The 115,343-nt window shown below is 39.8% G+C and carries 84 protein-coding genes and 2 tRNA genes (2 of these 86 cut by a window edge); 22 read left to right on the top strand and 64 right to left on the bottom strand.

Going from position 1 to position 115,343, the window contains the following annotated elements; all coding sequences use genetic code 11:
• Window positions 1-87, top strand: the 3' portion of a protein-coding gene (gene leuS / locus B9A58_RS17230) for a leucine--tRNA ligase (protein WP_084374137.1). 2,697 nt of this gene lie to the left of the window's left edge; 87 of the gene's 2,784 nt are visible here — the last part of the coding sequence; the start codon falls outside the window, past its left edge; its stop codon occupies window positions 85-87.
• Between the two features lie 106 nt (window positions 88-193).
• A complete protein-coding gene (locus B9A58_RS17235; protein ID WP_084374138.1) occupies window positions 194-634 on the top strand; it encodes an SRPBCC family protein in 441 nt (146 codons plus the stop codon).
• Here the strand turns inward: B9A58_RS17235 and B9A58_RS17240 are convergent.
• From B9A58_RS17240 to era, 3 genes are all read right to left on the bottom strand, one after another.
• Window positions 631-1,641: a threonine aldolase family protein gene (locus B9A58_RS17240; RefSeq protein ID WP_084374139.1), complete on the bottom strand. Its 1,011-nt coding sequence runs from the start codon at window positions 1,639-1,641 to the stop codon at window positions 631-633. The two genes, B9A58_RS17235 and B9A58_RS17240, sit on opposite strands and share 4 nt — an antisense overlap.
• Before the next feature lie 83 nt (window positions 1,642-1,724).
• Window positions 1,725-2,456 (bottom strand): lysophospholipid acyltransferase family protein, encoded by a 732-nt coding sequence (locus B9A58_RS17245; RefSeq protein ID WP_084374140.1) that lies wholly within the window; start codon window positions 2,454-2,456, stop codon window positions 1,725-1,727.
• A gap of 54 nt (window positions 2,457-2,510) precedes the next feature.
• Window positions 2,511-3,398 (bottom strand): GTPase Era, encoded by an 888-nt coding sequence (gene era / locus B9A58_RS17250; RefSeq protein WP_084374412.1) that lies wholly within the window; start codon window positions 3,396-3,398, stop codon window positions 2,511-2,513.
• Between the two features lie 122 nt (window positions 3,399-3,520).
• Here era and B9A58_RS17255 point away from each other — a divergent pair.
• Window positions 3,521-3,593 (top strand) — tRNA-Met (locus tag B9A58_RS17255).
• An 817-nt stretch (window positions 3,594-4,410) separates the two neighbouring features.
• Here the strand turns inward: B9A58_RS17255 and B9A58_RS17260 are convergent.
• Together B9A58_RS17260 and B9A58_RS17265 are read right to left on the bottom strand one after the other, a co-directional pair.
• Window positions 4,411-5,028, bottom strand: coding sequence for a low molecular weight phosphatase family protein (locus B9A58_RS17260; RefSeq protein WP_084374141.1), 618 nt, complete (start codon window positions 5,026-5,028; stop codon window positions 4,411-4,413).
• Window positions 5,029-5,198: 170 nt separating this feature from the next.
• Window positions 5,199-5,528 (bottom strand): ArsR/SmtB family transcription factor, encoded by a 330-nt coding sequence (locus tag B9A58_RS17265; protein WP_084374142.1) that lies wholly within the window; start codon window positions 5,526-5,528, stop codon window positions 5,199-5,201.
• 686 nt (window positions 5,529-6,214) lie between these two features.
• On the opposite strand from B9A58_RS17265, the gene B9A58_RS17270 reads away from it, so the two are divergent.
• The 3 genes from B9A58_RS17270 (at window position 6,215) to B9A58_RS17280 (ending at window position 10,181) form a co-directional block, all read left to right on the top strand.
• Complete coding sequence (locus tag B9A58_RS17270) at window positions 6,215-8,506, top strand: efflux RND transporter permease subunit (protein WP_084374143.1); 2,292 nt, start codon at window positions 6,215-6,217, stop codon at window positions 8,504-8,506.
• Complete coding sequence (locus B9A58_RS17275) at window positions 8,503-9,504, top strand: glycoside hydrolase family 113 (RefSeq protein ID WP_139793961.1); 1,002 nt, start codon at window positions 8,503-8,505, stop codon at window positions 9,502-9,504. The genes B9A58_RS17270 and B9A58_RS17275 overlap by 4 nt, the downstream gene beginning before the upstream one ends.
• Window positions 9,505-9,668: 164 nt before the next feature.
• Window positions 9,669-10,181 (top strand): porin family protein, encoded by a 513-nt coding sequence (locus B9A58_RS17280; protein ID WP_084374145.1) that lies wholly within the window; start codon window positions 9,669-9,671, stop codon window positions 10,179-10,181.
• A gap of 48 nt (window positions 10,182-10,229) precedes the next feature.
• Here the strand turns inward: B9A58_RS17280 and B9A58_RS17285 are convergent, their stop codons facing one another.
• The 3 genes from B9A58_RS17285 to B9A58_RS17295 all read right to left on the bottom strand — a co-directional run bounded on the left by B9A58_RS17285 (window position 10,230) and on the right by B9A58_RS17295 (window position 15,594).
• The gene (locus tag B9A58_RS17285; RefSeq protein ID WP_084374146.1) at window positions 10,230-11,915 is read right to left on the bottom strand and encodes a sodium:solute symporter family protein; all 1,686 of its coding nucleotides are present in this window, start codon (window positions 11,913-11,915) and stop codon (window positions 10,230-10,232) included.
• Between the two features lie 139 nt (window positions 11,916-12,054).
• Entirely contained in the window at window positions 12,055-14,535 is a 2,481-nt protein-coding gene (locus B9A58_RS17290; RefSeq protein ID WP_084374413.1) for a PIG-L family deacetylase, read from the bottom strand.
• A gap of 162 nt (window positions 14,536-14,697) precedes the next feature.
• Entirely contained in the window at window positions 14,698-15,594 is an 897-nt protein-coding gene (locus B9A58_RS17295; RefSeq protein WP_084374147.1) for a hypothetical protein, read from the bottom strand.
• A 146-nt stretch (window positions 15,595-15,740) separates the two neighbouring features.
• On the opposite strand from B9A58_RS17295, the gene B9A58_RS17300 reads away from it, so the two are divergent.
• From B9A58_RS17300 to B9A58_RS17315, 4 genes are all read left to right on the top strand, one after another.
• On the top strand, window positions 15,741-18,287 hold the full coding sequence (locus B9A58_RS17300; RefSeq protein WP_084374148.1) for a M14 metallopeptidase family protein: 2,547 nt from the start codon (window positions 15,741-15,743) through the stop codon (window positions 18,285-18,287).
• A gap of 223 nt (window positions 18,288-18,510) precedes the next feature.
• On the top strand, window positions 18,511-19,575 hold the full coding sequence (fbaA, locus tag B9A58_RS17305) for a class II fructose-bisphosphate aldolase (RefSeq protein ID WP_084374149.1): 1,065 nt from the start codon (window positions 18,511-18,513) through the stop codon (window positions 19,573-19,575).
• 248 nt (window positions 19,576-19,823) lie between these two features.
• On the top strand, window positions 19,824-20,714 hold the full coding sequence (locus B9A58_RS17310; RefSeq protein ID WP_084374150.1) for a 3-hydroxybutyryl-CoA dehydrogenase: 891 nt from the start codon (window positions 19,824-19,826) through the stop codon (window positions 20,712-20,714).
• Window positions 20,715-20,718: 4 nt separating this feature from the next.
• Window positions 20,719-21,795 (top strand): DNA/RNA non-specific endonuclease, encoded by a 1,077-nt coding sequence (locus B9A58_RS17315; RefSeq protein WP_084374151.1) that lies wholly within the window; start codon window positions 20,719-20,721, stop codon window positions 21,793-21,795.
• 9 nt (window positions 21,796-21,804) lie between these two features.
• Here B9A58_RS17315 and B9A58_RS17320 read toward each other — a convergent pair whose 3' ends face one another.
• The 9 genes from B9A58_RS17320 to B9A58_RS17360 all read right to left on the bottom strand — a co-directional run bounded on the left by B9A58_RS17320 (window position 21,805) and on the right by B9A58_RS17360 (window position 30,879).
• A complete protein-coding gene (locus tag B9A58_RS17320; protein ID WP_084374152.1) occupies window positions 21,805-23,898 on the bottom strand; it encodes a hypothetical protein in 2,094 nt (697 codons plus the stop codon).
• A gap of 30 nt (window positions 23,899-23,928) precedes the next feature.
• Window positions 23,929-24,333 (bottom strand): hypothetical protein, encoded by a 405-nt coding sequence (locus B9A58_RS17325; RefSeq protein WP_139793962.1) that lies wholly within the window; start codon window positions 24,331-24,333, stop codon window positions 23,929-23,931.
• A gap of 5 nt (window positions 24,334-24,338) precedes the next feature.
• Window positions 24,339-25,160, bottom strand: a complete 822-nt coding sequence (locus tag B9A58_RS17330; protein WP_084374154.1) for a toxin-antitoxin system YwqK family antitoxin — start codon at window positions 25,158-25,160, stop codon at window positions 24,339-24,341.
• Window positions 25,145-25,978 carry a hypothetical protein gene (locus B9A58_RS17335; RefSeq protein ID WP_084374155.1) on the bottom strand — a complete coding sequence of 278 codons (834 nt, stop codon included), beginning with the start codon at window positions 25,976-25,978 and terminating at the stop codon, window positions 25,145-25,147. Before B9A58_RS17335 ends, B9A58_RS17330 begins: the two co-directional genes overlap by 16 nt.
• Before the next feature lie 64 nt (window positions 25,979-26,042).
• On the bottom strand, window positions 26,043-26,582 hold the full coding sequence (locus tag B9A58_RS17340) for a hypothetical protein (protein ID WP_084374156.1): 540 nt from the start codon (window positions 26,580-26,582) through the stop codon (window positions 26,043-26,045).
• A 70-nt stretch (window positions 26,583-26,652) separates the two neighbouring features.
• Complete coding sequence (locus B9A58_RS17345; RefSeq protein WP_084374157.1) at window positions 26,653-27,633, bottom strand: hypothetical protein; 981 nt, start codon at window positions 27,631-27,633, stop codon at window positions 26,653-26,655.
• A 19-nt stretch (window positions 27,634-27,652) separates the two neighbouring features.
• Window positions 27,653-28,828, bottom strand: coding sequence for a hypothetical protein (locus B9A58_RS17350; RefSeq protein ID WP_084374158.1), 1,176 nt, complete (start codon window positions 28,826-28,828; stop codon window positions 27,653-27,655).
• 309 nt (window positions 28,829-29,137) lie between these two features.
• Window positions 29,138-29,728, bottom strand: coding sequence for a tetratricopeptide repeat protein (locus B9A58_RS17355; protein WP_084374159.1), 591 nt, complete (start codon window positions 29,726-29,728; stop codon window positions 29,138-29,140).
• A 56-nt stretch (window positions 29,729-29,784) separates the two neighbouring features.
• The gene (locus tag B9A58_RS17360; RefSeq protein ID WP_084374160.1) at window positions 29,785-30,879 is read right to left on the bottom strand and encodes a DUF1573 domain-containing protein; all 1,095 of its coding nucleotides are present in this window, start codon (window positions 30,877-30,879) and stop codon (window positions 29,785-29,787) included.
• A gap of 90 nt (window positions 30,880-30,969) precedes the next feature.
• Here B9A58_RS17360 and trpS point away from each other — a divergent pair, with 90 nt between their 5' ends.
• From trpS to B9A58_RS17390, 5 genes are all read left to right on the top strand, one after another.
• The gene (trpS, locus tag B9A58_RS17365) at window positions 30,970-31,938 is read left to right on the top strand and encodes a tryptophan--tRNA ligase (RefSeq protein WP_084374161.1); all 969 of its coding nucleotides are present in this window, start codon (window positions 30,970-30,972) and stop codon (window positions 31,936-31,938) included.
• Window positions 31,939-31,942: 4 nt separating this feature from the next.
• Window positions 31,943-33,673, top strand: a complete 1,731-nt coding sequence (locus B9A58_RS17370; protein ID WP_084374414.1) for a phospho-sugar mutase — start codon at window positions 31,943-31,945, stop codon at window positions 33,671-33,673.
• 241 nt (window positions 33,674-33,914) lie between these two features.
• Window positions 33,915-34,889: a calcium/sodium antiporter gene (locus B9A58_RS17380; protein WP_084374163.1), complete on the top strand. Its 975-nt coding sequence runs from the start codon at window positions 33,915-33,917 to the stop codon at window positions 34,887-34,889.
• A 139-nt stretch (window positions 34,890-35,028) separates the two neighbouring features.
• Window positions 35,029-35,601 (top strand): RNA polymerase sigma factor, encoded by a 573-nt coding sequence (locus tag B9A58_RS17385; protein WP_245827105.1) that lies wholly within the window; start codon window positions 35,029-35,031, stop codon window positions 35,599-35,601.
• A complete protein-coding gene (locus B9A58_RS17390; protein ID WP_084374164.1) occupies window positions 35,598-36,503 on the top strand; it encodes a hypothetical protein in 906 nt (301 codons plus the stop codon). Before B9A58_RS17385 ends, B9A58_RS17390 begins: the two co-directional genes overlap by 4 nt.
• Here B9A58_RS17390 and trmB read toward each other — a convergent pair whose 3' ends face one another.
• The 6 genes from trmB to B9A58_RS17420 all read right to left on the bottom strand — a co-directional run bounded on the left by trmB (window position 36,504) and on the right by B9A58_RS17420 (window position 41,702).
• On the bottom strand, window positions 36,504-37,166 hold the full coding sequence (trmB, locus tag B9A58_RS17395) for a tRNA (guanosine(46)-N7)-methyltransferase TrmB (RefSeq protein WP_084374165.1): 663 nt from the start codon (window positions 37,164-37,166) through the stop codon (window positions 36,504-36,506).
• Complete coding sequence (locus B9A58_RS17400) at window positions 37,167-38,399, bottom strand: bifunctional folylpolyglutamate synthase/dihydrofolate synthase (RefSeq protein ID WP_317042078.1); 1,233 nt, start codon at window positions 38,397-38,399, stop codon at window positions 37,167-37,169.
• Between the two features lies 1 nt (window position 38,400).
• On the bottom strand, window positions 38,401-39,234 hold the full coding sequence (locus B9A58_RS17405; RefSeq protein ID WP_139793963.1) for a hypothetical protein: 834 nt from the start codon (window positions 39,232-39,234) through the stop codon (window positions 38,401-38,403).
• Between the two features lie 2 nt (window positions 39,235-39,236).
• Window positions 39,237-39,626 (bottom strand): ExbD/TolR family protein, encoded by a 390-nt coding sequence (locus B9A58_RS17410; RefSeq protein ID WP_084374167.1) that lies wholly within the window; start codon window positions 39,624-39,626, stop codon window positions 39,237-39,239.
• A complete protein-coding gene (locus B9A58_RS17415) occupies window positions 39,626-40,312 on the bottom strand; it encodes a MotA/TolQ/ExbB proton channel family protein (RefSeq protein ID WP_084374168.1) in 687 nt (228 codons plus the stop codon). The genes B9A58_RS17410 and B9A58_RS17415 overlap by 1 nt, the downstream gene beginning before the upstream one ends.
• Window positions 40,313-40,394: 82 nt before the next feature.
• A complete protein-coding gene (locus B9A58_RS17420; RefSeq protein WP_084374169.1) occupies window positions 40,395-41,702 on the bottom strand; it encodes an SPOR domain-containing protein in 1,308 nt (435 codons plus the stop codon).
• A gap of 259 nt (window positions 41,703-41,961) precedes the next feature.
• Between B9A58_RS17420 and B9A58_RS20555 the strand changes: the two genes are divergently transcribed.
• Window positions 41,962-42,300 carry a hypothetical protein gene (locus B9A58_RS20555; RefSeq protein ID WP_084374170.1) on the top strand — a complete coding sequence of 113 codons (339 nt, stop codon included), beginning with the start codon at window positions 41,962-41,964 and terminating at the stop codon, window positions 42,298-42,300.
• Window position 42,301: 1 nt separating this feature from the next.
• Here B9A58_RS20555 and B9A58_RS17430 read toward each other — a convergent pair whose 3' ends face one another.
• From B9A58_RS17430 to rpsA, 33 genes are all read right to left on the bottom strand, one after another.
• Window positions 42,302-43,147: a DUF4249 domain-containing protein gene (locus tag B9A58_RS17430; protein ID WP_084374171.1), complete on the bottom strand. Its 846-nt coding sequence runs from the start codon at window positions 43,145-43,147 to the stop codon at window positions 42,302-42,304.
• Window positions 43,144-45,795, bottom strand: a complete 2,652-nt coding sequence (locus B9A58_RS17435; RefSeq protein WP_084374172.1) for a TonB-dependent receptor — start codon at window positions 45,793-45,795, stop codon at window positions 43,144-43,146. Before B9A58_RS17435 ends, B9A58_RS17430 begins: the two co-directional genes overlap by 4 nt.
• 133 nt (window positions 45,796-45,928) lie before the next feature.
• Window positions 45,929-46,882 (bottom strand): FecR family protein, encoded by a 954-nt coding sequence (locus B9A58_RS17440; protein ID WP_084374173.1) that lies wholly within the window; start codon window positions 46,880-46,882, stop codon window positions 45,929-45,931.
• Between the two features lie 55 nt (window positions 46,883-46,937).
• Entirely contained in the window at window positions 46,938-47,519 is a 582-nt protein-coding gene (locus B9A58_RS17445; protein ID WP_084374174.1) for an RNA polymerase sigma-70 factor, read from the bottom strand.
• Between the two features lie 65 nt (window positions 47,520-47,584).
• Window positions 47,585-48,676 carry a serine hydrolase domain-containing protein gene (locus tag B9A58_RS17450; protein WP_084374175.1) on the bottom strand — a complete coding sequence of 364 codons (1,092 nt, stop codon included), beginning with the start codon at window positions 48,674-48,676 and terminating at the stop codon, window positions 47,585-47,587.
• Window positions 48,673-49,233, bottom strand: coding sequence for a hypothetical protein (locus tag B9A58_RS17455; protein ID WP_176214829.1), 561 nt, complete (start codon window positions 49,231-49,233; stop codon window positions 48,673-48,675). The genes B9A58_RS17450 and B9A58_RS17455 overlap by 4 nt, the downstream gene beginning before the upstream one ends.
• Window positions 49,234-49,400: 167 nt before the next feature.
• A complete protein-coding gene (locus B9A58_RS17460; protein ID WP_084374417.1) occupies window positions 49,401-51,833 on the bottom strand; it encodes a TonB-dependent receptor in 2,433 nt (810 codons plus the stop codon).
• Window positions 51,834-52,126: 293 nt separating this feature from the next.
• On the bottom strand, window positions 52,127-53,557 hold the full coding sequence (locus B9A58_RS17465) for a tetratricopeptide repeat protein (RefSeq protein WP_084374177.1): 1,431 nt from the start codon (window positions 53,555-53,557) through the stop codon (window positions 52,127-52,129).
• Between the two features lie 9 nt (window positions 53,558-53,566).
• Complete coding sequence (locus B9A58_RS17470; protein ID WP_245827106.1) at window positions 53,567-54,514, bottom strand: alpha/beta fold hydrolase; 948 nt, start codon at window positions 54,512-54,514, stop codon at window positions 53,567-53,569.
• Window positions 54,515-54,517: 3 nt separating this feature from the next.
• Window positions 54,518-55,990: a class I adenylate-forming enzyme family protein gene (locus B9A58_RS17475; RefSeq protein WP_084374179.1), complete on the bottom strand. Its 1,473-nt coding sequence runs from the start codon at window positions 55,988-55,990 to the stop codon at window positions 54,518-54,520.
• On the bottom strand, window positions 55,983-57,500 hold the full coding sequence (locus B9A58_RS17480; protein ID WP_084374180.1) for a sodium/pantothenate symporter: 1,518 nt from the start codon (window positions 57,498-57,500) through the stop codon (window positions 55,983-55,985). The genes B9A58_RS17475 and B9A58_RS17480 overlap by 8 nt, the downstream gene beginning before the upstream one ends.
• Window positions 57,501-57,522: 22 nt before the next feature.
• A complete protein-coding gene (locus B9A58_RS17485; protein ID WP_084374181.1) occupies window positions 57,523-58,509 on the bottom strand; it encodes a 3-oxoacyl-ACP synthase III family protein in 987 nt (328 codons plus the stop codon).
• A 10-nt stretch (window positions 58,510-58,519) separates the two neighbouring features.
• Window positions 58,520-59,263 carry a 3-oxoacyl-ACP reductase FabG gene (gene fabG / locus B9A58_RS17490; RefSeq protein WP_084374182.1) on the bottom strand — a complete coding sequence of 248 codons (744 nt, stop codon included), beginning with the start codon at window positions 59,261-59,263 and terminating at the stop codon, window positions 58,520-58,522.
• Between the two features lie 238 nt (window positions 59,264-59,501).
• On the bottom strand, window positions 59,502-61,514 hold the full coding sequence (locus tag B9A58_RS17495) for an OmpA family protein (protein WP_084374183.1): 2,013 nt from the start codon (window positions 61,512-61,514) through the stop codon (window positions 59,502-59,504).
• A 3-nt stretch (window positions 61,515-61,517) separates the two neighbouring features.
• On the bottom strand, window positions 61,518-64,109 hold the full coding sequence (locus B9A58_RS17500; RefSeq protein WP_176214830.1) for a ligand-binding sensor domain-containing protein: 2,592 nt from the start codon (window positions 64,107-64,109) through the stop codon (window positions 61,518-61,520).
• Window positions 64,110-64,120: 11 nt separating this feature from the next.
• The gene (locus tag B9A58_RS17505; protein WP_084374185.1) at window positions 64,121-65,107 is read right to left on the bottom strand and encodes a hypothetical protein; all 987 of its coding nucleotides are present in this window, start codon (window positions 65,105-65,107) and stop codon (window positions 64,121-64,123) included.
• On the bottom strand, window positions 65,094-65,669 hold the full coding sequence (locus B9A58_RS17510; protein WP_176214831.1) for a PKD domain-containing protein: 576 nt from the start codon (window positions 65,667-65,669) through the stop codon (window positions 65,094-65,096). Before B9A58_RS17510 ends, B9A58_RS17505 begins: the two co-directional genes overlap by 14 nt.
• Window positions 65,670-65,880: 211 nt before the next feature.
• Entirely contained in the window at window positions 65,881-67,245 is a 1,365-nt protein-coding gene (locus tag B9A58_RS17515) for an alpha-amylase family glycosyl hydrolase (protein ID WP_084374187.1), read from the bottom strand.
• Window positions 67,246-67,369: 124 nt separating this feature from the next.
• Window positions 67,370-68,779, bottom strand: coding sequence for a SusE domain-containing protein (locus tag B9A58_RS17520; protein ID WP_084374188.1), 1,410 nt, complete (start codon window positions 68,777-68,779; stop codon window positions 67,370-67,372).
• 18 nt (window positions 68,780-68,797) lie between these two features.
• Window positions 68,798-70,399 (bottom strand): RagB/SusD family nutrient uptake outer membrane protein, encoded by a 1,602-nt coding sequence (locus B9A58_RS17525; protein ID WP_084374418.1) that lies wholly within the window; start codon window positions 70,397-70,399, stop codon window positions 68,798-68,800.
• 20 nt (window positions 70,400-70,419) lie between these two features.
• Window positions 70,420-73,398: a SusC/RagA family TonB-linked outer membrane protein gene (locus tag B9A58_RS17530; protein WP_084374189.1), complete on the bottom strand. Its 2,979-nt coding sequence runs from the start codon at window positions 73,396-73,398 to the stop codon at window positions 70,420-70,422.
• Between the two features lie 147 nt (window positions 73,399-73,545).
• Window positions 73,546-75,543, bottom strand: coding sequence for a glycoside hydrolase family 97 protein (locus B9A58_RS17535; RefSeq protein ID WP_084374190.1), 1,998 nt, complete (start codon window positions 75,541-75,543; stop codon window positions 73,546-73,548).
• A 372-nt stretch (window positions 75,544-75,915) separates the two neighbouring features.
• Complete coding sequence (locus B9A58_RS17540) at window positions 75,916-79,935, bottom strand: carbohydrate-binding protein (RefSeq protein ID WP_084374191.1); 4,020 nt, start codon at window positions 79,933-79,935, stop codon at window positions 75,916-75,918.
• A gap of 317 nt (window positions 79,936-80,252) precedes the next feature.
• Window positions 80,253-81,884 carry a DUF6377 domain-containing protein gene (locus B9A58_RS17545; protein ID WP_084374192.1) on the bottom strand — a complete coding sequence of 544 codons (1,632 nt, stop codon included), beginning with the start codon at window positions 81,882-81,884 and terminating at the stop codon, window positions 80,253-80,255.
• 95 nt (window positions 81,885-81,979) lie between these two features.
• Window positions 81,980-83,809, bottom strand: coding sequence for a DUF885 domain-containing protein (locus B9A58_RS17550; protein WP_084374419.1), 1,830 nt, complete (start codon window positions 83,807-83,809; stop codon window positions 81,980-81,982).
• A gap of 122 nt (window positions 83,810-83,931) precedes the next feature.
• A complete protein-coding gene (locus tag B9A58_RS17555) occupies window positions 83,932-85,248 on the bottom strand; it encodes a hypothetical protein (protein ID WP_084374193.1) in 1,317 nt (438 codons plus the stop codon).
• 394 nt (window positions 85,249-85,642) lie between these two features.
• Complete coding sequence (locus B9A58_RS17560) at window positions 85,643-86,056, bottom strand: RDD family protein (protein ID WP_176214832.1); 414 nt, start codon at window positions 86,054-86,056, stop codon at window positions 85,643-85,645.
• 2 nt (window positions 86,057-86,058) lie between these two features.
• Window positions 86,059-93,036, bottom strand: a complete 6,978-nt coding sequence (locus tag B9A58_RS20560; protein WP_084374195.1) for an Ig-like domain-containing protein — start codon at window positions 93,034-93,036, stop codon at window positions 86,059-86,061.
• A 7-nt stretch (window positions 93,037-93,043) separates the two neighbouring features.
• Entirely contained in the window at window positions 93,044-93,340 is a 297-nt protein-coding gene (locus B9A58_RS17570; protein ID WP_084374196.1) for a hypothetical protein, read from the bottom strand.
• Between the two features lie 29 nt (window positions 93,341-93,369).
• Window positions 93,370-97,485: a DUF6443 domain-containing protein gene (locus B9A58_RS17575; protein WP_084374197.1), complete on the bottom strand. Its 4,116-nt coding sequence runs from the start codon at window positions 97,483-97,485 to the stop codon at window positions 93,370-93,372.
• Between the two features lie 89 nt (window positions 97,486-97,574).
• Complete coding sequence (locus B9A58_RS17580) at window positions 97,575-97,841, bottom strand: hypothetical protein (protein WP_139793966.1); 267 nt, start codon at window positions 97,839-97,841, stop codon at window positions 97,575-97,577.
• A gap of 404 nt (window positions 97,842-98,245) precedes the next feature.
• Window positions 98,246-98,316, bottom strand: a tRNA-Cys gene (locus B9A58_RS17590).
• A 146-nt stretch (window positions 98,317-98,462) separates the two neighbouring features.
• Window positions 98,463-100,502: a 30S ribosomal protein S1 gene (gene rpsA, locus B9A58_RS17595; RefSeq protein WP_084374200.1), complete on the bottom strand. Its 2,040-nt coding sequence runs from the start codon at window positions 100,500-100,502 to the stop codon at window positions 98,463-98,465.
• Between the two features lie 739 nt (window positions 100,503-101,241).
• On the opposite strand from rpsA, the gene B9A58_RS17605 reads away from it, so the two are divergent.
• Window positions 101,242-102,093: a hydroxymethylglutaryl-CoA lyase gene (locus tag B9A58_RS17605; protein WP_084374202.1), complete on the top strand. Its 852-nt coding sequence runs from the start codon at window positions 101,242-101,244 to the stop codon at window positions 102,091-102,093.
• Window positions 102,094-102,157: 64 nt separating this feature from the next.
• Here B9A58_RS17605 and dprA read toward each other — a convergent pair whose 3' ends face one another.
• From dprA to B9A58_RS17625, 4 genes are all read right to left on the bottom strand, one after another.
• On the bottom strand, window positions 102,158-103,264 hold the full coding sequence (gene dprA / locus B9A58_RS17610) for a DNA-processing protein DprA (protein ID WP_084374203.1): 1,107 nt from the start codon (window positions 103,262-103,264) through the stop codon (window positions 102,158-102,160).
• Between the two features lie 39 nt (window positions 103,265-103,303).
• Complete coding sequence (locus tag B9A58_RS17615; protein ID WP_084374204.1) at window positions 103,304-103,648, bottom strand: MerR family transcriptional regulator; 345 nt, start codon at window positions 103,646-103,648, stop codon at window positions 103,304-103,306.
• 4 nt (window positions 103,649-103,652) lie between these two features.
• Window positions 103,653-104,840, bottom strand: coding sequence for a CapA family protein (locus tag B9A58_RS17620; protein WP_084374205.1), 1,188 nt, complete (start codon window positions 104,838-104,840; stop codon window positions 103,653-103,655).
• Between the two features lie 136 nt (window positions 104,841-104,976).
• Complete coding sequence (locus B9A58_RS17625; RefSeq protein WP_084374206.1) at window positions 104,977-105,960, bottom strand: M23 family metallopeptidase; 984 nt, start codon at window positions 105,958-105,960, stop codon at window positions 104,977-104,979.
• Between the two features lie 160 nt (window positions 105,961-106,120).
• Between B9A58_RS17625 and alaS the strand changes: the two genes are divergently transcribed.
• The 3 genes from alaS to B9A58_RS17640 are packed head-to-tail and all read left to right on the top strand — an operon-like array spanning window position 106,121 to window position 111,372.
• Window positions 106,121-108,757, top strand: coding sequence for an alanine--tRNA ligase (gene alaS / locus B9A58_RS17630; protein WP_084374207.1), 2,637 nt, complete (start codon window positions 106,121-106,123; stop codon window positions 108,755-108,757).
• A gap of 7 nt (window positions 108,758-108,764) precedes the next feature.
• A complete protein-coding gene (gene gatB, locus B9A58_RS17635) occupies window positions 108,765-110,216 on the top strand; it encodes an Asp-tRNA(Asn)/Glu-tRNA(Gln) amidotransferase subunit GatB (RefSeq protein WP_084374208.1) in 1,452 nt (483 codons plus the stop codon).
• 55 nt (window positions 110,217-110,271) lie between these two features.
• Complete coding sequence (locus B9A58_RS17640) at window positions 110,272-111,372, top strand: redoxin domain-containing protein (protein ID WP_084374209.1); 1,101 nt, start codon at window positions 110,272-110,274, stop codon at window positions 111,370-111,372.
• Window positions 111,373-111,375: 3 nt separating this feature from the next.
• On the opposite strand, the gene B9A58_RS17645 is transcribed toward B9A58_RS17640, so the two are convergent.
• The 3 genes from B9A58_RS17645 to B9A58_RS17655 are packed head-to-tail and all read right to left on the bottom strand — an operon-like array spanning window position 111,376 to window position 113,040.
• A complete protein-coding gene (locus B9A58_RS17645; protein WP_084374210.1) occupies window positions 111,376-111,894 on the bottom strand; it encodes a hypothetical protein in 519 nt (172 codons plus the stop codon).
• Window positions 111,887-112,411, bottom strand: coding sequence for an acyl-CoA thioesterase (locus tag B9A58_RS17650; protein WP_084374420.1), 525 nt, complete (start codon window positions 112,409-112,411; stop codon window positions 111,887-111,889). Before B9A58_RS17650 ends, B9A58_RS17645 begins: the two co-directional genes overlap by 8 nt.
• 5 nt (window positions 112,412-112,416) lie before the next feature.
• Complete coding sequence (locus B9A58_RS17655; RefSeq protein WP_317042079.1) at window positions 112,417-113,040, bottom strand: protein-L-isoaspartate(D-aspartate) O-methyltransferase; 624 nt, start codon at window positions 113,038-113,040, stop codon at window positions 112,417-112,419.
• A 132-nt stretch (window positions 113,041-113,172) separates the two neighbouring features.
• On the opposite strand from B9A58_RS17655, the gene B9A58_RS17660 reads away from it, so the two are divergent.
• Both B9A58_RS17660 and B9A58_RS17665 read left to right on the top strand, forming a co-directional pair.
• A complete protein-coding gene (locus tag B9A58_RS17660) occupies window positions 113,173-113,760 on the top strand; it encodes a riboflavin synthase (RefSeq protein WP_084374212.1) in 588 nt (195 codons plus the stop codon).
• A gap of 35 nt (window positions 113,761-113,795) precedes the next feature.
• Window positions 113,796-114,497 (top strand): LytR/AlgR family response regulator transcription factor, encoded by a 702-nt coding sequence (locus B9A58_RS17665; RefSeq protein WP_084374213.1) that lies wholly within the window; start codon window positions 113,796-113,798, stop codon window positions 114,495-114,497.
• Window positions 114,498-114,577: 80 nt separating this feature from the next.
• Here the strand turns inward: B9A58_RS17665 and B9A58_RS20265 are convergent, their stop codons facing one another.
• Window positions 114,578-115,343, bottom strand: partial view of a LamG-like jellyroll fold domain-containing protein gene (locus tag B9A58_RS20265; protein ID WP_176214833.1) — the end only. 27,413 nt of this gene lie beyond the right edge of the window; only the last 766 of its 28,179 coding nucleotides appear in the window; its start codon lies off the right edge, out of view — the gene reads right to left on this strand; its stop codon occupies window positions 114,578-114,580.

A 115,343-nucleotide genomic window follows, 5' to 3' on the forward strand; every position in this document is an offset into this window, starting at 1 on the left:
AATGAGGTAGTTAAAAAATGGACTGAAGGCAAAACCCCCAAGAAGATGATTATCGTTCCTAAGCGAATCATCAATGTGGTAGTATAAAAAATATACCATTCCAGAGCAGGCTTCCAATTGATTAATCATCAGTTAGGAGCTTTTTTTTTTTGGCTCAATGAATGATTATATTAGGTGCATAAACGCGCTAAATATGAAGTACACTGTTGATATCACCATTGATCTGCCCAGATCTAAAGTCATTGAACTTTTTGACAACCCAGACAACATGCACAAATGGCAGCCTGATTTAGTCAGTTTTGAGCCAATGAGTGGAGCCCCAGGCCAGCCTGGTGCCAAGTCGAAATTACAATACAAAATGGGCAAACGTGAAATAGAAATGATTGAAACAGTGACCAAAAATGAGCTGCCTAGCGAAATGTCTGGCACCTACGAAACCAAAGGCGTTTTCAACAACATTTCCAATCGATTTGAAGAGATCAATGAAAAACAAACCAGATGGGTCTCAGAAAACGAATTTCAGTTTTCGGGATTTATGAAGTTGATGGGCATTTTCATGAAAGGTGCCTTTCCGAAACAGACCCTTAAATTCATGAATCAATTCAAAGCATTTGCAGAAGGCCAAGCGAATTAAGCCAGTACCTCTGTTACTTTCTGAAGCATGTCATCGGTAAAGTTCAGATGAGTTACTAGCCTGATATCATTTGGACCAAAAGGTACAGCCAATAAACCTTTTTTCTTCCAGGCATTGAGCAGGTCACTGACGGACTTGTCTTTGGCTATCGACACGATCACGATATTGGTACCAGCTGAGATTATGTTTTCCACATACATTTTATCCTCAAACATATTGGCCAACTGATTGGCTCTGCGGTGGTCGTCTTTCAATCTTTGCACGTTATTTTCTAGCGCATAAATACAAGCTGCTGCTAGATACCCAGCTTGTCTCATTCCTCCACCTAATACCTTCCTTACACGTTTCGCTCTAGCTATAGCTTCTTTGGATCCTAATAAAGCTGATCCAACAGGTGCTCCTAGCCCTTTAGAAAAACAAACTGACATTGTATGAAAGCATTTACCATGATCTACTGGCTTTTCACCAGTTTTCACCAAGGCGTTAAAAACCCTTGCGCCATCCAGATGCATTTTCAATTTCTTTTCGACAGCCACTTTGGCAATATCCTTAATCACGTCTAATGGAAAAACGCTACCTCCCCCTTTGTTTACTGTATTTTCTAAAGCAATCATGGAAGTTCGTGCATAATGAATATCGTCAGGATTGATATTTTCTTTGACATCATTGGCCGTAAAGCGACCTAAATCTCCACACAACAACTTCATTGAGACCATTGAATTGTATGCAGCTCCGCCTCCTTCATAATTATAAATATGAGAGGTTTGATCACAAATGATCTCATCCTGCGGTTGCGTATTGATTCTAATGGCAATCTGATTAGTCATGGTACCAGAAGGACAAAACAAAGCTGCTTCCTTGCCAAAGTACTTAGCAATTTTATTTTCAAGCATTAAGATTGTTGGATCTTCACCAAAGACGTCATCCCCTACCTCAGCAGCCATCATCGCCTGCAACATCTCATCTGATGGTTTGGTTACTGTATCACTTCTTAAATCTATAGTCATTCTTCGAGTTTTATAGCTTGGTTTAAATCATTCATTTAATCAGAAATTAAATATAACAATCTCATCACTTTTTCCTAGATCAATTAAGCATTCAATCTATCAAGTTCTTGTTGTATCTGATTGCGTACATGACTTTGAAAATCTTTTATGCCAGAAAGGGAATAATTTGATGGGTCTATGGGTTCGTGTATAATCAATCTATTTTTCCTTTTCCAGAACATTAAAAACTTACCGTCATCTGGCAAGATATACCAATTATCAGCCAAGGTAATGGGCACTAAACAAGCGCCAGTTTCTATGGCCATTCGAAAAGGCCCCTCTTTAAATCGACCCATTATTGTAGAATGAGAAGCATGAATACCACCTTCAGGAAAAATGGTTAAAGAATACCCTTTCCTTAAAGCCTCTACGCTTTTTTGATAGGTTGCATAGCGATCTTTTAATTTCTCCCTATCTACAGTAATATGAAATTTCTTATAAAAGTAGCCGAAGACTGGAATGTTGGTAATTGATACCTTTCCTACAAATTTGAAAGGCACGGGCAAAATGGGCATCAGTGTAATATCCAGAAAAGAGAAGTGGTTGGGACAAAATATATAAGTTCCTTTTTTATCGAGGTAGTGTTTGTTTTCCACGACTGTAGTTATACCGATCAAGGTATAGAATAATTTTCCCCAATATCTATTGAGAGAAACTGCAAACGTGGGTAGATTAAACAATATTGCCAGCGAGAAAAACGGAATCAACAGAATAAATAAACCAAAAAAGACAACAGAAGAGTAGAATAGATAACTCCTTCTTAATGCATTAATCATATTTAAAAATTGAAGTTTTTTATCAATGTACAGACTTAAAAAAGAATAATATACCTACCCTTTATAGCCGAATTTTTTGAGCAAACTATCTTTCTTGCGCCAATCACTTGCCACCTTTACAAAGGTTTCTAGAAATACCTTTTTGTCGAAAAATTTTTCTAATTGAAGTCTTGCTTCCGTGCCTACTTTCTTGATAGCCTCACCACCCTTGCCTATGATTATTCCTTTTTGAGACTTGCGTTCTACATAAATTTCAGCACGAAGTCTAATGATGTCTTCGTCTTCCTTAAAAGATTCTATTTCCACTTCTGTACTATAAGGCACCTCTTGTTTATAATTCTTGAAAATTTGCTCACGTATGATCTCGGAAGCAAAGAATTTTTCTGGCTTATCAGTAAGCGTGTCTCCTGGAAAATAGGCAGGGTGCTCTGGCATAAGCTCTAATATCCGGGTAAACAGCAAATCTACATTTTCATTGTTGAGTGCTGAAACAGTTAGAATCTCTACTTCAGGGTAAAGTAAATTCCAATAATCAATTTTATCAGTCAGTCTTGAACCCTTATTTAGGTCACATTTGTTTATCACAAAAATGACAGGGGTACCACTCGCAATTATCCTCTCCAGTGTTTCCTCGTCTTCGTGCTTCTCCATGAGTTCGACCACATAAAGCACCAAATCAGCATCTTCCAATGAAGCACTCACAAATTTCATCATAGATTCCTGGAGCGTGTACTGAGGCTTGAGCAGGCCTGGCGTATCTGAGTATATGATCTGAAAACTGTCACCTGTGAGCACTCCCATAATTCGATGACGGGTGGTTTGAGCCTTGGATGTAATGATGGATAAATTATCGCCTACTAAGGCATTCATCAAAGTAGATTTCCCAACATTGGGTTTGCCTACAATGCTCACAAAGCCCGATTTAAAATTAGTTTCGCTCATAGAAGAAATAAAGTCCAAAGGTACTTGTTTTTTAATCAATGTACTTCTACTTTTGCATCGCAATTGAGAGAAAAACGAATGAATTTATGACTTGTTCGTCTCAAAAGCAAACCAAAATATATCGCGGGATGGAGCAGTTGGTAGCTCGTCGGGCTCATAACCCGAAGGTCGCAAGTTCGAGTCTTGCTCCCGCTACTAGACAAAGGCTAACATGAAAATGTTGGCCTTTTTTTGTTTCTGACCGAGAATGATTTTGGAGAGTGAAAGTCGCAAGTTCGATCATTCCATGACTGGTTTGCTCCCGCTACTAGATAAAGGCTAACATGAAAATGTTGGCCTTTTTTTGTTTCCGACCGAGAATAATTTTGGAGAGTGAAGGTGCAAGTTCGATCATTCCATGACTGGTTTGCTCCCGCTACTAGACAAAGGCTAACATGAAAATGTTGGCCTTTTTTTTCCGACCGAGAATAATTTTGGAGAGTGAAAGTCGCAAGTTCGATCATTCCATGACGGGTTTGCTCCCGCTACTAGATAAAGACTAACATGAAAATGTTGGCCTTTTTTTATTTCCGACCGAGAATGATTTTGGAGAGTGAAGGTCGCAAGTTCGATCATTCCATGACGGGTTTGCTCCCGCTACTAGATAAAGACTAACATGAAAATGTTGGCCTTTTTTTATTTCTGACCGAGAATGATTTTGGAGAGTGAAAGTCGCAGGTTCGATTATTCCATGACGATCATTTAGGGATCAGTCAGTAAAGTTGGAGGAGAATATTTTGGATATCTGAGCAAGCTCAAGGTTTATCTCGTAGCTCTGCAGAGATATCTTCTCAAGGTCGAGCAGAAGATTTGCACAGGCATTTACATGCTGTTGCCAGCTAACAAGATTTCTCTGGTCGTACCTCCCGACGAATGACTTTTACGTTCACAAAGGTTATTGATCTAGGATTAGGCAACTGTTTAAAAAATATACGTTAGGATGGTCTAACTCCTCAGAAATACAGAGTTACCCTCATTTAGCACCAACTATTTTAGAGAACACATAAAACAATTCATTAGCTATTTGCATTGACCTCTCGTCATATTTATCAGCTTCCTGCAATGTGTCATCAAACTCTTTTGGATCATCATATCGCACGGGAATTCTTTTCTCAGTACCTGGAATAAAAGGACAATTTTCATCAGCATGAGAACACGTCATGACTGCAGCAAATTCCTTCGCATTGTTTATGGGGTCATCAAAGAGTTTTGAGAGGCAATTCATGGGGGAAGCATCCTCAGCATATAAGACGTAGTATACTGGATTTTCTTGCCCCTTGGCGCTAACCTGAAAACCCGCTCTTTTGATAGAATCCACTGCTCGCTCATTGAAAGCTGTTACTTCTACGCCACCGGAAAAACAATTTGCTTCAATCCCATAATAGTCTGCGGCTGTTTGTGCCCAAATTTGGGAAAACTGGCTCCTACGCGAATTGTGCGTGCAAATGAAGTTTAAGTTTACCTCTTGGTGGGCATCCACTTTGCTTTGAATATATGCCACCAAGACCTCGAGTACGCCCTTACGTTCATTAGCAATTTTATCAAAATCAAAATGCTCTACTGTTTTTACCAACTGATCGAATAGTTTCATCTATATTTTAAGTTTATTTTAAAAGTTCTAACACTGATTTGAATCTGCACAAATCAATTAAATAATACTTACAGACCTAACACAAAATGCTCATACAACCGCCATTGACAAGGCGTAAAATACTTGATCAAACCACCCATCTGTACGCTAATTTCAGATCAGTGAATTTTTCAGCAGCAATCTTTATTAAATAGTAAGGTTTGCGATATTTCACCAATTGCTTCTTTGACAAGACTCCAAATTTCGTCATTGATACAGTAACAGACATTTTTCCCTTCAGTCGTGCCTTGAATCAACCCAACCTTCTTCAATTCTGATAAATGTCTGGAAATGGTAGGTTGAGCAAGTGGTAATTCTTCCACCAGGTTATTACAAATACAGGACGGGCTTTTCGCCAAATGTTCCATGATAGACAAGCGTGCTGGGTGCCCTAGTGCCTTTAATATTTCAGCCATCCGTGTAACACGAGTCTCAAAGCCTTCTGTTTTTGTTATTCCCATATTGCAATATTAGAATATATTATCTATGATCACAAGAGACACGCTAAGCAAGAAGAAAATTTGACAATAATTTTATTTTGCACCTAAGAACACTAAATCAACCATCAATATTGAGAATCTAAAACAGGATCAGTCTGTAAAGTTTTTTTTTTGGGGGGGGGAATATTTCGAATATCTAAGTAAACTTACGAGCTCAGGATCATCCACTAGCTCTGCGCACGGATTTTCTAAAGATCTAGCAGAAAATTTGCGCCAAGCATTTACATGCAGCCAGCTAACGAGATTTCACTGGTTGTACCTCCCAACTAAATTTTTAGTTCGCAAAGGTTATTGGCCTAGGATTAGGCAACTGTTTAAAACTCTAGGATAGGATTATCTAATCCCCAAGGAAGACTGATTGATCTGTCAAACGTTTGCTTTTAATCTCAATTCTGATGTCTGAGACAAGGAAATAAAAAAAGCCAGATCAACGTTATGAACTGGCCAAAGAATAATGAAGCAAAATTGTTAGTTAGGTTAATCTCATTAATTGAAAGAATACTTTAAAATTAAGTTAGGTTGATTTCCCCTCACCAATAAAATAGTTATTTATCGATAGCTCAAAAGTAGTTTGTGCTTGGCTGGTATGAAATAGGTACTGGTACCGTTTTTCCTACTAGGTACTAGTACCTAGTAGGTGAATTAGAATGGAATTCACTAAATTTCTACTGGCTTTCAATAAGCATCAAATGATCAACAAACGAACCTCCATTTTCTCAGTCCTTATTGCATTTTTTTTCCTTGGGCTGCTAGCTTTTCAGTTGCCCAACTTAGCTTTTGATTATGAATTAGAGAACTTCTTCCCCAAGAATGATCCGGACCTGGCTTACTATCAGGAATTCTCCGAAACTTTCGGACATGACAATGACTACCTTTTAATTGCCTTTGAAACAACAGGCAGGTTGTTCGATCAAAGCTTTTTGAACCCAATAGACAGTGGGCTAATGAAAGTTGAAAAACTACCAAATACCTTACAGGTCTACTCACCTACTTCATTACGATTTTTAGCCAAGACACCCATGGGATTGTTACCTATCCCATTGCTGCATCTTTCAGATACTTTAAAACTCAAAAAAGACAGCCTGAGGTTTTATGGACATCCTCTCTATCGTGAAATGTTCATTTCCAAATCTGGCAATAGCTTAAAAAGCATCATTGTACATAAACGATTTGAGAGCAAAGAAACAGCTGATGACTATGTTGAGGAAGTCAAAAATATATTTCAGGATCGCACCCCACAAATAAGAATAGCTGGGAAGGCAGTGGCTCAGACTGCATTTGTAAACGCTGTGAAAGATGACTTTGCCAAGTTCATATTGATTGCAATGGTTTTAATTTTTGGTTGGCTGGTTATTTTTATGCGTCGCATTTCCTTGATCATTACAGCCCTAAGCATAGCTGGATTTTCAGTAGTAGCAACCATTGGACTCATGGCCACCACAGGAAAAGAAATAGATGTCTTGTCCTCGCTCATACCCACCATACTATTGGTAGTGGCTATGTCTGATATTATACATTTGTTTACTCATATTCAAGACGAACTCCCCAAGACCAATGACCTTAAAACTGCCATTAACAATGCCGTAAAGCAGGTGGGGCTAGCCACTCTTCTTACTTCTTTTACTACTGCTGTGGGTTTTTTAACGCTGATCACACTCAATGTAAAACCCATTATTGATCTTGGTATTTACGCAGCGTTAGGAATTATTATGGCATTTATCATTACCTACCTACTCTATCCTGCCATCATCACCTTATTCAAGCCAGCCATTCCATCACCCCAAGATGATTCGTTTTTAACGAATCTGCCCAATCGGATTTTTGTCACAGTTACTAATAGGAGTAAAACCATAATGATAACAGCCGTCGTTCTATTTGCAATTTGTACTATAGGTATATCTCGTTTGGAAATTGATGCCTATTTAGTAAATGACTTACCCAAAAATGACCCCGTAAAATCTGACTTCATCTTTTTTGATCGGGAATTTACTGGTTCAAAACCATTCACGTTGAGTCTTTGGTCAAAAGATCCTTCCAACCCTATCTATAGCCAAGCAGTTATAACTGAGCTAGACAAAATTGAAAAGGAAATAAAGATCCACACAAAAGCTGGCGACCTGACTTCGCCTGTCTCCATAGTGAAATTGGCCAATCAGAGCCTGCATAGTACATCTCCTGCTCAGTATAAACTACCAGAGACTGACGCTGACTGGAAAAGAGTCTTTCACTACATTAGAAAATATCATGCAGATCGCCAATCTATAAAAGTGAACACAAAATCACTGGCCCAAATCACAGGGTATTTTCAAGATCTAGGCTCAAAAGACGCCACACTCAAGCATGAAAAGCTTTTAAATGCCCTGGATGATAAGGTAAACCATCAGCTCATAGGTTATCGCCTGACAGGGACTACTTTACTCATTGACAAGAGTCATGAAATGCTTTCAAAAAATCTCATCAAAGGGCTTACACTGGCTATGGTAATTGTAGGTCTCATCACTGGTTTGCTGTTCAAATCCTGGAAAATGATCCTAATCACCTTAATACCTAATCTATTCCCTATTCTAGTCGTAGCAGCCATTATGGGGTATTTTCAAATACCCCTAAACCTGAGTACTTCCGTCATATTTGCGATTTCTTTTGGGATAGTGGTGGATGACACTATTCATTTTCTAAGTCAATTCAAACATGAATATCACACCACTGGCACAAAACAGGAAGCCATCAGAAAGGCACTAACAAAAACAGGTCGCCCCATCATAATTACTACCATTATTCTCACCACTGGTTTTATTGTATTTTGCTTTTCCAGCTTTAGTGCTACCTTTTATATGGGATTATTCGTCAGTGTTTCTTTTGTTACTGCATTAGCAGCTGATTTGTATCTACTTCCAGTTTTATTGCTTTGGTGGCTTCCAAACAAAACCCAGTCAATGTGAAAATAAAAATTATTCTACTTATCTGTCTACTGTCTTGTGGTGCCATTCAGGAATCTGAAGTAGAAAAAATCAATGGCTTATGCCTGGTTGCTCCACCCTACGAAGTCCTACTAGAGCACCATACGCCTATACTAGATGTGGGTGCCAATTGGGTAGCTATTATTCCATACGCATTCTGCAGTCCTTCTCAGCCTAAGGTCTCCTTTGATCACCCAAGGCAATGGCAGGGAGAAACCACTAAAGGCATCACAAAAGCCATCCAACTGGCGCATCAATCCAATCTAAAAGTCATGATCAAACCACATCTATGGGTTTCTGGTCAGGGGTGGGCTGGAGATCTAAATTATGACAATAGTAATGATATAAAACTATGGAAATCTAGCTACACTGAGTACATCTTACATTTTGCCAAAGTTGCACAGGAGCATAAGGTTGAAATGATGTCCATTGGTACAGAAGTACGCCACATCACTACAAATCATCCCTATTACTGGATGGACTTAATTAATCAAATTAGAGCAGTCTACAAAGGGTCTCTTACCTATTCAGCCAACTGGGACAACTATGAAAATATTTCATTTTGGGACAAACTGGATTACATAGGGATAGACGCTTATTTTCCCATTAGCGAATCCATGACACCCACTGTAGAAGAATTGCTTCAGAAGGCTCAAAAGACCAAGCTAAACATAGGAAACTTCTCTAATACCCATCTTAAAAAAGTGCTATTCACTGAATTTGGATTTAAAAGCACAAATTATTGTACTGCTGGCCATTGGAAATCTGCGTTGGGAAACCAAAAGCCAGACTTTGAAGGGCAAGCCAACGCCTACGAAGCCTTCTTTGGTACCTACTGGAATGAGGATTGGTTTGCAGGTGGATTTGCATGGAAATGGCACTACAAACACGAAGAGGCTGGAGGAATCACAAACTACGAATTTACACCTCAAAACAAACTAGCAGAAAAAATACTTAAAAAGCAGTATGCCAAGTTTTAAATCAGATGCTTATATTCCCACCTAAATCCATTTTCCCATTCTTGTAATTTTCTAAATAAGCCCTTGTATTTTATAAAAAAAATGCAATATTACGCTAGTTATTTATCGATCTGAGGATACTCAATGACCTCAGATTAATCTTTAAACCTAAAATTTAAACAATTATGAAAACTAAATTACTCGCATTAGCCTTAGTAGGTTTATTCGCAATCAATGGTGCCATGGCACAAGAACAGGGAGACATGAGAGCTGGTCTTGGTGTAGTACTTGGAACAAAAGCTGGATTTGATGAAGACGGTGAAAAACTTGGATTCGGTCTAGCGCCATCATTTGAATATATGATCACTGATGCAATCAGTGGTGCTGTTTCTTATGACTGGTATTTCAAGTCTTCTGTTGGGGGGGTGGATATCAACATCAGTTACCTTAACATTGATGGTAGATATTACTTCATGACTGGAGATACTCAAGTATATGGTCTTGCTGGACTTGGATTTGGTATGTCAAAAGTGTCAGCTGGAGGAGGATCTGTTTCAGATTCTGAGGCTGGTCTTAACATTGGTGCAGGTGCTGTTTTTCCTATGAGTGATGCTCTTGGTATTAACGCTCAGGCTAAATATCAAACTGCAGGCGATGGTCAATTGGCTATCACAGCTGGCGTTGTTTATACTTTCTAAGTATTACTTCAAAGAATTTAAAAGTCCCGATAATCGTCGGGACTTTTTTTATGCCCTAGGTCTAATGGTTTGCAGTAATACCCCTATCAAAATCACTCCCACACAGCCAATCACATTAAACCACAAGTAGCCAATGTCAGTGGAAAGGAATAAACCAATCACGGCTCCCTGAGATAGCACAGCGCCCCAAAAGACAGCAGTGCCTTGTACCTGCTTAAAGAAAAAGGCCACTAAAAAGATGCCCAGGATATTTCCGTAGAAAAGCGATCCTAAAATATTGACCATCTCAATCAAGTTCTCAGACTGATGCGCCATAAAGGCAAAACAAATCGCCAATACCCCCCATCCAGCCGTCATGAGTTTTGAGACCAGCATATACTGACTTTCTGAGCCATTTTTATTGATCAGGTTTTTGTAAAAGTCGATCACAGTAGTAGAAGCCAGGGCATTGAGCTCACCAGAAGTAGAGGACATGGCGGCAGAAAATATCACAGCAATCAATAGCCCAATAATCCCTTGAGGTAAATAATTGAGTATAAAAGTCAAGAATACATAATCAGAATCTTTGAGTTTGATAGACGCATCTGCTGAGGCAATCAGATTTTTCATCTCATTGCGAGAATCATTCACTCGCTCAGCTGTGAATTGCAATAACTGTTTGGCCTCCTCTTGATCTGCCATGGATCCAGCACTGAGTGCGTCTTTGTACACCATAGCAGAGGCCTTCCTTTTCCCCACCCAATAGTCGTGATCTTCTGTGACCAATGCCACCTCTTCTTTACCCAACTTACTCTCAACAGCCATCACGCTCTGTTGATTGAAATGAACAGGTGGCTGATAGAATATAAAAAAAACATACAACAGTGCGCCTGTCAGCAAAATGAAGAACTGCATAGGGATTTTCATCACAGCATTAAACATCAGACCCATTCGGCTTTCAGTCGTATTTTTTCCTCCCAAATAACGTTGAACTTGTGACTGATCTGTCCCAAAATAAGATAAAGCCAAAAACAGCCCGCCAAGAATTCCTGACCAGACTGTGTATCTTTTTTCAAAATCCAATGAAAAATCTACAGCATTTAGTTTATCCAAACTCCCAGCAATATGAAGTGCTTCTGGCAAAGTCACATAGTCAGACAAATAATAAATGATATAACCAAAGGCAATGACCATTCCTATCAAGATCACAGTCATCTGATGTTTTTGCGTTAGGCTTACTGCCTTAGTCCCTCCACTCACTGTATAAATAATGACCAACAACCCTACCAGCAGAATAGTCCATGAAAGACTCCAACCTAAAATGGTAGACAGGATGATTGCTGGTGCGTAGATGGTGATTCCAGCTGCCAATCCCCTTTGTATCAAAAATAAAAAGGCACCCAGTAGACGTGTCTTTTTATCGAATCTTTTTTCCAGGTATTCGTAAGCTGTGTATACTTTTAGTTTGTAATAAATCGGGATGAAGACAAAAGCGACAATAATAAGCGCAATGGGCAAACCAAAGTAATTTTGGACGAAGGCCATGCCACTTTCATACCCCTGTCCAGGGGTAGAAATGAAGGTAATGGCACTGGCTTGCGTGGCCATGACAGAGAGGCCTATAGTTCCCCATTTCATGCTATTGCCACCTCGTAAATAACCGTCTATATCCTTAGTACCTAAGGTTTTATAAACACCATAGCCTACAATGAGCCCCAATGTACCAAATAGTACAAATAAATCTAACGTGCTCATTTGAAAGAAACGCTAAACCAGTACAACAATAAGATCACTACTGCCAGATTACCCAAAATAAATAGGTACATGGCTTTCCAGGTTTTGAAAAAAGGGGGCTTATCCAAAGGATCCAAATTGACTTGAGTTAAATGAAAGATTATTCTTTTCCTATTGAAATCATGTTGGTGAAAATACGATAGGCTCCAGGTACACCTGCTGGCAATTCCCTAAACCAGGAATAACCTGAATAGATGTAGTAGCCTTCCCCATATTTTGTCACCAACAGGCCACCATCTCTTGGGTCTTCTTCAGGATCATTAGAAGAGAGTATGGCTTCGTATTGTTCGTCCCACTCATTAGGGAAATAAAGTCCGCGCTCCTGCACCCAACCCTCAAAATCAGCACTTGTGATTTTGTTGGGGAAATTCAATACCTGATGATCTGGCTTTAATATTCTCACCTCGGCCTCCTCTACGGTCACACGATCTCTCGAAAGTTTGAGTGGATAAGGCCCTAAATCCTGTGTAACCAGTGCATGTGCCGTATTGTACTGCACGATCATAGTTCCACCATTCTTCACGTAGTCCATCAGTTCTTCTTGGTAGAATTTCAGTCTGTCATTGGTATTGTACGCACGGATACCCAGGATCACGGCATCATACTTTTTCATTTTATCTGCTGTAATGTCTCCATTGGTCAGTGCTGTGACTTTGTAACCTACCTGCTCCAGACTCGCGGGGATTTCATCTCCAGATCCTACGATATAGCCAACATTAGTTCCACGTTTTTCCAGCTCCACTTTCACCACTTTGGCTTTCGAAACTGGAAACAATGCCTGAATAGGAATGTGATCATATTCAATACGTACCAGACTATTGTTGTATGTTTTTCCATCAATCTTAGCCATAGCGCCAATCTCACCACTGTGCGCAGTAGCAGGAGGAAACAACTCGAAGGTATAAGTGCTTTCTGCTCCCTTATCGCTCAGATCAAATGCATGACTAGCAGGTTCCACTTTCCATCCTGACGGAATCTGCAAGGATAAATCACCTTTCAAATCCGATTTTCCAGCCAGCACCTGTACATCAATTTTCTTTGATCCTCCATTTCCAAACACATAGACTTTTTCAGAAATATTAAGAAATACTGGAGGTGTGATCTCTATTGGGCGATAAGTTTCTCCGTCTACAGGTGTATTCTCTTTGTAGATGACAGGCAGCTCATATTCCAAAAAAGTGCCATTGATTTCTACAGCAGCTACCCAAGATAATGCTGGTGCATTTTCTGGTGTGCTGATGAGGTTTTGATCAGCTACTTTGTACATACCCAAAGTCCCTTCTTCTTTCAGCCAATAGGGGTCAGAATAGCTCATATTCGCATTCAATTTATCATTCATATCCATATTGAATGGTCTGTTGTTGTAGAGTTGCTGACGAATTGTGAAGCTTTGGTAATCCCCCAATTTGATAGTTGCCAATCTCATTTCTACATTCGAACGATTGATGGCCTCTACACTCAATACCACAGAATCACCTGGGGTGTAGGCAAACTGATCAGCTTTTACTTCCATATACAACCCTGTACAAGCTTTAATCAAGTCTTTAATCTCCTGTTGTTTGAGGTTTTTCCAATATTGATCCCTTACTTTTTCTAGTGCATTATAAGCTGCTATGAGATCAGGCACTATGATGGATGGCTGGGTTGGGTCGAAATGCAAAATCGCATTATCCACATGATACCCAACTTTATCTCCTCCCTTTACTCGGTTCCAGCTGGTATCAATTCCACTAAACATGTCAGCAGCCTTTTCACCAGCCGTATGATCAAAATATTCTATTTGAGTACCTCGCGAACCTGTAGAGCCAAAACCCTGACTCTTGTGCATACTTCTACTTAAGGACGCTATTTCAGGATAGGACTTTCCAAGCAATTGATTATAAGCACCTAGATCAAGTGTCATCAAAGCCGCAGTATCCATGTCTATACCTGCTCTTTGATAGAAGAAAGGGTGTGTATTAAAAAGTATTCTTTTGGGTTGCCAAACGCCATATTGACTAGCCGATTCTGGATATTTTTTCTTGTCAGCAGCTATTTCAAAAGCCTCCTTGGCCAAAATAGCAGAAGCAGTATGATGTCCGTGACCACCCAATCCTGTACCAGGAAATCTGGTAATAATTAGGTCTGGTTTGTGCTTTCTATATACACGTACAAAGTCCGCTAACACTTGTTCCTTCTTCCAAATTTCGAAAGTCTCTTCTGCACTTTTAGAGTAGCCAAAGTCATTGGCTCTACTGAAATATTGACGTCCACCATCTGTTCTTCGGGCAGCTAATAATTCCTGCGTTCTAATCAACCCCAGCAGTTCTCTGATTTCTGATCCAACCAAATTCTGCCCTCCATCTCCGCGAGTGGCAGATAAGTAGGCCGTATTAAATTTCTTCTCATTCGCCATATAGGCAATCACTCTGGTATTTTCATCGTCTGGATGAGCGGCTACATATAGCACAGAGCCTAGCACATTGAGCTTTTGAAGCATCAACTGGATCTCTGCAGCATTCGGTTTTTTGGGTTGTTGGGCTTGGGCTGAATATAGGATGGTGAGAGATAAAAGGAATAAAAACAGTCGATTTGGTCGCATATTAGAATTATTAATTTCCAACAATAATAGTTGGCTGAACATTAAGAAAAAAACAATAAGTGCTAAACGGTAATTTTGATGTGGAGTTATAGCCCACTGGAAACACAAGAAGCCCACCCAATGGGCAGGCCTCTATCCTACTTTAACCTAAACTTACTTTTCTTAACTCTTTCTTCTTCTGAACCTTTTTTTACGTCTTTGTTTTGGATCTATCTCTACTTCCTCAGAAACCCCATCTTGAGTAATGGTCACCAAATTGTCGCAAGCGCCATCACCATAGTCGATAACCTTTTCACTCTCACCTTCTATGTTGATTGTCAAAATACCTGATACGGGAGCGTATGTACCCTCTTCTCTACATGCGCTCAATGTCAATATTGGGGTAGTTTCATCAACATCATTGGCGTAAGTCAACCCCTCACGGTTTATTCCAGTTGCTGTCCCAAATCGTTCCACCTGAGTTTTTTCACCCTCTTCGTCGAAACTCGCAATCCTTGTCCTTGTAGATTCTCTGGTGGCAATGGTGCCGTCAGGAAATGTCAGTTTACCTCCAGTCAATGTAGCATTGTACTCTTTTTCTGTGTCAGTCCCAGACACATAAGTCAGTACTCTGGTTCCCTCCACTGCAATCGTATCTACAGAAAAATCTTCTAATGTTATAGTTCGTTTGAATCCAGGTACATCTCTTTCTCCCTCGTGGGTAATGATGATTTTTCCCTTTCTAATTCTACCATCACGACCTTCACATCCTTCTTCGCCAAAGTCAATCGTCATCGTCCCAGCGGCCTCATCTTCAGTGATTGTCACACAATCGCCAAAGCGTTTACCCCCAAACCCGAGCATGTTCAGTATCTTTCCTCCAGTTGATTCAAAGAAGTTGGTTGCATAATCAGCAGCTTCATCAATCTCTTCCATCAGTTCGCTAGAAGTGGTTTCTAAGCTAGCATCCTCAATAGCGATCTCAGTAGCACTACTCTCATCTACACTCTCTATATCATCAGAGCACGAGTAAAAAGTGAAAGCAGCAGTTGAGATAAAAATTCCAAGTAACTTTTTCATGGTTTTAATATTTAATGATTGTCTTTTTCAAATTTGTTTGGCTCTTTGACCCTACGACTGCCCAAAGGTTTAATTGAGTTGTAGATTTTTTTCAAAAACATGTCAGAATACTCTAAAAAGCTTATGTTTGATAGAAATAAGCAGATATGAAAAAAAGGATATTAGTTCTCATCACATCCCTTCTCATTACATATACGAGCCAATCTCAGGTTTCACTTGACTATTACCTACCTCCCAATACCAGTCTCAATCCTGCCATCCCCACCCCCCAATCTATCATAGGTCATGAAGTGGGCGACTGGCACATCAGTCATGACAAACTTGTACAGTATATGTATGCATTGGCTGAAGCTTCTGACCGAGTTGAAATAGAAGAGTATGCCAGAAGCCACGAAAATCGTCCACTACTTATTTTGAAAATCTCCGCGCCAGCAAACATTCAGAATCTCGAAAGCATTAGAACGGAACACCTTAAAATTTCTGATTACAACCAATCCAGCAGACTGGAACTTTCGAAGCTACCATTGGTCGCGTACTTAGGTTATAGCATTCATGGCAATGAGCCCAGTGGAAGTAATGCTGCACTGCTGGTTGCTTATTATCTAGCTGCTGCTAAAGGAACAGAAATAGAGAACTGGTTAAAAAATACAGTAATTCTACTTGATCCAAGCTACAATCCTGATGGACTGAATCGTTTTGCTTCGTGGGTGAACGGTAAAAAAGGTATGAATCTGGTTACTGACCCCAATCATATAGAACAAAACGAACCCTGGCCCAGAGGCAGAACGAATCATTACTGGTTTGACCTCAATCGTGACTGGCTCCCTGTTCAGCATCCCGAATCCCAAGGAAGAATCAAACAATATCACAAATGGAAACCCAACGTGCTAACTGACCATCATGAAATGGGTACGAATGGCACTTTCTTTTTCCAACCTGGGATTCCCAGTAGGAATAATCCTTTGACACCTGACAGAACATACGAACTCACTCAAAAAATAGCCAATTATCACGCTAGGGCATTGGATGGCATTGGCTCACTCTATTATGCCAAGGAGTCCTACGATGACTTTTACATTGGAAAGGGGTCTAGCTACCCAGATGTAAATGGTGCTGTAGGCATCCTCTTTGAGCAAGCGAGCGCACGTGGTCATGCCCAACAAAGCGACCATGGTATCCTAACCTTTCCATTTGCGATAAGGAACCATTTCACCACATCACTCTCTACTTTAAGAGCTGCTAATGAACTTAGGAGTGAATTGCTTGATCATCAGCAAAAGTTTTATGCAGACATTCCTGCTATGACTGATAAGGAAGAAGTAAAAGCTTATGTATTCAGTGCATCAAATGACAACAGTAAGCTGAAGGCCTTTCTATCCATTTTAGAAACGCATCAAGTTGAGGTCTACCAATTGAATAAAAGCTTTGATGGATTTAATCCAAACCATTCCTTCATTATTCCTTTGAAGCAAAATCAAAACAGAATGATCAAAGGCATATTCGAAACCCGTACGCAATTTGAGGACAGTCTTTTTTACGATGTTTCTGCCTGGACCCTACCTCTTGCTTTTGATTTGGCTTACAAAGCCGTAAAAGGGAAAAGCTATACTGCTGCTTTGATTGGAGAGCAGATTTATTCCACAGAACTGCAGAAAACTTTCCAAACATTTGAATCTAGCAGCTACTCCTATGCCTTTCACTGGCAGGACGCTCAGTCTCCTGCCTTATTATATGACATTCAAAAACTAGGATTAAGAACCAAAGTCGCAACATCACCTTGGGCAGATCAGAATGGTCAATCATTTGAAAGAGGATCCATTCTCATTCCAGTTCAGAATCAGCCTATTACCTCCTCTGAAATTTATGATGCTCTTGTTACATTAAGTGAAAAACATGACATCCCCATCACAAGTCTTTCCTCTGGTAATACAGACAGTTATCAGCTTGGTAGTCCAAAATTCAAAACCCTTGCAGTACCAAAACCTCTGCTGATCATTGGAGAAGAAGTAAATGCTTATGAAGCCGGAGAAGTATGGCATCTATTGGATCAACGCATGGGAATGGCTCTGCCTATGATCACCATTGATAAGTGCAACAGTATTTCCCTGAAATCATACAATACTATCATCATGGTCGGTGGGAGCTATGGAACCTTGGCTCAAGCCAAAATCAAAAGCTGGCTGCAAAACGGTGGAAATATTATTACTACTAAATCTGCTGGAAAATGGATATCAGAAGCAGGACTGTCCAAAATAAAATACAAAAAAATAGCCAGGGATTCTACTCAAAAGTACCAGCCATACCATGAAAGAGGCAGAACTAATGGTGCGCAAAGAATAGGTGGAACCATATTTGAAACACACATTGATTTAACTCACCCATTAGGTTTTGGATTCGCAGATGAAAAGCTGCCAGTTTTTAAAAGAGGCACACAATTGATGGAATTGGCTAAAAACCCATACGCACAGCCAGCACATTACACTGCAAATCCATTACTTGCGGGTTATGTATCAGAAGAAAATCTAAAGCATATTCCTAACACGCCAGCCGTAGGCCTTTCAGCATTCGGAAAAGGTATGATTATCTCCATCCAGGACAATCCAAACTTCAGGGCATACTGGTATGGTACAAACAGACTCTTCTTAAATGCACTTTTTTTTAGTGGAATGATTGAAGCAGGATCAGCTAGATAGCAATAGATTCTATTCTGAATTGAAATTTTATCAACATTATCCTTATTAATTGTAAATATTTTAATATTTCAAGTAATGTGTTGCGAATCAGTATTGTCTTTTGCCAATTCAATGATATTTTGACACAAATACATATCTTTGCCAGCCTTAATAATCACAATTATTTACAATCAGGAGTTTCGCGAATTACCACGGCTTCGGATCACTAAAAACACACTAAGAAATGAAATTCAAATCAGGGGTTCTCACTGGGGACGAAGTAACCGAATTGTTGAACTATGCGAATGAGAATCAGTTTGCTCTTCCAGCAGCTAATGTCATTGGAAGTAGTTCTATCAATGCAGTTTTAGAAACAGCAAAGGAATTGAACTCACCAGTAATGGTACAGTTTTCTAATGGGGGTGCGGCCTTCAATGCAGGCAAAGGAATGTCCAACGATGGTCAAAAAGCCGCCATTGCAGGAGCAGTAGCTGGAGCACATCATGTCCACATGATGGCTGAAGCTTATGGTGTTTCCGTAATTTTAAACACGGATCACTGTGCTAAAAAATTATTGCCTTGGATTGACGGTATGTTGGATGCTGGTGAAGAATTTTTCGCCAGAACTGGAAAGTCACTTTTCTCTTCTCACATGATCGACTTGTCTGAAGAACCAATCGAAGAGAACATCGAGACTTGTAAAAAATACTTGGAGCGTATGTCGAAAATGGGCATGACACTTGAAATAGAATTAGGAATCACGGGTGGTGAAGAAGATGGTGTTGACAACTCTGATGTGGACGAGTCAAGATTGTACACTCAGCCCGAAGAAGTAGCCTACGCATACGAAGAGCTAGGTAAAATCAGTGATAAATTCACTATTGCTGCCGCCTTTGGCAACGTACACGGCGTATATAAGCCCGGCAACGTAAAGTTGACTCCGAAGATTTTGAAAAACTCTCAAGATCACATCCAAGAAAAATACGGAACAGGTCACAACCCTGTAAACTTCGTATTCCATGGTGGATCAGGATCTACAAGAGAAGAAATCAGAGAGGCTATCTCTTATGGTGCTATCAAAATGAATATCGATACCGATTTGCAATGGGCATATTGGGATGGTGTGAAAAATTACTACCAAAAGAACGAAGGCTATCTACAAGGTCAAATCGGAAACCCTGATGGGGATGATAGCCCAAACAAGAAGTTCTACGATCCTAGAGTTTGGACAAGAGAAGCTGAAAAGTCATTTGTGGCTCGATTGAAAGATGCTTTCGAAGATTTAAACAATATCAATAGAAACGCATAATTTCGTTTTTTAGGCTAGGCATTTAATTTGAGCCGCCTTAATAAGCTACGTCATCATGAGGTACGAAACGATCTCAAACTTCCAGCAGGAAACTAACAGATTACTTCACTTCGTTCGTAATGACGGCATCTTTTTGAGGCGGCTTTTTCTATTTCAAATTTCTTGATTCGAATCATTTTGAACCCTCCTCAATAAGTGACATTTTTGTGACGCTTTAAAACGACATTACAAACCCAAACACATTCAAAGTGAAGAACATATCAGTTATAGGATCAGGTACCATGGGCAACGGAATCGCACATGTTTTTGCTCAAACGGGATACTCCGTCAATCTAATCGACATTTCACGAGAGGCTCTCGATCGCGCCATGACTACCATAGGCAAAAATCTTGATCGCCTGATCAAAAAAGAAAAAATCACGGAAGCCGATAAAACATCAACACTGGGTAACATTACCACATTTACCAAATTGGCTGATGGCGTAAAGGATGCTGACTTGGTAGTAGAAGCTGCTACGGAAAACATGTCTCTAAAACTTGACATATTCAAGCAAATGGACGAGCATACAAAGCCTTCTTGTATTTTGGCGTCAAACACCTCTTCCATCTCAATTACTAAAATCGGATCAGCGACTAATAGAAAGGATAAGGTAATAGGCATGCACTTTATGAACCCAGTACCTGTAATGAAACTGGTAGAAGTCATCCGTGGATACAGCACAAGTGATGAGACAACAAACATCATTATGGAGCTATCCAAGAAATTATCGAAAGTCCCTGTTGAAGTCAATGATTACCCTGGCTTTGTTGCCAACAGAATCCTAATGCCTATGATCAATGAAGCCATTTATACCTTGTATGAAGGTGTAGCTGGTGTAGAAGAAATTGACACAGTGATGAAATTAGGCATGGCGCATCCTATGGGCCCATTGCAATTAGCTGATTTTATTGGATTAGACGTTTGCCTGTCTATAATGAGAGTACTTCATGATGGATTTGGCAATCCTAAATATGCACCATGTCCCCTATTGGTAAATATGGTAGAAGCAGGGGTGTTAGGCGCTAAATCTGGTGAAGGGTTTTACAAATACGAGGCTGGATCTAAGGATCTGACGGTTTCAAAACAATTTCAGAAATAATCAAATGGCGAAAGCACGGAAAGGAAAGTCTAAAAGTAGCAATGGCAAAGGATCAGGAGTCAATGGCTCTTCGATCTTTGCTATTGTTGCTATACTCGTTTTAGTAACTCTATACTGGGTAAAACAAGACCCAGATTGGAGCGAGAATTTGGATAAAATCACTTCCACAGTGGTATCTACTAAGAATGAGACTAAAGATGCCATTTCACCAATCGAGAAAAAGACTGAAGCCACTCCCACCACTTCCAGTACCAAAAAAAAGCAATCTGAGCCAGTAGAACCCAAACGAGAGAAATTTGAAGAGAATAAAATCAATGCTCAGAATGGAGTAGTAGAAACTGTAAAAACCAACGAGAATCTCCCCGTTTACAATGAGGACGACAACTATTATTACTCGTCCAGTTTCGACTTTACATGGCCGGCCTACACGCAGAACGACCCTATAGTAGAACATGAATTCTATACGCTCAAATACAATGAAAAAACCGAGCAGGCAGATTGGGTAGCTTATACTTTGAAAAAGGTAAACCTTGACAACGCTAAGTTTAAACGAACTGACAATTTCAGAGAAGATCCTGATGTAAAGACTAAATCAGCCGCGCTGGCTGACTATAAGGGCTCAGGATATGAACCAGGTTTTTTTGCGCCATTTGAGGACTTTGCCTGGAGCAAGAATGGTGTCAGTGAATGTTTTTTCATGAGCAATATTGCCCCTCATGAATTAGGGTTCAATCAAGGTATATGGAAAGACCTTGAAAAGAAAGTCCGGCAATGGGCTGTAAACAACAAGGAAATTTTTGTGGTCACTGGCCCAATACATAATGGTAAAAGTGAGAAAATTGGAAAAAATAAAGTAGTGGTACCTAGCCACTACTTCAAAGTGATTTTGGAAATGACAGGAAAAGAAATCAAAGGAATAGGTTTTGTTTTTGACAATAAGAAAACGTCTAAAAGCCTTGAGAGTTATGCCATGAGCATAGACCAGGTGGAAGAAAAAACAGGATTGGATTTTTTCCCTGGCATTCCTGATCAACTAGAAAAAAGAATCGAGCAGACGTACAGTTATGCACTATGGAAATAGCCATCAGCTCTAGGTGGTATATCGATATTTTTCAGAAACACGATAAGCTTTTTCTACTGCCATAGCCCATTTTTTGGATCCAACACGTTTATACCTTTCTATTTGTTCTTCAGTCCATAGTTTCAGTTTCTCAGGAGAGTCTTTTCTGTCTTTTATGTCCATACATATTTCTTTGAGCACCCAATAATTATGCCCTGATCTGGCAATTCTTAGATCATTAATTATGGTGTCTCCTCCCCCTCTCATTTTTGTAAAGAATGGAATATATTTTTCAACGAGTTGCTGCTGATCCTCTAGCGCTTTTGCCAATTCTCTATAATCTGTCTCCTCATCTATTGAAAGATGTTCTTTAATTCCCTCCCAGTTGGAAGGGTACTTTTTCTCAAACGCTTGATAAAAGGGAGTCTTGCTCTCATAAGGCTGATTATTAATGATAGCAAGTGCGGCCACTCTATACATATCCATTTTAAGCAAGGCTGACCTACTTCCATAAATCTTACTTGCATAAGCATCTTTGAATGGAGCGGATGAATCTATACTAACAGCCTTTGAATCCCTAAGCAAATAGCCAGTCAGCGCAATCAATATGGGTGTACCAACACCCAAAATATGCACAGGTGTATCGTTCTGGAGTCCATTTACAACACCCAGTGTCATGGATTGAGCAATCAGATAAGGTTCTGGCAATTTTTCTTCAAAATTATCCCACTGCTCACCAAACTGAAGTCTTGTAATCCACCTTCTGCTTTGCATAGGAGCTCCATAACTGATGGCAACACCATCTTTAGCAACTTCCTTAAGGCCCTTAGCTCCTTGCAAGGCACTTTCATAATCGTAGGTATGAAGCACCAAGAACTTGGCCACAAATTCCATTTCCTTACCAAATCCAAATTCACCAATGGCCTGTCTAGAAAAATACGCTCTGGTTTTCTTTTGGAACGTCAAAATTTCTGATGCTTTTGGGTTAAAGGTTTCATCTAACATGCCGCACATCATAAGCACTGGAATAGTAAAATCCTCCATTCCAATCATATAATGAGGCTTGATAAGGAGCTGTTTTCTTATGATCTCTTTAACATCCAAATTTTCAACCTCCTGAGCACATACCTGAGCTACCTTCTCAATGAAAAGGTTTCTTTGGTCAAGTACATTTTCAGATAGCGACCCATTATTAGACATTTCGTCCTTGGCTAGGTTCAATAAAATCTCTCCTTCTTCACGAAGTTTTTTTGCTATTCCAGACATTCTTGTCCAGTTGCCATTGTCACTAATTAAGAGATTCTTCCTACTTCTTACCCACAAGGCACGTTCCACGCTGTCAGTATTTGTATAGTGCTCTGAGAGCAAATAACCATCTCTTTTAAGCGTAGAAGGATTTAGTGGGTCAGCTGTTACTTCCCCTAAATTCGATATAAAAACAAATACATCTCGTTTATATCTTGGTATAGACACTGAGGACGTAGTATTGGCCTCGCTCAATGCTCTTGGCACTCTCTCTAACTTGAATAAATCGGAGAGATACATGATCATTTCAAAAGCACGTGCAGCTGTAATGGTATAGTCTAGTTTTTCTGTCAAAGAGGATATCAATTGAACAAAACGCTTATCTCCAGCTATCTCATCAAAAAGTAACAAGTACTCTTCATAAGCTGAGATTGTATTGGTATCCTTTGTACTGCCGGAAATAAATCTGTTGACCCTGCTGTCCCAAATCGGATAAACTTCAGGCTGAATAAAGTGTAGCAGTTTGGACGTACCAGTCACTGAGTTGTTTACCAGCAATTTCAATTGACTGAATTCATCACTATTCAGCTTACGTTTCTCTTTTTTGAGTTGATTGAGAGGTGCTAAAACAGCCTCCAAATCATTGGTTCTTAGGTTCATGGTAGTGGGCATCCAGCCATATACCACGGCATTCCCAATGATCAACTCAGTGGGGTTGATACTTTCTAGTTTGTTGAAAAAATCAATGATATAAGGATAGGCAGTGAGGTAAGTCCAAAGTCTTCTGTCGGCTACTTTGGTAGATTTTTCTATAGTTTCGAAATTCAAATCTAGCTGATACTCCTGACCTGCTAAGTCTTCTATGGTTAGGTTTTTCATGGTAAAGGTTAGTTTATGAATTGGTTTTAATTAGATATGTGAGGGTGTCCTTTTTTTGTATTTGATGACTCCTATGGCTAAATAAATTATACTGATTAGGACAGAACCTAAAAGCACAGAAAATTCCCACCAATAGAATAACATTACAAAAGCAAATAATAGATAAGTCGAAAAGAATATTCCTACATAGCCAAAAAACTTTATTACGCCTGACTTGAGCGATATCGCTACAAACCCAACTAATATTGGAAGTACAATTACAACATTTAATACTATAGGATGTATAGAGGTGAAATTGGACATTTTTTCTAGTGATTTTGAAAAATCATACGTCATTGGCCCTAGCATTATTGGAAATATAGATTGAACCCAGATCACCACAATTGATAGTATTTCATATTTCAAATACTTTAATAAGTCGTATGTGATTTTCATACTAATCATTTCTTGAATGACTCAATACTCGGAAATTTTATGAGTGAATAGATCAAACTATCTTCGGCAACTAAATTAGCATGGTCATCATAATACTGCCATTTACCTATAGGTTTCATTTGCTTAATCTGGCCCTTGACTATCCCTTTTTCTCCTTGCACAGGATAATAAAAAGTTCCTTCACCATTTTCAACCTGATAATTGCCCAAGCTATCCCAAATACTTAGAAATAACTGCTGTCCTTTTTCCACCTTTAGCACCATAGCCATATTGCCGTTTGAATACCAACTTGTCCAAAGGCTATCCATTTTTCCTTCCTTGTAAATCCCATATGCTGAAATTGATCCAGTTTCATAAAAACTTTTCATCTCACCGTGAAATAATCCTTTTCTAAAATTGACTTTAGCTAGTAGTTTACCCCCTTTGCTCCATTGGCACCATTGACTATCTTTTTGTCCATCTGTAAAAAACCCTGTTTCCTTAATCTGACCATTTGAATGATACTCTTCATAAGCCCCGTCATGCAGCCCTTCCTCATAGCTTGCTTTTTTCCTCAGTCCACCACCTTCAAACCAATATTTCCACAAACCTTCTTTCTTCCCTTGTTTATAGTCTCCTTTTTCCTCCTTTTGTCCGTTTTCATACCAATACGTCCAAGTTCCTTCTTCCAAATTGTCTTTGATAAATCCTAGGTAAAAAAGATTTCCATTAGGATAGTATTCTTTCACTTCATGCTGATCATTTGTACAACCCATTCCAAACATGATAATAACTAGAAAATACCTATCTAATAGTTGCTTATATTTTTTTTTTAATCTGGGGCCCATGAACTCAATATTTCATAATTCAACATAAGCACATCAGCACCTGTTTCAATACCAAAAATCCATAAAACGGAATCAGCAAAATGAGACTTATCAACTGTAACTGATTGACCTGGTAGTAAGTAATGCGAACTTGGATCTTGAAAGGACGGATTGTCCCAAGTGATAGTAAACGCAACTGGCAAAATATTAACATTTGTAAATTTTAGCTGAATCAACTGCCCAGCAACTATTTCTACAGGCCCAAGCGACTCGGTTAAATCGCCCTTCGCGAACATTCCTTGAGAGAGAGGAAACAAATTAGTTTCATCGCCTTCACCTTCATTGTCTGTATCATCATCAATTTCATACTCCTCCAGAAAATCCTCAAAGCTCTGTTCTTCATAATCCGACATCAATCCGTCCAAGGCTGCACTATAAGCCTCTGCATAGGCCTGATCATAGAGTTCGTCGTATCCCGTATATGAACCCTCCACTTCTACTCCACCTTGATAATCATCTCCTAGCACCTCATCCATGATATCTTCCAGAATAGCATATTCAATATCACTACAATACAAGCTTATCCCGTGCTCTTTAAGCTTTTGATTGGCTTCATCCGTGTAGTTTTTGTAAAATATGGTCCACTGCTCTTCAAATATCTTCTGATGTTCTTCTAGATCAGCATTATCTGCAGCCCTTAATGCTTCTACTGCTTCTCTGGCCGCCTCATGCGCCAGGTCTACAGCCTCATCCCTAGCGGCCTGTTCTGCTGCTTCTCGTGCTTCTGCTACGGCTTGCTCATAAGCCGCATAGGCTTCATCATATTCTTCTTCGTTCATTGGATAATTGGTTAGGTTAAATTGGTATAAGTATTAATTGTTTGTTTTTTCTGTATGCTAAAAATTACTCTGGTTGAAAAATCAGTTGCCCCTGTTCTAAAAAAATTTGATGCAAATTCTCCTTATAAATCCCCCTGATATATAGTTTATCCTCACTCATAATCTCTTGTAATTCGAAATTTTTATTGAAGACTACATTAGACTCATTAGCAGCAAATGAAATGATGGTTAAGAATGGAGGAATACTGGCGTAGGGATAACCAAACAGCACGAGTACGTAATGATTTGATCCCATGTCTAGCACAATAAACCTATCATTTTCCACTAGAGAGTGGTTGTTGATCAATTCCTTGATTCTACTTCGTGTATTTCCTGTCTCCCAACCATTGAGGTTAGAAAACTCACCTATGGAAGCATCATCTGAGGACAAAGAAACCTTATAAAAGTCGCCAGGTTCATCCCAGTTTTGAATTCCAAAAGTTGTAACTTCAATTTCAGCGAAATTCTCTAAGCGAAAGGTTTTAATATTTGCATTTTCGTAGGCTAGCCCACCACGAGAAGGCATTTCATCAATAAGATTTGGGTTGACATTTATTATATTCATACTCGTTTTTTTTTGCTTTTGTCCAAAACAGGAAACCAATCCCAATGAACATGTACATATTATGATAAGACTAATCCTCACAACTTGTGTCTCCCACATACTTATAAAACTCAACATCATCTTTTTTATCTGAACCCCAGCTGAAACTAATTTTCTTACTTTTCCACTTTTTTGAGGGGCCTGTATCAAACCCTAAAGGAACATCTTCACCCCAAGATCCACTATAGGCCTCTTCTCCTGGTACAATAACAATAACATGACCTGACTCACTTCCTTCTTCCTGGGCTCCTGCTACTACAAAAACGCCATCATTAGCCAAACCTTGAGCATCTTCCATTTCAATCAGTTCCCAATCATCGCTATCCTGCCAATGCTCAACTAATTCATTGGCCAGCATTCCGTCTAAATCAGTATTGCAAGTGAGTTCATTGTAAAACAATCGCAATCCAATGTTGCATGCCTTTTCGTCATGAGCATAATCGTCATTCACTGTATTCAGCGCATTTTCACTTGCAGTACTTAGTTGATCTTGGGTGAAATTTGATTCCTCTTCTTCATTTTCGTCATCATCTACAAAATCTTCAAGAAAATCCTCAAAATCCAAATCAATCTCAATATTGGATATCAATTCATCCAATGCAGCTGAGTACGCATCCGCATAAGCTTCAGCGTAGAGATCGTCATATCCAATATAAGTGCCCACTACCTCCACACCTCCTCCATACTCATCTCCCAGCACATCATTCATTATATCATCAAGGATCCCGTATTCTATATCACTGCAGTAAACACTGATGCCACGGTCACTCAAGGCCTGATTAGCTTCATCTGTCCAGGTTTTATAAAAAAAAGTCCACTGCTCTTCAAATGCCTGTTGCTGTTCAGCCAGAGCACCTGAGTCCTCAGCTCTTGCTTCTTCTACTGCCAGCCTAGCCGCTTCATGTGCCAGCTCAATCGCTGCATTTCTTGCGGCCTCTTCAGCTTCTTCTCGCGCCTGAGCCAACGCTTCCTCGTATGCGGCTCGTGCAGCCTCATATTCTTCTTCGTTCATGGTTACTTAGGTTGGTAAATTATTGGTTGATTGCTATACTCCAGGCCATATTCAGATTCTTTGGCCAGCAGAAATAGTTTGGAGCAGCTAAATTGAGAAATGATACACGCCACGCTTTTTCTAAACTCGTATTTAGCCTTAGCTTATCTATATGCACAACAGTCTTTCCTTTTGAAAAACTGCTGTTGTGTCTTACTTCGCCATTAAGGTTACAATAGCAACCTTTCTGTAATCCATAAATTTGTATGTTCACAAACGGCATGACGACTTCTACTTGATTTTTGTCTTTCAGGTCTTTAACAATTACCTGACTGTAGCTTCCCTGTTCAGTATCAACCATCTTAACCTGCTCTACCACCCCTTGAAGTTCTACAAATTTTCCTTCAGGCATTTTCTCCACCTGGCTTATGCTCACGTTTTTTCCGTCTGGAAAATCAATATCATAGGGCATGAAATTGATTTTCTTGAAAACAGAGGCATCCTTTTTCAAATTGACTCCCACCAGCTGAAACATGAGCATGTGAGAAGCTACGTAGCTGGCAAGACACTCCCTGGTTAGTTGATTTATTTGGGTGAGCACAAAACCAAGTTTGCGCAAATTTCCAGATATCCCCTTAGCTTTAAAGTATTCAAAAACCTTTACAAATTTCACTTGTGCTTGTGCCAGCTCAGGCACAAAAGATTCTATAAAGTCCGAAAACTCAAGACATTTCTGCGATATTTCTTGCTGCGTTTTCTTTTGTAAGATTAATGTATACAGTTGTATTTGATACTCATCCAAAAGGCTGTTGATCTTGTTCATTGCAGCTGAAGCAATTTGAACCATCTCCCCTGAGTTCTTTGTTACTTCAGTATTTTTTATCGCAATTTTTTGCAACTCTATTTCAGCCTGAAGTCTAAAGGCAATAGCATTTGTCAGCAATAGCTCGTTGCTTTTAATTGCCTTTTGGGCCCTGTGTCCGGATTTTATTTTTTCTATGGTTCGATCCGCCTGGCGTAATCTTTCACAAGATTGATAAAGTTTTCTAAGTGATAAATTACCTGTTCTTAGATAAGAATTGGACAGCTCTTTAATTTTCTCCCAGTCAAGGCTGGCTACCGCTTTTTTCAATTTCAAACTCCCATCAAGTGCGTCCAGCTGAATTTTGGACAAATCAATAGGAAGATCAATTGTTTTGATTGTGTTGGTTGGCATGGTTAAGAAGGTCTAGATAAAAAGTAGTTATTAGGTTTAGTTAAATTGGTTACACTATGCACAAAGAACAAGGGCTGTTCATTGATGCACAATCAATTCATCTCAAATACTACTTTTTTGACGTGTGCTGAAAACGTCTTAACAATGCTAAAAAAATTATTTTAAAAATCATAATTCCAACATTATTTCTATGCTAGATTATAAAAACCGAACAATACTAGTCACTGTCCCAAAAGGCAAAAGCCCTCACGGCATGATGAAATAATAAATTGGTATGAGACCAATTTATTACTTGACACTCGTAACTGATTATTTACAATACTTCTTTTGAGCAGCGTCTGCTTCTTTCACTCCTAAGTCCTTGGCTGACTTAAAATCTGAGCAAGCACCTTTCTTTCGATTGCCTTGCATTTTGATTGCACCACGATAGAGATAAGCTTCTCCTAGTTCACGATCTAAATTAATGGCATTGTTATAGGCAGTCAAAGCTTCCGAAAAGGAACCTAGTTGATGTTGTGCTCTACCTAACCAAAAATGCGCTTGGGGCAAATTCACATTTTCTTTTACGCCCATTTCTGCATAGTATTTGGCTTTTTCAAAATTGTGATCTCGGTAATAAAACTTGCTAAGGCTCAACATGGCTGAAGTATTCTTCTTATCTATGTCCAAAACCTTCTCGAAATCACCATAAGCTTTTTGGAATTTACCCAATTCCTCAAAAGATCTTCCACGGTTATAAATTGACTTAACATGGGAAGGGTGTAATTTCAAATATTCATCATACGCTTTGATGGCCTCCGCATATTTTCCATCACTATACAAAGTATCTCCTTTGGTTCTTTCGTCGTTCTCACACGCAAACAGTGCTATGACAAGCACCCAGATCATCAAATGTCTCATTACTCAAATTTTCAGCAAACTTAAGACGAATACTTAAATAATGGGAGAATATTAGATCAATTTGAGGGGACAATAGAAGCTTTAATGGATACTACTTGTACCGGATCCACTGGATCATTTGAATATATGGTAATGGATTTGTTTTGATTTCCCTTCCTGTTTGTAGCATCAAATGTACCTTTCAGGGTCACTGACTTACCAGGTTTGATAGTATTTTTTGATAGTTCAGCAAGAAAACATCCACAGTTTGATTTTACTTTTCTAATGTCTAATGTAGACAAACCATGGTTAGTGATTTGAAACTCAGCAACTGTTTTAGAGTCCACATTGACCTTACCTAAATCTTGTAATCTATCTGTTATGGCCAACTTTGGCGCTTTGGCCAACTCTTCTTTAGACATTGGCGGAAAATATTCAGAGATAGTGGCCAACACATTTAATTTCTTTGATTCAGCGTTTTCTTCATTGGTATAAATCGTAATCCCATGATTGTTGTAGCCCAAATTGTCGTCATGATCAGGGTCGTAATTGATTGTAATCTTTACCACCTGCTTTGGCAACATTGTAGAAGACTCAAATGACAACTTTATAAACTCAGGCGCATCATATTTTTCTAATAACTGTAGGGTGTCTGCACCATCATTATAGATATCAAAGGATTTTTCTACTTTCTGCTCAGTGGTGATTTTGCCCATGTTTATAGATCTACTCTTAAACCTTGTATTTCCAACCTTTACTGTCATCTGCTCTTCCAGAGATTTGACTTTAGGAATGACCTTTCCTTTGATATATGCTCGAATCAAAGCTGGCTCGCCATTGGTTGTGATAGTAAGCGTTTTCCTAAAACTACCCGGGCGGTTTCTTGGATTGTATTGCGCTTTCACAAATCCTCTTTGACCTGGGAGTACGGGCTCTTTAGACCAGCCTGGCGTGGTACATCCGCATGAGGCTCTGACATGACTGATAATTAAAGGAGCTGTACCCTTGTTTTCAAATTCAAATTCATGAATAGCTGGCCCATCTTCTTCTTTTATTTCACCAAAATCGAAATCATCATTGATGAACTCAAGAATACCCTTTTCCTGAGCCAGAAGCAGGCTTGAACTAAAAACAAACAAAAGAAGAATAGCTGATTTACTAAATTTTGACATGGTTCTTTAAGAATAATTCATTGCAAATAAACAATAATGTGTTAACCTAGCAAAGGGAAATAATTTTATTAATTTGCGCAAAAATTAACTATGGCGAGAGTATTAACAGGAATTCAGAGTTCGGGAAGGCCACACCTTGGCAACTTGCTTGGTGCCATTATGCCTGCGATCCAGCTTACAGAAAATGAAGGACAGGAATCACTACTTTTCATTGCAGATCTACACTCTTTCACCACAATCAAAGACCCTGCAATAAGAAAAGAAAATACCAAATCCATAGCTGCTGCCTGGCTCGCTTGTGGGTTGGATACCTCTAAATCCATTTTCTACAGACAGTCCAAAATTCCTGAAGTTTGCGAGCTGACATGGTTTCTCAATTGTGTGACACCCTATCCCATGCTCGCCAATGCCCATTCTTTCAAAGATAAAGCAGGCAGACTCTCAGATGTAAATGCGGGTCTTTTTGATTATCCAGTACTTATGGCCGCTGATATTATCATGTATGATGCAGAGATGGTGCCTGTAGGCAAAGATCAGAGGCAGCATGTCGAAATGACGCGGGATATTGCTAAAGCTTTCAACCATCAATTTGGGGAAATCTTTGTAATTCCTGAAGCTAAAATTGACAATCAAGTCATGACTATCCCAGGCATAGATGGTCAAAAAATGAGTAAATCATACGGAAATATTATTGATGTTTTCTTGCCTGAAAAGAAGCTCAAAAAAAATGTGATGTCTATCGTGACAGATAGTACACCTATGGAGGAGCCAAAAAATCCTGATACCTGCAACGTATTCAATATCTTCAAGACCCTAGCCAATAAAGACCAAATTTCTGAAATGCGCAGCAATTATGAAGGAGGCAATTACGGTTATGGACATGCCAAGACAGCACTTTTCGAACTCATGTTGGATCATTTTTCGGAAGAACGAAAAAGGTTTGACCATTTCATGAAAAATGAGAGTGTAATAGAACAACACCTACAAGAAGGTGAAGAAAAAGCAAGAACCATTGCGCGAGACGTAATGAAAAGAGTAAAAACCACCATTGGATTCTAAAAACATGGAAGAAAATATCAAAACCACTATTGACACTTGGCTGAATAGCAACATAGATGAAGCTGACAAAGCGGCATTAAAAGAGTTGATCGCCAGTGGAAATGAAACTGAACTAGTAGATTCCTTTTATAAGGAATTGGAATTCGGCACTGGGGGGCTACGTGGCATTATGGGGCTTGGCTCCAACCGTATGAATAAATATACTGTGGGCAGTGCCACACAGGGTCTTGCGAACTACATCAATCTTCAATTCCCAAATGAGGAGGCTTCCGTTGCTATCGCTCATGACAGCAGAAATAACAGTGACTTTTTTGCTCAAATCGTGGCGGATATCCTATCAGCCAACGGGATCAAAGTCTTCCTCTTTGAAAAGCTTCGCCCTACGCCAGAATTATCATTTGCCATTAGGGCATTGGGATGTAAAAGCGGAATAGTAGTCACTGCTTCTCATAATCCAAAAGAATACAATGGGTACAAGGTTTACTGGGAAGACGGAGCACAAATCATTGCTCCTCATGATACCAAAATCATTGAAGAGGTAAGAAAGATTACAAATTTTGATCAAATCAAGTTTTCTGCAAACACGAATTTGATTCAATCCATTGGTAAAGACATTGATGATCAATACTTGGCTGAGATGTCCAAATTGAGCCTCTCACCCGAGGCCATCAAAAATCAGTCGGATTTATCCATCGTCTTCTCTCCCATCCATGGCACTGGCATCACACTTGTACCACAAGCATTGGAGCAATTTGGATTCTCCAATGTGACAATCATAGAGGAACAAGCTATACCAGATGGCAATTTCCCAACAGTAGTTTATCCAAATCCCGAAGAAAAAGAAGCTTTAACACTGGCACTTGACAAGGCTAAACAAATCAGTGCAGATTTAGTATTGGCCACTGATCCTGATGCTGACCGCGTGGGCATAGCAATCAAAACTGAGACTGGTGATTTCGAATTGCTCAATGGAAACCAGACAGGCTCCCTATTGATTTACTATCTCTGCCTGAAATGGAAAGAAAACAACAAGCTGGATGGAAATCAATATGTGGTTAAAACTGTAGTTACTACAGAATTGATCGCGGATATAGCCAGACATTTTGGTGTAGCGTGTTTTGATACACTTACAGGATTTAAACACATTGCAGGCCTGATCAAACAACTGGAAGATCAAAAGACATTCATTGGTGGTGGTGAGGAAAGCTATGGCTATCTGATTGGTGATTTTGTCCGTGACAAAGATGCAGTGGCGTCATGTGTCATGATTGCAGAGATGGCTGCCTGGGCAAAAGACAATGGCAAATCGCTCGGAGATTTATTAGAAGAGGTATACTCTCAATTTGGCATGTATCAGGAAGATCTCGTTTCATTGACCAAAAAAGGTAAATCTGGAGCTGAAGAGATTCAAGAGATGATGCGTCAATTTAGAACGAATACGCCTGCCTCATTGGCGAATTCTGAAATTGAATGGCTGATTGATTATCAGAACTCAACATCAAAAAATTTACTCACTGGGCAAACTAAAAAAATCGACTTTCCTGAGTCAAATGTATTGCAGTTTATTACTAAAGATGGTTCAAAAATTTCTATGCGTCCTTCGGGCACAGAACCAAAGATAAAATTCTATATGAGTGTGAGGTCTGATTCTGATTCGGACAGGAGTTTTGAAGACGAGAAAAAAGGGCTTCTAATTAAAATAGAAAAAATTAAAGAAGAACTTAATTTAGCATAACCAACAGACTCATTTTCTGATATTTATGCCAAATTTCAATTTTACTACCTGCGATTATTCATGAAAAAAAATGTTTTGAATATATTGCACAGTAATAGTGAATATTAGCCTTGAAAACGAGAAATAAATAAGAATGTCATTTCGCTGATCTTTATTCATCGAAAAAACGATTAAAATATTCTTAATATATTTATATTTCAATTCTAATATTTTTACCACCTGAACATAAATTAATTCAAATATGGTAGTGCCCTTTTTGCTCATCATTGTCGGTTTCATTATGCTAATCAAGGGAGCCGATTTTTTAGTGAATGGAGCTTCTTCTCTTGCCAAGAGATATAATGTCTCTGACATTGCTATTGGTCTTACTGTAGTCGCCATGGGTACATCAGCACCAGAATTGGTGGTGAACATCATATCAGGTGCATCAGGAGAGAATGACGACATTGTATTTGGAAATATTATTGGATCGAACATCTTCAACATGTTCTTGATTCTTGGTATTGCAGCTGTAATTTATCCGCTTACTGTTCAGAAAAATGCGCTTTGGAAAGAAGTTCCCTATTCATTGCTCGCTACTGTAGTGCTTTTCGTATTGGTCAATGACCAGCTCATTTTTGGTGCTGAAGATAATTCAATGAGCTTCGTTGATGGAGTAATTCTCTTAGGCATGTTTATAGCGTTCCTTGCCTACGTTTTCCAGAACATGAGACGAACTGGCGACCTTGGTGGAGATATGGATGAGATCGAAATGTATGGCAGTTTGAAGACCACATTGATGATTGTCTTTGGTATTGCCGGATTGGCCATAGGTGGACAAGTTATTGTTGACAATGCCATCATAATTGCAGAGCATTTTAATATTAGCCAAAAAGTAATTGGCTTAACAATTTTGGCGGCAGGTACTTCATTACCAGAATTGGCAACTACTGCTGTAGCTGCATTTCATAAAAAATCTGACTTGGCTGTGGGCAACATTGTTGGTTCTAACATTTTCAATCTATTGCTGGTACTTGGTGCCACAGCTACGCTGAATGCTCCAATCGCTTTTGACGTTGACCTAAATCTCGATTTGTATATTGTGATGATAGGAACATTCATGTTGTTCATTTTCATGTTCACACTACAGAAATATAAACTTGACAGAGCTGAAGGAGCGCTCTACTTGGTTGGATTTGCTGCTTATTGTGTTTTCTTATATATGAATCGTCTTTAAAAGACCACCCAACATTTTCTTTTCCCAAGTGTTAACAGATCTTAACACCTTTTAACTATCCATTAACGGCTCGATGTTTGTTTAAGGCATATTTTGCGTTTGCATTTCTGCAAAAGCAACCTTTTTTAATTAACAAGCATTGAATAACCAAGGATACATCTCTAATCAAGATCAAATTTTGGACGACAGTCAACTGACAGACTTGTGTAAGGCCAAGGATGAATTGGCTCAAAAAGCGTTGTACAATAAGTACGCGAACAAGATGATGCGAACCTGTGTTCGATATTTGAATGACGAGATGGAAGCTGAGGATGCTATGATTGATGGATTTATGAAAGTCTTTTCAAAGATTGACACCTTTGAATATCGTGGCAAAGGCAGTTTGGAAGGCTGGATTAAAAGAATCATGGTGAATGAATCATTGATGTTGTTGAGAAAGAGGAAAATGGATCAGGTTGAAATCGAGAAAGTCCATCATTTGGCGTCTGACCATGAAACTGCCGAATCTCAACTGATGGAAGAGACTATTGTCAATATCATTCAAGAACTTCCTAACGGCTACAGAACAGTGTTCAATATGTATGTAATAGAGGGGTATTCACATAGAGAGATTGGGGAAAAGCTCAATATCAGTGAAAACACTTCTAAGTCACAATTGAGCAAAGCAAGAGCTTCTTTATCCAAATCATTAACACAAATAGGTGCGCTATGAAAATCAATGGAAATCACAAAAACGGTACGAACAAAGATTCCAATGAATCTGCAACAGATCAGCTAACTAAAAAAGCGGTTTCAGCTTTGGAAGAAAAGCCTCTATTAGGTTTTGACGCTGCAAGTACCTGGAAAAAACTAGCTGCCCGCCTGGGGAATGTGGATAAAAGATTTGTGACTTGGGGGTTTGCCATGGCGGCATCCTTTTCACTACTTGTTGCCGCTAAAATTGAACTTTTTGATTGGACAAATCAAGATAACCAACCACAGAAGCCGCTAACTGAAATCCAAGTCGTTGACAAGGAAACCGTACAACTTTCTGCTGTTCCTATCAAATCCAGTGTGGTTATTGAGAAAATTGAGCCTCAGTCTCAGGCATTAGAAACAACCCTCAAGCCATCTGTCGAGAAGAATCAAACAAAAATTCGTCCTAAAACTGTTCTTTTAGCAGAAAAAAAAGACAAACGAAAACTTGAACTTTATCCCCTCTCCAACCCTTTTGTATCAGTCTTCGCCAAAGCAAATTTTAGTTCAGAAGGTGTTACACCAGAAATTGGTATTGATTTTAAAATTGCAGAAAATTACACAGCCAAAAGAAGGGATATATACAAGCTTGGGCTATCCTCTCAAGTCAATTTCAGAACGACTGAAGAGGGAGATAAGAAGATACACCCCCACACTTTTGTGAATTTGGAATTCACTTCACTCAACAAGAAGACAAACAAAGGATGGACAACACGTGCAGGTTACTTATTAAATCCTGATGGTTACTTGTATCAGGATACAACTGTAAAGGTCTCTCTTTTCAGAAATATCAACAAGCATATTAAAATAGGACCAGAAGTGATTTTCACGGATAATCTAAAATCAGCCTACCCTAGCATCTCTCTGATACTGGGATAATCAGGCAAATTGAAATTTCATGTACTTGATATCTTCCCCTTTATCGAAGAATAATTTTTCGTATTTAGTCTTCACCCCAAAATGCTCGTCCATGAATTCAGAATTGTATAAATCGTGGGTGTGTACCAAATTTTTTACTTTCACCTGACCTTCCTCAAACAATTCTAAGGTATAATCGAACAAAAAGGTGTTGTCCGTTTTAAACTTGACCCAACCATCCTTTTTAAGCAATCGTTTGTAAACCTCCATGTGCCTGGGAGCAGTCAATCTCTTTTTTTCGTCCTTGTCTTTAGGTCTGGGGTCTGGAAAGGTGACCCATATTTCATCTATTTCATTTTCTCCAAAATGCTGATCTAAAAGCTCTATTTGAGTTCTTAAAAAGGCCACATTATCTAGGTTATTTTTAACGGCATACGAACTGCCTACCCAGATTCTGGAACCCTTAATATCTACACCCACAAAATTGGTATCAGGTTTTTTCTCACCCAAGCCAACTGTATATTCCCCTCGACCGCATCCCAGCTCAACCACTAGGTTTTGTTCATTTTTGAAATGCTCTTCTCGCCACTTACCAATCAATTTTCCAAAGTTTGGTTTTCCATCCTGTACCACATTGTATCGCTCAGCATTATCCTGAAAGCGTTCAAGTTTTTTTCTTCCCACTTATAAGTCTTTTAATTCCGCTACTACAAATGTGCTCCCTCCTATAAATATTAAATCACCATCACTTGCCTCTTTCAAAGCAGTTTGATAGGCGTTATCAACTGAATGATATGCTTTTCCAGAAAGTCCAAATTCCTTTGCAGTACTAGTCAATTTTTCTACTTTCATTGCCCGAGGAACATTTGCGGCACAAAAATAATACTCACAATCCTTAATTAGTAGTGGAAATATCTTTTCGACTGATTTATCCGATACGGCACCCCATACCATGTGAAGTTTGTTGTACTGAATCTGTCTAATCTGGTGCATCAGCCAAGACACAGCTTCCTCATTATGTCCTACATCACAAATAGTCAAAGGTGAGTCCCTCAATGTCTGCCAGCGACCTTTCAACCCTGTTTTTGAAACCACATGCTTAATGCCATCCCTAAAGTTTGACTCTGAAATAGCTATTCCATTTTCGTTTAATAAACCAACTGCCCTTACTACTGTATCCAGATTGAGCCTCAATACTTCTGGTGACAGATCTGAAATTAATTGAAGGCTATGTTCTTTTTTAAGGCCAGGCTCACTCAGAAAGGCTCGTTTCTCCTTGGCCACTATTCTAATTTCCTTCAGCGCCTCAAAAGGCAGCTTACCCACTACAATTGGGACATGCTGTTTGATAATTCCGGCCTTCTCTCTGGCTATATCAGACAAAGTATTCCCAAGCATATCTTGATGATCCAAGCTTATAGAGGTAATCACAGACAGCTCTGGCCTAATGATATTGGTCGAATCCAATCGTCCTCCCAGCCCGGTCTCTATAACTGCTATATCAACTCGTTCCTTTGCAAAATATTCAAAAGCCATGACCACAGTAATTTCAAAAAAAGAAGGTGCTATTTCTTCAATTGACTCTTTGTGGTTATTTACAAAATCAGATACAAATGACTCTTTCACCTCTTGCCCATTCACACGAATTCGCTCTTTGAAAGACCTTAAATGAGGAGAAGTATACAATCCCACCTTGTAGCCAGCAGATTGTAGGACAGAGGCCAACATATGCGAAGTTGAGCCCTTGCCATTGGTACCAGCAATATGGATGCTTTTGAATTTTTTGTGGGGATTATCCAGTCTGTCTGATAATCGCAAGGTATTGGTCAAATCCTTTTTGAAAGCCACCTTGCCTACTCGCTGATACATGGGCAGCTGAGTGTACAAGAAGTCCAGGACTTCCTGATAATTCATCATCTTATTTGGATTGGATAATAAAGGTTATTTTACCTGTAGAGGTAGCAGCAGCAGATCTGTTGCCAGCCGTTTTGCTAAATGTCAATTCCATGACGGCATCCCTATACACTTTTTCAACTACTGGAGATACCGTTTTCTCAAGCGTTTTGATTCCAATGATCTCACCCTCCTCATCAATAATGATTTGAAATACAATAATCCCGTTTTCAGCAGATTTATCATTTGGCCGGGGTTTAAAATCCCAATCCCAGCCTGCTAAGTCCAAACTTGACCCTTTGTTGCCAGTACCAGAACCATTATCTGTTTTCTTGAAAATCGCGCGATCATCTATTTTAGGTTCTTCAACTTTTTTCTTTTCCACCTCTTCTTCCTCTGTTTTTTCCTTCGCATCCACAGTCTGAGCATCACTGCCCATATCCGTTTCTTTCACTTCTTGGGTTTTGGCTTCTTCTGCTTCAGTGGTCTTTTCCACCACATCTGGACTATTGATATCTTCAGAGACAGATTTTCCAGCTTCACTTTCGACCGTCTCATCATTGTTGCCTTCTACTTCTTCTGCAGCCGTTTGTTCAGATGGTTGAGTTTCTTCAGATTCTTCAATACTTTCTTCAGTAACTTCTTCTACCTCATCTATTACCTCTTCACGTACAGACTCCTCACTTTGATTTTCGCTTACAATACTGTTCCCCAAATTAAATTCAATACCATATTCTGGAATTGGTGGATCTGGCTCTGTCCAAGCTAACATGACAAAAAAGAACACAAAAAGTATCGCATGTATCCCAATGGAGACATAGGCACTTATTGCTCTATTTTTTTTTTCCTGCTTATCCAAAATCAATCAGGTTTTGTCGCCAATGATATTTTTGCTTCTAGCTTGGTAGCAATACTCGCTACGTTCACAAGGTGTTCAACAGGTACAGACTTGTCACAATGCAATACAACTACACCTTCCTTATCCTTTAGCTCAGATTGCAATGCATTTTCCAATCTGCTCAAAGAGACCTCTTTATCATTAACGAAATATTTTAAATCAGGCGTAATAGTGACACTGATTTTTTGCATCACAATGTTAGAACTCTTACTTGTAGGCAAGTTTACTGGCAGACCAGATGGAGTAATAAAGGAAGAGGTTAACATGAAGAATATCAACAACAGGAAAATCACATCTGTCATTGACGACATCGAAAATGAAACTTGTATTTTTTGTTTCGAACCTAAATTCATTATTTCTGGGGCTCTTGTAAAAGATCAATAAAATCAATTGAAGTGTACTCCATGCCATGAATGAGTTTACCTACCCTAGTCACCAAATAATTGTAAGCCAGATAAGTTAAAATACCCACAAACAAACCTGCAGCTGTCGTAATCATAGCCTCATAAATACCGCTTGAAAGCAATTTAGGACTTACAGCCCCTTCTTCTTGAGCAATGGAAATAAACGCCTGAATCATACCTGTAACAGTCCCCAGGAAGCCAATCATAGGAGCAGCACCAGATATAGTGGCCAATAGACTTAGATTTTTCTCCAGTTTATATATTTCTATTTTTCCTACATTCTCAATTGAGGCTTCAATGCTTTTAAGGGGGCTTCCTATTCTAGCAATTCCTTTCTCAACCATTCGGGCAATAGGTGTTGCAGTTGACTGGCAGAGCTTTACTGCTTCTGATATATTGCCCTGTAGCACCATTTGCTTGATGCTTGACATAAAAGCCTCAGGTGTTTTTGCAGCATCTTTTATAGTAAGCAATCTTTCGACAAAAACATAAATACCTACGAGCGACAATAATAAAATAGGCACCATCATATAGCCACCTTTAAACAGCAAATCTAACACAGACACTTGCTCAATCACTTCTTCTACAGGTACCTCTTGTGCTAAAGAAGCCAAAATTATATTTAGTATTTGCATAATTTCCTTATAAACAAAAAAAAGGCCAAAATGACCTTTTTATATTTTTAACACAATTTTATAACAACTTAGTTTTCCTAAATCAATATTGTAGTGCCCAGACCTCATCTCCATACTGACCTTTGAAGCTATTGAGCTGGCTGGCAGCATCTCCATAACTTGAATAGTCAGCAATCGACACTCTGAAGCGCTTAGATTTGCCGTAAGGATGGATGATTTTCACTCCACTACCTTGCCCGCTCAGCTTGGTAGCATAATCCATGGCTAAATCTTCATCTATAAAACTACCAATGATCACATAGGATCTTGAGCTTCTTTCAGTCACTCTAACAATCTCTCCTGGCTGTGCCATAGCAGCTTTTGGTTTTGTTTGAGTTATGGCAGGCTTCTTCTCAATTGGAGCAGGCTTCTGCTCGACGTTATCTGCACTTGCCTCTTGCTTAGCTTCTGGTTTCTTAGCTGCAGGTTTCTTCACTCGTTTCCTTGGCACCTCTTTCTTTGCCACTTCCTTAGGTCCATCACTCAAAGAAAAGTAGTAAAAGGCGCCACCAATAACGGAAATAATTAAAACACCAATAATGATGACCTTAGCAAAGCCCCCAGAGGATTCTTCATAAGAATACGGCTTGTAATTAGGCGGTAGAGATGGAGTGTCAGATTCTTCAAAGTCAGGCTTTTCATCCTCGAAAGACATGCTATCTGTAGCAAATATAGATCCATCATCATCTGCAGAATCTGCTGCAAAAAGAGAAGAACCTCCACTATCAGCGCCAAAATCATCGTCTGATCCACTTTCCGTACCGGCATCAGAAGATTCATCTTCTTCATCCAGAATACCCAAAGCGGCTAACTGATCAGGGCTATCAATATTTGCGAGCAAGTCGTCGTTATCGTCACTGTGATCAGAGGACAGATCAAGCCCCAAGTCTTCAATAGATGAAGACTCATCTTCAGCAAGGCTATCGCTGCTTTCTCCCATCAGGTCGTCATAATTTATATCTGCACTGAAGTCTGGTGACAATGGGTCTTCCTCATCATCATCTCCCAGTCTGTCGGAAATCAATTGGGCACTATCAAGTACATCCTCAACTTCATCAATCCCTTCGTCTAGAACGGAACCTTCTGGCGGATCCAAATCTCCAGGCTGTAAACCATCAGACTCTTCTGAAGATTCAGGAACGTCGATTTCATCCAAGACGCTCATATCAATGCCTTCCGGCTCGGGAAGTGTTGTTTCTTCGTTTTGGGTTTCCTCTTCGTCAGAGTCATCCAAATTAAAATCTAATTCCTGCAATTCATCAAACTCCAAATCTGGTAAACCAAAATCCTCGTCTGACTGATTTGACTTGTTTTCTTCTTCCGAACCTTCGTTGAGTTTATCGTCGGCCATATCTAAGCAATTACCTTATTATTAATATAAACTTATTAAATCACACCTTAAATGTATAGAATTATTTTGAAATAACAACTTTATGGTGTCCTTTGTATTTTCCTATAAAATTATCAATAATTCATTCAAAATATTACTTTAATCCAATATATCTGAAATGCCGACTCTTCATAAATCATTTTCACCAGCCTCATCAATCGGGCTTTTTGACCAACGTCTCCAACCGCATCCATTTTCAAATTTTGTTAAGCGTTTCTCTGTGCTTGTCATTAGCTTAGTTGTAATTAGTTGCCAGTCAAAAACAGTCAGCTTTGATTCATTTACTACAGAGGCCTGGATATCAGATTCAACTACCTGTAGAGACTATAGAAATAGCGTTATCCAAGCTATGGAAGGTGAATTTGATAAATTTATCGGAATGAATGAAACCGAGCTCATGATCTATTTGGGACATCCTGAAAAGACCCTTCTGTACACGAGAGGTCAGAAATTTTTCAGCTATAAGCTATCTTGTGAAGACAGTCTTACTAGAAGCAGAAGCCTACGAGTAAGATTCAGTGCCTTAGACTATGTCAATGAGGTTTTAATTTTGGATTGACTCAATCTTCAACATTCACCAATTCTACTTCAGAAGCCCCAAAATAGCCCAGCACCAGTTCCTCTGGATCATTTAGATTAGACATATTGCCGATGATTACTCCGGGTTGTGTTCTTGGACTCAGTGTTGAATTGCTTGTTTGTGCCTTTAGATCATTGTAATAATCAAAGGCAGACTTAGACATTGACATGTGTTGAAAATAAGCCACATCAAATTCGGTAAACAAAACATTTGCAGCATCAAACCTAAACTTGTTGCCATTGGTAAATCGATCATCAAAAAGAACTAACTCTTCTGGCTGGTTTCGTAGCTCGTCATTCACATAAACCTTCCAGCGATAGTAGTTTTCCATACTAGGATCATCATTGATAAAAGCAGTAATAAAAAAATTCTCGTCATTACTATCTATCTCGAACTCTGAAGGGTCAGCAATAAAGTTTACAAAAGCATCTTCTGCAATTCCCAAATGGGGCATTTCTTCCATAGCAGAAATATAGGTCTGTTCACCATCTATAATTGTCAGTTGATAAAAGTATCCTGGCACCCCCACAAATGAGGATGGATCAGAGAGATAACTGCCTGTACTTCCTACCTCTTCAAAATCATATCTATTATTCAGGTAATCTGAAACATAGACCTGTGCTCCAGAAATAGCTGGAAAACCAGATTGGTCAGAATATCCATTGCTTCTAGAAAGCTTAATCTCATAGGATTTGCTCTCATTTGTAATCCAGCCAAAAACCACCAGATTCGTTTTTCCAGTATCCAGATCTAGATTTATGGGATCTATACACGACAAGAGCACTCCTGTTATAATCAAAGTGATATGGCGACTGAACTTCTTCAAAACTTAAAATTATAAGTGACAGACGGGATCATAGTTCCGAGAACTGAAAGCTTCTCTACCACAGAAACCCCTGGCTGGCTTTCGCTCTCACGGAAATAATAAGCTTGGGCATTTCTCCTGGCGTATACATTGTAAACAGAAAAGACCCAACTACTTTCTGCACGTCTCTCCTTTCCATTCTTCCTTACTTTCTTCAAATTAAGTGTGGCAGCAATATCTAAACGATGATAATCGGATAGTCGGTCTTGATTCCTATTTGGATAATGAGGCACCTGCAATCCATCTATCTCGTATTTTGAAGATGGAAATGAAAATGGCTTACCTGTATAGTATACAAAGCTAGAGGACAATGAAAAATAAGGTGTCAGCTGATAGATACCAGTAATGGCTATATCATGTGTACGATCATAATTAGTTGGGAAATATGACCCTCCGTTTATTTTTTCTTCTTCTAAATCCCCATTCACCTGTCTTTCTGACCTAGACAAGGTATAACCCAACCAACCAGTGAGCTTACCAAACTTTTTCTTCAAATAAACTTCCATTCCAAATGCTCTTTCATTTCCATTTAAAATTTCTGTTTCCACTGATTCATTAAATAAAAGGTCTGCGCCACTTTTGTAATCCACTACCTGCTGTATTTTTCTGTAGTAAAACTCCAAAGACATGTCCATATCAAACCTTTTCACATATTGATACAAGCCAATGGTAGTTTGATGAAGTGTAGTAGGCAGTAAATACTGCCCACTAATTTGCCACAGGTCTGAAGAAGAAGGAGACAATGTATTGGACAACAAATGCATATACTGAACTGATGCGAAGTGACCCATTTTTACAGACATGTTAGGATTAATCTGATATTTTGCAGAGAGCCTAGGTAAGAAGTTGTAATAAAAGGTCTTTGCGTCTTTGTCTCCAGCCTGTATGGTATCCACTCTTGTACCATGTGATTTCACTTTTCCCTTTTCATAAACATAGACATCTGATCTTCCAGTGTTTATGAATCCAGATAATCGAGCACCTAGTGAAACAGACAAATCTCCAAAATGTCTTTCATTTGACAAATACACGGATGGCTCAATACCCAATTCGTCCTTGATTTTGATTGCGTTTTCTGAAGAACCAGGGCCTGGCACGCGCTCTCCTGGATTCATAAAATGGCCAATAAGTTCACCGCCATACTCAAAAATGTTTTTGGGACTATAATAGGAAGCCATATCAAATTTTGTCACCAAATCAGTAACTCTGGATGTTCCAACAAAATCAGCAGATTCACTCTCTTCTATTACTCGGTATTCGTATTGACTAAAGTAAGTCGTGAGATTCATAAAGTGTTTCGATCTGTGAATCTTATTCCAGCGAACGGTGAGCACTCTATTTCCCCACTTCTGTAGCGCATCAATTCCAAACTGATTAGCATCTGAACCAAAATACCCCGAAAAGTATATTTTATTCTTATTGTTCAAATTGAATTTGATCTTAGTATTAATGTCTTGAAAGCTCACTCGGCTATTTGCCAATGTTGGGCTTCTGCTATTTCGTAGAATCAAATCCCAAAAGGTACTTCTCGCGGATAGCAAATAATTGGCATTGCCTTTCATGATGGGACCCTCGAACATAATTCTGCTGGTGATAAGTCCTAGCCCCCCAGATAGATGAAATTCATTTTCATTTCCTTCTTTTTGTCTGATGTGCATGACTGACGAAGTTCTCCCACCATATTTGGCTGGCAGGTCTCCTTTTAATATCTCCACATCTTTCACTGCATCAGGGTTAAATACAGATACTAACCCAAAAAAATGATTAGAATTATAGATAACTGCTTCGTCTAGCATGATCAGGTTGGCATCAGAATTACTCCCTCTTACATTCACACCAGACACACCCTCACCAACATTTGAAATACCAGGCAGCAATAATGAACTCTGAAACACATCCACTTCCGCAATGTGTGGGATCTGGCTTGCCATTTCCATATCCAATTTATTCGAGCTTAGTAAGACATTTTGAGCTTTGATATCAAAAAGTTCTTGCTCCTCTATCACGACATTGTCCAACTTGACAGAATTTTCAATCAATTGAAAATTGAACTGAAAGTCTTTATTTAACTCTATAGAATAGGTCAGGGTATGGTACCCTATGAAGGAAACCAGTAAATTGTATTTTCCTTTGGGTAAAGTAAAAGCGTAGAAACCATACCCGTTAGTAGCCAATCCAGTTTCAATATTTTGGATGTAAACCGTCGCTCCAATGAGCGCTTCGCCAGAAGAAGCGTCTTCTACCAGACCACTTATTGAATATCTGTACTCACTTTCAGGACGGTCATAATACCTGATCATCAATTGCCCATTTAAGTAAGCATAGTCCAGGTTTTCATTTTTGCAAATGCGAGACAGAATGTCTTTGACGTCTGTTTCCTTCAGGTTACCAAACGTAATCTCTTTTTTAAGTGGGATGATATTATCGTGATAGGCCACGCTCACACCTTGCTGAGGAAGGAGAGACTCTAGCAAATCCTGCGTTTTATACTTCTTTTTATATAGGATTACCTTCCTATCCAGTACAGTGTCCTGAGCGGTCAGTTCTGATAAGAATATCAGTAATGCCAACAAGGAAAATAAATATTTTCTTACAATGACGTAATCCAAGCTTTCCTATTAGATATGTGCAATTCTACGTCAAATTTAGACATTGCGTTTTAAGGGAAGTATAGATTGAATAAAAAAACCCTTCTCGATAGGTATCGGGAAGGGTTGGTCCTTTGTAATTCGAGTATCTTTATTAACAGCCTGGGCCTGTTAATTTGATCGTTTTGCCTTTTTTCTCATTTTTAATATTGGCAATAGCCTCTAAGGTATCCAGAATTTCATCTAGTTCCTTATTCTCAAAAGAAGACGTAATCAAACAGTTTTTTATAGCGTCGTCCACCTTGATTTTAACATCAAAGTGTTGGCTCAATTTTTCAACTACTACAGACAATGGAGAACTTTTGAAAACAAAATCCTTCGTCATCCACGAAGAGGCATTTTCATCAAATCCTTCATTTTTAATCAATTGATTAGACTTGTAAGTAGCCTGTGTACCTTTTTCCAGTACAACTTTTATCTCGTCATTGTCAATAAGTTCAAAGGCAACAATTCCGCTAGTCACATTGATATTAGAATAATTGGTTCTTGATATAAAATCAAATGACGTTCCTAAAACCTCCACAGCAGTCTGTTCTCCCAAAATTCTGAAGGGTCGTTGTGGGTCTTTGGCAACCTCAAAATATGCTTGCCCTACAAGTTCAACTACTCTTTCATCCCCACTTAATTTCTGAGGGTAAGAAAAAACAGAGTTTTCATTCAACCAAACAACAGTGCCGTCGGCCAACTCAATTTTTTTAATCTCATTATCTGAGGTGCGTGCTACGTGTAAATCGTCTTGATTCTGGTATTGAAAAGCAATCAAGCCCAATCCAACAACTAAGGTGATCATAACTGCTATTCGATAAAGCATTGATTTTCCAGAAGTATTTGATTGATCAATTGCCGAAATAACTGTATTCCAAGCGCTATCTACGTCAGGAGTAAAGTTTGATGTGTTGAGTTCTGACGAGAGGTAAATCTTCTCGATCTCATTGAATACCTGTTGGTTTGCATCAGATTGAGCCACCCATTGCTCCACCTGAAGTTGCTCGTTTTCACTGAGCTCACCTTTTATATAGGCCAATATTTTAAATTCCAATTCTTGCATTTTAGTCGTCGTTCAATGATATGTCAAACAAATCATTTCTTCCCCCCATAAAAAATCAAAAAATATTCATCAAAAGAAGCAACATTATTTTATCCCAAATTGGGTTGAGATTTTCCCTTAGTTTTTTCAAGGCCAGGCCTATTTGATTTTCCACAGTTTTCACGGATATATCTAGTTCCTCGGCAATTTCTCTATACGTCATTCCTGCATTTCTACTAAGATTAAATATAATCCTGCACTTGTTCGGAAGTGACTCTATCGCACTATGGACATACTCCCTGAGTTCGTCCATAATCATCTCCTGTTCGCGACTGTCCTCTTCTATAAAACCCAGCCCATCCAAATCCACTTTCTTTTGTTCCTTTGGCAATTGAAGTTTCAGGTAATTGAAAGATCTGTTTCGAATAGCAGTAAACAAATAGGACTTGATAGATGACGTAATGGTAAGATTGGCTCGACGTTCCCAAATATTGATAAAGACTTCTTGCACTACCTCTTCAGCCACCTGCTCGTCTCGTACGTATTTCGCACAAAACTTGCATAGATCGGAATAGTAGGTCCTGAAAATTTGCTCAAAAGCACCCCTGTCATGGTTGGACAGGCGCTGGATTAATTCGTCTTCGTCAGATATATGCACTTCACTTGTTTAGGTATTTTGGGCAAATGTAGTAGAAATACTAAACCCTACAATAACTGATGAGGCTATCGTAAAGAGCCAAGGATATAATCTCTGAAGACCAAGGGTGCAGAAAGTGAAAAATTGCCTTCTATCTGGACACCAGTGACTGCAACTACAAGCTCAAGATGAGGGACAATATACAGCCTTTCATTGCCTATCCCTCCCGCGAAAAAGGTATCGTTCTCAGATAAAAAAGATAGAAAAAAATTATCTTCAGCATAACGCCACCACATCCATCCAAAATCGTTATTGAAATCTACATGTGTCTGAATCGCGGACGAGGACTCTACGTAATTTTGATCAAGAACTTGCCTTCCAAACCAATCACCCTTTTCTAAATAGAGGTACCCAATTTTTGTCAAATCCAAAGTAGTCATAGAGATACCCCATGCGACATTTTCATTATCACCTATTCTCTCTATCTCTACGTCTTTGACATCTATGGTATTTAATGCCTCCTTTACCATGAAGTTTTTAAAACTGTCTCCATATACATTTTCTATAGCCGCAGCTATCAGCATAGCCATTGCGCTATTGAAAGAATACCTTGTACCTGGCAGAGCCTCTAGTGGTTTAGACAGTAGATATTCCACCCAATCCTCACTTTGAATTATATAATCAGTATCACTCAACAGGTCATCAAAGCCTCCAGAGAACTCTCTCCAACTTAGTCCACTTTTCATGGCCATCAGATGCTCGAACGTAATGTTCTTTTTGATTGGGGAATCTTCAAATTCCTGCGCATACTCAGGGATATACTTGAATAAAGAATCATCTACTGAAGCAATCAACCCCAGATCAATAGCCCTACCCAATGCCGCATTGACCAAGGAACTACTTATACCACTCAATCCAAATAATGATCGTCTATCAGTGCCATTATAATACTTTTCGAATACTAAATGCCCTTCTTTCACAATGACAATTGAAGATATGCCACTATTGGGGCTTATAGAAATTACTGAATCCATAGTGAGAAGCAGTTCCTCATTCATTCCAAAATCTGAGGGCATGGCAACTGGCCAAACATTCTGATCAGATGGCACGGGTTCGTTGTAGAAACAACCCATTGTTCCAAGTCCAATTAAGATCACTATGATAATACTTTGCTTCATTTGAACTTTCCAACTTTTAGAGCCATTCCAAAATACCACCCCTTAAAATCGTCATTATTCAATCCAGTGATATCCAATCCATTCATCCAACGATGCCCAATAAAAGCATTAATCACGAGGAAGTTAGTTATTAGGTAATCTATACTTGCCTGTAAGTGGATCATTTGAAACTTATTGGCAAGGAATGGGCTACCTCTTTCGAGTTGAATCCATTTCACTTCCCCTAGCCCCAATTTTGATTCTACATTAAACGCTACTTTGGTATCCAAATGGATTCGATAACCCAACAGCACACCTGCGTGCTTATAGTTCATCTGAAATGTATTCGGAAATATCAGCTGCTCACGATAACTGTTGTTTGTATAGCTCATTCCATAAAAACCCAATTGCAAGTGTTTCTTAAGTATTACAGCTGTCTGCAGCCCAAAGCTATTAGTTTGGCCTGGTGACACGGGCGCTCGCTCAAATACTCCTGCTATGTACCCTCCTATTTTGAGTGGCTTACGTAGCTTTTCTTTATGCAATGAATCTATTTGAGCAAGTGCACTCCTGTCCATCACAAAAATTAGAACTAATAAAAAAATAAGCTGATAAACCTTCATGGGTATCATTTATGGATTTAAACAACTAAGCTTGATTAATTGCCTATTGAAATATAAAGTAATTTGAACAAAAAAAGGCTCACCATAAGGTGAGCCTCTCAGTTCTCAAATAAAGTTATTACCTAAAACTTAAATTTTAATTCTGCGCTATACAGTCTTCCAATAAATGGGGAGGCCGTGAATTCTCTGATTTCTGAATCAAAAAGGTTGGTCACCTGGCCTGATAGTGTCATATAATCTGTGATGTTATATCCCAGACCAATATCAACATTGACAAAACCGCCCAATGGTCCATAATTCCACGTATCAGTACTTCTGGCATTTTCTACAATAGGTGTTCCTCTGTAAGTCCACCCTGGCTTAGTTTCAGAAGCTATTTGATAACTTGAATAATAATTATACGCTTGTACCCATCTCATAAATACTGTCCCAAACCACTTATCTGAGCTATAGTTCAGACCAAGGCTCATTTTATTCTTTGGTGAGTTCACCAAAATATCCAGATCATTAACCTCTCCATCTCCATTAAAATCATTCTCCACATCGTTCTCATCCACAGAATAGTTGAAATAGGAATAGTTCAAATCTGCACTCAAGTTGTCAGTGAGGTAATAGCTGATGCCAAAATCAGCTCCATAGGTATTGACTTTGCCAAAATTGATATAAGTAGCAACCAAGCCACCATAGATTCCATACCCCGATTGAACTTGATCAATTGGAGTGTTGCCTCTTTCGGTAGTCACTCCCACTACGGTAACAGGGCTCAAAAAATCCTTAGAGATGTTATAATATGCATTTGCATCTAAGAATAATTTATTTGGCAATAGTTGGCCTTTATATCCAACTTCAAAAGTTTGGATTTTCTCAACTTTTTGTTTCTCCACTTTAGTTCCATCTGCTAAAGTGAAACCTTGCGCATTTCCTAAAATCAAGCCGCTAAACAAATCTCCATACATGTTGAGAATGGTTGGCGCTGCAATTCCTTGCCCATAAGTGAACCTAAAAGCTCCTTGACCAACTGTTTTTACCACTCCAAACTTTGGAACAAAATTGAAATCGTATATTTCATGGTTATCAGCTCTGAATGCAGCTACAGCTTTCCAGGAATCAGCAAACTTATATTGTACCTGACCATACCACCCCATCTGATAGACATTCAAATCATCCGAATCATCCAATAAATAAGTGTTTTTACTATCAGCCATATCCTGTTGGTACTGGATACCAGTGGCTATTTCCACATCACCAAAAGTGTTGTTGTACTGTATTTCGCCATTGATACGTTTGGAATCATCCTGAAAAATAGCTCCACTACCATAAGAAAAATCTCCTTTGGCTTCATCATGTGTCATTCCCGAATCAACTCCTCTGTAATATTGCTTCGTTCTCTCGTCAATAGCATAAGTACTATCTGTTTTACTAGAAGTATAGTAGACTTGAGCAAACCAATTTTCAGATGTATATCTCAAATGAGTGAAGAAGATATTCCAATCCTTGATTTGATTTCTACCCACATTAGTTGGAGCTAGATACGTACTATTAGAATATCCTGAGGAAAGAATAATATCAGATCCTGCATTAGGACTAAAGTATAACGCACCCTCTACTCTATTGAAACTAAAATCATTATCTAACTCAAATTCTTCATAGCCTTCGTTCCCTGGCACTCCGTCACGATCAATATAAACGGAGTCCGCAAACGAGAATTCTTCTCCTTGCGTGTGCTCAGCAGTAAGTTTAAAGCTAAACTTATCATTTACTACTTGTGCGTGTCTGGCTCTCACGGAAAACAAATTTTGATTTCCAGCACCTACAGCAATCGTAGTTCCTTCTGACGTTCTTGGATCTTTGGAAATGATATGCACTAAACCATTGTGTGCATTTGGCCCATAAAGTGCCGAATTAGGCCCTAAGATCACTTCTACCCGTTCTATATCTTCTTTGATTTGTGTATTTAATGGCCCCAATGGCAATCCTGTAGCGATCAAATTGGCCATTCGTCCATCGGCTACCTGGAGGTTTTTAGAGTTAAAATTGCTATTGAATCCACGAATATTGACTCCAGTACCTACCACACCAGATCGCACAAAATCCACTCCCTTGACTCTAGCCAGTAATTCTCCGGGATTGAATGATGGTAATTCCTCAATTTGCTTTGAAGTGATCACACCAATGGTAGCTGGTGATTCAGTTAGCTTTTCGGCCATCCGTGTCCCTGAGATCACGACCTGATCACTCAGAAATAAAGACTCCTTCAGGCTAACGGCTCCTATACTCTGATTACCCCCATTGACGGTAACATTGATATTTTGATCCTTGTATCCTACATAAGAGATCAGCAACTTATAATCTCCATCTGCTATATTGTCTAAAGTAAATGTACCATCTGCCGCAGTGATGGTTCCCTCATTGGTTTCCATGAGTCTTACATTTGCTCCAATCAGCGGTTCATCAGAACCACCATCCATAATTTGGCCAGTGATTGAGTGTTGTCCTACCGATTGAAAGCAAACAAAAAGAAGGCCCACGATCATTGTCGTAAAAGTTCTATTCATTGTTTTGTTTTTTAGTTGTATCAGCATTAGCCTACTTTTTCAGCTAATTCTTTAAACTTAGAGAATGCCTCTCTCGGTTTAGGGAGGTTGACTAAATCCGAAATCCTTGACTTTAGGACATAATCATGCAATATATTAATATATACCACTGATTATCAATCAGTTAAATTGATTATTTGTAGGTGCGACTTTGTTTCATGACAATTCAGCAGATTTTTGGATTGACTACAATGGTAGTAAAGCTGACTAAATAAAGTCTGCTCGACTATGAAAACAAATAAGAAATTGAGTACTTATTTCGTCTGACCGTGGAGCTCAGACTTAGCCAGTGTAACGGTACGAGGAATGTAATTTTCTAACTCAGTGAGTACCTGATTGAGAATAAAAGATTTGTGTGGATCTGTGAAATGCTCTCTGGACAAACTCACAATTGAGTCCAACATAGTCTCTGCATTGATTTTCCCAGTTTTCAATTGTGCTATTTCATAATACCATTTGATGGTGGGCAGGTAGATATCTTTCTTTTGATCCTGCTGATCTTTTTTCAGCAACTCATACCTCTTGAAAATTTGGAGCACTTTTTCGTATTTCTTCTGCCTGATCAGTCCCTGAACATAACCAGTAAAAAAAGAATACCAACGCTGAGTCAATATGTCGTTCTTATGAATACGTAAAAAGGAATCAGCCATCAGTTCTCCTCGCTCCGGCTGGTTATTCAGGTTGAGGCACTTGATGTAGAAAGATACGAATCCAATTTTATGATAGAAATTATCAATATTTCTGATTTCAGAAAAAGACTCTTTTAAGAGGTTTAATGCTTCTTCTATTTTTCCCTGCCTGATCAGAATAGAACTGAAATTACTCAGGTACTGGACGTGATCAGAATTTTTCTGTCGAATGGATAAATAACCGTACTCCTCTGCCTGTTGTAATACATCAAACTTGGAGTGTAGCATCAGACGATTGGCGTAGTAGTTGTACAATATCCTTCGGGTATAAAACTTACCCTCTACCAAAAGCTTGTCTAGTTTATCATACACTTCTTTGAGCTTATCAAACTCTCTGCTGTTGAAATACAAAAAAGTTAAACGAATGACTGCCATATATCTATTGAATCCATCCAATTGATCATTGTCAAACAAATCCAACATCCAATCTTCCCATTCACTAGTATCCTCTATTTTATGATTGAACTGGTCAATAATATGAACAGTAGCCTCATGAAGTTTTTTATTGACAGCCTTAGATTCATCATAAGTCGATTGATACTTGGCAATGAACTTATTTACCATCTCATAGGCTTCATATCTCAATCTGATCAATAAAAAATGGCGGTAATTGAGCACCATTTCGAAGAATTTCATAAAGTTGTGAATGGGGTGCTGATAGTTTTTGATACGCCTCAGTAATAGTTTCTCTTCCTGGGGTGTAATTGCATCAGTAATCACCTTGCGATCCATCTCATTGATCCACTCAAAAAACTTGTCTACATCTATGGCATCCAGCTTTTCTTGCACCCATCGCATCATGCCTGAGTACTTGCGCTTATCTATAAAAGTATTGAAGGGCTCTTTGCTACCTCGGTTGTGCGCATTTACCTGAATTTTTTTCAATATACTCAGCTTTTGATCATCGTCAAACTGCTGAATATTGACTAGATAGTCTGCCTCATGGGGCAAAACATCAGATGCAAAGGCGGTGAATTTTTTAAGCTTTACCTTCAAGGCAATGATTTAATTGGACAGAAATTCAATGAGAATTTCGTTAATTTCTTCTGGTTTATCAAATGAGATGAAGTGACCGCACTCAGGGATAAATTTCAGCGTAGCCTTTGGTATTTGACCTGCCCCATTTTCTCCTACCATTTGAATAGTTAGCCCAGGGTTTAGGTATTGATTGGGGATCAATCCATCATTGGCTCCATAGACTACCAAAGTCGTTTGTTTGATGTTTTTCAATTGATCAAAAATAGGTTCGTCCAACATCCCATTCATCCCTCCCACTACAGACTTACAATAGTCATTAAAATCTTCTGCCTCCATCATTTTCAAGCGATCCTGAATCATAAACTCTACATCAGCCGGCAGGTTATAAAAATTCAATGCCCAATTGGCCCTGATCTGTTCTTCTGTCGCCTCCTCTACAGACTCAACTGTAAAAACAGTTTTTAACCAAGCCGCCTGCTCAGACTTGAATGTTTCAAATCCAGCTGGAGCCAGTAGGATTAATTTTTCAAATTGATCTGGGCTTTTCAATACAGTAGTACCGGCGACTTGTCCACCCATACTGTGACCTACAAGGACTACATTGTTCAATTCCAATTGGTCTATGACTTTCAATACCACGTCAGCATAATCACTCATCTTGTTCGAAGTATTTCCTTTGGTAGACCTGCCATATCCTGGTAAGTCAATAGCTACGCATCTATACTCGGACTTTAGTGCGTCAATATTCTTGTACCATGACGGTAGATAAGTGGCCAACCCATGAATGAACAGTAGCGTTTGTACCCCTTCACCTTCATCCACATAAGCAATCTGAGTATTACCATCCACCTCCACATATTTTACTGGATATTTATATTCGGCAATTGCATCACTAACTTTTGTAGGTGACTGAGCAAATGTGGCGTTTCCTGTCATGACTATTATCAATATAAGTAAAGTTGCTGGTAGTCTCATAATTTATGCTTTTAGCTTTTTCCTGTCAATTTTGCCACTGTCATTTTTTGGCATCTCCTTGAGCCAAACGATGTATTTTGGGACTTTGAATTTCGCCAAATATTTAGCACAATGTGAAGCAATCAAATCTGTAGATGGCAATCTTTCATTGGTGGCTGTGAGATAGGCTTTCCCCACCTCTCCCCACTGGGTATCCTCTACGCCCACTACAGCTGCTTCGTCTATTTCTGGCATTTGTCTGAGCACTCTTTCCACCTCAGCTGGATATACATTTTCACCTCCTGAGATAAACATGCATTTGATTCGATCTACAATATATAGAAACCCTTCCTCGTCCATTTTAGCCAAATCTCCAGTATGAAACCAACCGTCTTGTATGGCTTCTTTTGTAGCTTTCTCATTATTCCAGTAGCCTGGTGTAACTAGTGGCCCGGCCAAACAAAGCTCGCCTATTTCATTGGCCTTAACTTCCTCACCATTTGGTGTCATTAACTTGATCTCAGTATAAAAATTTGGCAAACCAATAGATCCTATTTTACGCTCCGCATGATCCTGGTGCAAGGAGGTTAGATTAGGGCCCACTTCCGTCAGCCCGTATCCTTGTCTGATTTTCACTCCTTTGTTATGCCAAGTGTTGATAACACTCAATGGTAAAGCCTCACCTCCTACGATAAAATATCGCATCTGGCTCAAATCAGCTGCTTTGAATTGTTCGGATTCTGCCATCATTTTGAGCATGGTCGGCACGCCCATGAAAAGCTGACTTTTTTCCTTTTCAAGCCATTGTAAAAGCTGATCAGCCTCAAATTTTTTCATGATCCCCACAGAAGCACCTCTGTGCAAAAGGGGTGTCAATAGCACATTCCAGCCTCCTGTGTGGAATGCTGGCATGCAAGAAATGGTGTGATCTGAAGGTACGATCTCCAGACTCTGAGAGGTATTGACGCTATTCCAAAAGAGCATTTTGTGCGAGTAAATTGCCCCTTTCGGAAAACCTGTAGTCCCTGAAGTATAAAGGATAAACAAGGGATGATTTTCGTCAAAATCCAAAGCTGAAAATTGAGTTTCATTAGCTATGGCAAGCTCCTGGGTAAGGTCTTCCATCCAAATCACTTCTACCTTTGCCTGCTCAGCAATCAAGTGTTCAAACTTTCTTTCCGCAATGATACAAGTAGGTTTTGAATTTGAAATTAGGTATTCAATTTCAGAAGAAGAAAGGCGGTAATTGACAGGCACCAAAGTAATCCCAGTCTTCTGAGCCATAGCAAATAGCGCCACATACTCAATGCAATGCTCTGCAATGACCATAAGTCTATCGCCAGTTTTAAAGCCATCTGAAACGAGCTTGTTTGACAAGTAATTGGCCCGAAGATTCAGTTGCTGGTAAGTAATCGTTCGATTGGTTTCATACTCTGAAATAGCGACCTTATCAGGAGAATATATGGCCCATTTCGATATCCAATCTTTCTTATACATTTTGGCTCTTTTGTTTTGTGTAATAATGTAATACGAAACCTACAACCAGAGAAGACAAAATAGCAATCGTGCTGGCTATTCCTGGATTGTTTACGGTCTCTTTCATATACGGTAAGAATCGGCCATAATACACACCAAAATGAACAACCAATGCGGTTATAGAAGCTGAAAATACAGCTTTTAACTGAACTTCTTTGACGAACATTCCAAAAAGTACGGGGACAAAAGCCGCAGAAAAATAAGCGTAAACACCGTTTTGAGCAAAAATCCCCACACTCAGATTGGGGGAAAGCAATTGCTGGTAGGACAAAACAAAACTGACAATTGCCAGAAAGACAATCATCAGTTTATTCACCAAGATTTCCTGTTTATCTCTCTTATCTTCCTTATAGAAGTACTTTCCAAATAGCGGATTAAAAAGATCTCCTGTGAGTGACGAGCTGAGCGATTGAATCAATCCTTCTAAAGTGGAAAGGCCTGCTGATATCAATCCTAAAATGACTAAAATTCCAATATAAACAGGAAAGCGACTCACTACATAAGTAGAGACTATACTGTCCATTGGGATGGTAGAACCATTGACCGTCAGGTCAGGGAAATATAATCGAGCAAACAGGCCTACAAATACGACCTGAAAGAAAACCACCAATACCAATATCCCAACTATCAAATAGCGATTCACGTCCTTTTCATTTTTTAGTAAGAGCGACTTAGTGATGACATGAGGTTGGCATACGATCGCAATGCCAATGACTGTTTGGCAAAAGATGATTTCAAAAAAATCTCTAAAGAATAGACTATCTGGATCTGTCCAATTCGAAAAATTTGGCCCAATGGATTTTAATTGACCCATAAAGCCTGAAACCCCATCTTCAAAATATGAGGTGCCCGAAGACAAGAGAATAATCGCCACCACGAACATCAACACGGCCTGGATGGAATTGGTATAAACCATAGAATTGGCTCCTCCAAACATCATATAGCCAAACACAAATATGATCACACTCGCCAATACCAAAACCGGATCGGCATTTAATGAATTAGACAGAACTTGAGTAAGCCCCACGCAAATCAATACAATGAAGGTGATCAGTAACAGGGATACAAATGCAAAAAACAGTGCATACGCCTTGCTATTGTACATCTTACCCATCCATTGCGCCATGGTCAAGGCGTTGACATTGGCTCCGTATTTCCTGAAGCCTTTGGTCATAAGAATCAAAGAGCCAAAAATGGCCAAGGGCATCACAATCCCGAAAGATAAAACACCACTCAAACCATACAGAGCAATAAAGCCTGGATTGATAATAAAAGTGGCAGCACTAGTCATGGAAGCTGCCAATGCCAAACCCACTGCAGTAGGCGAAAAAGTGATATTGCCTACTGCATAGTCAGACATGCTTTTAATCTTAAGCGCGCCGCGAATTACGAAAAAAAGAATAGCGATCATATAAAGTATGATCACTATCCAAGTGGCTGTTATCTGCTCAGGGGTAGCGAGGTTATTCATTGCTTGATCTTTAAACCTAAAATTAGTACTGTACAGCAGCCGCAGCAAATGCCAGTCCACCACCTGAGCCAATAAACATAAGTAAATCACCCTTTTTCAATTTCTTGTTTTTATAAGCGTCTTCCAGTGCCATAGGAATACAGGCGGATCCAGTGTAGCCATATTGGTCCATTACCATGTGCGCTTTTTCTCTGCAAACACCCAGATTATCCATGGTTTCGTTTATGGAATTGAAATTCAACTGTGTGATGAAGAAATGGTCAAAATCATCTGGCTTTTTATTCAACCTTTTACAAATATCCAAGGCCATTTCCGTCCACATTTTCGGATTCAATTCTTTGGGGAATTTATGAACAAATTTCAATTGATGGTCGTGATTGGCCAGCACTTCTGCCGTCACTGGCTGATGCGTGGCTCCACCATAAATTCCCATCCAGCCATTGTATTCCCCTCTAGTCTGAAGATCACTTGTCAACCAGCCAGATGCTCCTTCTTGAGCAGACATGACTACTGCTCCTGCTCCATCAGCAAATAATGTGACCGTTTTCTTGTCCTTTTGATTTAGGTATTTGCTCATGGCATATCCGCCTATGACCAAAATATGCTTGTAGCGATCATCTGCACTGATGTACTTTGCTGCCACATCCATAGCTGTCACAAAACCAGCGCATGCCGTATTCAAGTCAAACGTCCCAGCATTTTTCAATCTCAATCGATCCTGAATCACTGAGGCCGTGGAAGGTGAAATGTATTCTGGTGTATCAGTTGATATTACCAATAAATCAATATCCTCTGGGCCAATTCCCGCATCAGTCATGGCTTTCTTAGCGGCTATCTCGCAAAGATCTGCTACTGACTCGTTCTCATTGCACCAGTACCTTTTGGTGATATTAACATTTTCTCTTAGCCAAGCATCTACATCTTCTCCAAGGGTTTCATTAAAATAGCTATTTGGAATTTCTCGTGCAGGCACATGCGCCCCTATTCCAGTAATTTGTGCTCTGTTCATGCTTGTTAGGTTATAAGGTTACGGCACCATCCACGCTCAATACCGAGCCACTGATGAATGAGGCCTCATCAGAAGCCAGGAAGGCATAGGCGTCTGCAATATCGTCTGGTTCGCCTAGTCGGCCTAGTGGGGTCTTAGACACCATCATTTCTATCACTTTCTCAGGCATGGCCTTCACCATATCCGTCGCAATAAAACCTGGAGCTACTGCATTGACAGTAATGGAATGCTTACCCAGTTCTTTGGCCAAAGTCTTGGTCATCCCTATCACACCCGACTTGGTAGCAGCATAGTTGGTCTGACCAAAATTGCCATACAATCCAACCACGGAAGAGGTATTGATAATTCTACCGAAATTATTCTCAATCATATTTGGTATGGCCGCCTTGATGCAATTGAAAACACCTGTAAGATTGACTGAAATGACTTGCTCCCATTGCTCGAAGTTCATCTTCTTGATCGTGGCATCTCTTGTGATTCCTGCATTATTAATAAGGATATCTATTCTACCTAGTTGTTTGATGACTTCTTCAGCAGCTTGCTGAGTGACTTTGGGATCAGCTGTATTGACTTTTTGGAAAATGGCTTGAATGCTTCTATCTGATAATTCGTGTGCTAGTTGATTCCCTGCTTCTTCGTTGATATCCCAAATGGCTATTTTAGCTCCTTCATCTGCAAGTTTTAAAACTGCTGCTTTACCAATCCCAGAGGATCCTCCTGTGACGACCGCTACGCGATCCTTAAGTTTACTCATATTTCTTATTCGCCTAGTTTTGTTTCTGATTTTTCAAAACAAGAAAGGAAATGTACCCCTCTTATTTGTTCATGCTTCGTAAAAATAAACTTAGACCCTAGACTTTCTGGGCGAAAAAGATCAATTCACAGCTTGACTATTGAGTGTAAATGAAATAAAACAAAACATAACTATTTGATTTACTTATCTTTATAACAAATAAATAGTATATGGACTTTTGAAAATGGAGGTCATTGAGCTACAAGGGGTCGCCTGTACTTTTTTTAATCACATGAATTGAAGTTCTGCGGTTCAATTCATGCTGCTCTTCGGAACACGGAATGTCATTACCACAATTATTTGTCAGGTAAGACTCTCCATGCGAGCTGTAAGAAATTCTTTGAGCGTCAACACCCATCTTTACCAAATAACTAGAAACTGCAACAGAACGCTTTTCTGACAACTTTTTATTGTATTCCACACTACTCCGTGAGTCCGTGTGCGAACTTAGGATAACTTCTACATCTACATGTTCAATCATAAAGTTGACTAACCTGTTGAGTTCAGGTTGGGCAGCACTTCTAATTTCATAACTATTCAGATCAAAATATACATTCTGAAACTTAAGCGTATCTCCTTTGGGGATGCCATCTACAAAGTGACTCGTTTCATCGTATGGTTTAATTCGATTGTCGACTATAGGGGTTGTCGCAGGAAATGCAATACTATCATTTGGGTAAATTGGTTCTACCTTCCTTTTCAGATAGAGTCTTGACAGCTGGAGGGTGTCACCTTCTCTAACCTGTACATCCGAGGCCTCTACCAAATCATACTCGTATTTTTCTGCAGTAACTACCCAAGAAGAATGTTTGGGCACGGGTATTGCAAATTTTCCATCCACGTTTGATCTGGTATACAGATACTTGCCTTCATCGTCTTTGAAAAAAATGTCAGACGCATGTATTGGTGTATTGGATTGTTTATCATAAACTTCGCCAATCACCATGGCATAGCTCAATTTTTGGTAATCAAATTTATAAATATCGTCTTTCTTTCCTTTTACTCTATTAGAGGAAAAATAGCCTCCCTCTTCCTTTCTAATAAAGCCAAAGTCATCGCGGCTGCTATTGAATGGCACTCCCAGATTAATTGACTTTTTTCCCAGTCTTTTTTCTTTCAGACTTATACGATATAAATCCAAACCACCCAGTCCACCTCTTCCATCTGAAGAAAAGTAGAGCTGATCCTTATAAATATATGGAAAACCTTCTCTACCCTCAGAATTCACTTCTTGGCCGAGATTTTCGGGTGCACTCCACCCCTGAGGTTCTTTAAATGAAATATATAAATCTGACGCTCCATATCCATCAGGTTTATCAGACGAAAATATCAAGACAGTCCCGTCCGGACTAATGGCAGGTGAACTGGTAGAGTAACTATCATCATTATGAACAAATGGCTTTTCATTGACCCACTGCTCAGATTGCTCATCCCATTCGGCGAAATACAACTTAAGATTGGTCACTCCTTTTTCATCCTTTTTCAACTTGCTCCTGTCTAAATTATTCCGAGTAAAGACCACTGAACGATAGTCATCATAAAAAACCAAGGGGCCTTCATGAAATTTGGAATTCAATCCTCCTTCATAAAATTGAGCTGGCTGATGTGGGTTACTTATTAAATAATAATCGAGGAAATTAGAAGCATCCCAATTAAACTCAAGGTTTACCCAAACAGATCTCGGTCTTGAGGATACAAACATCAGTCCGTCCTTGTAATAAGTTGGGCTAAAATCCAGACCTGGGGAGCATTGACTAATTCTATCTAGTTTTATTTGATCTGTATTGGAGAAAAATTGATCCATATTTTCCAATGCGCTGAGCTGCTCCATGCTTCTGGTACTGGATCCCACTAATGCACTGTATTCGGCATACCAATATTTGGCTTCGCTATATTTTTCATTACTCAAAAGTGACTCCGCCAGATAAAAGTAGAAATCTGGAAGTACTTTCTCATGAGTTATGGCTTTTTTAAACCATACCTCTGCACTATCTGGCATGTTAAGGTTTCTATAAGCTAGTGCTATTTGATCTGTAACATACTTTTCGTTCTCACCTTTCTTTAAAGCCAACTTGTAGTAAGTAACGGAATTGGCGAAACTGAATTCTTCGAATTCCTGATCAGCCTTCTTCAATATAGTTGAAGAGATAGTTTGTCCTAGCAAGGGCAGGTAAAACTGAAAAAATATTAATACGATTGAAAGTCTTCTCATACCTTAACTTGTCTCTACCATCAGTTCGTCATTTCTTTTACTTACTGATTCTTTATGTCTCAAATACTTGGCCAATCTCAACTCTATGGGCAATAAAACCAATGCCAAAGCAAGGTTGGCTCCGACTTGTAAAATTGGCGTTTCTCCTGCAATTGATTCAATGAAAGGCTCCAACTCAGTATGTATATATTCGAAAACAATGAATAGACTTACATAAACCATGAGTCTAATCACGAATAGATTTTGCACTTTGGCAGATATCATATAGGTAATCAAAAAGAGCGAGATCATGATGGAAATCTGGAGCAAATAGAACCACCACTTTTTCCAATATGGTGTATCAATGACAAAACTTAACTCGGCATAATTATCACCCCAAAATTGTGGATGATCTGACTCCCTAATCCTAAAAGTATATTCTCCTGGATCAAGGTTGGTGAATGTAGCCAAATTAAAGGAAGTCACGGGAGACCACTCCTTGTCATAGCCTTTTAGCTGATATTGGTAATAAATTCCATCTGGGTTTTTAAGGTTGATGGATACAAAATCGAAGGTAATATGGTTTTCCTTGTAATTAAAAATAAGGTCGTTTGGCAACATATTATCCAACTTTTCCTGGGTACTATGTTCTAACAGATCCACCCGCTCAAAGAAGAGGCGAATGTCTTGTATGTGTGTTTCCCGTTTTTTTATGCTGTGCTGTATATGCGGCAAGATGACTTTGGTGACTCCATAGGGATTGCCAAACCAAATATTCCCCTGATTATCTTTGGCAACTGAATTTGATACTGCTTCAGTTTCACCTAATTCCCCAGGATGATTAAACCGTCTTACCAGACCATAGGCAGATTGGATCAGACTAAGTCCCTTTCTATGACCGACCCAAATCTGGCCAGCATCATCCACCTCTACCGCATTGCAAAAATTAGAGAGCAGTCCTGATTTCTCATCATATCTATTGAAATTTTCCCCATCAAAACTATATAAACCTGACCCAGATGTTGCGATCCATATAATGCCTTGATTATCCTGAGAGATGCTGTTGATGTCTCTTGCAGGAAAAATTTCATCCTTTGTCAAAAAATTCACCTCACCATCAGGTTTCAATAAAGCTAAGCCGACACTGTGCGCACCAAACCAAATGTTGCCTGCTTGATCTGGTAGGATGGTAAATATTTCATTGTGATAGAACCCTTTCCGGGTATTGTAGTGGGTGATCAGCTCCCCCTGATCATCTAAATGGTAAACGCCGTTTCCAGCTATTGACACCCACAAACTCCCATCGTTGCCCTCTACAATATATCTTACCAAATGACTAAGCCCTACATCCACTGGATCAAGATGTATTTCTTCAAATTCGCTCTTTTCAACGTTATATTTTATCAACCCAGAATTTCGGGTTCCTAGCCAAATGAAATTGCCCCTTTTTAGAATTCGGGTCACCTGATATTTTTCTGTCTGATTTAAAATCTCAAAGGTTAGACTATCCTGATATGGCTTATTAAATGCTCTGACGAGTCCTTTGTCCGTAGCCAAATAATACAGATTTTCATTGGCTTGATACAAGTCATTGACCCCTTCAATTTTTCCTGATTTTTTTAATTCATAGTGATGAAAAAATGCTCGGTTCAATTGGATCAATCCATTCCCAAAGGTTCCTACCCAGATTTCGTTTTCTCTATCTACATAAAGACTACTTATTTGGTTACTTGGAAAATCATGACTTTTGTCAAAGCGAGTCAATCTATAGGCATGATTATTTTTTAGCTCTATTTCTACCAGGCCTGAAGCGGCTGTACCCACCCAGAGTGTTTTTAGATGATCACGGGTGATAGATGTAACCCTCATTTTTTCAGCTCCTTTGACTGGATTCAGGATTCCTGTGGTTGCTTCACCATGCTCAATATAAAACAAACCATTATCTGTACCTACCCATAGCACCTCATCATCATGAGGATCTTCATAAAGAGTATTCACGGCCTTACCAAACGACCCAACAACAAATCCTATAGGAGAAATGTTTTGTTCTTCATCTATTTGCAGCATCAGGAGCCCTTCGTTCGTTCCAATATAGAATCTATCTTTGTGTCGGATAAGATCATAAGAAATAAGTTGTGTTAAAAGGTCAACTTTGACAGGTGCTGCCTCTCGATTCTCGATCCGTATCAATCCAGTGTTTTGTGTGAGACCCCAGAGCACTTGGTCGTTGTCTTGATAAAGCCGATTTACTTTACTCGGAGCTGATTCTGGGCTGAGTATTTTCCTATACCTTCCATGTTCTACTATACTTATTCCTCCATTATTATACCCCAAGTATAAATGACCATCTGCACTGACCATACACGCCGTGACTAAATCGCCTATGGTACTATCCATCTGATTGAATTTCAACATGGTTTTACCATCAAACCTATAGAGCCCATCATCGGCTCCCAGCCACAAAAAACCGTCCTGATCTTGAACTACATCATAAATAAAAATTCCTTCAAAGTCCTGATCAATTCCGTATTGCTTGACAGTAAAATCACGGACTCCCGCCGTCAGATCCAGCAAATGGAAACATATCAAGAGTATGGATAATAGAGCGCTTTTCATTGGCATAGGTTTTACTTGATTGATTTGGTTTGGTACTTCACATTTACTTTGTATTTGAACTTAGGTGGCCCACCAATGGGTGAAGAGAAAAAGGCAATGGCTTCACCATACTGATTGGTTAAATAACAAACCATGTCATTTCTTGAGGTTTTATTTTTAACAATTTGTAAATCCATGGAAGTATTCTTCTCTTCTTCATCTATAAAGTGCTTGCTAGATCCCCAGCTATTATTAGCTGAGACCTCAGCCTTATGCCTATTTTTAGCAACAGAGTACAGCAGCACGAATCCCTCTTTGTCAAAATCGAAGTTGTGCTGCGTAATACTCACCATATCTTTATCAATAAAAGGATACAGGTGTGCGACTGAGTTGACCGCCTCTGGCAGTCTGAAAGAATACTCATAGGTAAATGCATTTGCGCCTTCTACTTCTCTATTGACATCTGGTTGAGTACTTAAATAATATTTGTACAGATTGCCATCATTTCCCAAAAGGCCCTCGGCAATGATCTTGAAAACATGTCCATTCATTTCCTCAGACTTCTCTCCTTCCAAAGGATTGAAGGGTCCAAATGAATACCATTTGTTGTCATATTCTGGCTCGTCATAAAAAGTCTTGGATGCCAACAAATGACCACTTTTATAATTGCCTACAGGGTCAGTTTTTCTACTATCCAATTCGCTATGCGTACCAGCGCCACTGTAGACTGAAAAATTAGTTCTCGTATCCCATTCGCCATTTTTCTCATCAATATTGTCTCCAGTACCTGGATCAAAAATTCGAATATATATAGGCTTAGTAAAAGATGATGGGATTACAAAAAAGAAGACTTGACTATTGTCGTCATCTCCCCACGCCGTATTGCTTTCTGCCCCGAAAGTCACCAAATAGTCGATCTGCTCAAAGCTGCTAGGCACCATCTGAGCTCTAAGGTGTATTGGATTCGAATAGAAAAAAATGGTGATAATCACCAAAATAAAAATTTTAGATATCTTCATCTCCTTCAATTACTATGGTTCTGTTTAGCGATAAGTTTATAATTTGATCCTGACCCTCAACTTTCGCCAAAAGTCTGACATGGTAGCGTCCTTCTTGCAGGTACTCATGTTCGACTTCTTCTCCAGTTGCAAACTTGCCATCTCCAAAATCCCAAAAATATCCAATGCGATTCGGGGCATTTTGAAAAGAAAGCGTGGGAATGGCCGAAATAATGTTACTCCCTTGTCTTTGAAGCTCAAAAGAAAGTCTGTAATTCTCAGCAATGGTCACCTGAAACAACCATTCTTCTTCAAACAAGGCATTTGCCTGAGGGTCTATGACTGACAATACGATGTCATAAGTCCCTAACGAATCATAACAATGCGCTGCGACTTCGCCATATTTAATTGTATCATTGGCGAAAGTCCATTTGTAAATCAGGTCTGCTCTATCGGCTTGAATGGATTCTTTTGCATCTAATACAACACAGTTGTTCAGTAAATAAACTGAATCATAATCTGAAGTTTGTGCAACAGAATTATTGACAAACACACCTAAGATGAGGACAACAAGATATTTCATAAACATAGCTCTATACCCTCAAAAGAAGGTGATAAAACTATATCGTGTGCTTTTTCTCGTCGAATGGATCAATTCACTAGTTGAGTCTAGGATGTGAGTTTCAAAATGGAATTTGTACAATGTCTATTAACCTCATCCATCCCAACAGCATAGTGTAGATTACTATTTAAAAAAGAAGGCCACCCCCCAGTGGCCTTCATTAGCATACTAATTATTGTTTTTGCAAAATCAGATATTGAAAGGCATCCAAGCTGATTTCATTCCCCAATGGGATGTTTTCGTCAGTTAATAAATTTTCCCAAGAGGAGTTTTGAAGGCTGGTAGGCAATGAAAAAGTCTTTGATGTAGCTCGTGTATTCACTAAAATCAAAAGTTCGGAGGTTTCATTGGTTCGACTAAAAGCTATCACGTCAGTATCACTATAGGCAATCAGTTCTCCATGCAAGACCTCAAGCACACTTTCACGAACAGCCATCAAATCTTGGTACTGCTTCAAAATGTCAGGATTTTGACTCCAGTCAATAGGATCCTTACCAAAAAAAGATATCAGTGATGGCCTCCCGATCTCCTGACCAGAATAGATCAGAGGCACGCCACCTATAAAGGCCGTAGCAACAAAAGCGCCTACAGATCCCTCATTTGTATATACTTCTTCGGGTGTCTCATCCCATGCATATACATCATGGTTGGTGATATATCTCAATTTTGATTGATTGGCATCCAAACCACTCATTTCTTGCTCATGTGTCACAAAAAGACCTGATGCACTATTTGAGTTGCTATAAATGTTCTTGATTTTTCCGTAAAAATCCCAAGCATAGTTGAATTCAAAACCTGATGTAAAATTCTCTGCTTTTCCCCCTTCGCCTAGCCAAATCAACTCTTTGTCAGTTGCTGAATTGATTGAAGCTATGGCCTCCGACCAAAACGCATCTGGAACGAAATCTATGGCATCGCATCTAAAACCATCAATGCCCGCCTCCTCTATCCAATATTTCATAGATGCAATCATTTCGGCTTGCATATCTATGTTGTCAAAATTCAGCTCAGCTACATCCGTCCAGCCTGTCCCAGGCGGCTCAATGATGTTTCCATCACTATCCTGCACATACCAGTCTGGTGTTTGCATCCATTCATGATCCCATGAAGTATGATTGGCTACCCAGTCCAAAATCACTGCCATATCTCTACTATGCGCTTCGTTTACCAACGCTATCAAATCATTCAAGTCACCAAATTCAGTATTTACGGCCTGATAATCCTGCACACTATAGGGTGAATTCACTCCCTTCAGCTGACCTATTGGATAAATAGGCATCAACCAAATCACATTAGTTCCTAAGGACTGTATGTGATCCAAACCTGCAGTCACACCTGCTAGTTTTCCTGAAGAGCTGAAAGCCCTTAAGTTCACCTCATAAATCACACGATCTGATAATTTTGCAATATTACTAAAGGAATTGACTGTTGCGGTTTCGTCTTCTTTGTCTATTGGGGTAGGTGGCACCATCCCTGATTCTTCACAGGAAAATGATACTGCCATCATGACTATTGTCATTATCCAAACACTCTTCATTTGCTCTCTCTATTTTGTTCAATCAAAAAATGCAGCCAGAGTATCCTCTGGCTGCACCGTCTACTTAGAAAAGTACAATTATCAAAATAGACTACCAGTGTCTTATTGGCTCCAAGCCAATAAATTAATTTTCAATAATTTCATAATTGAACTCATAAGGGGAAGAACCGCTTTCAAAGCTCAATATTACAGTATAATTTCCATCTGCCTTAATGTCGAACGAAGCGGCATCAAAAACCAGTGGCCCTCTCTTGGCATTAATATCCTTCACTCCATAATTGATGGCCCAGTCATTGTCTGCTCTAAACTTCAATGCGCCTACGACCAAATCAGTTGTAATACTCCAAGTATTAGCATCTGGGTCATAAGTCATATCAGTAGAAGTATCCCATCCGCCAACTGTGGCTGTTCCGATCAACCCAAAAGAGGTCACTTGAACTGCTTCATAAGTAAGTGCAGAGGTGTCTACTTTGAACTTATAATAACCAGCTTCAATGGACAGGCCGTCCTTTGTGCCATCCTTAGTCAAAACACCATCAGACTCATATCCAAAGTTGGTGTGATCCCAGTCTGGATTGCTAGTAAACTTAAAGCCAGCGCCTTCTGCGAAGTACATGTATCCTTCAAACAAATGATCACCCACTTGAGAAATGGTACCTGCTGTAGATGGATCCCACCCTTGATGACTACCAGGTGTCCAAAGCACTCCTTTTTCAGTAGCATCTAGCGTATTCACAGTGAAACTTATTACTTCAGACATCAATTCTGTTGTAGAAGTAATTGCTTTAATTCTAATTTCTGTTTCTACAGCAGTGGCTTCATTCTGACCCAAGTTTCCAACTACATAATAGTTCAAAGCCTCGTTAGTAATCGCCAGTGAAGTCTCCGTGGTTTTACCCAAGATAGCAGTAGTCGCAAAGTCTGTACCTGCCACTGCTGCTTCAATAACATAGGTTACATCACCAGCAGAGCTAAACTCTGCCGCATCCCATGCCATGGCGAATTGATCTGAAAGATTGCTATCATCTATGGAAGTAGCTGAACTTGCTGCTGGACTAGTCAAAACTGGAGGAGTTCCATCGTCACCAAAAGTGGTTACATCAAGGGCCACCACATCAGAAATCAAATCTGACACACCTTCACTTTGAGCGACAATTCTCAATTCCACTTCGGCCAATACATTTGGATCTTGATTCAATTCGGCCAGAATTAAGTCATTTAATTCGGCAATAGTAACCGTCACGCTACTTTCCTGAGTCGAACCTACTATGGCCGGGGAGTAAAACACATTGTCCTTGAAGTCAATTTCCACCAAATAAGTCACAGCCAGGTTTACACCATAATCTGCTTCTTCCCAAGTTACAGTCCAGTTATCCTCTAGGTTATCTTCTGTAATCACCAGGGCTGATCCAGAAGTAGGCGTACTCACAATAGGTGACGACACTTCATCACTCACCATTACTTTAGAATCATCTGTACATGCCTCTATGAGCAAGACACACAGAAAAAAAGATAAATATTTGTATAGTTTCATAATCGTTTCGTTTTGTAATTAATAATCAGTGTTTTGTACCAGATTGGTATTTAGACCAAGGTCAAATGCTGGTAGCGGATATAGATTGAAATGGTCATCAGTGGCAACACCTTCTTGTGCTCCACCTTTCCAATCCCAAGTCAGACTGCCATCAGAAAATTGGCCAAATCTTATTAGGTCTGTTCGACGATGTGCCTCCCAGTATAGCTCTCTACCTCTTTCTTCCAAAAGGAAATCGAGCGTAAGATCCCCTGCTACAATATTGCCTGAGTTGTCACCATACGCTCTTTCGCGCAGCGCATTGACATAAGTCAAAGCAGTAGCTGCATTACCACCAGATCCACCTCTTAAGACAGCCTCAGCATACATCAAGTACACATCTGCCAATCTGAAAAGTGGAAAGTCAGTATCTACAAAATTGCTGTTCTTGCCTTTGTCTCCGAAAGAACTGATATTCTTGTACTTGCCGCACAAATAGCCCTGATTGAACAAGAAGGGATTGGCGATTTCCAAAGCCTGTCCGTCTGTATGGAAAATAGCTCTGCTGTCTGTAGCACCTGATGGGTCTGCAAATACGCTTTCTACAAAAGACGTAGTAGGCCTATTGCCTGACCAGCCTCCTGCACCTATGCCATACTCGTTGTCGGCATCCATAGAACCACCTACTGCTGCATGTATAATAAACGTCATGCCACCATAGTTTCTTGAGTTGTTTCCATCTTCTGCTATGGGGAAAATAATTTCGTCTCGCTGTCTGTGATTGTCCGCTAAGAAGAGCTCTTGATACTGTGGAATTAATGAAAACTGCCCAGATTGAATCACATTGTTGCAATTCTCAAGGCACTTGTCAAAGTCATCCTGGCCTACTCCCAAATAAACTTCAGCATTGAGATACATTTTAGCCAATAGCGTCCAGGCCATGGCTTTATCGATTCTAGCGTACTCGTTCATACCTGCATCTACCAAATCAGGAAGTGCCAGTTCTATCTCCTCCTCTATATGATAATAAAGATCAGATCGGCTAATTTGCTGTGGCATAAATGCTCCTACCTCATCTTCAGGTGTGATGAATGGTACATTTCCCCAAAGATCCAAGGCATAGTAGTAATACAGCGCACGAAGCATTTTTGCCTCAGCGATATAGGTAACTACCTCACTTCTGAAATCGTCCGAAAGATCACCAAGATTATCACCTGCTTCGCGAATGTATTCGTTGCAGTAGGCGATATTAATGAAGATTCTTTGATACAATAATTTCAAATAGAGGTTATTGTCTCCCCAATTTTGATTTTGGAAATCGGATAATCCAGGATCATTCCATGCGGCGATAACTTCATCTGTGGAAATTTCCTGTGCAGTCCAATAAGTACGCATGAATGAAGTTGTCCCTTCATCATCTGCAGAGATTTCTGGCAGACCAAATTCTCCTCTTTGTCCTGTTAAGGTCATGCCACCATATAGCTTAGCCAAAAACTGTCTATAGCCATCTTCAGTGTCAAATACAGAAGCCGAGCTAATCGTTTGCTCATTTAGTGGCTCAGTATCCAGGTCGTCTACACACGCACTAAAAGAAAAAGTGAATGCTGCGACCAACGTAATTTTTAATAGATTATTTTTCATTTTGATTCTATTTAAAGCCATTAAAATTGAGCGCGTAGGCCTACTATGAATGATCTGGTTCTAGGGAAAAAATTGTTATCCAATCCTCCACTGATTTCTGGATCAAGCCCTTTGTAGTCGGTAATGACTAAGGCATTTTGCACACCAGCTGATAATCTCAGGTTCATCAGGCCATTAAAGGCATCGTCGAAGTTGTAAGCCAAATTGATATTGTCAATTCTAAAAAATGAAGCATTCTCAATGTAGTGGTCTGAGAACCTGGTATTCACTCCATTGACGAATTTGGTATCATCTGCCTGAGTAGACATATTGCTCAAGTACTCCATTGAGTTGTACAAGCCCATATACGTGCTACTGGAAGCCACATTATTGTATACATAATTGTTCAAATGCGCTCTACCTGTAATGGAGAAGTCGAAGTTTTTATAGCTCAGCCATGAATTGATACCCATAGCTATTTGTGCCGCAGGATTGTGATAAACATACAAGTCAGAGCTATTGATGATGCCATCATCATTTCTATCTACATAAGCATCCTCGATAGGGTTGCCATTGGTATCATACACTTGCTCATACACGTAAAACGAATTCACTGCATTGCCTAGTTTCTGAACCTGAATGGTGCCTGAAGTGGTTCCTCCTACAGCCCCCGTTTGAACAATGTAATCTGGATCGTCATTTAGATTCAATTTGGTCAGCTCATTGTGATTGTAATACACATTGTAGTTGAGTTTCCATTTCCAATCATCACTATCGATCACCAACCAGTTCAAATTCAGCTCAATACCCTTGTTTTCCATGCTACCCACATTGGTAAGCACTCTTGCTGAGAAATTGGTGCCCACTGGTACATCCACGGTATTCAACAGATCATCCGTTTTCTTGAAATATACATCCACACTACCTGTCACTCGATTGTCTATCAAACCGAAATCAATACCTGCATTGTATGTAGTAGTAGTTTCCCATTTGATGTTGGCATCGTAGCCATCAGGCCTATAGGTATTGTAATAAGTAGACCCAAATGGATATCTGGAGGCATTGTCACTTACTGTGTAGGTGGTCATGTACGGGTAGTCATTTCCGGTATTCAAATCCTGCTGTCCTGTGATACCAAATCCTAATCTCACTTTCAAATCAGACACTACAGCGCTAGTATTCAAGAAGTCTTCATTGGCAGCATGCCAAGCAAAAGCGACAGCTGGAAACCAACCCCATCTGGTATCTGGTGAAAATCTTGACGTTCCATCATTACGCAAAGTCGCTGTTAGGATATACTTGTTCTTCAGATTATAATTCGCTCTGCCGAAAAATGAAACCAGATAATACTCTGACTCGAAGCTTTTGGCTTCTGTAGATTCTGTTCTATAGGCGTTGAGCAATGAATCGGAATTTGATCTATGGAAATGTGACCATGAGTAACCTGCCATCACATCAAATTTGCTATCCACTGAAGGCAAATCCTTTTCATAGTTCACATAGAAATCAAGCAATTGATTTTCTCTACTATCTTCGTAAGGATTGATTCGTCCACCTGCTACAGTCGGCACATATACCCATTGTGTGCTATCCAGGACATTGTTGTGCCCTTCAGATTTCTGATAGTCATAGCCTAAATTCAGGTTTGCTCTGAGTCCTTTTAATACTTCAAAGTCAAACTTCATATTACCAATGCTACGCTTTACTGTAGATGTATTATCTGTCAGGGCTAATTGTGCTACTGGATTGGCCGGAGCCAAATTGATGGACGTGCCATCTATACCTCCAACGGTCCAGGTGGTATACCCTCTCCATCTGATATTGCCATCATAAACAGGTTTGGTAGGGTCATAAGCGATAGCATTGCCAATTGCATTTTGTTCAGCAAAATTATTGTTGTTCAACATGCCTTTGGCATTGATTTGCACCTTCAGTCTCCCGTTTAGCAAAGTAGGATCTAGTGCCACAGCCAAGGTCGTTCTTTCAAAATTATAGGTTTTGAGAATACCGTCTGTATTGTTGTATCCAAGAGATACTCTATAGTTCAGATTTTTTATTCCCCCTGAGACACCAAAATTATGATCCTGACCAAAGGCATCTTGATAGATTTCTTCTTGCCAGTCCGTATTTTCAGTACCAAGCAAATCCAAAACGGTTGGCTCGCCAGCGTACTGATCATTGACCAAAGCACGGAATTCGTCCCCACTGTATACCTCCACCTTTTTTGGTGTAGTGTACAATGTGCCCGTAAAGTTGTAATCAAAGTTCAATCCGCTTTGTCCTCTTTTGGTGGTAATAATAATGACACCATTGGCTGCTCTAGAACCATAAATAGCTGTGGCTGAAGCATCCTTGAGAATCGAGAAAGTCTCGATGTCGTTGGGATTGATACTAGATAGCACATTGGGAGAGCCTCCTGTAGGCGTATTGTCAATGGGCACACCATCTATCACGATGAGTGGATCATTGCTAGCAGACATAGAAGATCCACCACGAATTCTGATGGTAGAAGTATTGCCTGGAGCACCACTATTGGATGTTACCGTAACACCAGCTGTTTTTCCCAGTATCAGCTCCTGAGGGGAGTTAACTGCTCCTCGATTGAAGTCGTTGCTGTTGATAGACGCTACTGACCCGGTCGCATCAGATTTTCTTACCGTTCCATAACCGACCACAACTACTTCGTCCAGGGCTTCAATATCCATTGTCATGGCTATATCTACAGTCGACCGCCCATTCAGTACAGTCTCCTGAGACAGGTACCCAACAAAAGAGATAACCAAGGTAGCATTAGGGTCTGATACATTCAGTTTAAACTGACCATCTATGTCAGCCACTGTTCCCTCAGTTCCTCCTTTCACCAAAACAGTAGCACCTGGCAATGACTCGCCAGTCTCTGAATCGCTTATCTTTCCCGAAATCTCGGTAGGTTCTTCAACCTGCTGTGCAAGAGCTTCATGTGGGCTAAAGGCATACCACATGGCCGACAACAGATAGATTAATAAGTATATTTTTCGCATTTGTATTTTGTTCTAGTTTTAGTTTTTATCATTCTAGTTTTGATCGAATCCTTTATGTGATCCAGATCACTGCGTCAATGAGCAGTCTCATTTTGAACCTCAAGTGGCTCATCTTTTTCCGAATAGTGTTTCATTTTCATAGTGTTTTTAGTTTAAAAGTTGGAAACGTATGGCTTGCCCTCCACCTGCTGCCAACTGGATTTCTAATGTCTGTTCTGCAGAAACAGTCATTTGATTTATTTGAATATCCGTCGGATTAGATTCCATATCAGCGCTAAGACCATCAGCATAGATCTCAGCTTTATATTTTTTCCCTGGCATTAAAAAGTCCAGTGTCACCTCAAAAGAACGACTGCTTTCGTCAGTTACACTACCCAGATACCAATCGTCACTCTTTCTATCTTTTCTCACAATAGTGAGGTAATCGCCTATTTTGGCGTTCAACACTTTGGTATCTTCCCAATCAGTAGGGACATCTTTGATAAACTGAAAAGCAGGTTGTCCTTTATAGTTTGCAGGGAGATCTGCCACCATTTGCCATGGGCTGTAAATCGTGACATACAACGCTAGCTGCTTAGCCAAAGTAGTGTGTACTCTGTTGTTTGGCTTAGTTCTGATATTGATGTCAAAAATTCCAGGTGTATAGTCGAGTGGACCAGCCAAACATCTGGTGAATGGTAGGATAACCGTATGCTCAGGTGGATTTCCTTCGCTCCAGGCTTCATATTCTGTACCACGAGCCCCTTCCCTGGTCATCAGGTTTGGATAGGTTCTTCTCAGACCTGTAGCCTTTACTGGCTCGTGCATATCTAGCATTACCCTATACCTGGCAGCTAATTCTGTTACATAGTTGTAATGATTGACCGAAAACTGACTTTGATGCCATTCTTTTCCGTTGATTTTTTTGGTGACGTATCCCGTCTTTACCGTCAGTATGTTATACTTATTACAAAACTCAAAAGCATCTATGATTTGTCTTTCATAGTTGGTCACATTACCACCAGTTTCATGGTGACCAATGATACTAATGCCTTTGGAAGAAGCGTAGCTGCTTAATTCGTTGATATCGAAGTCATCATACGGCTTGTCAAAATCAAATTCTCCAGATGACCAGTCGCCGTCCCAGCCCTCATTCCAACCCTCAACCAGAACGGCACTCAAATTATTATCAGCGGCGAAGTCAATCATTTCTTTCACATTTTCTGTCTTAGCACCATGCTTTTCCCCACTTCCCCAAGTCTGAGTATTCACATGCATGCCCCACCAGATGCCATTGTACTTACCCGTTTTAATCCATGACTCGTCTTTGATTTTGCTTGGTTCGTTGAGATTGAGAATGAGGTAAGAGGTAATCAGATCGCCGGCATTTTCACCTATTTGAATACTTCTCCATGGAGACTTGGTCGGAGTACTTGTGATGACGCGCTCACCTGTTGATAACGGTACTAAATCAGCCTTGAAGCCAGTCCCTTCTGGTTTCAATGTCATGGCCGAAAAGTCAACCAAAGCCGCCTCATGCACACTTACAAATAGGCTATCTCCCAATTCCATGGTCAGTGGTGTATGTACATTCTGACTTAGCTCAGATACTTTGTTTTTTTGAAACAAATATTCGTAATCTGTAGCCTCACCATAAGCAGGAATCCACCAGGCATCAAAATCATGGACAAAATTGAATTCAGTGAGTTCATCAGTGATTACAAACTCCTTTAAGTTTTCTTGCTCTGGAAATTCATATCTAAAACCCAATCCATCATCAAAAACTTTGAAGACAATGTCCAATTTTCTTTTGGTAGCATTCTTTTCCTCTAGGCTTACTTTTAGGCAATTGTATTTTTCCTCAATGTTTTTGGTTTCTCCCCAAGGCTGTGACCAGGTATTGTGGTAAGCATATTCGCTAATGGCTAGAACTTTAAAATTGTCCAGACTGGCAGCTTCATCCTTCAGTTGGAAACCCAATTTCGAATCGGATATGAGTTGAGAACCATTTTTTGAGACGCTATAGTAAGGCTGGCCATTCTGCAACGTGAGTGTAACCGAAATAGCTCCATCTGGCGAAACCACTTGATACTCATCATTGCATGAAATTATAATCGAACTAAAAAACAATAAGGTGAGCAAACTGAAAATCTTGTATGTGTTCATTTGAATAAATAAGCGTCTTTGTAAATACCAATTAGCCAAACTTATTTTGACTTCTACAAAAAACTTTCAAATGGAAAGCTTTCCCAAAAAACACATTTTCAGTATAGAAAATATAAAGGAATTATTTTTTAACTCATTGAATATATGACACTTATGGATTTATCGATATAAATAATATATAGCGAAATAGCAGTGAAATTTGAGGGTGATCGCATAATTTGACCTGTATTATGTCATGAAAGTTACAAATCGAACTATCCTGGCAATAAACGAGACCAACAGAACCTGAAACCATTTGATACACAAAAAAACCCCTGAAGAAAACTTCAGAGGCTTAAACTATTCAAGCAATTATTTATCTAACTATCTACCTCACAATTTTGTAACCTTAAATGACTTGAACTCATTCAAATCATTTACAACGACCACATAAATTCCGCGCTTTAAAGAAGACAAGTCTAGATCAATAACACCTGTGCTATTTGAAACAATGTTGTTTGAAAGAATGGTTCTGCCCGAGGTATCCAATATGCTAATCATTGTAGATTTTTTCTCAGTACTTGGAAATTTCAGGTGGAGCACATCTTGAACAGGGTTAGGATATAGTAGCACCTGCTGAACCGCCTCTATTTGTTCTTTTGCTTCTCTCACCCGCGCTCCAGTAGCAGATTCAAATGACCAATGACCAGAATATGCTCCTTCGTAAACTGAGCCTGACTGCGCCGAACCTGTCAGATTCTCCACGTGTATATAATCACTTGACTGCCACCTGTTTTTCAATCGCTTATGTCCATCATAATCCTCTATAGTCCACTGTGCACTCCATGCTCCTGTGCTGATACTTGTACACTCGACTGTACCACTGAGTGATTCAATGTTCATATACTGGCCTGTTCCTGAGTTCTGGATGGCTTGATGCCCATCTACGTCAACTAATTCCCACTGGTGGTCTGCAGCAGTGCTGAACCCACCGTATGAAACATTAGTGCCTGCATCAAACAAATAAGTTCCTTGCCACCTATTGACAATATAGAAACCTGATCCTCCACCTATTTGCTCATCAAATTGCACCCAGTTTATATTAAAATCACTAGAAGCAGCATAAAGCCTTATAGTTTGAGAGCCTGCCGTCAATGTTGCTGTGGTTGTTACAGTTGTCCAGTTTTGCCATCCACCTGTTCCGCCGACAGTAGCGCTTCCAAGTGTTGCGCCAGCACTATTTCTTAGCTCCATCGTACCACCGCCAGCTCCACTGGCCATTCTAAAGCTAACAGTGTACACTCCAGCTGTCACCACATTAACATTGTAATCCATCCAGTCACCCGCATTGATCCAACCTACGTTCAATCCTCCACCAGCATCTGAAGTACCTTCTGTTTGAACTCCTGACATGGCGTCCCAATCTTCCGCCTGAACTATACCTGGCAAATCAACTCCTGTAGCTCCTGCTCCACTTTGTAAAACACTGATGGTTCTAGTGATTCCATCGCCCGATACGGTTACTGATCCAGTTCTAGCTGAACCTGAATTGGCAGATACACTTATTGTAAATGACCCATTGTTTGTACCACTTGTAGTCGATGTAGAAATCCAGCTCTGATTGTCAGAGACTGTCCAGTTCACGTTAGAAGTAACATTGATGGTGCTATTTCCACTTGTAGAACCTACTGATAAGCTTGAAGGAGAAACTGCTAAGCTTGAAGGCACTGTAGTTGGAGAAAACTCAATCCAGTTCAAATTAATTCCACTGCTAGCTGCGTATATTCTTAAAGTTTGAGTTCCAGCGGACAGGTTAGCATCAGCAGAAACCGTCGTCCAGCTTTGCCATCCTCCTGTACCTCCGAACGTTACACTACAAAGTGTTGTACCAGAGCTGTTTCTTAATTCTAAAGTTCCTCCAGAAGCACCACTAGCGACTCTAAAGTCTACAGCATATCCACCTGCCTCAGTAACATTTACATTGTAATCTATCCAGTCACCAGCATCGATCCAACCAACATTGGTGCCTCCACCCGTGTCTGTAGTAGCTTCTGTTTGCACACCTGACATGGCTGTCCAGCTTTCGGCCTGTATAGTACCAGGAATAGGAACTCCAGGCCCCGCATCAACTGTAACTAATGATGAATCCGTGAATCCTCCATCTAGTGTCGTGGCTGTAATACTGGCTGTACCTGCACCTACACCTGTCACCAAGCCATTCGCATCTACAGTTGCAATGGCTGTACTACTTGAACTCCAGATTACCGCTTGATTATTGGCATTAGATGGAGAAACTGAAGCTGATAACTGCAGAGTTGTACCTAGGTCTATGGTAGAATTACCAGGACTAACAGACACACCTGTAACATTAATTACGTCTGGCTGACTATTGTACCATACACCATCCAAATACCACCCATCTGTACCATTTCTAGTCAAATTTTCGGTTTTGTCATCATCATTTCCACCATTGAAAATCAAATTGGTAGAGGAAATGTTAGTAAACGTATGGGCATACCAGTCACCACCTTCTGCTGTCATAGCAACTCCTGGCCATGTAGCATTTGGTAAAACCCCAGTCGGTTCGGCATCCCAATAATAAATATTAGTCGATGTCCATGTTGATGGTGTATAGAAGTGTACCGTAAAAGTAGTTGCAGGATTCACTGTAACAGTAGTAGAAGCTTGGTAATCACCATCCTCTGTAGTCACAGTAATGGTTGCCGTACCTACAGATATACCAGTAACAACTCCTCCAGCACTTACTGTAGCAACACCAGGATTGCTTGAACTCCAAGTTACATTTCTATTCGTTGCATTTGCTGGCTGAATAGATGGTGTAATGGCCTGAGTCAGCCCTTCGTTGATTGTTGCACTGGTAGGAGATACACTGATACCTGTAACTTCCACCACTGGAACATTCGCATTCGTTAAGACTATGTACTCATAGGGGTCCAAAGTTACATTTTGACCAGTAGTCCAACTTACTGATGAACCACCTGGAGTGAAGATATCATTATATGTACCGGCCATTCCTGCTGGAATAGTAAACGAGCTACTGCCTCCTCTTGGGTTGATCAATATGGCCACTTTCTCTCCTCCACTCTCTTTAGTAAAAGCAAATACGTTAGGATTAGAACCATCTGGATTGATATAAGATACTGGAAGGCCTCTTCTTAGCGCTTCGCTGTTGTTTCGGGCAGTTAGCATGGTCTGCATTTCCGAATATACTGTCAAATCTTGTGTCCAGTTGATTGTCCCAGAGTTCCATGGATAAGGAAGTGGATTTGTATTTCCTACTTCCATGCCATTGTAGATAAATGGAACACTTCTGTGGTAAGTCGCCAGTGCAAATGCTGCCATAACCCCTGCTCTTCCTCCTTGTAGGAAAGAGAATGGGGAACCTTCTGCGTTGTAATCGTCATGGTTACTAAGATATCTAGCGACTAGTTGAGTAGGGTCTGCGCCTATGTACTCACCAGTGGTTACACCGTCCAAATTGGTCACAGGCTCGCCTGAATCCCATACTTTCTTCATTACATTCCAGTAGAAGTTTGTACCGAAGATGTAATCAAATCCGTTACCATAGTGATAGCCAGGCTCGTTGTCTCCACAAAATGGTGTGCAACCCGTGGACGCTCCTTCGTTGGATCCTTCAGCCAATAGCAACAAATCATGAGAAGATATACCCCTCAAATTGCTTACTGCATTGGTCCAAAATGCTGGTGGAGCTTTATCCGCCCAGTCAAATCGAAAACCATCTACATTAGCTGCAAAAATCCAATAACGCATTGCATCTATCATGGCAGCAGAGGCAGCACTGTTATCCAGATCTAACCAGGCTACATCTGTAAAACAATAGTTGCCAGGATCAGGACAAGGGTATTCAATATTGCCACTACCATCTTGATGATACCAGTCTGGATGTTGCGTGATCCAAGGATGATCCCATGCCGTTTGATTTGCCACCCAATCTATAATGACTGACATACCCAAATTATGAGCATCCTCTACAAGACCACGTAGATCATTTAAAGTTCCTAAGTCAGGTGCTATACTTTTTAAATCTTTATGACTATAGGGAGATCCATCTGGATTGTTTTCAACTCCTAGCGGGAAAATAGGCATCAAATAAAGCACGTTTATTCCCAAATCACTCACCCGTTGTAGGTTGGCTCTTGCTCCTGCAATATCTCTGGATGAACTATACTCTCTCAAATTCATTTGATAGATGTTGGCATCCATACGATGCGGCACGCCCTGAAATGGTGTGCCATACTGTGGCGGGTCTTGAGCCATGACCCCAAGACTGGTTAAAAGGACAGCTACAAATAGTAGCATGGTCGATACCTTGTTAGGAAAATAATAGGCATGACGATTCCCGTCAATAATTGTTTTGTTTTTGTGTTTCATAATAAAAAGTTTAGAATTAAATTTTCTGGAAGCTTAAAAACCATTAAATGGTCGGCTTCTGTTTTTGATAAGTTGCTCTGGCCGTGCAACCGTTTATTTAACCACTAGGCAAGTGATGCATGAAAGGCATGTAGCGGTTGAATTATTTCAAAAACTTTCTTCAGAAAGTAATTCATAAATCAACTTGCTTTGGAAACTAAACTCAAATTAACAGATTGAGATATAGAAATTTATTATTCCAAAAGGGATGCAACTCCCTGGTTTACAATTATTTAAAAAAACAAAAGGTGAGACTAAATATAGAATTTGTATAAACCTTATTTGGTCTCTTTTGATTGGATATTCATCACTCGATCCTCAAATTCATTATTGGGGACGGTAGATTGACTTTTAATCCGATTCTTGTAGGCGTAAATCGTATTGACTGAGTAACCCAAAATATTAGCCAATCGATCACTGTCAGTAATACCAATTCGAATTAAGGCAAAAATTCTAATTTCAGGGCTTAGGATTTGACCCTTCTCAGGATGGAATTGTTTGTCTTCTTCAAAGAGCGAATTGAACCTATTGATGAAATTAGGGAAAATCTTCACAAAGGCTTCATCAAAGTTATTGAACAGTTCTTCATGTTCCTTTTTAAGATCAAGCTTCTTTAGCACATACCTGATATCGTCGTACTTTTTGTCGAGCAACTTAGATTCTATACTTTTCTTTAGATCAGACATCTTGTTCAGGTTTCTGGCATTAGAATCGAAATAGAAACCCAAATATTCATCTTTGATTTTACTGGTTTCAGAAAGCAAGGTATTGGCTTCACGTAACTGATCGTTGTTCTGTTTAATAATCAAATCCTTCTTAGACAACCTGCTCTTTTGTAAGATGGTAATCATGGCAAAGGCTACAGTCAGCACGACCAAAATCGAAAGGCCAATGGAATAGATCAACAGCTTTCGTCTTTGGCTATCCACATTATTCAACTTAGCTGCCGAAATGATGGGCAGAATATTACCTACCTGACTCATGCGCTGAATGGCGCCATAGTATCTGGCGTCACTCATCGATTCATTGATGTACAAATAGGCTTGCTCAATATCGCCAGTCTCATACATGAGTTGAGCCAAACTAGTAAGGGCTGAGGTTTCTTTGATGGCACTTTGAATATCAGACACGCAAGCTGAGGCTAGCAAATTGACCGCTCTGCTGGTATCTCCCAGTTTCAAATGCAAATAACTCAGTGTAGAAGCCGTGATCGCATATTCGTGACTGGAAATTTTCTTATCTGCATTGAGCAACTTGTTGAGATACTGAATGGCCTCATCCGTTTTCTCCACGCGGAGATTACGCAAACCATTGAGATATAAATAATGATATGCATCTGGATCTGCCAGACTGATGGCAAAGTCCACAAAACTATTCGCATTCTTCACGTACAGTTCTGAATAATAATTATCTTGATTATAATCACTATTGTCATACAAAGCTCTAGCCATCAAGGCATAGAATTCCACTTTAGTGGAATCTGGCAGTTCTTTTACAATTACTGTATTGAGTGTATCAAAAGCCTCCTTGAACATCCCAGCAGAAAGTAAAGTAAAACCCAAATTGGTCTTGGAATAACCAACTAGCGCCTTGTCATTCATCTCATAGCCCAGTTCTATGAGTCTATTGCTGTAAAAGAATGCAGAATCAAAAATGAAGCTTTTATACTGCTGATACAGGGCATTATTGAGATCAAACTTGACTTGAGCTGCGGCTCCTTGGTTGGCTATTAAACGGCGTCTGAGACTTGAAATTACCTGCTGCTTCTCCCTGACATACCTTTCCTTTTCCAGAATAGCATTTTTCAGCTCTTGATTCGGGTAGGTCTGAGCAGAAGCTCCCCCACCAATCAACTGGATAACAACACAAACCAGACTTAGTACAAAGGCTCTCAATAATTCTGCTTTCAAGTTTTTACAATCTGTAATTTATCTGAATTCTTGAAAGCGCACGTAATTGAACTAGATAAAAATTGATCTCTCCAACGCTCAATTATAGCAGCTCATTATTTGACTATGGTTTCTTCAATCCATCTATCAATTTTGTCTTCCAACACCACCAAAGGCAAACTCCCTGAACCTAAGACCTGATTGTGAAAAGCTTTGATATCAAACTGATCACCCATGGCTTCCTCTGCTCTGATCCTCAATTCCCGAATTTTCAATTGGCCAATTTTGTATGACAAAGCTTGACCAGGTGCCACCATATAACGCTCTATTTCAGATATGATTGATGTTTCGGAGGCCGCTTCATTTTCTAAGGAGTATTGAATAGCTTCTTCTCTGCTCCACCCCTTGGCATGCATACCTGCATCTACCACCAGTCGGATCGCACGATGAATCTCCATACTCAACATACCAAAATACTGATAAGGGTCCGTATATAAGCCAAGCTCCTTACCTAAGGACTCGGTATAAAGTGCCCAACCTTCTACGTATACACCCATCCCCTCCGTATGTAGAAACCCAGGTAGGCTTTCATTCTCCTGCTGTAATGATAGCTGATAGTGATGACCAGGGATGGCCTCATGCAAGAACAAGGCTTCATCTGAGTATTTATTGTACTTGGTGACGTCTGGAATCGGCACATAAAAGATGCCCGGACGTGAACCGTCCTTTGAACCTGCATTGTACTCAGCACTAGCTGATGCCTCTCTGAAGGCCTGCGTTCTTCTTACCTCAAAAGGTGACTTTGGTGTCAAATCAAACAGCTTGCTCAAATTTTCCTTCATGCGCTCGTGGATTGCATTGAAATTATCTATGACCTGCTGTGGTTCTGTAAATGGCATTTGCTCTTTGCTGGTACGCACATGATCGAAAAAAGCTTTCAGGTCTCCTTCGAATCCAATTTCTTCTTTCACCTTCTCCATCTCGCTTTGAATGCGAGCCACTTCTCTTTTACCCAATTCGAATATCTGATCAGGTGTCATATTGGTGGAAGTGTGATACTTTACTAAGTACTGATAAGTAGCAGGTCCATTAGGTAGTGCACCAATACCAGCCGTCTCCGTTCCTGCCTTGAAGTATGCTTGATTCAAAAAGGTGTCTAACGACTGATAGGCAGGGATCAGTTCATTTGCGATTAGATCCTGAAAATTCGATGCTATACGAGCACGTTCTTCAGCCGAAATACTATCTGGCATATTTCTGACAGCAGCATAAAATACATGATTTTCTACATCAGGGTTGGTAAACTGATCCATCTGACCAATTACCTTCTTGATGATAGCTTTTGGCAATACCACTCCTTGCGTCATGCCTTCTTTCATGTTGGTCTGTGCTGTTTCCAGCCAAAGGACAAATGCTTGTATGCGCTTATACCAATTATCATAATCCTCAGCCGTATTGAATGGCTGTGCTCCCCCTACATCTGCAAATGTGGTAAAGTAGAGATGAAAGGAAAAGATCTGATTGATGGGAAGCCAATTGATATTGGGCAAATCAAAAACAGGTGAGGCTACTGAGGCCATAGGGTTTTCCAATCCTTCTTTTTTGATCATACAATCCCACTGCATCACCTGAATACTCATCCGATCTGCTTCTGACAATGTATTGAGGTTTATGGCAGCAATCGCTTCCAGAAATGTGTTGTAATCAACAATCATGTCTGCTTGGACTTCAGCTGAGAGATAGTTGACCAATTGATCATTATAGCCTTCTAATCCAGCATTGGTGCCTTCTATGGGGTTGATCTTCAATTTGAATTGATGGTAGGCATCAAACAAACTATCTATTGATACAAGCTCAATGGGAGTGTTTGATGAAGGTTCTTTGGTTTGGCAACCTGAAATATAGATGATGGAATGGGCTAAGATGGCTAACGCTAATTTTCTCATGGTTATCATTTTGGCATGTAATTTTGAGTTCAAAGGATAAACTGCCAAGATAGATATTCTGATTGGTGATACATTGTACCCATTCAAAAGAAATAGCAAAACAGGGAAATCAGACCTCTTGGCTACTCGTCTCCCTTCTTTTTCCCTTTTTTAAAACTAAACCCAAATCGTACATTCCATGGACTTCCATACAATGGATTGCTTTTGTACATGAAGTTGTAGAGCAAGGAAATTTGGGCCTGTACGTTGGCCCCCAGATTAAACCTTCTCTCTATGCCAGCCAGCAAGCTGTTGTTCCACTGGACTTCTTTATGATCTGTAGGGTTGGTAGACTTGGCAGCTAGGGACTCAAATTCTACATGTGCATAAAAATCCCTGAGCAAAAAGTATTCTGTAAATATCCGATAGCCATAAATCTTCTGATCCTGTGCTGAGCCCAGAATATCCTCAATCTCACCATTGACGCGATAGTTGCCACCAACACCCACATCCCATTTCTTGTTGATGCGGTAGGAAAGTTCAGGGTTCAGGTCTATGGAGGTCTGTCGATCAATGTGTATTTGAAAAGTACCTCCAAAAACCAGCCGCTCCCAGAAACTATCTCCTTCTAGTGAGTTTCGTTTGGTAGCTGTAGACAGGTCATTGGCATTGACCACTTTGGAGTATTTTTCTTTCAACTCACTGTTTTGTGCCATTGCCTTGGCCAGCACTTCCTCCTTGCCCTCAAAATAGTTGACCCCTTTTACTTTGGACTGATTCACGTTCATGGCTTCATCTGCCAGGTCTTTATAATCCAGTATTTTTTGCAACTCAGGGTTGTTCGTGGGAAAATTAATCTTTTGCTGAGCTGTAGCTTCTTTTGCCGCACGGTCTTCCAGATCCTGACCATACTTCTCTGATAGCTCCTGCTTCTTTAGGATGAGCAGATACTCTCTCTTTTCTTTGTCCTCTTCATGGGCCTTCAGACTGTCCTGATAAGTTTTGAGTTCCTTATGATAGCCTGTGATTTTTTGATCCAACGCGCTGTATTTCTCATAGTAGTAGTTACCCTCCAGACGTTTTTTGGAATAGCCCAGCAACTCCTTCTTTTTTTGTGCTTCTACCGAGTCCCAGGCAGCTATCTCTTCCTGGCTATACCACTCATTAGTGAAGATGTAATGCTGCTTTTGTAGCCGTCTTTCCCTGTTGGTGCTGTCCTTCCAGTCTTCCTTTCTCAACGCATCCAGACTGTCCCGCTTGGCTTTATATTTCTTGCGCTGGGCTTTCAAGAATGCCTTGTTGTCTTTGGTGATGCGATCTAGTTCTCGCTTATTCTTGTCTACTTCGCCAATGGTATTGCCGCGGGTGTTTTCGAATAGTTTTATATCAAACTGCTGTGCTTGTATGCTGCATGATACAAACACCAACAATAAACTCAAGATGTAATTCTGGATTTTCACTATTGATCTTTAGATCCACAAAATTGTGGTAATTCTTCCTATATAGTCTTCTAAAACTGAAAAAGGTCAACCTAAAAATTCGTATTTTTTTTAAAAACACAGAAATATCCCAAATCCAAGTAGTAGACCAAATGATACAAAAGGTGTAGATGCAAACTACACCTAGTACCTTCTTTTTTACTTCATTCTACACCCAGTGGGGATTTCAAACACCTTACTTTAGGGCATTACAAATGCCTCTTAAGGTTGCAGTCGCATTAAAAAATGCGACCGAGCGGGCCGAGCGGGATCAGGGACGTAAAAACCAAAGCTGCCTACTCATAAAAAATCCCTCACATCTGCTGACATGAGGGATTTCTAAAGTTTTACTTCTTATTCATAGTGTAAAAAACATCTATGAGTGATCTTCAATAACTAATGTCTTTGATAATTTATCATGCCAACCAATTGGCCTGTCTTTAAAATAAGATATTATTTCAATAATAATAAATCGTGACACTGATCTCATTACTATCTGTTCAAGAGAAGGTTTGCTCCCATCTATATTCACAACCTTAGTTTTGGTGAAACGCTTACCAAGAGTCTTGTTAAAAAAATGTTCTGCGATAACATAATAAAGCATATAGATAGATAAAAAAGGAAAACTATTACTTGTCTCATAAATTATTCCCTTTTCCTTGATCCAAAATGATACTATGATACCACCAATGAGTAAAAAAAGAACTAGTATAAATTGAACTGCAAATAGGTCAATTACAAAATTGATTACTCTTTTTTCCTTGCTGGCTATTTTAAATCTTTCACTCATAATCATTCAAAAAGGTTCATCAAACTATTAATAATCATCATTGCAGGACCTGGCGGAGACTGACCCGTTCTTGTTTTAGCCGCTTCCTGAGCTCCTTTCGCAGTTTGCACAGCTGATCCAACCGCATTCACATTCCCTTTAACATTGACTCCTAGAACAGTTACATCAAACGCTACCTCAAAATCGGATGCATCCAGAGCACTATTTCCTCCTTTCAAGGTTACTTTTCCCTCTTGAGGTATTGCAGAGCCTGATGCTTCAATTCCAGCTCCACTATTACTAGCTTCCAATTTTCCAGCTCCTATCTTTCCATCCATTGCTACTCCATTATCTCCAGAATATTCTATTGATCCTTGCGCTGCGCTACCAGAAGCTGCAAATTCACCTACTTTAGGGATATCAGCTCCAAGCTCAATGTTTCCAACATCAGCCGTACCTTTAGCCGTGCCACCATCTTTAGTACTAACCTCTCCTACAAACTTTACAATATTTGCCTCTGCTTTTACGGTAACTGGCCCCGCCTTCATCTTAGCTCCAACTCCAATTTTGGGTTTTAATGATACATCAAGCGATCCTGCATCTGGTATTTTTTCATTTTTATCCTGATCCCCAGTAGTCGGCAACATCCCATCCGGATCAATAAACATAATTGGGTTATCAAAAGCATAATTGTAGGGGCTATGCCGTCTCATTAAATCAGCAGCAGGATCTACACTGTGCCATCTGCCTAATGCTGGGTCATACCATCTGGCTTGATAGTCGTACCAACCCAAACCAAGATCAGACACTAGTTCTTTGTTATTATACCTGAAATTTTGTGGTGTGGAAGCTGCTCTTGAGTAGCTACCGAACGTCAACCCAAAAGGATAGTAATCATCCTTGCTGACAATTGGGGTATGGTTTTGCGTCACAGTAAAATCGTCAAAGAACACGTCTATGGGGGTATCCTCCTCATTCGACAGGTAAATATAGACATATCCTGATTCAGTAATATCGAGGGTGTGCGCTAGCTTTTCATGGTCTACTTCTGAGCCATTTTCTTTGGCTGCTTCGCTGATCTGCTGGTATCCGGTCAAGTCTCCTATGAGATTGTAATACTCATCAAAAACCAGGTAGTTCAAATAAGCTTTTGGTGCGCCTGATGGATTGGACTTGCCACTCCAGTCTGCAAATGGATTAGCATCTAGTCCTATGCCTCCGCCATCTATCACAATACCTCCTGCATTGGCTGCTATATTGGATACCAGTGTATTGAGCACATTGGTCCAGCCTGCGGATTCGGATTGGAGAAAGTACTTGGCATATACTTCCATGTCGATCACATCTCCTGGTTTCACTTTCAGGGATTTGCCCAAGCCTTCTCTTTCATTGGCTGAGCCATTGAGCCTGATGACAGTATGTCCTCCTTCAGTATGATTGAATAGGTCTGCTGTGATCCGGGTCATGCCGTCGTAGCCTGTGAAATAGGGAGATTCGTTGATGGCCGCATCCGGTTCGAAGGTGGCCTCCGCCCTATCAGTATCTCCTTCTTCTTTGAAGGTGGCCCTTACATTGCCCAAATGATCTTTGAGATGGTATTGGTATTCGTACTCGACGAAGTTGCCGTCTACGTCTGTTTCATACACGATCCTGCCTTCTTCATGCTGGATGAACTGAAGGGTGTCGTTTTGATAAATAAACGGGCCATTGTAGTCTGTGCGTTTGGTTTGGGTGCCTCCTTCGTAGACGATCTGTGCCAGTTTGGTGCCTGCTGCGTCGTAAATGTATTCGATACGGTCTGATCCATCAGCATTCATTTCTACTTTTGCTGGGAGATTCAGGTGGTTGTATTCGATGTTCTCGATGCCTTTGTTGGCGTCTGAGATCATGTTGCCATTGGCATCATATTCGTATTCTCTAGTGGCATCTGCTCCATCTTTGAAGCCAAAATCGCTTGACCCTGCATCGTCTACTTTGATGAGTTGGTTACCGCTATAGTCGTAGTCCAGGTGATCCCAGTCTGTGGTGATCCCGGTCTCATCGAGTCCTTTCCTTTGTAGGGCCAGGATGTTGCCATTGGCGTCATAGTCTATGTTGGGCACGGAGAAGGCGCCACTGTTGTAGGTGGCGGACTTGAGCCTGTTCACGGGGTCATAGGTATAATCATATTGATTATTGGTCTCCTCGAAGGGGTTCTTCCAGGCCGTAGCTCCTATGTTGCCATTGTACTGGCCGGCGGTCTCATAGCTCAGGCTCATAGAAAAATAATCGCCTGGGTCGCTGACCCCGGGGTCGTTGATCTGGGTCAGCCAGCCTCGGATGTTGTACTCGTAGTCTACTTCCTGGCTATAGCTCCCATCGTCTTCCTGGTTGAGCTTCTTTTTGATCAGTTCGCCCAGTTCGTTGTATTCGTTTTCTAATATGACCTTGGTCACAGGTGCAAAGCTTACTTCTGAGGTCACATCCAGGGTCTGAGTGACCGACAGGAGGCGATCTGCATGGTCGTAGTCAAAGTCCTGGGTGATCTCTGTGGTCTCCCCTGTGATCTGGCTCTCGTGGGTATGGATGGTCTTCACTACCAGTGGGTGCACCAAACTGTAGTATTCATTCACGAAAGTGTCTTGATTGCCCAAATAGTCTCGTGAGACTGTACTGGCTACTCTGTAGCGGCTGTCGTAGAGGGTCACGGACTCGTTCCAACCAAAGGTGCCATCTGGAAGGTCTACCCTTACTTTTCCTCCGGTTGCATAGGTTTTGGCTTGGGGCTCTGAGCTATAGTCTCCCAATTCCCAATCACTTGTCGTAAAGTCATAATTGTCATAATAGGTGATGGTCAGATACTGGTCCGGGTCACTTACTTTGGGAAATGACTGATTGGTGTATTGGTGGATGCTGCCTGTAGCTTGTTCGAAATACTCATCAGTATTAGAGGCTGAGGCTGTATAAAAGTCGTTGACACGGGCCTGCATTTGTTCACGGGTCAGTGACTCTGGATCGGGGTAAGTACCTGTGAGCACCGGACGGTTCAACTGATCGTATTTGGTAAAACTCCACTCTGGCGTGGCTTTGTCCCTCTGGTTGCCGTCTTGGGTCATCACTAGGCGGTCGCGTTGGTCGTAGACCATATAGACCCACTCGGCTCCTGGTACTCGCTTCATTGTCATTCGCTGCTGATCATCATAGAGGTATTTAAAAATCAATTTATCAAAATCCAATTCTCTTTTTTGAGAGGCAATATCAGCTAAATATTTACTTCCCTCGCAGCTAGTGCTTTTGTTATAAATAGCAACCCAATAATCCTCTGCTGTAGAATTGATCGAAATTGAATTGCCTTCAGCAAGCCATACTTGGTCAATGTCATTATTATACCAATGATACTCCTCCTCTGTAGTAGCACCACTTGCGGTTAAGCTGTATTGTTCAACTGCAGTTTCTGCGAGCTTGACCGTTGGTTTTTGACCAGGAATAGGATTGACTATGGCCTCTACCTCAGTAGTAGGACCAGCACAGCCTTCTTCATTCACAAACGCAACATAATATGATCTGCTTTGCTCCAATGCAGGGGTAGTATATATCTTTTGCGTTCCTAAAGGAAACCTTTCAAATGTCTGGCTCGTATCATACCATCCATAGGTCAGATTTTCTGGCGGCTCATTGCTTTCTAGCACCACTGAGCCTGTGCCACATCTTGCTTCATCAGAAGATATGGGCATGACTAATGGTTTTGGATTGATGATGGCAACTGATTCAGTTCTCAAACTTGAGCATCCACTACCATATTCGGTAGATCTTGAAACATAGTAAGAAGTGGTTTCCGCAAGTATAGGAGTGGTAAAGTTTTTTCCCGTGCCTACCACATTTCCACCTACGGGCGCATCAAACCAAGTATACTCGTAAAATATGCCCTCTTCAGCTACGTCTTTCACAATCAATGATACTGCTCCTTCTCCACAGGATGCAATACCAGACGCTCGTGTAGGTGGTTCAAGTGCAGTCAAAGCAGCTGTTGTTGGATTTCCGTTCATTTCCAAGCTACAATCATTTTTGATGGCTGTGACAGCATAGGTACCTTCGGTAAAAAGACCAGTCCAGCTAATCGAACTGCCCGTACCAGGTTCTTCACTCCCAACATTGAATCCATCTCTAGTTAATTGATATTTAACGGCACTAGATTGTGAATGATCTAGCGTAATAGTTGCTCCATTTCCATGTGGACAGAAATTGCCTCCACCAGATACATTGTACCTCTCAGGAGTATCTACCTCTATCACAGCCTCTCCTTGCATATCTATGGTACAGTGATCATCATTGTTAAAAATTTTAGACGCTTTCACAGTGTAAGTTCCTTCTACTGTAATATTTTCCCATAAAATTCGAGTCCCGTCTCCTTCTATTGAAGCATATCCTGCATACTCGCCATTTCTTTTCAGGTTATAAATAGTACCTACTTCCGTTTTATTTAAACTAACGGACAGGCCATCCCCTTCACAATAGCTCCCGCTACCAGAAACAATGAACGATGTTGGCGAAACGTCTTCGACATCCTGTGGTTCAAGCATATTTACGCTACAGCCACCTCTGATGGCTACAGCCCTATATCTTCCAGTTATCTGATCTCCAAAACTCAGCTCATTACCAGTACCTTGCTTGGTACTTATTAATTCATTTATGTTTCTTATGAGTTGATAGCTCACGTCACTTTCCGAGTTACTCAATTTTATCTCTTGGCCAGCTTGTCTATCTCCACAAAAGACTCCTCCGCCAGTTAGTTCATATTGATTTGGCTCGAATTTCGTGACCGATTTTTTTTCAGACCAAATAGATGGACATCCAGATTTATTGGCTTCCACAGTATAAATACCCAATTTCGAGTATAAGCCAAAGCTTATGGCATGCCCGTCTCCTGAAACAGTGCTCCCTTCATTCAATCCATTTCTTTTCAATTGGTATATGACCCCAGGTTCGCTATCCACAATTCCGATTGGAACACCACCGGGACTTTCACAAATATCACCTCCCCCCGTCAGGTTAAAGACTATTGGCAAAGATTTGATAGTCACTGTTTTGCTATCTGGCAATGTTATGGAACAAGACGCTTTTGTAGCTACTACCTGATAAGTACCCTCATTAATAGTACCAAAACTGATACTTGTCCCGGTTCCAGGAACATTAACTCCTAAAGTTGAACCATCATTTTTAACCAATGTATAAGTCACACCTGATTCACTATCTTCAAGGCCGATAGGAACACCATTATCTCCACTGCAATAACTTCCTCCTCCAGTCATTGCATAAACTATCGGGAGTTGATTTACAGTGACTGTTTTGCTTCCTGCCATTGTTCGTTGGCAGCCAGATTTCGAGGCCACTACTGTATATGTACCAACAGTAGTTTTATTCCCAAAACTGATGGCACTACCAGTACCAGAAACTGCACTTCCAACATTCGTACTTCCTCTCTTCAATTGGTAGGTAACTCCCGATTGAGAATCACTCAAACCTATGGATACACCAGAGCTCCCACTGCAATAGCTTCCGCCACCTGTTACGCTATAGGAAGTTGGTTTAGATTTAACAGTGACCGTAACGCTACCATTCATTTCTTCGGTGCAGGAATCGTCTCCATTAAATATTTGTATACCGAATACCGTGTAAGTACCTGCCTCAGTCACATTGTTCCAAGTCAGTGTTCCTCCTGTACCACTGAGGTTGCCATAGCCAGCATGTGCCCCATTCTTTCTAAGACTATAATTGGTTCCAACCTCAGAAGAAGATAAAGAAATTGATTTACCGCTTCCTCCACTGCAATAACTTCCACCACCACTAACATCAAAAACCGTGGGCGAGATATCTGAGATTGTAATTTTACCAGGTAATGCCGAAGTACAAGATGACTTACTTACCTGGACGGTATAAAAGCCTTCTACGCTTTGATTTCCAAAACTAATTGGACTGCCATTGCCAGATACAGGGCTGCCCACATTTGTACTGCCTCTGATCAGTTGATAGCTGGCTCCGGATTCACTACCACTAAGTCCAACGGGCACACCGCTACCAGAACAGACATCGCCTCCTCCAGTTAAATCAAATATAAGGGGAGTATTAACTATAGTTATTGTTTTACGGCCTGACATCGTTCTTGTACAACCAGATTTAGTCGCCACTACCGTATAGGAGCCTGCGGTAGTTTGATTGCCAAAACTGATGGCACTGCCAGTACCAGAAACTGCACTTCCAACATTCGTACTTCCTCGCTTCAATTGGTAGGTAACTCCCGATTGGGAATCACTCAAACCTATGGATACACCAGAGCCCCCACTACAGTAGCTTCCGCCACCTGTGACACTGTATAAAGTAGGTAAAGATTTGACAGTGACGCTTTTGCTCCCTGACATCGTTCGTGTACAACCAGATTTAGTCGCCACTACCGTATAGGTACCAGCAGTCGTTTGATTGCCAAAACTGATGGCATTGCCTGTCCCTGATTTGGCACTGCCTACATTTGTACTCCCTCTCTTCAATTGGTAGGTAACTCCCGATTGAGAATCACTCAAACCTATGGATACACCAGAGCTCCCACTGCAATAGCTTCCGCCACCTGTTACGCTATAGGAAGTTGGTTTAGATTTAACAGTGATCGTAACGCTACCATTCATTTCTTCGGTGCAGATATCGTCTCCATTAAATATTTGTATACCGAATACCGTGTAAGTACCTGCCTCAGTCACATTGTTCCAAGTCAGTGTTCCTCCTGTACCACTGAGGTTGCCATAGCCAGCATGTGCCCCATTCTTTCTAAGACTATAATTGGTTCCAACCTCAGAAGAAGATAAAGAAATTGATTTACCGCTTCCCCCACTGCAATAACTTCCTCCTCCCGATACTGAATAAGTTCTAAATGAACATGGGCCAATCGGTTTTATAACGAGCTGAGAAAGACCAACATTAGAAAAGAGCAGTAAGCAGCTTAACAAAAAAATGTTTCTATTTAATCTATTCATTTTGGTTTTAGTTTAAGGTTGGTAATAGAATTACTTCAGATGTGTCAAATCGAAAAACAACAACCTTAAGCAATGGATAAAAAAAATTATCTATACGAGATAATCCAATAGTAGTAGAACCGCCTGAACAAAAACTACCTCCACCTGTAGGACAAAGGGCTATAGCATTCTCTGCCTTTATCTGATACAAGCTTATCAAGAACCCTATTAAGGTCAAAAGCAATTTGATTTTGTTAGTCATGGTATTGGTTACTTTAGGATGAATGATTTCATATTCATCGAGTGATTTTTTGAATTGACTCATGCTGTTGAAATTGAAGAAGAAATGTTCTCTTAGAGCTTCGATGCTTTTGGTGGTATAACAAACCGTAGATTACCCAGATCGTCATAGACATAGTAAGTGTTGAGCCAACTCGCGGATTCACCTGTTTCGTGAGCTTGGACTCTTTTGAGAATAGTACGGCCTTGTTTATCTACAAACTCTTGTACCTCATGTGCTTGTTCATCGGAGGTCACGTTTTTATACAGTTCACCAGCTGCATAGTACTGACGAATCTGGTCTTGATGATCAATGGGTTTATTCTCAGCGCTAATTTGCCAAAATATGACTTCATCCTCAGCATTGGTGGTATAGTCATAATTGACCGTAGCTCCCTCATCATTCCATGATTTTCCTGGACCTGTTTGATCCACCGTTCGGTTTAGCGGCGAATCATCAAATGTCGTTTCGCTAAAAGGTCTTTCGTCATTGGCTATACCATCATTAGCAGCTGAATAAAAGTCCAATAATTCCATTTCGGCAAATGAGCTACCTGAGGAAACATAAGGTAAATACTGAACAGACTCGCGTCCGAATTTGTCATAAATCTTTGGCTGCAAAATATTCTTTTGAGTAGAAGAGGCTTGATTTTGTACCTGCAATTTCAGCCTTCCGAAACCATCATAATAATTATATGTTTTAGAAACGTCTTGAACGCTACTTAACTTGACAATAGCATCCATTTCTTTTCTAGCCGTGTAATCATACACGTAATTACTTAATAGAGAATAATTGTAGTCATAGCGTTTTACCACATTATTATCATTGTCTATAATATATTTTAGGCGATTAAGCTCATCATACTCGTATCGAGTGGTTAAACCGTCAGGATTAGTCTGGCTCGTTATGCCTATGCCAGGTTTGGATGTGTATGAAGTAATTAAAGCGTCAGCTAATGCCGGCTGGTCTCTGAATGAATATTCATCTGAAAATGAATCAATTACTTCAGCCAATGATACATTTACAATCTTCTCCTTTAAATATTGACCATAATTGTCCCATACATAAGATGTAGTGATTCCATTCTTATCTTCTATTTCTATTGGGTTCGCCCTGGCATCATAGTCGTTTACTGTTACCTGAAGCTTTGGTATGTTGCCTTGGAATGATGTGGATTTGGATTGCAAGAGAGCTAATTTGTTAGTTGATCCAAATCTATCTAACTCCCACATTTTGAATAAATTGATTGTTCGACTCAACTCCATCGATCCTTTAGAAAATTTAACCTCTATGGGTTTTGATTTAATATTACTCAAATTCATAAATTCAATAGCTGCTTGATATGGATCGGTAGTATATAGTGAATTGTATTTTGACTCAATTAAATCATCGAAATTGTCTAGCATGTTTTTATATTCACTAATTGCCGCTTTGGCACAAGTCTCATAAGTGGCTCTTGAATCCGTGTTCAAATGACAGGCCTTAAGCGCATCAGTATATTCATTCAAATAAATGTATGTATCACCATCACATAATGTCCTATCAAAAGGGTATATGTACTCCGTGATAAGTTCATTGCCTTGTGAGTCATTTGTAATTTGCTTTGTGGGATTGGTATGCATATTATTAGTATATTCATATGATACCATGTTTGAAAATTGGCCAGAAGATGTAAAATCAATGGTCTGCTTGGATTTTAGTCTCCACCAACTGTTAGCAAGAATAAAATTTGCATAGTAGAAATCAAATTCATAATCCCTATCACCACCAACGGTTTCCACAAGTTTTTTTACCCGAAAACCTTGGGCAAAACCCATGCCTTGAGGATCATAAATATATTTTTCCTGTCTTTTTAAAACATTAAAATTATCATAGTAACTCTGTTCCTTAACCTTCGATCTAAATGCGTTTTGACTGACCTGTATTGTTAAATCAGTCCCTGAGTCAATATTTTTAAAAAATACAGTCTCTATTTTTCCAATATTTGTTGTTTTAGTTCCTAAATATTCCACGACCATCTCATAGGCCACGGGCAAGGATGAAGGCCCTAACCCACCAGCCGGGCTTGGCCCAATGGTAACTACATACTCTGGCTCTCTTCCTCCTGATATGGAGCCCGTACCCTCTTCGCCATTTGTTTCTTCATCCACTTTAGGATACACATAAGTCATAACCTGAGCGTAATTGGGGTCGTGCCAAACTTTGTACCCGCCATATCCATAGTCAAATGTTCTTGTCTGAATGATATTCGTCTGAGGATCTTCATTCTCAATTTTACTTAATCGTAAACCACCGATCGGGCGGGAAATAATTTCATCTAAACCAGCATAGTCCGTTTCTTCCAACTGGAGGTTTACCGAAGCTGTTGCATCATCGCCATATATGCACAATTCGAATGAATATCCCTTATTAGTATCTTCCAAAACAAAATAATCCTCTCCGCTTTCAGTCAAACTTTTTTGATAGATGGGTTGAGAGGAAGTGGAGCTCCTTATTTTAAAAACGGGATACTTTCCGCAATCAGGAAGACCTAATGAACCACTAAAAAAGGTATCATAGCTGAAAATAATCTTATAACCGTTTGTACTTTTCAATTGAGAAGCACTAACCAACCAATCAGATGGTTCGCATACAACATTACTTTCGCTACACGAAGCAACACCAGTGGCACTAATCGATGTACTACCAATAATTTCTATTACATCATCTACTTTTTTGGTATCTTGAACCGTATTTTCCTCATAACTAAAAGTAGAGGACCCACTGGTAGGATAGGTGATAGTTTTTAGCATCCCCAATTTAGCACTTGCGGCCCATGGCTCACGATTAGCACCATCACATATCAAATTTTGCCCGGCATAATTAAGAACATCTGGAACTAAAGACTTATTTTTTGTTCCGTTCAAGTTGTAAAAACCCCAATGGTCTTGATCATAGCTATGTCGAGGAGGAAAATAGCTATTCGGTTTTGGCTCATAATATTCAAATGAATGAAGCCTAGTGCTTGTACCACTCCCTTCAATCAATGACAATAATTTGAGTCTTTTATCGCCACCTGTACTTGAAGAAGTAAAATAATTGTAATTGAAAGCAAACTTCTTGCTATTACCCTGAATAGTTGTCCATTCAATTTGATCTAGTTTTTTATTTCTTATACTCCCATCTGTCTCCTCTTCTGATAGACTGTTATAAAATTTAATCTTTTGGCTACCAATATTTATTTCAGATAGAAATTTTAAATTTTCATGTATGACACGCTGATAGGTCATTTTCGGTTCCCCTTGAACTCTATAAATGGTTGTTTGAGGATCTTCATGACTTCTTACATATGTGAATGTTTTTGTCCAATCCTCATAGGTAAATGACGAGGGTGAATCGTATAGAAAAGATGCCGTTGTTCCTGTTATTGGATTATAAATTGTACTTAGATGCCAAGAAGAAATATACTTTTGCTCCCAGCCCATTTTAGTCCGAACCCTTGTGGTTTCGTATTCATCGAACTCATAGATCAAACCATTCTCATCTACCACTGTCCATCCTAAAATAACTTCATATGTTGTTATAACAGAATCTATGCCATATTTAGGTTTAATTTTAAGTCCTTCATAGTCTACAATATGTGCGTAGCCCTCATTTCCCAAGAAAAATGACCCGCAGTGTCCGGTGAAATTGTAAGAAAAATTATCTGGTATAAAATCCTTATTACCAGAAGATAACTGATTTAAATAATCGTAAAGGTTATTTTTTTCACTTAAAGGTGAATTTGTGGATTCAAGAACATTCCTAATTTTAGGATCATTTGGTATTTCTTTAGCATTGTGCAAAAAACCACCATGCATGTCATCGCAGCGTCCGCGCATAGTCCTAGAAATTACGCCTCCTCCATTCAATACCCATCCCAATCCTACCCAAGATGGCCGTTCGTCCACTCTTAATCCAGCTGATTGATAAGAAAGAGAAATTGGTATCGAAACCCCTCCTTCTTCCACATTTAAAATAGGAACACTAACATTAGCCGAACCTGTATTTTTACCCACGCCAACCTCACCGTAGGTACCTAAGTGTGCAGCATTTGGAGAGCTAGGCACCTCAATTATCTCTTGTGTGTTTTCTGATTCCTGACCAAATGTCTCATTCCATACAAAGGGGGGAAACCAAACAAGAATTGAGATTAATATTATTTTCTTCATCGTATAATTGGATTGTTAATTCATAAATTTCCGTGTAAAGGAAGATCACACCCTATTTGTATAGGTTTTCTATTTTCCTTTTGTGAACTTCAAAACTCTTTGTTTCGCTCTAATACATAGAGTGTCAACTCCTCGATTTTTTGTTCAAGCTTGATTTGCACCTGAACGATATCCGCGCTTTTCGCTATAACAGCTTCTTTTACTCCAGATATTTTAGAATCCACCACGATTCGGGTATTGGTGGCTTGCTGGTATTCCAAGGCAGAAGTAGGTGACTCCTTGGCACTAGCTGAAAAAACAACAAAGAAATACAACAGTATAGCCATGCCATGCTTTATCAAGTTAATAGACATCATCTAATCATTTAGACAAGCTTATGCCCTTTTTCATGTTGTTTGATACAAGTGCGGAAAGCTGGTCGCAGTTAAAAAAAATACGGAATTGGCTTTTGAGACTTCAAATAGCCTTGGTTGTCATAGGTCAGTCGAACGGTTTAAATCATATCAAAATTCATTTCAAACTAGGTCAGGTTTTTGAAAATGAATTTTTCTCGTGTGCTGGTGCAAGTTTAATTATAAAAGTCAATTTCTCAAAATATAGTTTTCGATCAACCTCTGCGCAACTTACGATTTAATAGCCTAGCTGTATCACTGAATCTCATTATTCATATTTATAAGGTCGCTTTCGTGTAACACGATTTCAGGACGGGACAAGCACTTAAATAAGAAAGGGTTGCTCAATGAGCAACCCTTATTTTTAGAGGTCCCGAGCGGATTCGAACCGCTGTACGAGCTTTTGCAGAGCTCTGCCTAGCCACTCGGCCACAGGACCATTTTTTGGAGACACAAAATTAGAATTAATTACATCCCCTGCAAACAATTTGGTATTTCTATTCGCTAAAAAAATGCTTTTTTCTTAACGCTAGGCACAAAAAAAAGGTACACCAAAGTGTACCTTTTTCAATTATATGTTTATAATTAAGCTTCAGCTTCTTCAGAAGCATCATCTTTCTTATCCTCTTTTTTAGCAGTAGCTTTTTCCGCCTTTGGAGCAGCTTCCTTCTTAGGGGCAGCTTTCTTGGCAGCAGGCTTAGCTCCCGCTTCCATTTGCTCTTTCAATGCAGAAAGTGCAGCGATATCGCCCATTGTTGATTTCTCAGAATCAGCGTTCACTTTATCCACTCCTTTGCTCTTAGCCGCAGACTTCTTCTTAGGAGCTGGCGCTTTTTCAACCACCTCGTCAGAATATGTTGCTACGTGAGATAGCGTGATCTTCTTGTCGTCTTTAGAGAAGTCAACCACTACCATGTCTAAGCTATCACCAACAGCAGGTTTAGAACCGTCTTCCTTCTTCATGTTCTTAGTAGAAGCAAATCCTTCTAGACCATAAGGCAATTCAAGGATTGAACCTTTCTCTATGATGTTAGTCACCGTACACTTGTGAGAAGTTCCTCTAGCAAATACTGTTTCAAAAGTATCCCATGGATTTTCTTCCAACTGCTTGTGACCTAGTGCTAATCTTCTGTTGTCTACATCAAGCTCAAGTACTCTGACTTCTAGCTCTTCGTTTACATTGATGAATTCAGAAGGGTGTTTCACTTTCTTAGTCCAAGACAAATCAGATACGTGAACCAAACCGTCGATACCTTCTTCTAGCTCAATGAACAAGCCAAAGTTTGTCAAGTTTCTCACGATTCCTTTGTGATCTGTGCCTACTGCGTATTTAGTCAATACGTCCTGCTTAGTCCATGGATCTTCGGTCAATTGTTTGATACCTAGAGACATTTTTCTCTCATCTCTGTCGATAGTTAATACCACAGCTTCTAGTTCATCACCAATTTTGATGAAATCCTGAGGATTTCTTAGGTGCTGAGACCATGACATTTCTGATACGTGGATCAAACCTTCTACGCCAGGCTGAATTTCTAAGAACGCGCCATAATCAGCCACATTCACAATCTTACCTTTTACTTTAGATCCGATTTCAACAGTTTTGTCTAGTGAATCCCATGGGTGCTCAGACAATTGCTTCATACCCAAAGAAATTCTCTTCTTGTCGTCGTCAAAATCAAGAACAACCACATTTACTTTCTCATCCAGATTCAATACTTCCTCTGGGTGATTAACTCTACCCCATGAGATATCGGTAATGTGAAGCAGACCATCTACACCTCCAAGATCGATGAATACACCGAAATTGGTCATGTTTTTGATCACTCCCTCTAGTACCTGACCTTTTTCAAGGTTCTCAAGGATTTGAGCTTTTTGTTTTTCGAGATCTTTCTCAATCAAGATTTTGTGAGAAACAACCACGTTATCGTTAGTGTAGTTGATTTTCACAACTTTCACTTCCATTTTCTTATCTACAAATACATCAAAGTCTCTGATAGGCTTCACATCGATCTGAGAACCTGGCAAGAACGCCTCTATTCCATAGATGTCTACGATCAAACCACCTTTGGTTCTTCTCTTCACCATACCGTCGATCACCAAATCTTCGTCGGCAGACTTTTGGATTTTTTCCCATGCACCTACGATCTTGGCTTTCTTTCTAGAAAGAACCAACTGACCATTGTTGTCTTCTTGCTCTTCGATATATACTTCTACAGTATCTCCAGGCTTAAGATCAGGTGTATCTCTGAATTCAGAGGCAGATACCAAACCATCAGATTTGAATCCGATATTCAAGATCACGTCTCTTGAAGTCATGCTTACTACCACACCTTCCACTACCTGCTTTTCTTCGATAGTGTTTAGGCTATCGCCATACATCGCCTCAAGTTCTTCCTTCTGCTTTTTGTTGTATCCGTCTCCGAAGCCTTTTGGCTGAACATTGTCCCAGTCAAATTCTTCTTCCTCTTCTACAACAGCAACAGCTTTCGCAGGTGCTTTTGTTGTTTTCTTCTCAGCCTTAGGTGCTTCTTCTTTCACCTCTTCCACAGGAGCTGCAGTTTCTTCTACTACAGTTTCTTTTGCTACTTCAGTTGACTGATTTTCTAATTCTTCTTTGTTTTCCATTGTATTGTGAACCCATTAATTACAGCGTCATTCCGGGCTCGGGAGATGCGCCATTTTGTTTGTAATTATCCCGACCAGCAGGACCCATTCACTCGAATGGAGCGCAAAGATAGGTATTTTATTAATTTTTTTTAAAGCAAGAGTAATAAATATTACTACAACCTCAATTGCAGATTTATTGAATACTGTCATTGAGTTGAAAAAAAAGAATTATCTATATTCACAGTTTTAAACCAATGGAATTAACATTCAAATAAGAACAGCCAGTATGAGTAGTTTTATGATTGCAGTTTTAGTACTCTTTTCAACCGTATTTATTGCCAGAATAATAAACGAGCGAGCATTAAAAACCCTTGACCCTGAAAAAAAAAGCAACTTAATTGACCTGTTCTCCAACTTCAGAATTTATTCATTTGGAGGAATGATCGTTTTCCTAGGGATATACTATTATATAATTGCAAATCACCTTTTACCTTCTACTATTGCTTTTTCATTATACTTTTTGTGTGTAGCCATATTTCTTTTTTTCAGCGCCTATTTTAGCCGTAAAATTTTAGTAAAATCGAATTACCCTACGAGTTATATCAACTCATACTTAATTTCTACCGTTGTAAAATTTGCTGGTTTCTGTTCTTTTTTCTTTTTGTATATGAATAGATAAATTGTCTTAGCCAAACACGTGATTTGTAATTATTATAATATTTGATTTAAAGCATTCTTAAAAACAACAAGAGCCTCCATGAAGATAATCGAATGCCCCCGAGACGCCATGCAAGGATTGCATGAATTTGTACCTACCGACTTAAAGGTGAAGTACATCAATGAATTACTCAAAGTGGGATTCGATACGATTGATTTTGGGAGTTTTGTTTCTCCAAAAGCTATTCCTCAACTGAAAGACACAGCAGAAGTTTTAGCCAATCTGGATTTAGAACATACCAAATCTAAACTACTCGCAATCATAGCCAATACCCGCGGCGCACATGATGCCTGCGAACATGAACAAATCGATTACTTGGGATTTCCACTTTCGCTATCAGAAAGCTTTCAACAGCGAAATACCAACAAGAGCGTTGCAGAAGCTTTTGAGCAGGTAAATATCATACAGAATCTTTGTCATGATCATAACAAAACCTTAGTCACCTACCTGTCTATGGGATTTGGGAATCCGTATGGAGATCCTTATGAGATGCCCTTTGTCTCTGAGTTTATTTCGAAATTGAAAGAAATGGATGTAAAAGTCATTTCTCTAGCTGATACTATTGGAATTTCGAATCCAGAGAATATCACAACACTTTTCAAAAGCATCACTGAAGAGTTTCGCAGCATAGAATTTGGCGTACATCTCCATTCGGATTTAGATACTGCAGTAGAAAAAATAGACGCCGCCTATAAGGCTGGATGTAGAAGATTTGATGGCGCTATCAATGGATTTGGTGGGTGCCCTATGGCAGAAGACAAATTAGTCGGCAATATTGCTACCGAAACCATGCTGGCTTATTTCGATCAACACAATATAGAAGTAAACTATGATCACAAAGTATTTCAACATGCTTTGAATATGGCGCCAGAAGTTTTTTTGGGAAGGTGAAAATTCAATATTTGAAATTAGAAATTTCCGAAATTAATAAATCCAAACTCTTCTATATCATTCCCTATACCTTCATGTATCTCTTCCCTGGGAGTGACTTGATCAACCCATCAAACTCAAGTGTCAATAAGTAACTCACTGCTTCATGGACACTGATTTGAGTTTTCCAGCTGAGTTCGTCCAAATGCAATCCAGCTTTGAATTCATCAAGCATTGCCATGATTTTTTGTTCTGGCTCACCATAGGTGCTTAGATCAATTACTTGCTTTTTAGATTTTACCTCTCCTTTTTTCCATCCAAGCAGGTATTCCAAATCTTTTACCCCTGTATAAATATTTGCCTTTTGGGCACGTATCAATGCATTACATCCTTCTGAATACTGATGCTCAAGATCACCTGGAACGGCAAACACTTCTCTATTGTAGGAATATGCAATATTTGCAGTAATTAACGCTCCTCCTTTCTGCGCTGCTTCTACTACAATCAGCGCCTCGGACATGCCCGCAATGATTCTGTTTCTTGAAGGAAAATTATGCGCTTCCGGTTTAGTCCCTGGAGGATATTCACTAATCCAACCTCCCCCGTTTTCGAGCATTTCCAATGCGGACTTTTTGTGAACGGCAGGGTAAATTTTATCCAATCCACCCGCTAGAACTGCCACAGTAGATAAGTTGTTTTTGAGCGCTGCTCTGTGAGCAGTGATGTCAATGCCATAGGCTAAGCCACTTACCACAATCGCGTCATGCGCCACTAACTCCTCTACTATTTTCTCAGTGATTTGTTTGCCATAATTAGTCGCATTTCGTGTACCTACTATTCCTACCATTTTGGTATTTAGAAACGATGATTTTCCTTTGGTGTAAATCAATAATGGAGCATCATTAACGGTTTTTAATCTCTCAGGAAAGTCGGGATGGAAATAAGGAACGACGGACACGTTCTGCCTTTCACAATTCAGAATAGAATCCTCTGCTTGTTTGATAAAACTAGCTGAAGTCAAAGCCTTTATCGTCTTATCTCCTATATTGGGAATCTTGAGTAAAGCACCCTTTTTCTCTTTAAAGATAGCTGAAGCTGAGCCACAGTAGCTGATCAATTGTTTAGCCAAAACATCTCCAATGCCAGGCGTAAGTTTCAACGCCAACACATAGCTGTTTTCATCTTCATTCATAGAATGAAAGAAATTAAAAATTCAACAAAATTTAGCTAACTAACTTCTCTGAATGCTGTCGCGAAGTTCGGTAAGAAATCCGCGAATATTTTTAAGTGATTGAATCATGTCAATCTTCTCCATGGCTGCGTTTGCATCATTTTTGATGAAATCCCTAGCTCCATGAAGGGTGTACCCTTTCTCTTTTACCAGATGATAAATCATCTTTATCTTCTTAATATCCTCTGGTGTAAACTGCCTGTTTCCTTTGCGATTTTTCTTAGGATTAATAATATCAAACTCCGTCTCCCAAAAGCGGATGAGTGAAGTAGCTACACCCAAATCATCGGCTACTTCGCCAATGGTGTAATATCTTTTCGTTATTTCCTTTTCTTTGTACGGCACAGTTCTAGCGGTTAAGATAGGTAATAAAACCTGAATCGTCAATCAATAAATTACTTTCAGGGAAATCTTTTTTTGTCAGCTCCCTGATCACTGAAATCACTCGTTTTTTAGGATCAATTTTAGGGCCACCAGCACCTGGCTGATAGATCGGAATGAGCTGACCTCGAAGAAATTTGCCTTCTGCGTTTGTCTCAATTTTCACAATAGGTGCAAGGCCATTGACACCCCTAAGATTAAATCGACCATAAGTGCAAAAATTACCCATACTGTAGGTTATAAATCGTTCATTATACACTTCTATTGCTCTGGATACATGGGGGCCATGTCCAAATATCACATCAGCTCCATGATCTATCATCAAGTGCGCAAACTCATATACATTGCCTCTGTTTTCACCATAAAATAGCTCCGTTTTTCTGGTCACATGCTCGTGTTTGGAACCCTCTGCCCCAGCGTGAAAAGAAACAACCACGACATCCACCAAAGAATCTAATCGTTCTACTAACTCAATGGCTCTTTCTTTATTATGAATACTAACTGTCCCCTTATTCGGAGAAAATGCCACCATACCATATTTCATACCATCAACCATAAACATGGTCGTAGGTGCCGTCAGCAATCCTGCATAATTGACACCTAAAGAATCTAATGCTTTCATGGTATGGTCTCGACCAGGCTGACCAAAATCACCTGCGTGATTATTCGCCAAACTCACCACATCAAACCCAGCATCTACCAGATTAGCCAAATAAGATTCTGGTGAACGAAACAAATAACAAATCTTAGGATTCTTGCATGTTTTCTGATCTCCACCATCATTGAGTATAACTCCTTCTAAATTTCCAAATGTGACGTCTGCTTGTCTAAGGGTATCTGAAACTTCTACCCACAGGTCTTTCCCGTCATTTCCTGGCAGATAATTTTTTGATGGAAAATTAGTTCCCATCATGATGTCTCCTACTCCTATTAAAGTAAGTGTGTCTTTGATTACTCTAGACAAGCCTATCTCTACTTCTTCATCTAAGGTGTATAAAGTGTCCATCTCCTCTGTTATCCAAAACTGAGGCTTCAATAAGCTAGAGTCAACAGCTATCTGCTCCGTCTCATCTGGCAGTGTAGGGACTACCTTTTGAGTCTTACAAGCCATTAAGAGCGAGGAAGCAATTAGTACATAGAGCAAACTTCTAACCATCTTCCAAAATTAGATTTGCTTCGTGAATTCTTTACCACAGATGGATTAGAAGTTTTCCACAATACACCCACAGACACAAAAAAACCCTGATTTGTCAGTCAGGGTTTGAATTCTTTGTTTCATTAATTCATTAATATCAAAAATCTCCCAATGCCTGATTTTCAATCGAAGCTAACCTCAATATCTCTTCATACTCTGTAGGATTCAAATCCTGATGGAAATAATGGACTGGGTTAATCTTTTTATTGTCTTTATGAACTTCATAATGCAAATGAGGAGCCGTAGATCGTCCCGAGTTACCTACGTAGCCAATACATTCACCTCTCTTTACTTTTTGTCCCTTTTTCACGTTGAACATCTCCATGTGGGCATACTTAGTTACATAACCATAACCATGATCTATTTCTACCTGACGACCATAACCACCTAAACTCGTATGAACTCGCTTCACCTCCCCATCTCCTGTCGCATAAATGGGAGTGCCTTTGGGTGCAGAAAAATCAATACCTGGATGCAACTTCATCACTTTTAGAATCGGGTGCATTCTCATTCCATAGCCAGAAGACAACCTTTTCAATTCATCATTAGACACAGGCTGAATGGCAGGGATTCCCGCAAAGAAATTCTCCTTGTTTGCTGCCATATCCAACAACTCATCATAAGATTTGGTCTGGATGTACATTTGCTTCTTCAGCTTATCCAAGGTCTGATGCAAATCAATGACTAAATCTTCTCTCTCTAGATTTTTGCTCGTAATCTCTCGATAGCGATTCACTCCCCCCACACCTGCGTCTCTAATAGATGCTGGGATTGGCTCGGCTTCAAAAATTACTCTATAGACGTTATCATCACGCTCCTGAAGGGATGCTAGCATATCAGATGCCTCTATCAATTCGCTTTGTAATAACTCATAGTAATACTTTAATTCTTCATTTTCCTTTTCCAATCTGGCCTCGACAGGAGATTGAAAATAAAGGTTATAAGTATAAAATATACCTACAGCCAAAATCAATGAAAATGAAAGAAATCCTAGAGAATTAAGAACAATGTCCCAAGTAGAAACTTTTACACGTTCGTACTTACAAGATTCGGTATCGTAATAGTATTTTATTCTAGCCATATTAAATCAGAATATCCTAACTTTGTGCTTCGTTTTTCGGGTGGTCGCTAATATTTCTATTTTTACGGCTTGTTAGCATTACAAATCTGCTCGCAATTTAATACAAATTTTTAAATAACAAATAAATTCAATTGCAAACAGTTGAATATCAATAGATTAGATGGAATCGAAAGAGATAAGAAAACGGTTTTTAGAGTTCTTTGAAAAAAAGCAGCATGAAATAGTGTCTTCTGCCCCAATGGTGGTACAAAACGATCCTACTTTGATGTTTACCAATGCGGGTATGAACCAATTCAAGGACTTCTTTTTGGGCAATTCTGAGCCTTCCTCTAATCGAATTGTCGATACGCAAAAGTGCTTGAGGGTTTCAGGTAAACACAATGACCTCGAGGAAGTAGGTATGGACACTTATCACCATACCATGTTTGAAATGCTCGGCAACTGGTCATTTGGAGACTATTTCAAAAAAGAGGCCATTGCATGGGCATGGGAACTGTTGACTAAAGAATTTAATCTGCCTCAAGATCGCATGTACGCTTCCGTATTTGGCGGAGATGAAGTGGATGGACTAGAGATGGATCAGGAGGCTTATGACTATTGGAAGGACATAATTCCTGAAGATCGCATCATTAATGGATCTAAGAAAGACAACTTCTGGGAGATGGGTGACACTGGCCCTTGTGGTCCGTGTTCGGAAATTCATATTGACTTAAGATCAAATGAAGAAGTAGCCAAAGTACCCGGCAAAGACTTGGTAAATATGGATCATCCGCAAGTGGTAGAGATCTGGAACCTGGTGTTCATGCAGTTTAATAGATTGGCCAACGGATCGCTTCAGAATCTTCCTGCCCAGCATGTAGATACAGGCATGGGCTTCGAAAGGTTGGCTATGGCGATTCAGGGCAAGAAATCCAACTACGACACAGATGTATTTACTCCACTTATCAATTTCTTGGCAAAATCAGCCCATGTAAAATATGGTGATGATGAGAAAACAGACATTGCGCTTCGGGTAATCTCAGATCACGTTCGTGCCATTTCGTTTGCCATAGCTGACGGTCAACTCCCCTCTAATAACAAAGCTGGTTACGTCATCAGAAGAATATTGAGAAGAGCCGTACGATATGGCTATACCTTCTTAAATTTCAAGGAACCTTTCATTCATACACTTGTCCCACTACTGGCAGAGCAGTTTGATGGGGTGTTCCCTGAGTTGATAGCTCAAAAAGATTTCATTGGTAAAGTAATTATGGAGGAAGAGTCCTCTTTCTTGCACACTCTTGACAAAGGACTTTCCAAATTAGATACCATCACAAAAGACGCAGAAAAAGAAAGCAGAGTGATTGATGGCAAGATTGCATTCGAACTTTACGATACTTATGGATTTCCTTTTGATTTGACTTCGCTTATTGCTCGTGAAAATGAGTTGAGTGTAGATGAAGAAGGCTTCAAGAAGGAAATGGAGATTCAAAAAAATCGATCTAAGAAAGCTGCTGAAACTTCTGCTGGCGACTGGATAGAATTGAAACCTATTGAAGAGGTTCAGTTCTTGGGATATGATACTTTGACTTCAAAAGCTCAAATTGTGAAATATCAAGCTATTGAAGAAAAAGGCAAGAAACTGTTCAAAATCGTCTTGGATCAGACCCCTTTCTATGCGGAAAGTGGTGGACAGGTAGGTGATTCAGGATATATTGCAGATGGTGAAAATAAAACCAGTATCATTGATACGAAAAAGGAAAACAACCTTATAGTTCACTTCACTACTGAATTGCCATCAAATTTAGAAACAGAATTTGAAGCAGTAGTCAACAGTAAAAAAAGAAAGTTGACTGAAAACAATCACAGTGCCACTCACCTGCTTCATGCAGCTTTGCGACAAGTCCTAGGCACGCACGTACAGCAAAAGGGTTCTTTGGTTGATGAAAAAGTACTGCGCTTTGACTTTTCTCATTTCTCCAAAATGACAGATGAAGAAGTAGCTAAGGTTGAGAAAATAGTCAATCAGAAGATCAGAGCAAATATTGCACTGAACGAGAAACGAAATGTGCCAATTGGCGAAGCTCAAGAAATGGGTGCCATGGCACTATTTGGTGAGAAGTATGGCGATTTTGTAAGAGTGATCACATTTGATAAGGACTATTCTGTAGAATTGTGTGGTGGAACGCATGTACCCGCTACAGGCACCATAGGCCTGCTCAAGATCGTCTCTGAAGGGTCAGTGGCTGCCGGAGTAAGAAGAATAGAAGCTATTACTGCCGACAAAGCAGAAGAATATTACAACAAACAAAATGAGTTGGTGGCACAAGTAAACGAGCTGCTACATCATCCAAAAGATACACTGAAGGCCATTGAAGCATTGGTAAAGGAGAAGCAAGAGCTGACCAAAGCTATAGAATCAATCAATGCTGAGAAATCTAGTGCACAAAAAGAAGTGCTGCAAAAAGCCATTCAGTCTATCAATGGATACAATGTGTTGATCTCTGAAGCTCAGTTGCCTGATACTGAGGGATTGAAAAAGCTGTCCTTCGAGCTCAAAAACGAAGTAGATAACCTGATAATGATAGTGGCGGCTGATATAGCCGGGAAACCACAAATTTCGATTATGATTTCTGAAGATCTAGTAAAGTCCTTAGACCTTCATGCTGGCAATTTGATCAAGGAACTAGCCAAAGAAATCAAAGGTGGGGGTGGCGGACAGCCGTTTTACGCAACAGCTGGTGGCAAAGACATTAGTGGATTGTCCAGCGTAGTTACCAAAGCCAAAGCAATAATAGAAGGAGTCACGAATCATTAAATAGGTTTTGAAAAACATATTAGACAAATACGATCTGGTTGTAGGACTGGAAATTCACGTGCAGTTGAACACGGCAAGCAAACTTTTTGCCGCGGACAAAAACAGTTTTGGTGATGCCCCTAATAGTAATGTGAGCCCGATTACACTGGCTCACCCAGGCACTCTACCCAAGCCCAACAAGGCCGTGATCAGTCACGCCATCAAGATGGGATTGGCCATCAATTGCGACATAGCACCCTACACCACTTTCGATCGTAAAAATTATTTCTATCCAGATTTACCTAAAGGGTACCAAACCACCCAGGATCAACATCCCATTTGCAGAGGCGGCTATATAGATGTAAAAAGTGGAGATGGCATCAAACGTGTTAAATTCAACAGAATTCATATTGAAGAGGATGCTGGAAAGTCCTCCCATGATGCAGAGCACGAAGGTTCTCTTTTGGACTACAATCGTGCGGGTACCCCATTAATTGAAATGGTGACAGAACCTGAAATCAGTACAGCAGAAGAAGCAGGAAATCTTTTGACGGAGATTCGTAAAATTGTACGATACATCAATGTAGGTGATGGCAATATGGAGCAAGGATCTTTACGATGTGACGCTAATATCTCCTTGAAACCAAAAGGATCTGATAAACTCGGTAAACGAGTAGAGATCAAAAACATGAACTCTATTCGTAATGTACAGCGAGCCATTAGTCATGAAGTTGAAAGACAAGCGGATATTTTAGAAGTGGGCAAAACAGTGCTGCAAGAGACGCGAGGATTCAATGATGAAACTGGTGAAACCACGGGCCAACGAACCAAAGAAGAAGCCAATGACTACAGGTACTTTCCTTGCCCTGATCTACTGGCTATTCACGTAAGTGAAGAGTGGATAGCTGAGATTCAGGCTACTTTACCTCAGCTTCCGCATGAGGTATTAGCTGACCTGCAAACCAATTTTGACTTGAGTGCTTACGATGCAGAAATCATTGCTGATCAAAAAGAGTTGTCTGATTATTTCTACGCTACAGCTAAATTAACCTCGCACTTTAAACGTATTGCCAATTGGATGATTGGCCCAATCAAGAGTTATTTGAATGATTCAAATATTGAAATTCAAGAGGCTGTCATCAAGCCAGCTTTATTGGCAGAAATTATTGAAATGGTGGCCTCAGATAAGCTCAGCTTCTCAATGGCTTCTACTCGTTTGTTGCCCGCTTTGATCGATTCACCACATCAATCTGCTTTTGACCTAGCTAAGCAAATGGAGTTGCTACAAAGTGATGACCAAGATGAATTGGTAAAAACCATTGAGGACGTAATTGCCAGTATGCCTGATAAAGCCAAGGCCTATAAAAATGGAAAAAAAGGATTGCTTGGATTGTTCGTGGGCGAAGTGATGAAGAAATCTGGCGGCAAAGCCAATCCAAAAGTAGCGAACAAATTAATCGCAGAACTATTAGAAAAGTAACAACAACAGAACTATTTCGTTGACACAAACTGTTGAGAACGGTAAAAATAAGAAGATGAGAAAAAATTTATTTTTTGTAATTACATCATTGATCCTTGCTTCGGCATGTACCCAAAAAGAAGGCATCACTATTTCAGGAAATTATGACAATCCAGTAGAAGATCAATTGGTGAAAATTGAACTGATCATGAACAATGAACTCACAGTCATTGATTCGTTCAGATTAGAACCTCATGGTAATTACAACAGAATACTCAAGGTAGCTGAGCCTGGCTTTTATCGCCTTAACTTCTACAACCGACACGTCACCAATATGATTCTAGGCGATTCTGACATCCAGTTAGTGAAAGATGAAAATGACCCAAGAGGTGGTTATAAAGTAAGTGGCTCTAAAGACATGGACTACATCTATGCACTCACAGCATTGAAGCAAGACTTCGAAAAACAGTCTCAGACGCTCAATGAAGAATTTATGAATGCAAGGAATAGTGGTGACATGCAACTTTTGGAAGATATCAGAAATCGTTTTATGCAAATGAAAGCTACAAGTGATAATCAAATCAAATCGGCTATATTAAAGATGGATGGCTCCATAGCTGGTATTTTATCTACTTCCTTTATTGATGAAGAAAATGAATTTGCATTTCTTGATAGCCTAGCTCAGAAATATCAAAAAGAGCTCCCAAACTCCAGCTACACCAATGAATTGGTAAAGAAAGTAGAGGCCTATCGTAAACTGGCTGTAGGCTCACCTGCTCCAGAAATATCACTTCCCAATCCTGCAGGAGAAATTGTATCCCTTAGCTCATTCAAAGGAAAATATGTAATGATCGACTTCTGGGCAGCATGGTGTAGACCTTGCAGAGCTGAAAACCCCAACGTGGTTAGAATGTATCAAACGTATGGTGGCAAAGGCTTCGAAATTCTTGGAGTATCCTTGGACAGGCAAAAAGAATCCTGGGTAAAGGCCATAGCAGAAGACCAACTGACTTGGGCACAGGTTTCAGATTTGAAATACTTCGAATCTGAGGCCGCGCAGCTGTATCAAATCAATTCAATTCCTGCTACTTACCTCATTGGCCCTGACGGAACCATCATAGCAAAAAATTTGAGAGGTGCAGAATTAGAAGCTAAACTCAAGGAAATTTTCGGTTGACATTTATTTAAAAACTTGCTGTAGAACTCCCCACAGTTTCTTTCGCAAATCTGGAGAAGCAGAAATATTGTTCAAAGCGTCAGCTACTATCAATTGACCATCACCCAACTTGGTTGACACATATTGCTGTGTACTCACTGGCACGGGCAACTGGTGATTGGGCGTAAAGGCGATCACATAACTATATCCTACTGTTTTGGGTGTAGTCGCAGCTACATTTTGAAAGTCCACCTTTTCTATAGAACTACCAATGGCACCTAAGATTTTACCTAAATATTCTAAATCTGATGTTGGAAGATTGACGGCTGTAGGATTGTCAAATAATATTAGAGTTTCATGAGTTGGTTTTGCAGGACTTTCTAATTCTACAGAAGGCTCTTGAACTGTAGACACTTTCTCCTTTTGGGGAGTATCTTCATGGTCAACAACTGCATCAACCTGAGAATTCTTCACTGACTTTTCGTCAATCAAAAAAATATCTTCGTTGATCAGAAATTTTAAAAAATCGTTAGACTCATTCATTGATAAAAATTGATTTGAGTTCAGTGGCCTCCTCTGGTTTCATTTTCTTGGCCAATACCAGACGAAGCTGTCTCCGCCTCAATGCCCCTGCGTACATCTCCTTTTCTTCATCAGTTTCAGGCACTACTTCTGGTACATCTATAGGACTTCCTCCCTGATCCACAGCCACAAATGTATAAAAAGCTTGATTGCTACTCACTTTCTTTCCTCCTGGGATATCCTCAGCTAAAACGTCAATAAATACTTCCATAGAAGAATTAAATGATCGTGTCACTTTGGCCGTAAGGGTAATTACATTGCCTAATCGAATCGGAGCTGAAAAGGAAACATTATCTACCGAAGCCGTCACTACGATACGATTAGAGTGCTTTTGTGCCGCAATGGCTGACGCAATGTCCATCCAATGCAGCAGTCTACCTCCCATCAGATTGTTGAGGGTATTGGTATCATTGGGCAGTACCAATTCAGTCATGATCGCGATTGACTCTGAAGGTGTCTTTTGTTTCTTTTTACTCATGCGTTTTATTTTTTCCAACCCTCATCCCCTAAAAGAGGCACAAAGCTGAAATTGCTATATTCTTCTTTTGTAATTCTTCCGTCTAATTGCTTGGTCAAACGTAACATTTTTTGGGTGGTTCTATTCCCTACTGGAATTACCAAATGTCCACCAGGTTTCAATTGATCTATTAGCGCTTTGGGTACTGTAGGTGCTCCAGCCGTTACGATAATTCCGTCGTATGGCGCAAATTTATCATATCCTAATGAACCATCGCCTATGATAAACCGTGGTGAGTAGCCCATAAACTTAAGCATTTTTTGAGCCAGCTTTGACAACTTCTCCTTATACTCGATAGTCACTAAATCCACCCCATTTTCCACGAGTACACATGCTTGATAACCAGAGCCTGTACCAATTTCTAATATCCTCTTACCGGGTTTGGCCTCAAGCAAATCAGTTTGGAAAGCTACAGTATAAGGCTGAGAAATGGTTTGGCCTTCAGCTATAGGAAAGGCCTTGTCTTGATAGGCGTGCTCTACAAAAATTTCGTCAAAGAACCAGTGTCTTGGAACTTTCCCAATAGCATCAAGTACTCTTTCATTGCTTATCCCCTTCTCGCGCAATTTTCTCACGAGAGATTTCCTCATTCCTTTATGTTTGTAGGTATCCTTCAATTCCATGAACGACCAAAAATAGGAGATAAATTAATTATTGATCATTCCACGACCCGTATATTTTAGCTAACCTTACATTAAATTTTTATAGAACCTATTAATCATATGTTTACAGGGATAATTGAAAACATTGGAATCGTAAAAGAAATTTATCAATCAGGAACCAACATTGATTTCACCATACAAAGTGCGATTAGCAACGAACTCAAAATAGATCAAAGTGTTGCCCACAATGGTGTTTGCCTGACAGTTACCGAGCTAGCCGAAGATTGGCATAAGGTAACAGCCGTAGAAGAAACACTTCTCAAGACAAATCTCAACCAGTTGAAAAGTGGTGACATCACCAATTTAGAAAGATGTATGATTGCCAATGGTCGATTTGACGGACATATTGTACAAGGTCATGTGGATCAAACTGGAAAATGTACAAATAAGGAAGAAAGAGATGGAAGCTGGTTATTTGACTTCGAATATGACCAAAATAAAGGAAATGTCACGGTAGAAAAGGGCTCTATCTGTATCAATGGCATTAGTTTGACTTGTTTCAATTCAGGTGACGGTAAATTTTCTGTGACTATAATACCCTATACTATGGAGCATACGAGTTTCAAAACATTGCGAGTTGGAGACACCGTCAATCTGGAATTTGATATTATTGGAAAATATGTTTCTAAACTTTTAAATAAAAAGTAAATTAACAGATTAATAAAAACTAAGCAGACTTATATATGGCGCTGAATTGTATGGTAGTGGATGATGATGAGCTGGCCAGGCTCATGATCAGAAAATATGTTGAGAAGACCGATTTCCTCGAAATGACACATGAGATGTCTAATGGTATAGAAGCTTCCAATATCCTACTTCAAAAAGACAATCCTGATGTCGATATCATATTTCTTGACATTGAAATGCCAGAAATGTCTGGTATCGAGTTGATGGAATCATTGACAGCGGACTATCAGGTGATCATGATTACCTCAGCTGAAAAGTACGCTGTCCGTGCTTTTGAGAAGAATGTAACGGACTACTTAGTTAAACCTTTTAGCTATGGTAGGTTCCTCAAAGCGGCCGTAAAAGCCAACGAAACCTTAGAAAATCAGCGTAAAAAAGCCGAAAGTTTTCACGAACTATATGTAAAATCAGACTCCAGAATTTACAAGATTATCTTGGACAATATTCTTTTTATTGAAGCTATGGCTGATTATGTGATATTCAATACAATCAGTGGCAAGCACATTGTGCATCATACGATGAAGGGAATAGAGAAGAAATTGCCAGCAAGCACTTTTGGCCGTGTGCATCGCTCTTATATCATAAACTACGACAAGATCAACTACTTTGAAGATATGAATGTAGTGATTAACGAAAAATACATTCCTGTTGGAGTTTCTTATAGGGAAAAGGTATTTGAACGACTGAATATGTTGTAATACATTACACACCAAAATTGAAAATAAAAAGGCCTTGCTTGAATATTCAAGCAAGGCCTTTTTATTAAGGAATGACACCATCAATGCGTGATCATCAATTTCTTGAATTCAAATTCTGATTTCTCACCTCTAATAGACATATAGTACAATCCACTTGGGAATCTATCAGTTTTCATACTAAACCCTTCATTACCGGCAGGTAATTTACCTTGATCAAACACTCTACCTGTTTGGTCGAATACTGACCATTGCATGTCTTCTTGAATCAACTGATCAAAGATGATGAACACTTCATAGTCAGTAGGATTTGGGTACATGCTGAAATCCCTTGCATCTGCTATTCTATCCGCTACATTCGTAACAGTAGAACTGCTCTTAGACGACACCAGACTATGTGCATTGTCAATTCTAACTGATTGATAAATCTCCTTAGTACTACTATTTTGTATAAATACAATTGCAGACAAATTGGAGTCATCAGCAATGTTTGTCAAATCCCAAGACACAGATACCTCATCAGTCGAATTCCCATCAGTGTCAGTGAACATTAAGGCATCTCCTACTGCTAATTCAGAAGTAAGTTTCACATATTTACCCGACCCAGAAGGCAATATTTTTCTCATGACATTGTCGAACTCATCTATTCCTCCGACTGTTTGTGTAACTATGTCTTCAATTATGACCACATACGCTCTTAATTCAATTGGATCATCCTCAGTAGCAGCAAAATCCTGATTAGCCTCAAAAGATATTGTACCTTTTATTTCAGTGTCAGATGCGCTAGGGTCAGCTGTTACTGTAATATTAAACCCTGGATCTTTAAGAGAATTTAATCTCAAGTCATCC

The sequence above is a fragment of the Reichenbachiella faecimaris genome, assembly GCF_900176375.1.
Taxonomy (GTDB): Bacteria; Bacteroidota; Bacteroidia; order Cytophagales; family Cyclobacteriaceae; genus Reichenbachiella; species Reichenbachiella faecimaris.

Excerpts from the sequence above, each read along its gene's own strand:
- B9A58_RS17515 (WP_084374187.1), bottom strand. The coding sequence starts at position 67,245 with ATGAAGAGTGTTTGGATAATGACAATAGTCATGATGGCAGTATCATTT.
- B9A58_RS17645 (WP_084374210.1), bottom strand. The coding sequence starts at position 111,894 with ATGAATGAGTCTAACGATTTTTTAAAATTTCTGATCAACGAAGATATT.
- B9A58_RS17440 (WP_084374173.1), bottom strand. The coding sequence starts at position 46,882 with ATGCAAGAATTGGAATTTAAAATATTGGCCTATATAAAAGGTGAGCTC.
- B9A58_RS17660 (WP_084374212.1), top strand. The coding sequence starts at position 113,173 with ATGTTTACAGGGATAATTGAAAACATTGGAATCGTAAAAGAAATTTAT.
- B9A58_RS17315 (WP_084374151.1), top strand. The coding sequence starts at position 20,719 with ATGGCGAAAGCACGGAAAGGAAAGTCTAAAAGTAGCAATGGCAAAGGA.
- B9A58_RS17235 (WP_084374138.1), top strand. The coding sequence starts at position 194 with ATGAAGTACACTGTTGATATCACCATTGATCTGCCCAGATCTAAAGTC.
- B9A58_RS17500 (WP_176214830.1), bottom strand. The coding sequence starts at position 64,109 with ATGAAAAGCGCTCTATTATCCATACTCTTGATATGTTTCCATTTGCTG.
- B9A58_RS17335 (WP_084374155.1), bottom strand. The coding sequence starts at position 25,978 with ATGAACGAAGAAGAATATGATGAAGCCTATGCGGCTTATGAGCAAGCC.
- B9A58_RS17345 (WP_084374157.1), bottom strand. The coding sequence starts at position 27,633 with ATGAACGAAGAAGAATATGAGGCTGCACGAGCCGCATACGAGGAAGCG.
- B9A58_RS17270 (WP_084374143.1), top strand. The coding sequence starts at position 6,215 with ATGGAATTCACTAAATTTCTACTGGCTTTCAATAAGCATCAAATGATC.
- B9A58_RS17495 (WP_084374183.1), bottom strand. The coding sequence starts at position 61,514 with ATGAGAAGACTTTCAATCGTATTAATATTTTTTCAGTTTTACCTGCCC.
- B9A58_RS17460 (WP_084374417.1), bottom strand. The coding sequence starts at position 51,833 with ATGAATAGAACTTTTACGACAATGATCGTGGGCCTTCTTTTTGTTTGC.
- B9A58_RS17560 (WP_176214832.1), bottom strand. The coding sequence starts at position 86,056 with ATGAGTGAAAGATTTAAAATAGCCAGCAAGGAAAAAAGAGTAATCAAT.
- B9A58_RS17525 (WP_084374418.1), bottom strand. The coding sequence starts at position 70,399 with ATGAAAAATAATCTATTAAAAATTACGTTGGTCGCAGCATTCACTTTT.
- fbaA (WP_084374149.1), top strand. The coding sequence starts at position 18,511 with ATGAAATTCAAATCAGGGGTTCTCACTGGGGACGAAGTAACCGAATTG.
- B9A58_RS17370 (WP_084374414.1), top strand. The coding sequence starts at position 31,943 with ATGGAAGAAAATATCAAAACCACTATTGACACTTGGCTGAATAGCAAC.
- B9A58_RS17400 (WP_317042078.1), bottom strand. The coding sequence starts at position 38,399 with ATGATGAATTATCAGGAAGTCCTGGACTTCTTGTACACTCAGCTGCCC.
- B9A58_RS17535 (WP_084374190.1), bottom strand. The coding sequence starts at position 75,543 with ATGAACACATACAAGATTTTCAGTTTGCTCACCTTATTGTTTTTTAGT.
- B9A58_RS17530 (WP_084374189.1), bottom strand. The coding sequence starts at position 73,398 with ATGCGAAAAATATACTTATTAATCTATCTGTTGTCGGCCATGTGGTAT.
- fabG (WP_084374182.1), bottom strand. The coding sequence starts at position 59,263 with ATGAGTAAACTTAAGGATCGCGTAGCGGTCGTCACAGGAGGATCCTCT.
- B9A58_RS17480 (WP_084374180.1), bottom strand. The coding sequence starts at position 57,500 with ATGAATAACCTCGCTACCCCTGAGCAGATAACAGCCACTTGGATAGTG.
- B9A58_RS17470 (WP_245827106.1), bottom strand. The coding sequence starts at position 54,514 with ATGAGACTACCAGCAACTTTACTTATATTGATAATAGTCATGACAGGA.
- B9A58_RS17415 (WP_084374168.1), bottom strand. The coding sequence starts at position 40,312 with ATGCAAATACTAAATATAATTTTGGCTTCTTTAGCACAAGAGGTACCT.
- B9A58_RS17510 (WP_176214831.1), bottom strand. The coding sequence starts at position 65,669 with ATGAAATATCTTGTTGTCCTCATCTTAGGTGTGTTTGTCAATAATTCT.
- B9A58_RS17410 (WP_084374167.1), bottom strand. The coding sequence starts at position 39,626 with ATGAATTTAGGTTCGAAACAAAAAATACAAGTTTCATTTTCGATGTCG.
- dprA (WP_084374203.1), bottom strand. The coding sequence starts at position 103,264 with ATGAATGAAGATGAAAACAGCTATGTGTTGGCGTTGAAACTTACGCCT.
- B9A58_RS17625 (WP_084374206.1), bottom strand. The coding sequence starts at position 105,960 with ATGGCTAGAATAAAATACTATTACGATACCGAATCTTGTAAGTACGAA.
- B9A58_RS17280 (WP_084374145.1), top strand. The coding sequence starts at position 9,669 with ATGAAAACTAAATTACTCGCATTAGCCTTAGTAGGTTTATTCGCAATC.
- B9A58_RS17620 (WP_084374205.1), bottom strand. The coding sequence starts at position 104,840 with ATGGTTAGAAGTTTGCTCTATGTACTAATTGCTTCCTCGCTCTTAATG.
- trpS (WP_084374161.1), top strand. The coding sequence starts at position 30,970 with ATGGCGAGAGTATTAACAGGAATTCAGAGTTCGGGAAGGCCACACCTT.
- B9A58_RS17260 (WP_084374141.1), bottom strand. The coding sequence starts at position 5,028 with ATGAAACTATTCGATCAGTTGGTAAAAACAGTAGAGCATTTTGATTTT.
- rpsA (WP_084374200.1), bottom strand. The coding sequence starts at position 100,502 with ATGGAAAACAAAGAAGAATTAGAAAATCAGTCAACTGAAGTAGCAAAA.
- alaS (WP_084374207.1), top strand. The coding sequence starts at position 106,121 with ATGGAATCGAAAGAGATAAGAAAACGGTTTTTAGAGTTCTTTGAAAAA.
- era (WP_084374412.1), bottom strand. The coding sequence starts at position 3,398 with ATGAGCGAAACTAATTTTAAATCGGGCTTTGTGAGCATTGTAGGCAAA.
- B9A58_RS17360 (WP_084374160.1), bottom strand. The coding sequence starts at position 30,879 with ATGTCAAAATTTAGTAAATCAGCTATTCTTCTTTTGTTTGTTTTTAGT.
- B9A58_RS17450 (WP_084374175.1), bottom strand. The coding sequence starts at position 48,676 with ATGAAGCAAAGTATTATCATAGTGATCTTAATTGGACTTGGAACAATG.
- B9A58_RS17655 (WP_317042079.1), bottom strand. The coding sequence starts at position 113,040 with ATGAGGAAATCTCTCGTGAGAAAATTGCGCGAGAAGGGGATAAGCAAT.
- B9A58_RS17350 (WP_084374158.1), bottom strand. The coding sequence starts at position 28,828 with ATGCCAACCAACACAATCAAAACAATTGATCTTCCTATTGATTTGTCC.
- B9A58_RS17475 (WP_084374179.1), bottom strand. The coding sequence starts at position 55,990 with ATGTATAAGAAAGATTGGATATCGAAATGGGCCATATATTCTCCTGAT.
- B9A58_RS17265 (WP_084374142.1), bottom strand. The coding sequence starts at position 5,528 with ATGGGAATAACAAAAACAGAAGGCTTTGAGACTCGTGTTACACGGATG.
- B9A58_RS17575 (WP_084374197.1), bottom strand. The coding sequence starts at position 97,485 with ATGAAGAAAATAATATTAATCTCAATTCTTGTTTGGTTTCCCCCCTTT.
- B9A58_RS17390 (WP_084374164.1), top strand. The coding sequence starts at position 35,598 with ATGAAAATCAATGGAAATCACAAAAACGGTACGAACAAAGATTCCAAT.
- B9A58_RS17455 (WP_176214829.1), bottom strand. The coding sequence starts at position 49,233 with ATGGACAGGAGTGCACTTGCTCAAATAGATTCATTGCATAAAGAAAAG.
- B9A58_RS17650 (WP_084374420.1), bottom strand. The coding sequence starts at position 112,411 with ATGAGTAAAAAGAAACAAAAGACACCTTCAGAGTCAATCGCGATCATG.
- B9A58_RS17380 (WP_084374163.1), top strand. The coding sequence starts at position 33,915 with ATGGTAGTGCCCTTTTTGCTCATCATTGTCGGTTTCATTATGCTAATC.
- B9A58_RS17245 (WP_084374140.1), bottom strand. The coding sequence starts at position 2,456 with ATGATTAATGCATTAAGAAGGAGTTATCTATTCTACTCTTCTGTTGTC.
- B9A58_RS17285 (WP_084374146.1), bottom strand. The coding sequence starts at position 11,915 with ATGAGCACGTTAGATTTATTTGTACTATTTGGTACATTGGGGCTCATT.
- B9A58_RS17340 (WP_084374156.1), bottom strand. The coding sequence starts at position 26,582 with ATGAATATAATAAATGTCAACCCAAATCTTATTGATGAAATGCCTTCT.
- B9A58_RS17520 (WP_084374188.1), bottom strand. The coding sequence starts at position 68,779 with ATGAAACTATACAAATATTTATCTTTTTTTCTGTGTGTCTTGCTCATA.
- B9A58_RS17330 (WP_084374154.1), bottom strand. The coding sequence starts at position 25,160 with ATGGGCCCCAGATTAAAAAAAAAATATAAGCAACTATTAGATAGGTAT.
- B9A58_RS17290 (WP_084374413.1), bottom strand. The coding sequence starts at position 14,535 with ATGCGACCAAATCGACTGTTTTTATTCCTTTTATCTCTCACCATCCTA.
- B9A58_RS17325 (WP_139793962.1), bottom strand. The coding sequence starts at position 24,333 with ATGAAAATCACATACGACTTATTAAAGTATTTGAAATATGAAATACTA.
- B9A58_RS17485 (WP_084374181.1), bottom strand. The coding sequence starts at position 58,509 with ATGAACAGAGCACAAATTACTGGAATAGGGGCGCATGTGCCTGCACGA.
- B9A58_RS17355 (WP_084374159.1), bottom strand. The coding sequence starts at position 29,728 with ATGAGACATTTGATGATCTGGGTGCTTGTCATAGCACTGTTTGCGTGT.
- B9A58_RS17420 (WP_084374169.1), bottom strand. The coding sequence starts at position 41,702 with ATGGCCGACGATAAACTCAACGAAGGTTCGGAAGAAGAAAACAAGTCA.
- B9A58_RS17320 (WP_084374152.1), bottom strand. The coding sequence starts at position 23,898 with ATGAAAAACCTAACCATAGAAGACTTAGCAGGTCAGGAGTATCAGCTA.
- B9A58_RS17240 (WP_084374139.1), bottom strand. The coding sequence starts at position 1,641 with ATGACTATAGATTTAAGAAGTGATACAGTAACCAAACCATCAGATGAG.
- B9A58_RS20560 (WP_084374195.1), bottom strand. The coding sequence starts at position 93,036 with ATGAATAGATTAAATAGAAACATTTTTTTGTTAAGCTGCTTACTGCTC.
- B9A58_RS17665 (WP_084374213.1), top strand. The coding sequence starts at position 113,796 with ATGGCGCTGAATTGTATGGTAGTGGATGATGATGAGCTGGCCAGGCTC.
- B9A58_RS17570 (WP_084374196.1), bottom strand. The coding sequence starts at position 93,340 with ATGAGTCAATTCAAAAAATCACTCGATGAATATGAAATCATTCATCCT.
- B9A58_RS17540 (WP_084374191.1), bottom strand. The coding sequence starts at position 79,935 with ATGAAACACAAAAACAAAACAATTATTGACGGGAATCGTCATGCCTAT.
- B9A58_RS17640 (WP_084374209.1), top strand. The coding sequence starts at position 110,272 with ATGAGAAAAAATTTATTTTTTGTAATTACATCATTGATCCTTGCTTCG.
- B9A58_RS17300 (WP_084374148.1), top strand. The coding sequence starts at position 15,741 with ATGAAAAAAAGGATATTAGTTCTCATCACATCCCTTCTCATTACATAT.
- B9A58_RS17295 (WP_084374147.1), bottom strand. The coding sequence starts at position 15,594 with ATGAAAAAGTTACTTGGAATTTTTATCTCAACTGCTGCTTTCACTTTT.
- B9A58_RS17505 (WP_084374185.1), bottom strand. The coding sequence starts at position 65,107 with ATGAAGATATCTAAAATTTTTATTTTGGTGATTATCACCATTTTTTTC.
- B9A58_RS17580 (WP_139793966.1), bottom strand. The coding sequence starts at position 97,841 with ATGATGTCTATTAACTTGATAAAGCATGGCATGGCTATACTGTTGTAT.
- B9A58_RS17605 (WP_084374202.1), top strand. The coding sequence starts at position 101,242 with ATGAAGATAATCGAATGCCCCCGAGACGCCATGCAAGGATTGCATGAA.
- B9A58_RS17550 (WP_084374419.1), bottom strand. The coding sequence starts at position 83,809 with ATGAGAAAATTAGCGTTAGCCATCTTAGCCCATTCCATCATCTATATT.